The sequence below is a fragment of the Dehalogenimonas alkenigignens genome, from assembly GCF_001466665.1.
Taxonomy (GTDB): Bacteria; Chloroflexota; Dehalococcoidia; order Dehalococcoidales; family Dehalococcoidaceae; genus Dehalogenimonas; species Dehalogenimonas alkenigignens.
On sequence record NZ_KQ758903.1, the window covers coordinates 112,125 to 225,375 of the forward strand.

The 113,251-nt window shown below is 55.1% G+C and carries 116 protein-coding genes, 1 tRNA gene and 2 pseudogenes (1 of these 119 running past the window's edge); 57 read left to right on the top strand and 62 right to left on the bottom strand.

Annotated elements, in window-relative coordinates:
• Window positions 1-469: 469 nt before the first annotated feature.
• Window positions 470-778, top strand: a complete 309-nt coding sequence (locus DEALK_RS00595) for a hypothetical protein (protein ID WP_058437733.1) — start codon at window positions 470-472, stop codon at window positions 776-778.
• Between the two features lie 352 nt (window positions 779-1,130).
• Here DEALK_RS00595 and hpt read toward each other — a convergent pair whose 3' ends face one another.
• The 6 genes from hpt to DEALK_RS00625 all read right to left on the bottom strand — a co-directional run bounded on the left by hpt (window position 1,131) and on the right by DEALK_RS00625 (window position 7,018).
• Window positions 1,131-2,540 carry a hypoxanthine phosphoribosyltransferase gene (gene hpt, locus DEALK_RS09695; RefSeq protein ID WP_083496293.1) on the bottom strand — a complete coding sequence of 470 codons (1,410 nt, stop codon included), beginning with the start codon at window positions 2,538-2,540 and terminating at the stop codon, window positions 1,131-1,133.
• Between the two features lie 140 nt (window positions 2,541-2,680).
• Window positions 2,681-3,805, bottom strand: coding sequence for a cell division protein FtsZ (ftsZ, locus tag DEALK_RS00605; RefSeq protein ID WP_058437735.1), 1,125 nt, complete (start codon window positions 3,803-3,805; stop codon window positions 2,681-2,683).
• Between the two features lie 42 nt (window positions 3,806-3,847).
• Window positions 3,848-5,059, bottom strand: coding sequence for a cell division protein FtsA (ftsA, locus tag DEALK_RS00610; protein WP_058437737.1), 1,212 nt, complete (start codon window positions 5,057-5,059; stop codon window positions 3,848-3,850).
• 75 nt (window positions 5,060-5,134) lie between these two features.
• Window positions 5,135-6,196: a 16S rRNA (cytosine(1402)-N(4))-methyltransferase RsmH gene (gene rsmH / locus DEALK_RS00615; protein WP_058437739.1), complete on the bottom strand. Its 1,062-nt coding sequence runs from the start codon at window positions 6,194-6,196 to the stop codon at window positions 5,135-5,137.
• Window positions 6,193-6,570 carry a division/cell wall cluster transcriptional repressor MraZ gene (locus tag DEALK_RS00620; RefSeq protein WP_244881562.1) on the bottom strand — a complete coding sequence of 126 codons (378 nt, stop codon included), beginning with the start codon at window positions 6,568-6,570 and terminating at the stop codon, window positions 6,193-6,195. Before DEALK_RS00620 ends, rsmH begins: the two co-directional genes overlap by 4 nt.
• A gap of 253 nt (window positions 6,571-6,823) precedes the next feature.
• Complete coding sequence (locus DEALK_RS00625; protein WP_116633014.1) at window positions 6,824-7,018, bottom strand: superinfection immunity protein; 195 nt, start codon at window positions 7,016-7,018, stop codon at window positions 6,824-6,826.
• 153 nt (window positions 7,019-7,171) lie between these two features.
• Between DEALK_RS00625 and DEALK_RS00630 the strand changes: the two genes are divergently transcribed.
• The 5 genes from DEALK_RS00630 (at window position 7,172) to DEALK_RS00650 (ending at window position 9,889) form a co-directional block, all read left to right on the top strand.
• Complete coding sequence (locus tag DEALK_RS00630; RefSeq protein WP_186007563.1) at window positions 7,172-7,864, top strand: zinc ribbon domain-containing protein; 693 nt, start codon at window positions 7,172-7,174, stop codon at window positions 7,862-7,864.
• A gap of 4 nt (window positions 7,865-7,868) precedes the next feature.
• Window positions 7,869-8,267 carry a ribonuclease HI family protein gene (locus DEALK_RS00635; protein ID WP_058437747.1) on the top strand — a complete coding sequence of 133 codons (399 nt, stop codon included), beginning with the start codon at window positions 7,869-7,871 and terminating at the stop codon, window positions 8,265-8,267.
• Window positions 8,268-8,360: 93 nt separating this feature from the next.
• Complete coding sequence (locus DEALK_RS00640) at window positions 8,361-8,540, top strand: hypothetical protein (protein WP_058437750.1); 180 nt, start codon at window positions 8,361-8,363, stop codon at window positions 8,538-8,540.
• 135 nt (window positions 8,541-8,675) lie between these two features.
• Entirely contained in the window at window positions 8,676-9,437 is a 762-nt protein-coding gene (locus DEALK_RS00645; RefSeq protein ID WP_058437752.1) for a MerR family transcriptional regulator, read from the top strand.
• Between the two features lie 170 nt (window positions 9,438-9,607).
• Window positions 9,608-9,889, top strand: a complete 282-nt coding sequence (locus tag DEALK_RS00650; protein WP_058437754.1) for a YtxH domain-containing protein — start codon at window positions 9,608-9,610, stop codon at window positions 9,887-9,889.
• A 23-nt stretch (window positions 9,890-9,912) separates the two neighbouring features.
• On the opposite strand, the gene DEALK_RS00655 is transcribed toward DEALK_RS00650, so the two are convergent.
• From DEALK_RS00655 to DEALK_RS00665, 3 genes are read right to left on the bottom strand one after another with little or no spacing between them, the layout of a single operon-like run.
• Window positions 9,913-10,092 (bottom strand): hypothetical protein, encoded by a 180-nt coding sequence (locus tag DEALK_RS00655; protein ID WP_058437755.1) that lies wholly within the window; start codon window positions 10,090-10,092, stop codon window positions 9,913-9,915.
• 4 nt (window positions 10,093-10,096) lie between these two features.
• Complete coding sequence (locus DEALK_RS00660; protein WP_144437045.1) at window positions 10,097-10,351, bottom strand: hypothetical protein; 255 nt, start codon at window positions 10,349-10,351, stop codon at window positions 10,097-10,099.
• Between the two features lie 27 nt (window positions 10,352-10,378).
• Complete coding sequence (locus DEALK_RS00665) at window positions 10,379-11,728, bottom strand: NAD(P)/FAD-dependent oxidoreductase (protein ID WP_058437757.1); 1,350 nt, start codon at window positions 11,726-11,728, stop codon at window positions 10,379-10,381.
• 140 nt (window positions 11,729-11,868) lie between these two features.
• On the opposite strand from DEALK_RS00665, the gene DEALK_RS00670 reads away from it, so the two are divergent.
• The 4 genes from DEALK_RS00670 to proC all read left to right on the top strand — a co-directional run bounded on the left by DEALK_RS00670 (window position 11,869) and on the right by proC (window position 16,709).
• On the top strand, window positions 11,869-12,762 hold the full coding sequence (locus DEALK_RS00670) for a YihY/virulence factor BrkB family protein (protein WP_058437758.1): 894 nt from the start codon (window positions 11,869-11,871) through the stop codon (window positions 12,760-12,762).
• A gap of 3 nt (window positions 12,763-12,765) precedes the next feature.
• On the top strand, window positions 12,766-13,296 hold the full coding sequence (locus DEALK_RS00675) for a hemerythrin domain-containing protein (protein ID WP_058437759.1): 531 nt from the start codon (window positions 12,766-12,768) through the stop codon (window positions 13,294-13,296).
• 103 nt (window positions 13,297-13,399) lie between these two features.
• Entirely contained in the window at window positions 13,400-15,841 is a 2,442-nt protein-coding gene (gene leuS, locus DEALK_RS00680; RefSeq protein ID WP_058437761.1) for a leucine--tRNA ligase, read from the top strand.
• A 67-nt stretch (window positions 15,842-15,908) separates the two neighbouring features.
• Entirely contained in the window at window positions 15,909-16,709 is an 801-nt protein-coding gene (gene proC, locus DEALK_RS00685) for a pyrroline-5-carboxylate reductase (RefSeq protein ID WP_058439992.1), read from the top strand.
• Between the two features lie 118 nt (window positions 16,710-16,827).
• On the opposite strand, the gene pheT is transcribed toward proC, so the two are convergent.
• Together pheT and pheS are read right to left on the bottom strand one after the other, a co-directional pair.
• Window positions 16,828-19,287, bottom strand: a complete 2,460-nt coding sequence (pheT, locus tag DEALK_RS00690; RefSeq protein WP_058437763.1) for a phenylalanine--tRNA ligase subunit beta — start codon at window positions 19,285-19,287, stop codon at window positions 16,828-16,830.
• Window positions 19,288-20,328 carry a phenylalanine--tRNA ligase subunit alpha gene (pheS, locus tag DEALK_RS00695; RefSeq protein ID WP_058437765.1) on the bottom strand — a complete coding sequence of 347 codons (1,041 nt, stop codon included), beginning with the start codon at window positions 20,326-20,328 and terminating at the stop codon, window positions 19,288-19,290. It lies immediately after the preceding gene.
• A 483-nt stretch (window positions 20,329-20,811) separates the two neighbouring features.
• Between pheS and nrdR the strand changes: the two genes are divergently transcribed.
• The 7 genes from nrdR to DEALK_RS00730 all read left to right on the top strand — a co-directional run bounded on the left by nrdR (window position 20,812) and on the right by DEALK_RS00730 (window position 28,495).
• Window positions 20,812-21,363 (top strand): transcriptional regulator NrdR, encoded by a 552-nt coding sequence (gene nrdR / locus DEALK_RS00700; protein ID WP_058439993.1) that lies wholly within the window; start codon window positions 20,812-20,814, stop codon window positions 21,361-21,363.
• Window positions 21,364-21,440: 77 nt separating this feature from the next.
• Window positions 21,441-24,182 (top strand): vitamin B12-dependent ribonucleotide reductase, encoded by a 2,742-nt coding sequence (locus DEALK_RS00705; RefSeq protein ID WP_083496294.1) that lies wholly within the window; start codon window positions 21,441-21,443, stop codon window positions 24,180-24,182.
• Window positions 24,183-24,304: 122 nt separating this feature from the next.
• Window positions 24,305-25,267, top strand: a complete 963-nt coding sequence (locus tag DEALK_RS00710; RefSeq protein WP_144437046.1) for a DUF5677 domain-containing protein — start codon at window positions 24,305-24,307, stop codon at window positions 25,265-25,267.
• A gap of 86 nt (window positions 25,268-25,353) precedes the next feature.
• Window positions 25,354-25,788, top strand: a complete 435-nt coding sequence (locus DEALK_RS00715) for a GNAT family N-acetyltransferase (protein ID WP_058437774.1) — start codon at window positions 25,354-25,356, stop codon at window positions 25,786-25,788.
• A 71-nt stretch (window positions 25,789-25,859) separates the two neighbouring features.
• Complete coding sequence (locus DEALK_RS00720) at window positions 25,860-26,099, top strand: SHOCT domain-containing protein (protein ID WP_244881563.1); 240 nt, start codon at window positions 25,860-25,862, stop codon at window positions 26,097-26,099.
• 333 nt (window positions 26,100-26,432) lie between these two features.
• Window positions 26,433-27,998, top strand: coding sequence for a reductive dehalogenase (locus DEALK_RS00725; RefSeq protein WP_058437778.1), 1,566 nt, complete (start codon window positions 26,433-26,435; stop codon window positions 27,996-27,998).
• A 140-nt stretch (window positions 27,999-28,138) separates the two neighbouring features.
• Window positions 28,139-28,495, top strand: a complete 357-nt coding sequence (locus DEALK_RS00730; RefSeq protein WP_058437779.1) for a hypothetical protein — start codon at window positions 28,139-28,141, stop codon at window positions 28,493-28,495.
• Window positions 28,496-28,561: 66 nt separating this feature from the next.
• On the opposite strand, the gene DEALK_RS00735 is transcribed toward DEALK_RS00730, so the two are convergent.
• The 11 genes from DEALK_RS00735 to DEALK_RS00785 form a co-directional block, all read right to left on the bottom strand.
• Entirely contained in the window at window positions 28,562-30,088 is a 1,527-nt protein-coding gene (locus DEALK_RS00735) for a radical SAM protein (protein WP_058437780.1), read from the bottom strand.
• Window positions 30,089-30,105: 17 nt separating this feature from the next.
• Entirely contained in the window at window positions 30,106-30,864 is a 759-nt protein-coding gene (locus DEALK_RS00740) for a LabA-like NYN domain-containing protein (protein ID WP_083496296.1), read from the bottom strand.
• An 87-nt stretch (window positions 30,865-30,951) separates the two neighbouring features.
• Window positions 30,952-31,314 (bottom strand): hypothetical protein, encoded by a 363-nt coding sequence (locus tag DEALK_RS00745; protein ID WP_144437047.1) that lies wholly within the window; start codon window positions 31,312-31,314, stop codon window positions 30,952-30,954.
• A gap of 33 nt (window positions 31,315-31,347) precedes the next feature.
• Window positions 31,348-31,794: a GatB/YqeY domain-containing protein gene (locus DEALK_RS00750; RefSeq protein ID WP_058439995.1), complete on the bottom strand. Its 447-nt coding sequence runs from the start codon at window positions 31,792-31,794 to the stop codon at window positions 31,348-31,350.
• A gap of 147 nt (window positions 31,795-31,941) precedes the next feature.
• Window positions 31,942-32,265 (bottom strand): hypothetical protein, encoded by a 324-nt coding sequence (locus DEALK_RS00755; RefSeq protein WP_058437782.1) that lies wholly within the window; start codon window positions 32,263-32,265, stop codon window positions 31,942-31,944.
• Window positions 32,266-32,332: 67 nt separating this feature from the next.
• Entirely contained in the window at window positions 32,333-32,959 is a 627-nt protein-coding gene (locus DEALK_RS00760) for a class I SAM-dependent methyltransferase (RefSeq protein ID WP_058437783.1), read from the bottom strand.
• A gap of 12 nt (window positions 32,960-32,971) precedes the next feature.
• Window positions 32,972-33,310: a hypothetical protein gene (locus DEALK_RS00765; RefSeq protein WP_058437785.1), complete on the bottom strand. Its 339-nt coding sequence runs from the start codon at window positions 33,308-33,310 to the stop codon at window positions 32,972-32,974.
• 49 nt (window positions 33,311-33,359) lie between these two features.
• Entirely contained in the window at window positions 33,360-34,286 is a 927-nt protein-coding gene (locus tag DEALK_RS00770) for a prenyltransferase (RefSeq protein WP_058437786.1), read from the bottom strand.
• Window positions 34,270-35,376 (bottom strand): iron-containing alcohol dehydrogenase, encoded by a 1,107-nt coding sequence (locus tag DEALK_RS00775; RefSeq protein WP_083496297.1) that lies wholly within the window; start codon window positions 35,374-35,376, stop codon window positions 34,270-34,272. The genes DEALK_RS00770 and DEALK_RS00775 overlap by 17 nt, the downstream gene beginning before the upstream one ends.
• The gene (locus tag DEALK_RS00780) at window positions 35,373-36,140 is read right to left on the bottom strand and encodes a class I SAM-dependent methyltransferase (RefSeq protein ID WP_058437787.1); all 768 of its coding nucleotides are present in this window, start codon (window positions 36,138-36,140) and stop codon (window positions 35,373-35,375) included. Before DEALK_RS00780 ends, DEALK_RS00775 begins: the two co-directional genes overlap by 4 nt.
• A 2-nt stretch (window positions 36,141-36,142) precedes the next feature.
• On the bottom strand, window positions 36,143-36,910 hold the full coding sequence (locus DEALK_RS00785; protein ID WP_058437788.1) for a ubiquinone/menaquinone biosynthesis methyltransferase: 768 nt from the start codon (window positions 36,908-36,910) through the stop codon (window positions 36,143-36,145).
• A 340-nt stretch (window positions 36,911-37,250) separates the two neighbouring features.
• Between DEALK_RS00785 and DEALK_RS00790 the strand changes: the two genes are divergently transcribed.
• A complete protein-coding gene (locus DEALK_RS00790) occupies window positions 37,251-38,348 on the top strand; it encodes an FtsZ/tubulin family protein (RefSeq protein WP_058437789.1) in 1,098 nt (365 codons plus the stop codon).
• 12 nt (window positions 38,349-38,360) lie between these two features.
• Here DEALK_RS00790 and nifS (DEALK_RS00795) read toward each other — a convergent pair whose 3' ends face one another.
• From nifS (DEALK_RS00795) to DEALK_RS00805, 3 genes are read right to left on the bottom strand one after another with little or no spacing between them, the layout of a single operon-like run.
• The gene (nifS, locus tag DEALK_RS00795; protein WP_058437790.1) at window positions 38,361-39,518 is read right to left on the bottom strand and encodes a cysteine desulfurase NifS; all 1,158 of its coding nucleotides are present in this window, start codon (window positions 39,516-39,518) and stop codon (window positions 38,361-38,363) included.
• 59 nt (window positions 39,519-39,577) lie between these two features.
• Window positions 39,578-39,802 carry a hypothetical protein gene (locus DEALK_RS00800; protein ID WP_058437797.1) on the bottom strand — a complete coding sequence of 75 codons (225 nt, stop codon included), beginning with the start codon at window positions 39,800-39,802 and terminating at the stop codon, window positions 39,578-39,580.
• A complete protein-coding gene (locus DEALK_RS00805) occupies window positions 39,795-40,250 on the bottom strand; it encodes an RrF2 family transcriptional regulator (protein WP_058437799.1) in 456 nt (151 codons plus the stop codon). Before DEALK_RS00805 ends, DEALK_RS00800 begins: the two co-directional genes overlap by 8 nt.
• Window positions 40,251-40,392: 142 nt before the next feature.
• Here DEALK_RS00805 and DEALK_RS00810 point away from each other — a divergent pair, with 142 nt between their 5' ends.
• Window positions 40,393-41,634: a CCA tRNA nucleotidyltransferase gene (locus tag DEALK_RS00810; RefSeq protein ID WP_058437800.1), complete on the top strand. Its 1,242-nt coding sequence runs from the start codon at window positions 40,393-40,395 to the stop codon at window positions 41,632-41,634.
• On the opposite strand, the gene DEALK_RS00815 is transcribed toward DEALK_RS00810, so the two are convergent.
• The 3 genes from DEALK_RS00815 to rsmA are packed head-to-tail and all read right to left on the bottom strand — an operon-like array spanning window position 41,631 to window position 43,919.
• On the bottom strand, window positions 41,631-42,131 hold the full coding sequence (locus DEALK_RS00815; RefSeq protein ID WP_058437802.1) for a rubrerythrin family protein: 501 nt from the start codon (window positions 42,129-42,131) through the stop codon (window positions 41,631-41,633). The two genes, DEALK_RS00810 and DEALK_RS00815, sit on opposite strands and share 4 nt — an antisense overlap.
• Before the next feature lie 47 nt (window positions 42,132-42,178).
• Window positions 42,179-43,036: a 4-(cytidine 5'-diphospho)-2-C-methyl-D-erythritol kinase gene (gene ispE, locus DEALK_RS00820; protein WP_058437804.1), complete on the bottom strand. Its 858-nt coding sequence runs from the start codon at window positions 43,034-43,036 to the stop codon at window positions 42,179-42,181.
• A complete protein-coding gene (gene rsmA, locus DEALK_RS00825) occupies window positions 43,029-43,919 on the bottom strand; it encodes a 16S rRNA (adenine(1518)-N(6)/adenine(1519)-N(6))-dimethyltransferase RsmA (RefSeq protein WP_058437806.1) in 891 nt (296 codons plus the stop codon). The genes ispE and rsmA overlap by 8 nt, the downstream gene beginning before the upstream one ends.
• 131 nt (window positions 43,920-44,050) lie before the next feature.
• On the opposite strand from rsmA, the gene DEALK_RS00830 reads away from it, so the two are divergent.
• From DEALK_RS00830 to DEALK_RS00875, 10 genes are all read left to right on the top strand, one after another.
• Complete coding sequence (locus tag DEALK_RS00830; protein ID WP_058437808.1) at window positions 44,051-44,740, top strand: class I SAM-dependent methyltransferase; 690 nt, start codon at window positions 44,051-44,053, stop codon at window positions 44,738-44,740.
• Window positions 44,733-45,539 (top strand): formate dehydrogenase accessory sulfurtransferase FdhD, encoded by an 807-nt coding sequence (fdhD, locus tag DEALK_RS00835; RefSeq protein ID WP_058437810.1) that lies wholly within the window; start codon window positions 44,733-44,735, stop codon window positions 45,537-45,539. Before DEALK_RS00830 ends, fdhD begins: the two co-directional genes overlap by 8 nt.
• A gap of 15 nt (window positions 45,540-45,554) precedes the next feature.
• Entirely contained in the window at window positions 45,555-46,466 is a 912-nt protein-coding gene (gene nadA, locus DEALK_RS00840; RefSeq protein WP_058437812.1) for a quinolinate synthase NadA, read from the top strand.
• On the top strand, window positions 46,467-46,817 hold the full coding sequence (cutA, locus tag DEALK_RS00845) for a divalent-cation tolerance protein CutA (protein WP_244881564.1): 351 nt from the start codon (window positions 46,467-46,469) through the stop codon (window positions 46,815-46,817). It begins immediately after the preceding gene.
• A gap of 48 nt (window positions 46,818-46,865) precedes the next feature.
• Entirely contained in the window at window positions 46,866-47,582 is a 717-nt protein-coding gene (cysE, locus tag DEALK_RS00850; RefSeq protein WP_186007564.1) for a serine O-acetyltransferase, read from the top strand.
• A gap of 166 nt (window positions 47,583-47,748) precedes the next feature.
• Window positions 47,749-48,153 (top strand): Fur family transcriptional regulator, encoded by a 405-nt coding sequence (locus DEALK_RS00855; RefSeq protein WP_058437814.1) that lies wholly within the window; start codon window positions 47,749-47,751, stop codon window positions 48,151-48,153.
• A gap of 4 nt (window positions 48,154-48,157) precedes the next feature.
• Entirely contained in the window at window positions 48,158-50,218 is a 2,061-nt protein-coding gene (feoB, locus tag DEALK_RS00860) for a ferrous iron transport protein B (protein ID WP_244881565.1), read from the top strand.
• Complete coding sequence (locus DEALK_RS00865; protein WP_058437818.1) at window positions 50,215-50,412, top strand: hypothetical protein; 198 nt, start codon at window positions 50,215-50,217, stop codon at window positions 50,410-50,412. Before feoB ends, DEALK_RS00865 begins: the two co-directional genes overlap by 4 nt.
• Complete coding sequence (locus DEALK_RS00870) at window positions 50,409-51,062, top strand: metal-dependent transcriptional regulator (protein ID WP_058437820.1); 654 nt, start codon at window positions 50,409-50,411, stop codon at window positions 51,060-51,062. The genes DEALK_RS00865 and DEALK_RS00870 overlap by 4 nt, the downstream gene beginning before the upstream one ends.
• 52 nt (window positions 51,063-51,114) lie before the next feature.
• Window positions 51,115-51,190, top strand: a tRNA-Ala gene (locus DEALK_RS00875).
• Between the two features lie 491 nt (window positions 51,191-51,681).
• On the opposite strand, the pseudogene DEALK_RS10395 reads toward DEALK_RS00875, so the two are convergent.
• Both DEALK_RS10395 and DEALK_RS00885 read right to left on the bottom strand, forming a co-directional pair.
• Window positions 51,682-52,692, bottom strand: a pseudogene (locus DEALK_RS10395) (recombinase family protein); the annotation flags it as partial.
• A 26-nt stretch (window positions 52,693-52,718) separates the two neighbouring features.
• Window positions 52,719-53,471, bottom strand: a complete 753-nt coding sequence (locus DEALK_RS00885) for a hypothetical protein (RefSeq protein ID WP_144437048.1) — start codon at window positions 53,469-53,471, stop codon at window positions 52,719-52,721.
• A 308-nt stretch (window positions 53,472-53,779) separates the two neighbouring features.
• On the opposite strand from DEALK_RS00885, the gene DEALK_RS10045 reads away from it, so the two are divergent.
• From DEALK_RS10045 to DEALK_RS00915, 6 genes are all read left to right on the top strand, one after another.
• Complete coding sequence (locus DEALK_RS10045; RefSeq protein WP_058437826.1) at window positions 53,780-53,974, top strand: hypothetical protein; 195 nt, start codon at window positions 53,780-53,782, stop codon at window positions 53,972-53,974.
• Window positions 53,958-54,659, top strand: coding sequence for a tyrosine-type recombinase/integrase (locus DEALK_RS00895; protein ID WP_058437828.1), 702 nt, complete (start codon window positions 53,958-53,960; stop codon window positions 54,657-54,659). Before DEALK_RS10045 ends, DEALK_RS00895 begins: the two co-directional genes overlap by 17 nt.
• Window positions 54,637-55,134 (top strand): hypothetical protein, encoded by a 498-nt coding sequence (locus tag DEALK_RS00900; RefSeq protein WP_058437839.1) that lies wholly within the window; start codon window positions 54,637-54,639, stop codon window positions 55,132-55,134. Before DEALK_RS00895 ends, DEALK_RS00900 begins: the two co-directional genes overlap by 23 nt.
• 433 nt (window positions 55,135-55,567) lie before the next feature.
• Window positions 55,568-56,083, top strand: a complete 516-nt coding sequence (locus DEALK_RS00905; protein ID WP_058437841.1) for a hypothetical protein — start codon at window positions 55,568-55,570, stop codon at window positions 56,081-56,083.
• A gap of 223 nt (window positions 56,084-56,306) precedes the next feature.
• Window positions 56,307-57,506, top strand: coding sequence for a DNA polymerase III subunit beta (locus DEALK_RS00910; protein ID WP_244881566.1), 1,200 nt, complete (start codon window positions 56,307-56,309; stop codon window positions 57,504-57,506).
• Window positions 57,507-57,666: 160 nt separating this feature from the next.
• Window positions 57,667-58,077 carry a hypothetical protein gene (locus DEALK_RS00915; RefSeq protein WP_058437845.1) on the top strand — a complete coding sequence of 137 codons (411 nt, stop codon included), beginning with the start codon at window positions 57,667-57,669 and terminating at the stop codon, window positions 58,075-58,077.
• A gap of 93 nt (window positions 58,078-58,170) precedes the next feature.
• On the opposite strand, the gene DEALK_RS00920 is transcribed toward DEALK_RS00915, so the two are convergent.
• Entirely contained in the window at window positions 58,171-58,563 is a 393-nt protein-coding gene (locus DEALK_RS00920; RefSeq protein WP_144437049.1) for a hypothetical protein, read from the bottom strand.
• A 313-nt stretch (window positions 58,564-58,876) separates the two neighbouring features.
• On the opposite strand from DEALK_RS00920, the gene DEALK_RS00925 reads away from it, so the two are divergent.
• From DEALK_RS00925 to DEALK_RS00970, 10 genes and pseudogenes are all read left to right on the top strand, one after another.
• Complete coding sequence (locus DEALK_RS00925) at window positions 58,877-59,320, top strand: RrF2 family transcriptional regulator (protein WP_058437849.1); 444 nt, start codon at window positions 58,877-58,879, stop codon at window positions 59,318-59,320.
• 39 nt (window positions 59,321-59,359) lie between these two features.
• Window positions 59,360-60,658 carry an O-acetylhomoserine aminocarboxypropyltransferase/cysteine synthase family protein gene (locus tag DEALK_RS00930; protein WP_058437851.1) on the top strand — a complete coding sequence of 433 codons (1,299 nt, stop codon included), beginning with the start codon at window positions 59,360-59,362 and terminating at the stop codon, window positions 60,656-60,658.
• 10 nt (window positions 60,659-60,668) lie between these two features.
• Window positions 60,669-61,826, top strand: coding sequence for a homoserine O-acetyltransferase MetX (gene metX / locus DEALK_RS00935; protein ID WP_058437853.1), 1,158 nt, complete (start codon window positions 60,669-60,671; stop codon window positions 61,824-61,826).
• A complete protein-coding gene (gene metW, locus DEALK_RS00940; RefSeq protein WP_058437855.1) occupies window positions 61,813-62,412 on the top strand; it encodes a methionine biosynthesis protein MetW in 600 nt (199 codons plus the stop codon). Before metX ends, metW begins: the two co-directional genes overlap by 14 nt.
• Window positions 62,413-62,423: 11 nt before the next feature.
• On the top strand, window positions 62,424-63,434 hold the full coding sequence (gene cysK, locus DEALK_RS00945) for a cysteine synthase A (protein ID WP_058437857.1): 1,011 nt from the start codon (window positions 62,424-62,426) through the stop codon (window positions 63,432-63,434).
• Between the two features lie 14 nt (window positions 63,435-63,448).
• A pseudogene (gene nifS / locus DEALK_RS00950) lies at window positions 63,449-64,625 on the top strand (cysteine desulfurase NifS).
• 9 nt (window positions 64,626-64,634) lie between these two features.
• Window positions 64,635-65,069 (top strand): Fe-S cluster assembly scaffold protein NifU, encoded by a 435-nt coding sequence (gene nifU, locus DEALK_RS00955; RefSeq protein ID WP_058437859.1) that lies wholly within the window; start codon window positions 64,635-64,637, stop codon window positions 65,067-65,069.
• A gap of 342 nt (window positions 65,070-65,411) precedes the next feature.
• The gene (locus DEALK_RS00960) at window positions 65,412-66,632 is read left to right on the top strand and encodes an ABC transporter permease (RefSeq protein ID WP_058437861.1); all 1,221 of its coding nucleotides are present in this window, start codon (window positions 65,412-65,414) and stop codon (window positions 66,630-66,632) included.
• Between the two features lie 9 nt (window positions 66,633-66,641).
• The gene (locus DEALK_RS00965; RefSeq protein ID WP_058437863.1) at window positions 66,642-67,328 is read left to right on the top strand and encodes an ABC transporter ATP-binding protein; all 687 of its coding nucleotides are present in this window, start codon (window positions 66,642-66,644) and stop codon (window positions 67,326-67,328) included.
• 4 nt (window positions 67,329-67,332) lie between these two features.
• Window positions 67,333-67,857, top strand: coding sequence for a Fe-S-containing protein (locus tag DEALK_RS00970; protein ID WP_058437865.1), 525 nt, complete (start codon window positions 67,333-67,335; stop codon window positions 67,855-67,857).
• Between the two features lie 119 nt (window positions 67,858-67,976).
• Here the strand turns inward: DEALK_RS00970 and DEALK_RS00975 are convergent, their stop codons facing one another.
• The 15 genes from DEALK_RS00975 to DEALK_RS01045 form a co-directional block, all read right to left on the bottom strand.
• Window positions 67,977-68,663: a class I SAM-dependent methyltransferase gene (locus DEALK_RS00975; RefSeq protein ID WP_058437867.1), complete on the bottom strand. Its 687-nt coding sequence runs from the start codon at window positions 68,661-68,663 to the stop codon at window positions 67,977-67,979.
• A 65-nt stretch (window positions 68,664-68,728) separates the two neighbouring features.
• Window positions 68,729-69,157 carry a hypothetical protein gene (locus DEALK_RS00980; protein WP_058437868.1) on the bottom strand — a complete coding sequence of 143 codons (429 nt, stop codon included), beginning with the start codon at window positions 69,155-69,157 and terminating at the stop codon, window positions 68,729-68,731.
• 10 nt (window positions 69,158-69,167) lie between these two features.
• On the bottom strand, window positions 69,168-70,256 hold the full coding sequence (gene mnmA / locus DEALK_RS00985) for a tRNA 2-thiouridine(34) synthase MnmA (protein ID WP_058437870.1): 1,089 nt from the start codon (window positions 70,254-70,256) through the stop codon (window positions 69,168-69,170).
• Between the two features lie 4 nt (window positions 70,257-70,260).
• Window positions 70,261-71,406, bottom strand: coding sequence for a trans-sulfuration enzyme family protein (locus DEALK_RS00990; RefSeq protein ID WP_058437872.1), 1,146 nt, complete (start codon window positions 71,404-71,406; stop codon window positions 70,261-70,263).
• A gap of 97 nt (window positions 71,407-71,503) precedes the next feature.
• Window positions 71,504-72,865: a 4Fe-4S binding protein gene (locus tag DEALK_RS00995; RefSeq protein ID WP_058437874.1), complete on the bottom strand. Its 1,362-nt coding sequence runs from the start codon at window positions 72,863-72,865 to the stop codon at window positions 71,504-71,506.
• Window positions 72,862-73,473: a hypothetical protein gene (locus tag DEALK_RS01000; RefSeq protein ID WP_058437876.1), complete on the bottom strand. Its 612-nt coding sequence runs from the start codon at window positions 73,471-73,473 to the stop codon at window positions 72,862-72,864. Before DEALK_RS01000 ends, DEALK_RS00995 begins: the two co-directional genes overlap by 4 nt.
• A gap of 486 nt (window positions 73,474-73,959) precedes the next feature.
• Entirely contained in the window at window positions 73,960-74,187 is a 228-nt protein-coding gene (locus DEALK_RS01005; RefSeq protein WP_058437878.1) for an SHOCT domain-containing protein, read from the bottom strand.
• 25 nt (window positions 74,188-74,212) lie between these two features.
• Entirely contained in the window at window positions 74,213-75,061 is an 849-nt protein-coding gene (gene lgt / locus DEALK_RS01010) for a prolipoprotein diacylglyceryl transferase (RefSeq protein ID WP_058437879.1), read from the bottom strand.
• A gap of 14 nt (window positions 75,062-75,075) precedes the next feature.
• Complete coding sequence (locus DEALK_RS01015) at window positions 75,076-75,297, bottom strand: sulfurtransferase TusA family protein (protein ID WP_058437881.1); 222 nt, start codon at window positions 75,295-75,297, stop codon at window positions 75,076-75,078.
• Window positions 75,287-76,297: a PLP-dependent cysteine synthase family protein gene (locus DEALK_RS01020; RefSeq protein WP_058437883.1), complete on the bottom strand. Its 1,011-nt coding sequence runs from the start codon at window positions 76,295-76,297 to the stop codon at window positions 75,287-75,289. Before DEALK_RS01020 ends, DEALK_RS01015 begins: the two co-directional genes overlap by 11 nt.
• Window positions 76,298-76,323: 26 nt before the next feature.
• Window positions 76,324-77,745: an aryl-sulfate sulfotransferase gene (locus tag DEALK_RS01025; RefSeq protein WP_058437884.1), complete on the bottom strand. Its 1,422-nt coding sequence runs from the start codon at window positions 77,743-77,745 to the stop codon at window positions 76,324-76,326.
• Between the two features lie 54 nt (window positions 77,746-77,799).
• Complete coding sequence (locus DEALK_RS01030; RefSeq protein ID WP_058437886.1) at window positions 77,800-78,555, bottom strand: ABC transporter ATP-binding protein; 756 nt, start codon at window positions 78,553-78,555, stop codon at window positions 77,800-77,802.
• 24 nt (window positions 78,556-78,579) lie between these two features.
• Window positions 78,580-79,425: an ABC transporter permease gene (locus DEALK_RS01035; RefSeq protein WP_058437887.1), complete on the bottom strand. Its 846-nt coding sequence runs from the start codon at window positions 79,423-79,425 to the stop codon at window positions 78,580-78,582.
• A gap of 10 nt (window positions 79,426-79,435) precedes the next feature.
• Window positions 79,436-80,452, bottom strand: a complete 1,017-nt coding sequence (locus DEALK_RS01040) for an ABC transporter substrate-binding protein (protein WP_058437889.1) — start codon at window positions 80,450-80,452, stop codon at window positions 79,436-79,438.
• 349 nt (window positions 80,453-80,801) lie between these two features.
• The gene (locus DEALK_RS01045; RefSeq protein WP_058437891.1) at window positions 80,802-82,397 is read right to left on the bottom strand and encodes a 4Fe-4S binding protein; all 1,596 of its coding nucleotides are present in this window, start codon (window positions 82,395-82,397) and stop codon (window positions 80,802-80,804) included.
• Window positions 82,398-82,583: 186 nt separating this feature from the next.
• On the opposite strand from DEALK_RS01045, the gene DEALK_RS01050 reads away from it, so the two are divergent.
• The 4 genes from DEALK_RS01050 to DEALK_RS01065 are packed head-to-tail and all read left to right on the top strand — an operon-like array spanning window position 82,584 to window position 85,890.
• Window positions 82,584-82,892 (top strand): metal-sensitive transcriptional regulator, encoded by a 309-nt coding sequence (locus DEALK_RS01050; protein WP_058437893.1) that lies wholly within the window; start codon window positions 82,584-82,586, stop codon window positions 82,890-82,892.
• A 15-nt stretch (window positions 82,893-82,907) separates the two neighbouring features.
• On the top strand, window positions 82,908-83,123 hold the full coding sequence (locus tag DEALK_RS01055; RefSeq protein ID WP_058437895.1) for a heavy-metal-associated domain-containing protein: 216 nt from the start codon (window positions 82,908-82,910) through the stop codon (window positions 83,121-83,123).
• A gap of 41 nt (window positions 83,124-83,164) precedes the next feature.
• Window positions 83,165-85,702 carry a heavy metal translocating P-type ATPase gene (locus DEALK_RS01060; protein WP_065128779.1) on the top strand — a complete coding sequence of 846 codons (2,538 nt, stop codon included), beginning with the start codon at window positions 83,165-83,167 and terminating at the stop codon, window positions 85,700-85,702.
• Entirely contained in the window at window positions 85,699-85,890 is a 192-nt protein-coding gene (locus DEALK_RS01065; RefSeq protein WP_058437899.1) for a hypothetical protein, read from the top strand. Before DEALK_RS01060 ends, DEALK_RS01065 begins: the two co-directional genes overlap by 4 nt.
• Window positions 85,891-86,014: 124 nt before the next feature.
• On the opposite strand, the gene DEALK_RS01070 is transcribed toward DEALK_RS01065, so the two are convergent.
• Window positions 86,015-89,296, bottom strand: a complete 3,282-nt coding sequence (locus tag DEALK_RS01070; protein WP_058437907.1) for a type ISP restriction/modification enzyme — start codon at window positions 89,294-89,296, stop codon at window positions 86,015-86,017.
• Window positions 89,297-89,511: 215 nt separating this feature from the next.
• Window positions 89,512-89,859, bottom strand: a complete 348-nt coding sequence (locus DEALK_RS01075) for a hypothetical protein (protein ID WP_144437051.1) — start codon at window positions 89,857-89,859, stop codon at window positions 89,512-89,514.
• Between the two features lie 274 nt (window positions 89,860-90,133).
• On the opposite strand from DEALK_RS01075, the gene DEALK_RS01080 reads away from it, so the two are divergent.
• Entirely contained in the window at window positions 90,134-91,099 is a 966-nt protein-coding gene (locus DEALK_RS01080; protein WP_058437911.1) for a helix-turn-helix domain-containing protein, read from the top strand.
• 67 nt (window positions 91,100-91,166) lie between these two features.
• Here DEALK_RS01080 and DEALK_RS01085 read toward each other — a convergent pair whose 3' ends face one another.
• The 4 genes from DEALK_RS01085 to DEALK_RS01100 all read right to left on the bottom strand — a co-directional run bounded on the left by DEALK_RS01085 (window position 91,167) and on the right by DEALK_RS01100 (window position 99,924).
• The gene (locus DEALK_RS01085; RefSeq protein WP_058437914.1) at window positions 91,167-94,955 is read right to left on the bottom strand and encodes a P-loop NTPase family protein; all 3,789 of its coding nucleotides are present in this window, start codon (window positions 94,953-94,955) and stop codon (window positions 91,167-91,169) included.
• 10 nt (window positions 94,956-94,965) lie between these two features.
• Complete coding sequence (locus DEALK_RS01090; protein ID WP_144437052.1) at window positions 94,966-95,649, bottom strand: Swt1 family HEPN domain-containing protein; 684 nt, start codon at window positions 95,647-95,649, stop codon at window positions 94,966-94,968.
• Between the two features lie 796 nt (window positions 95,650-96,445).
• Window positions 96,446-96,841 carry a response regulator gene (locus tag DEALK_RS01095; RefSeq protein WP_058437918.1) on the bottom strand — a complete coding sequence of 132 codons (396 nt, stop codon included), beginning with the start codon at window positions 96,839-96,841 and terminating at the stop codon, window positions 96,446-96,448.
• A gap of 2 nt (window positions 96,842-96,843) precedes the next feature.
• Complete coding sequence (locus tag DEALK_RS01100) at window positions 96,844-99,924, bottom strand: PAS domain S-box protein (protein ID WP_058437920.1); 3,081 nt, start codon at window positions 99,922-99,924, stop codon at window positions 96,844-96,846.
• A gap of 237 nt (window positions 99,925-100,161) precedes the next feature.
• On the opposite strand from DEALK_RS01100, the gene DEALK_RS01105 reads away from it, so the two are divergent.
• The 4 genes from DEALK_RS01105 to DEALK_RS01120 all read left to right on the top strand — a co-directional run bounded on the left by DEALK_RS01105 (window position 100,162) and on the right by DEALK_RS01120 (window position 102,992).
• A complete protein-coding gene (locus DEALK_RS01105; protein ID WP_058437922.1) occupies window positions 100,162-100,362 on the top strand; it encodes a hypothetical protein in 201 nt (66 codons plus the stop codon).
• A 298-nt stretch (window positions 100,363-100,660) separates the two neighbouring features.
• Window positions 100,661-100,891, top strand: coding sequence for a MerR family transcriptional regulator (locus DEALK_RS10400; RefSeq protein WP_058437924.1), 231 nt, complete (start codon window positions 100,661-100,663; stop codon window positions 100,889-100,891).
• 140 nt (window positions 100,892-101,031) lie between these two features.
• Window positions 101,032-102,498 carry an HD domain-containing phosphohydrolase gene (locus DEALK_RS01115; RefSeq protein WP_058437926.1) on the top strand — a complete coding sequence of 489 codons (1,467 nt, stop codon included), beginning with the start codon at window positions 101,032-101,034 and terminating at the stop codon, window positions 102,496-102,498.
• A gap of 47 nt (window positions 102,499-102,545) precedes the next feature.
• Entirely contained in the window at window positions 102,546-102,992 is a 447-nt protein-coding gene (locus tag DEALK_RS01120; protein ID WP_058437928.1) for a ferritin-like domain-containing protein, read from the top strand.
• Window positions 102,993-103,010: 18 nt separating this feature from the next.
• On the opposite strand, the gene DEALK_RS10345 is transcribed toward DEALK_RS01120, so the two are convergent.
• The 7 genes from DEALK_RS10345 to DEALK_RS01155 form a co-directional block, all read right to left on the bottom strand.
• A complete protein-coding gene (locus tag DEALK_RS10345; RefSeq protein ID WP_335583011.1) occupies window positions 103,011-103,385 on the bottom strand; it encodes a helix-turn-helix domain-containing protein in 375 nt (124 codons plus the stop codon).
• Window positions 103,386-103,397: 12 nt separating this feature from the next.
• On the bottom strand, window positions 103,398-103,892 hold the full coding sequence (locus DEALK_RS01130; RefSeq protein WP_058437930.1) for a hypothetical protein: 495 nt from the start codon (window positions 103,890-103,892) through the stop codon (window positions 103,398-103,400).
• A 1-nt stretch (window position 103,893) separates the two neighbouring features.
• Window positions 103,894-104,136, bottom strand: coding sequence for a hypothetical protein (locus DEALK_RS01135; protein WP_144437054.1), 243 nt, complete (start codon window positions 104,134-104,136; stop codon window positions 103,894-103,896).
• 40 nt (window positions 104,137-104,176) lie between these two features.
• Window positions 104,177-104,674 carry an arsenate reductase/protein-tyrosine-phosphatase family protein gene (locus DEALK_RS01140; RefSeq protein WP_058437934.1) on the bottom strand — a complete coding sequence of 166 codons (498 nt, stop codon included), beginning with the start codon at window positions 104,672-104,674 and terminating at the stop codon, window positions 104,177-104,179.
• Window positions 104,675-104,779: 105 nt separating this feature from the next.
• The gene (locus DEALK_RS01145; protein WP_058437936.1) at window positions 104,780-105,514 is read right to left on the bottom strand and encodes a fibronectin type III domain-containing protein; all 735 of its coding nucleotides are present in this window, start codon (window positions 105,512-105,514) and stop codon (window positions 104,780-104,782) included.
• Between the two features lie 62 nt (window positions 105,515-105,576).
• Entirely contained in the window at window positions 105,577-106,056 is a 480-nt protein-coding gene (locus DEALK_RS01150) for a hypothetical protein (protein ID WP_058437938.1), read from the bottom strand.
• Between the two features lie 98 nt (window positions 106,057-106,154).
• Complete coding sequence (locus DEALK_RS01155) at window positions 106,155-106,751, bottom strand: hypothetical protein (RefSeq protein WP_076003611.1); 597 nt, start codon at window positions 106,749-106,751, stop codon at window positions 106,155-106,157.
• Between the two features lie 49 nt (window positions 106,752-106,800).
• Here DEALK_RS01155 and DEALK_RS10320 point away from each other — a divergent pair, with 49 nt between their 5' ends.
• On the top strand, window positions 106,801-107,109 hold the full coding sequence (locus tag DEALK_RS10320) for a helix-turn-helix domain-containing protein (protein ID WP_076005034.1): 309 nt from the start codon (window positions 106,801-106,803) through the stop codon (window positions 107,107-107,109).
• 158 nt (window positions 107,110-107,267) lie between these two features.
• A complete protein-coding gene (locus DEALK_RS01160) occupies window positions 107,268-107,810 on the top strand; it encodes a DUF1697 domain-containing protein (protein WP_058437943.1) in 543 nt (180 codons plus the stop codon).
• 243 nt (window positions 107,811-108,053) lie between these two features.
• On the opposite strand, the gene DEALK_RS01165 is transcribed toward DEALK_RS01160, so the two are convergent.
• Window positions 108,054-110,165, bottom strand: coding sequence for a glutamine synthetase III family protein (locus DEALK_RS01165; protein WP_058437945.1), 2,112 nt, complete (start codon window positions 110,163-110,165; stop codon window positions 108,054-108,056).
• Window positions 110,166-110,426: 261 nt separating this feature from the next.
• Here DEALK_RS01165 and DEALK_RS01170 point away from each other — a divergent pair, with 261 nt between their 5' ends.
• Window positions 110,427-111,203 (top strand): hypothetical protein, encoded by a 777-nt coding sequence (locus DEALK_RS01170; protein WP_058437947.1) that lies wholly within the window; start codon window positions 110,427-110,429, stop codon window positions 111,201-111,203.
• A gap of 443 nt (window positions 111,204-111,646) precedes the next feature.
• Here the strand turns inward: DEALK_RS01170 and DEALK_RS01175 are convergent, their stop codons facing one another.
• Complete coding sequence (locus DEALK_RS01175) at window positions 111,647-112,708, bottom strand: radical SAM protein (protein ID WP_186007566.1); 1,062 nt, start codon at window positions 112,706-112,708, stop codon at window positions 111,647-111,649.
• 343 nt (window positions 112,709-113,051) lie between these two features.
• On the bottom strand, window positions 113,052-113,251 hold the 3' end of the coding sequence (locus tag DEALK_RS01180) for a LuxR C-terminal-related transcriptional regulator (RefSeq protein ID WP_058437951.1). It continues 520 nt past the right edge of the window; only the last 200 of its 720 coding nucleotides appear in the window; the start codon falls outside the window, past its right edge; it ends in the stop codon at window positions 113,052-113,054.

The following is a 113,251-nucleotide window of genomic DNA, read 5'->3' on the forward strand; positions in this document are numbered from 1 at the left end:
ATAGAAAATTGTCAATAGGAAAATGGCCATGCCAATTAATACCACCGGGGTTCCGGCGTTCGCCAAAAATATATTTTCCTGACTCCACTAAAAACGACAAAACTCTCTTGCCAGTCATAGGAACTGGTGTGCTATCATTATCGCCGTGAACGTTTATAGCACATCTGTACCGCTTCGCCTCCGGCCAGCCTGCCTCTCCGCAGCGCTCCGTGACCGCGGGGTGCGCCGATGACTGATTCGTTTACCGGCCGGAAAGGTTCGATTTCGGCCCTTTCCGCCAAATCAATAGCTTTGGCGGCATTCGATTTTGGAACAATTCCTGCGTTCGACCCAAAGCTGAGGAGGATTCGAAAAGGAAAAATCACCGATGAAACAAAAACAATCCGCAGGCTGCCGCCTGGACTGGGGGTGGAACGCGTAACCCGCAACTCGTTTGACACCGCCGCTCTCCTGCCGTTAAGCTGGCGGTATGAGAATCGGCGCGTTCGAGATAATCCTGATTATTGCCGTGATATCAGCGGCGGCCTATATCTGGCGCTGGCTGGGCGAGAAGCGGGGATATGACACTGCAGATGAGGCGGACGGCGCCGAAGATGAGCCTGCGGCTGAGCCGCCGCCTCGTTCCCGGCTGTGGGATATCGGCCTGGTGCTGGTACTGGGCGGGCTGGGCCTGCTGGCCGCCGGATATATCATCTTTATCGGCATCGCCAAAATCTTCATCTGGGCGGTTTTGATCCTTTTTGCCGGATTGACCATGCTTCTTTTATCGCGCCGCTGATGAGAAGATATTTTTATCTTACCTTTATCAGTATCCAAATAGTGTGATTTTTAGAAGATATATAGTTTAAACAGGAAGAATTAGCGAGTTATTTCAGTCTATTTCATCATGGATATCTTTGACACTGGCTGCATCGCTGTGAAATCATAGTAGCTGTCCCAGGTAACCGATGCAATGGGGGAAATCGCCTGAACGGTTACCTGATGGGATACCTGAAAGGGAAACTTAATCAACCCAAGGTCCGTCCTGGGAGCGTTATTGAAAACTTTGCAGGTCCTGTCAGGGAGTTCGGCTGATTAAGACCCGGGGGCAAAGGCTACCTGGGATCCCTTTTTTACCCCGGAATCCCCTATCATGATCCCGCTTTTTCCGGGCCGCTTATTTTCGGCACAGCGATAAACGGCAGATTGCGATATTCTTCGTGATAATCAAGACCGTAGCCGATGACAAACTCATCAGGGACTTCAAAACCGACATAATTCAGCTCAATGTTCATTAACCTCCTCGCCCTGCGGTCGAGGAGCGCGCAGACAGCCAGGCTCCGGGGGTTTTTGGATTTCAGATATTCCAGAACATAGTTCAGAGTGATGCCGGTATCCACGATATCCTCGACCAGCAGGATGTGACGGCCGGTCAGATTCAGGTCGGCATCTTTGGTGACCCGCACACCCGCCTCCTTGGTGCCGCCGTAATAGTTGATGGCGATAAAGTCCAGGTCCATCGGCACCGTTATTTGCCTGATCAGATCAGCCATGAAGCAGAGAAATCCCCGCTGAACGCCCAGCAGCACTGGCCGCCGGTCGCGGTAGTCAGCCGAAATAAGCCCGGCAAGTTCTTTAACCCGGGCTTCGATATCCGGCGCGGAATACAGGATGCGGCTGACCCCGTGGGCGCGGGTTTCGGCCAGCGGCCCGACTCCGTATTTAGCCAGCAGGCGCTCGTAATCATTCTTGTAAAGGAGGCTGATTTTGATTTCCGGAAACAGTTCTTTAAGCCGCCGCAGTTTCCGGTTTTTCTGAGTCACCAGCGACTGTTTCATGGTCGTCAGTTCTACGTATAGATCAAAACTGGGCAAATAAAAATCCGGGGTGAACATCTCCGGGGTTCCCTTAATTACTCGTCCGATAGGAAAAGAACGCGGTTCGTAAAACCAGGGAACGCCATAGAAATCAAGGATCCGGGCAAACTCAGCTTCGCTGGGATGGGCGAAGTTCACCAGTTCACAGGGTTTGGTCGCCACCGACGTTTCTTTCGGCTGGCTCATCCCTTCTTCAGGCTGGCGGGCCAGGGTCATTCCGGCCAGCTGGGCAACAGCTTTAAGAAAGCTCGTATCCTGCGCCGTTAAAGAAGCGGATTCCTGGAAATATACCCGTAGCGCGCCGGTGCAACGTCCCAGAGTCAAAATTGGCACGCCGACAATGGAAACGATCCCCGCCTTAGCGGCTGATTCAGGGTATTCCACCCGGGGATCCGAAGCGGCGTTCTGAATACAAACGATTTCTTCTGAAGAGGTCTCATTCAAACTTTTCCTGGCATCAATCAAGCCCTTGTGGATATATGATGGCGGCAGCCGCGAGTGGGCGGAATGGATAAGACGGCTGCCGGTGGCATCCAGTAAGGCGATAGCGCTGCCCGCCCCAAAACAGCGTGAGGTGATTCTGGTCAGAGCGGTCAATTTATCTTTCAGGGAACTGCCGGAAGAAGCGGCATTTATCGCTTGCCGCAGTGCCTTGCAATAGTCTTGTCTCTTGTTTTCCGGCATATCGGTATCAGTATATCAAAGATGCGCCCGGGGCGACCGGTGCCGCGCTGTCCCCTGCCATCTAATCATCGTAAGACGAGAAAAAGGTGAGCGGCGTTCTCCCGTAGGAGAACGCCGCTGTGGGTTCCATTTCCGTTAGACTACCGCCAGGAATTGCGGACCGGCGGCCGGTTGGACCTTACGGTTTCCGGGGCCGGGGCCCGGTTCTGGGAGAACAGCGGCCGGCGCAGGAAGGACGGGACGTCCAGTTCATCCTCGCTCTTGATGCCGCGGAGCTGGTTGGTCAGTTCGTCATCCATACCGCCGTCCTCAGCATTGGTATGGAAACCGGTGGCGATAAGGGTAATGCGGACATCGCTGCCCATATTGCTGTTGGTACCCACGCCGAAGATGATGTTGGCATCCGGATCCACTGATTTGCGGATGACCTCGGCGGCTTCATTTACCTCGAAGAGGGACAGGTCGGAGGGACCGACGATGTTGAACAGGACGCCGCGGGAACCGGTAACCGAAACATCCAGCAGCGGTGAAGCCAAAGCCTCGCGGGCAGCGTCCATGGCGCGGTTCTTGCCGGTGCCGCGGCCGATGCTCATCCAGGCTGGGCCGGCATCTTTCATCACTGCTTTGACATCGGCGAAGTCCAGGTTGATGGTACCGGGAACGGTGATGACCTCAGAAATCGCCTGGACACCGTGACGCAGCACGTCATCGGCCATCTTGAAGGCGGCATCGACGCCGGTTTTAGCATCGCAGAGTTCCAGCAGCCGGTCGTTGGGGATGATGATCAGAGTGTCGACTTTTCCGAGTAATTTCTGAATGCCCTCTTTGGCAGTCTTGGTGCGATGTGAACCTTCGAAGCCAAAGGGTTTGGTAACCACGGCGATGGTCAGGGCGCCGCTTTTCTTGGCTTCTTCCGCGACTATGGGGGCAGAACCGGTACCGGTGCCGCCGCCCATGCCGGCGGTGACGAAAACCATATCGGAACCGCCAACCAGTTCGCGGATGTCATCGCGGGACTCCTCGGCCGCCTTTTGGCCCATGGTGTGATCGCCGCCGGCGCCGAGGCCGCGGGTCACCCGTTCGCCCAGCTGAACGCGAACGGGGGCTTCGGTTATCGCCAGCGCCTGGGCATCGGTGTTCAGAGCGATAAATTCAACGCCCTGGATCTCTTCCCGAACCATGCGGGTGATAGCGTTGCAGCCGCCGCCGCCGCAGCCGAATACCTTGATCCTGGCCGGATTGGGAACGTAGCTCGTCTTAGCCATATTCTTTTTTCTCCTCGCTATATTTTCAGATTCAATTATTTTCTAGTTATTGCCGAAGAATTTGGAAAGCATGCCCTTCATCCGGTTGAAGAAACCGAAACCGCCCCAGCTCTGTTTCTTCGGCGCGTTCTTGGCGCCCCAGAGCAGCAGACCGACACCGGTGGCATACGCCGGATCTCTCAGGGCATCGGTCAGTCCGTAGATATTACCCGGCATACCGACCCTGACCGGCAGGCGGGAGATATCCCGGCCCAGCGTTTCCAGCCCGGCGATGTTGGACGAACCGCCGGTGAAGACGATGCCCGCCGGTACGACGCTTTCGTAGTCCGAGCGGGGGAGTTCGAGCAGGATCAACCTGGTGATCTCTTCGATACGGGCGCGCAGGATGTCGCACAGGTCCTGGTAAGAGATGCCGTGGCCATCTTCGGAGATGGGGCTCTGCTCCATCCGGCTCTCGTAGACAGGCATGCAGGAACCGTAGCGCTTCTTCATCTCTTCGGCTACGTCGAACGGCAAGCCAAGGCCGATAGCCACGTCGCGGGTGAGCTGGTAACCGGCTACCGGTAAAATGGCGGTGTGCCAGATGGCGCCGTCTTTAAAGATGCAGACGTCGGTTGTGCCGCCGCCGATGTCGGCCAGAACGACGCCGACCTGTTTTTCGTCCTCGGTCAGCACCGCCTCGGACGAGGCCAGCGGCTCCAGGACGAGATCATCGATCTCGATGCCCAGTCCGCGGATGCATTTGACCAGGTTCTGGACTGAGGCGGCAGCCGCGGTGATGACGTGCGTTTCCACGTCCAGGCGGAAGCCGTGCATGCCCACCGGATTCCTGACGCCCACCTGGCCGTCGACGGCGTACTGGCGGGGGATGACATGGAGCAATTTGCGGTCATTGGGGACCTTGATGGACTGGGCGCTGGAAAGCACGCGCTTTAAGTCATCTGGGCGTACCAGCCGGTCGTTCCGGGTGATAGCCACCACGCCCTTGTTGTTGACCGAGCTGACGTGCCGGCCGGTCACGCCGACATAGGCGCTTTCGACCCTGTAATTGGCGGCTTGTTCAGCCTTCCTGATTGATTCCTTGATCGATGCCGCGGCATCGTTGATATTGACCACTAGACCCTTATGCAAGCCATGCGACGGGGTGATACCTACGCCGATTACCTGCGTTGAGCCGTTCTCGGTGATTTCAGCGATGGCGGTACAAATCTTAGTTGTACCGACGTCAATCGCCGTAATTACCCTGCGTTTCATTTCCTCCTCCTTTGAATCTGATTCGCGTTTCTAATATTCGATTGGTATTTTATGTTGCTCGGCGTTTCGCCTCTCTCACATCGCCAACCTCCTTCTCAAGGGGGTCCCTGAGGGTTCAGGGGTTGGGCTGCCCACCTCACTTTGCTCTTCGGCTATCACGGGTTCTTTTGGACTCAGAAAAAAATGCGTCTCAAGCGGTGCAGCCTCCTCACGGCTTAGAATCCGCTCCGCCGCCCGCAGCTTGGCGCTGCGGCTTCGCGGGTTGTCCCATACCTCTTCCGGCGAAGGCGTAATCACCTTCTTATTCAGGAGCCGCAGCCGGGCGGCATGCCCGCAGCGGCATTCCGGCAGCTCCGGCGGGCAGATGCACTCAGCCGATTCCTGCTGCATAAAACGCTTGACGATACGATCCTCGAGGGAGTGATACGAGATGACCACCAGGCGCCCGCCAAAGCCCAGCAGCCTGGTCGCCTGGTCCAGAGCGCGCTCCAGTTTGACCAGTTCATCATTGACCGCGATCCTGAGTGCCTGGAAACTGCGGGTAGCCGGGTGAATGTCCTCGTGCCGGCCGACAGCCCGCGAGATCATGGCCGCCAGTTCAGTGGTTGTTTTGAAGGGCCGGTGCTCGACGATGCGCCGGGCGATAATGCGGCTCTTCCGCTCTTCTCCGTAGCGCCACAGGATATCGGCGATGTCGGCTTCGGCATAGGTGTTGATGATGTCGGCGGCGGTGAGTTTCTGCTCCGGCGAGAATCTCATGTCCAGCGGCTGGCCGTGCTGGAAAGAAAAGCCGCGCCCGGCCTCGGTCAGCTGCATCGATGCCAATCCCAGATCAAGGAGTACGCCGTGAACCGGGTAGAAATCGTTGCTGCGGGCGACCGCTTCCATCTGGTCGAAGTTGCGGTTGACCAGTAAATACGAGCCTTCGGAATGCCGCAGGTTCCGGCGGGCGACCGCCAGGCTGGCCGGATCGGCGTCGAAACCCAGAAGTTGTCCTCCCGGCGCTGAGAGTTCCAGGATAGCGCGGGCGTGACCCCCGGCGCCAACCGTCCCGTCAATGTAACGGCCTCCCGGCCCGACCGCCAGGGCCTGGAGCGTTTCCTCCAGCATCACCGGAATATGAAGCAGGTCCTTCATCCGCGCTTCTCGAGGCTTTCCATAATTTGCCAAGCCTGGGCCAGGTCCTCCGCCTTCTCGATGTCCCAGGCTGCTTTATCCCATATCTCAAGATGGTCGGATACGCCTACCACCACGGCATCCGAGCCGATGCCGGCGCCGATGCGCAGCGGTTCAGGCAGTGCTAAACGGCCCTGGTTGTCCATTAAAGCTGGAAAGGCTTGCCCGAAAACGGAGCGTTTCAGCTTGCGTAATTTGGAATGGCTGGTGGTTGCGGTGGAAATCGCCGCTGTAAACTGATGCCACGCTTCGGCGGAGTAGGCGTTGAGATTACCGTCAGGTCCGGGGGACAGGATAACTCCGTCCTTAAGCTGCGGCCGGAAGCGGGGCGGCACAGGAAGCCGGCCCTTTTCGTCAATTTTATAATGGAACTCACCAAAAAACATGTCGCCCCGTGGGCCCCCTATCTCCCACAAATTACCACGTTTACCCATTTTATGGGCGTATATAATCGTTGTCAATACTTTTTTTAGAAATATTTTAGAACGCGCGCATTTATCAGCGCCCTGCTCTGACGAAAGGTTGGCGGGGAAAATAAGAAGGCGGGCTTTTCGCCCGCCTTTCGGTTACTCAAAGCCCTGGTTTAATCTACTTTTTGACTGACCATACCAGAGCTACTACCCAACCGATAAAAGTCCAGCCCAGCAGGAGGTTAAGCAGAAAGATGGAAAGTGTATTACGGCGGTGCCCGGCAAGGGCGATAATGGTAGGCAAAAAGTAAAGCACAGCACTTATCAGCAGGCTCACGAAACCGAAAAACCCGCCGAAGAAAAAACTCAATATGTTTTCTAACATGAATTTCGCAGTCTCCTTCCAGATAGACTACCTTAAAACAACCGTTATTATCAAGAATGCCATCGTTGTGCCTTAAATCACCATCTCCCCAGGGGCCATCGGCGTTGAATTGTCTACCGATGACCGCTTACAATGGGCGCGATGAACATTCCCCGGTTGCTTGGGCAACTCCAGGATGCCGATCTCGCCGCCGATGCCTGCCGGGAGCAGATCGGCCGCATCAGTGCGGAATTAAATTCGGACGCTCTGGCTCCGGAGCGCGCCGCACTGGAGAACATGCGGGACAGCCTGAAGAACCTTAACCATCAGCTCCGGGAGACAACCGCTCAAGCAGACGATCTAACATCGCGCATCCAGGTCTACGAGGAAAAGCTTTACTCGGGCCGCATCACCAGTCCCAAAGAGCTGTCAACCCTCCAGAAGGATATCGAACTTCTGAAAGGGCACCGCGCGCCACACGAGGACCGGGCACTGGAGCTTATGGAGGCTATCGACGACGCCGAGGACGGCATCGCCCGGGCCGAGGCGACGCTGCAGCGCCACAAGGAGGCTCTCGAGGTTCGCCGCAGGGAACTCGGCGAGAAAATGCGGACCGCCGGCGCCGAACTGTCGGGGCATGAAGCCAGGCGCGCCGCCCTGTTAACCGAGATCCCAGCCGAGGCCGCGGAGCAATATCGCCTGTTGCGGCAGCAGAAGGGCCGCGCCGTGGCCAGAGTGGAGCAGGGCGCCTGCCGCGGCTGCGGCATCGCCGTCACCTCCGCGTGGCTGCACCGCGCCAGGGCGGGTGAGATCGTCCGCTGCACCAACTGCGCCCGGATTTTATACCTGGAGTGACCGTATGACATATCTTATCGCCAACACCGACGCCGCCTGCCGCGGCAATCCCGGCGAATCCGCCATCGGCATCCTCATCCGCACTTCAACCGGCCAGGTAGTGAAGACTGTCAGCCGCGCCATCGGACGGATGACCAACAACCAAGCCGAATACCACGCCATCATCTCGGCGCTGGAGGAAGCCTCAAAGCTGGGGGCGGAGGAACTGACGCTGATTGCTGATTCTGAATTAGCCGTTAAACAGCTTACCGGCCGGTACCGGGTGAAAAATCCCGGTCTTGAACCGCTCTACGCCAAGGTCAAAATATTGGAATCAAAGTTTAAGAAGGTTACCTACCGCCATGTCCCAAGGGAACGCAACTCTGATGCCGACGGCCTGGCTAATAAAGCCTTCAAGAGTTAATTCGTCCCATCTGCAGCCCGGTACCTGACAAAATGTTTGATTAACTGGACTCCGGTGTTAGAATAAATTAAATAAACAACCGAGGAGACTGCCATGCCGAACCTGGAACTGACCGCCGCCGAACGTGACATGCTGCGTGACATTCTAAAAAACTACCTGTCTGACTTCCGTATGGAGATCTCCCAGACCGATACCCCGGACTATCGCGCCCAGCTTAAAGACCAGGAAGCGATGCTAAATAAGATTATCGATAAACTGGGAAAAGCGATGTAGCCCAATTCGTTAACCACTCAAGCGCTCGCCAATGGCGAGCGCTTTGTTTTATTTCCAACCACTTGACTATTACGTAACGTCATAGTTTATACTGCTTTTTGTCGATCGGTATAAGTAATGGAAAGGAGATCAGTCTTGGCCGTCGCCCGCAGCTATGCAACCGGTGAACTGGCGAAATTGTCCGGCGTCAGCCCGCGTACCCTGCAGTTTTATGACAAAATCGGGTTGCTCAAACCTGAGTCATATTCGGAGTCCGGCTACCGCCGCTACGACGACTCCGCCGCCCTCCGGCTGCAACAGATCCTGTTCTTCCGTGAATTGGGTTTTGAGCTGTCCGATATCAAGACCATCATGGAAAAGCCGGACTTCGACTTGTTATCTGCCATGGAGTCGCATCGCGAGGCGCTCCGAAAGAAATCGGACCGCCTCAGCGAGTTGCTGGTTACGGTGGACAGTACCATCAGAAGACTAAAAGGAGAAAAAGAAATGGAAATCAAGGACTACTACAAGGGTTTTTCCGACAAGGAAATCGACAGCATGCGTCAAGAAGCGCGCGAAAAATATGGTGAAAAAACCGTCGCCGAGTCCGAAGCCCGAGTCGTGGCTATGGGCAAGGCAAAACTCGACGCCGTACAGGCAGAGTTCGGCGAGATCTACCAGAAAATCGTTGCCAGTATGGGCAAGGGGCCGGAGAGCAAGGAAGTCCAGGAACAGATCGCCCGCTGGCGGCTGCTAATGGAGAACTTCCACCACTATACCGATGAAATGATCCTGGGCCTGGGGCGGATGTATTCAGAAGACTCGCGCTTCGCCGCCTTCTACCTGAAATTCCACCCGGAGATGCCCGGATTCATGACCAGCGCTATCGAGTGTTACATCGCCAGCCGTAAAAAGTAATCGGACCATAGAGCAGAGGCGCGCCTGCGCCTCTGCTCTTACAAGCAAAATCCAGCCGCCAACCCACCCGAAACAAGTTTCGTAAAATAACTCTGTTCACAGCCTTGATTCAGCGCTATAATTCTTTAAGGGATGAGGTTTGATCAAAAATCAGGTTGAGGAGTGAGCACATGAGCAATCAAGGTAATTTTATCGGCGGGTTTGCCCTGGGCTTGCTGACCGGCGCGGCAGTTGGCGCCGTGGTGTCGCTTCTCTATGCTCCTTATCCCGGTAAAAGAACCCGGCGCCTGATCCAGAACAAAATTGACGACATATGGGACACCGGTCTTGACTACCTTGAAGACGTCAAGGACGAAGTGGAAGACATGGCGGATAAAACCCAGGAGTTCGTCAAGGAAGCCATTGACAGCGCCGCGGCTAAAAAGTACTCGGAGAACAACCTGGGAGGGTAAAATACCAGGCTGTTTTTCAGTGGTCAGGGCGGCCATTGAAGGCTCTGGTCCCGTTTCTCTTTAGCCGCCTTGACTCGTGATTTTGCTAATTTGACCCATCCCAGCATTCCCAGCGCCGCCATCATCGCTTCCTTCTCCTCCGCGTCAAGCGACGGCTTTTCGAGCATTTTCTTAAGGATTTCGATGGCTTTTTGGTTGTCCATATCGCTACTTCACTTTTTTCACCGGCTTGAAAAATACGAGAGCGAGGATGCCCAGTATACCGAGGTATATCAACATCCAACTCCCCAGCCCAAATCCATCACCAATCCCCATACTCAGGCCAAACAACGCTAAAAGCGCGAAAAAAGCGATGCCTAACGCCCGATATTCTGGCGTTCTGACTGCAAGTACCACAACAATGATTCCGAAACCAATGGCTCCGGCTAAAAACAACATCCAGTCCCTGGTGTAATCAGTCATTTACATCACGGGTGAACGCGGCAATCTTCAAGATTTTCGGTCATCATTTCTCTTCAATATCTCCCGCGCCGCAACAACGCCGCAAGCACTCGCCTGCACCAGTCCCCGAGACACCCCCGCCCCGTCGCCAATGGCAAAGAGCCCCGGCAGTTCCGTCTCGAACCCGGCCGAGAGCTTCGGCCGCGACGAATAGAATTTCACCTCCACGCCGTAGAGCAGCGTGTGGTCGGAGGCCACGCCCGGCGATAGCTTGTCCATCGCTTCCAGCATTTCAAAAAGGCCGGTCAGGTGGCGGTAGGGCAAAACGAACGAAAGGTCGCCCGGAGTGGCGGATTCCAGGGTAGGGAGCACCAGGCCGCGGTCTATCCTCTCCGGCGTCGAGCGGCGGCCTTTTTTCAAATCGCCCAGCCGCTGCACCAGAACGCCGCCGCTTAAAATGTTGGCCAGCCGGGCGATGTACTTGCCGTAGGCGATGGGCTCTTTGAACGGCTCGGTGAACTGGGTGGAAACCAGCAGGGCGAAGTTGGTGTTGGGACTGTCGTGGGAAGCGAAGGATTGGCCGTTGACCGTGACCACCGGGTCGTCGCCGCCGGTGGTCTCCCGCACCACCGTGCCCTGCGGGCACATGCAGAAAGTGCGGATGCGGTCGTCAAAACTTTTCGACAAGTATTCCAGCTTGGCCTCATACAAGACAGAGGTCAGTTCGTCCATCACCGCATTGGGCAGTTCGACCCTGACGCCGACGTCAACCGGATTAGTTGCCAGAGACAAGCCGAGACCCCTCGCCTGCTTCAGCAGCCAGTCGGCGCCCTCACGCCCCGGCGCGGCGATGACGTTCCCGGCCTCGATTACCTCGCCGTCCGATGTCTCGACGCCGGTGAGTTTCCCGTCTCTTACAACGATGTTCTTAGCCGCAGTTGAGGTGCGGATCTCGATACGCTCTTTCAGCCGTTCTCGGATACCGCGCAGGACGGCCGGGCACCGTTCGGTGCCCAGATGGCGCACCGGAAGGGCAACCAATCGAAGACCAGCCAGCGATGCCCGCCGTTCGATGCCGGCCACTGCATCGCCCAAGCCGTAGACCTTGTCCGGCGCGCCGAAATCCAGCCATATCCTGTCAACTTGTACGATGAGCTTCTCCGCTGCCGCCTCGCCGACGTATTCAGCAAGGTGACCGCCGGCCTTCGACGATAGAGTCAGCTTGCCGTCGGAGAAAGCGCCGGCGCCGCCGAGCCCGGAGACAATATTGCTGCGCTCATCGATGTCCTTGCCTTTTTCCAGGAGCAGTACATTCAGGGTGCTGCTTCGTGCCAGTTCGAGCGCGGCGAAGAGCCCGGCCGGCCCGCCGCCAATGATGATGACATCGTATTTGCTCATACGCCGATTGTACGAGTGGATCGGCCCGGCGTCAATAACCGATTGCCCCCAACTCGAGGAAAACAGCGGATTGCGTCTAAAAGTTCACCGGGCAACCGGGCGATTTCCGTCGTCTCCGGTTCAGGCTTTATAATCAGTCCGTGGGAGAATCGCAAACCGGGATCAAGAATAATATCGCCGCGCTCCGGGCCTGGGCGGAACAGTATCCTTTCTACCGCTTTCTGAAACGCCTGGCCGCGGACTGGTCCGCCGATGACGCCACGGATCGAGCCGCCGCCGTAGCCTATCATGCCTTTTTTTCTTTATTCCCGCTGATGCTTGGCGGCATTGCTTTACTCGGATTCTTTTTGCCCGATGCCGAAGTCCGTCAAGCGGTATCAGACGCCCTGATCAGGACGCTGCCCGGATCCGCCGATTTCATAGAAGATATTCTGGATACCGTCATCGAGTTGCGGGGAATCGGCGGTATTGCCGGCACCGCCGCTCTGCTATGGAGCGCGAGCAACATGTTCGCCGCCATCCGCCGTGCCGTCAACCGGGCCTGGGGCATCAGCCGGGACCGCCGCTTTATACCCGGCAAAGCGCATGACCTGGCCCTGGTTCTGACCACCGGCATCTTGTTTCTCCTGTCCATGGCGGCGTCGGCCGCTGTCAGCTGGCCGGATGCCGATGGTCAGCCGGCCATTGGCAATCTGGCAGCCCTGGGCAGCCGTCTGTTAGGCTTTCTGCTGGTTCTTTCAGTATTCCTGATCGTCAACAAGTTCATACCCAATACGCCAACCAGGTGGCGGTGGATATGGCCGGGCGCTCTGGTTTCGGCGGCGTTGTTTCAGGCGGGCGCCTGGGGATTCATCTACTATCTGGCCAATTTCGCGGATTACACCACGGTGTACGGGCCTCTGGGTTCGGTCATCGTTTTGTTGCTCTGGATCTATATTTCTTCGATAATTCTAATCTTAGGCGCCGAGATCAATTCGGAATTGCACCGACAAAGCGCCGTCGGAGACACCCCAGGAAAAACCCAAGGAGGCTGACAGTTGAAACCAATCGGACCGCTGATGAGAGAACACCGGCTGATCGAACGCATGATCCGGGTGATGGAGCGCAGAATTGCCTTGACCGAGCCCGATCCTGCCTTCCTGACAGCCGCAGTCGATTTCATGAAGACGTTTGTGGATCAAATCCATCACGGTAAGGAGGAGGATATCCTGTTCCGGGATTTGAAAACCAAAACGCTTTCCGCTGAACACCGGCGCATACTCGGTGAACTCGTCGAAGAGCATATAGCCGGCCGAAATCTGGTCAAGCGCCTGGACCAAGCTCGGACCGAATTGATTCCCGGCGATGCCGTAAGCCGGGAACAACTTGCCGGCATCGTCGCCGAAATAGCCGTTTTCTACAACAACCACATTGATAAAGAGGATAACCGCTTTTTTTATCCCTGCCTGGACTACTTTTCTCCGGTGGAACAAGAAAAGATGCTGCGGGACTATGCCGAATATGAAGGCCGGGTCCTCCAGGACCGCTACCTCAATATTGTCGAGAGCCTGGAAGCCGGAACCCGTTAGGATCAACTTGGCGGTGGAAAATGCCACAGCTTCACCGACTTGAAGAGTCATCGGTGATGAGGATAAGATTACTGGATTATCGCCCCGGCGGAGTAAAGACTCGATGATTGACAGGTACGACCCACAGGCAATTGAAAAAAAGTGGCAGGACCGCTGGGCCGCCGACAAACTCTACCATGTCCCGGACGAGTCGCCCAAACCCAAGTGGTACGCCCTGACCATGTTCCCCTATACGTCCGGTGACCTTCATATCGGCCACTGGTACGCCATGGCTCCATCCGATGTCTACGCCCGGTACAAACGGATGCAAGGCTTCAACGTGCTGCACCCGATGGGTTTCGACGCCTTCGGCTTTCCAGCGGAGAACGCCGCCATCAAGCGCGGCATCCACCCCCACACCTGGACCGAAAAGAACATCGAGAACATGCGCCGGCAGCTCAAGACCATGGGCTGCTGTTACGACTGGGACCGCGAGGTGGTCACCTCAAGGCCTGATTATTACAAGTGGACCGAGTGGTTCTTTCTGAAACTGTATGAGGCTGGCCTGGCTTACCGGGCCAAAGCGCCGGTCAACTGGTGCCCGTCATGCCAGGCGGTTCTTGCCAATGAGCAGGTCATCGGCGGCGGCGAGTGCTGGCGGTGCGACACCCAGGTCGTCCGCAAGGACCTGGTTCAGTGGTTTTTCAGGATAACCAGATACGCCGATGAACTGATGCAGCATGACGGCCTGGACTGGCCGGAGCGCATCAAGATCATGCAGCGCAACTGGGTGGGACGATCCGAAGGCGCCGAGATCGATTTCAAACTGGAAATCCCCGGCGTCGAGGAGAAGAAGATCAGGGTCTTCACCACCCGGCCGGACACCGTTTACGGCGTGACCTTCATGGTGTTGGCTCCCGAACACCCCCTGGTCGAAAAAATCACCTCGCCGGCGCAGAAAGCCGCCGTCGAGGCTTATGTCGACAAAGCCCGGCGCCTGACCGAGATCGACCGGCTGTCCACCGAACGGGAAAAGGACGGCGTCTTCACCGGAGCCTATGTGATGAACCAGCTGAACGGCGAACCGGTGCCGGTCTGGATCGCGGATTATGTTATCTGGAGCTACGGCACCGGCGCCGTTATGGCTGTGCCCGCCCATGACGAACGCGATTTCGCCTTCGCCCAAAAATATAAGCTCCCGGTGCGTGTCGTTATCTCTCCGCCCGGTTACGAGGGCGGACCCATAGAAGCCGCCTATATCGGCGAGGGCCTGATGCGCAACTCGGCGCAGTTTAACGGCAAATCCAATACCGAGGCTTTCGGCGGTATCATCGATTGGATGGAGTCTCAGAATTTTGGCAAACGCGCCATCAGTTACAAATTGCGGGACTGGCTCATCTCTCGCCAGCGCTACTGGGGCGCCCCTATTCCCATCATCCACTGCGACAGGTGCGGTATCGTGCCGGTGCCGGAACAGGACCTGCCGGTACTGCTGCCTGAGGACGCCGAGTTCAAACCCACCGGCGAGTCACCGCTTAAATATGTCGAGAGTTTCGTCAATACCACCTGCCCGAAGTGCGGCGGCCCGGCGCGCCGCGAAACCGATACCATGGACACCTTCATGTGCTCCTCGTGGTACTTCCTGCGTTACTGCTCGCCTCGTGACGCTGCGCAGGCCTTCGACCCGGAGAAGACCAAATACTGGATGCCGGTGGACATCTACACCGGCGGTGCCGACCACGCCGTAATGCACCTCTTCTATTCCCGCTTTTTCACCATGGCCTTGCGCGACATGGGCAGACTGCCGTTCGGCGAACCTTTCAAGCGCCTTTTCAACCAGGGGGTCATCACCAGCCAGCACCAGAAAATGTCCAAGAGCAAGGGCAATGTGGTGAACCCCGATAAATATGTCGGCGAATTGGGCGCCGACACTGTCAGAGCCTACCTTATGTTCGTCGGCCCGTGGGAACTGGGCGGCGATTGGAACGATTCCGGCATCGGAGGCATGTCCCGATGGTTCAACCGCGTTTGGAAATTAGCTCTTGAGGAATACGCCCCCGGCGGCATCGACGGCGCCGCAGAGGCCGAACTCGTACGGAAAACCCATCAGGTCATCCGCAAGGTCAATCTTGATTTAGACAAACTCCAGTTCAACACCATGCTGGCCGCCCTTATGGAATTCACCAACTACCTGGCTCCGGTCAAGGAATCCGGGAAGGTCTCGGCGGAAGTCTGGACCAGGGCTGTCGAATGCCTGGTGCTGCTGCTCGCTCCTACCGCCCCGCATCTCGCTGAGGAGTTGTGGCAGTTGATGGGTAATCCTTATAGCGTCCACAACCAATCTTTCCCAATTTGGGATGAGGCTTTGACAGTGGAGCCGGAGGTTACGCTGGTGGTTCAGATCAACGGCAAGGTGAGGGCGCGCTTCCAGGTTCCGGCCAGCATCACGGAATGTCAGGCCACCGACCTGGCCTTGTCGAACGAACGGGTCAAGGAATTCATCGCCGGTAAGGCGATCAGAAGCGTCGTTTACGTACCCGGCAAGCTCATTAACGTCGTGGTGTAGCTCGGCCAGCAGCCGTTCGCGGCCTTGTCTTTCACACGAGCCGGAACGGGGTAAAAAGAGGGGCATGATGAAAATCGCATTTATCGGCGGCGGCAACATGGGCCGCGCCATGATCTCCGCCATCATCGGCAAGGAACTCGCTCTGCCGGACGAGATGATCGTGGCTGATGTCCGCGAAGAGTCCCGGCGGGCGCTTATCCTGGAACTTGGGGTCAGGGCTACGGCCTCAAACGTCGAAGCCGTCCGCAACGCCGATGTCATCATCCTGGCCGTCAAGCCCCAAAACCTGGCGGAGGTCGCCGCTGATCTTTCCGGCCGTTTAGAACCGCGCCAACTGGTAGTTTCGATCATCGCCGGCAAGACGGCCAAAACTCTTGTCGAAGGATTAAAACACCAGTCGGTTGTCCGTGTCATGCCCAACACCCCGGCCATGGTCAATAAGGGGATGAGCGTTTGGACAGCGACCGATGCGGTGAACGATAACCAAAAAGAGACCGCCCGCCGAATCCTGTCGGCCATGGGCGAGGAACTATTCACCTTCGACGAGGGCGACCTGGATAAAGCCACCGCCCTCTCCGGCAGCGGTCCGGCTTATTTCTTTCTATTCATGGAGGCGCTCATCGAAGCCGGCGTCAGGATGGGATTCACACCAGAAACAGCCCGCCAACTCACACTCCAGACCGCCGTCGGCTCCGCGGAATTCGCCCGGCAGTCCGGTAAAGACCTGGCCGAGCTTCGGAAGATGGTCACTTCCCCCGGAGGTACTACCGCCGAGGCGCTTAAGGTTTTTGAGACCGGCGGATTTAAGGAGTTGGTGAACAATTCCATCGAAGCCGCGCTGCGGCGGGCGCGGGAACTGGGCTCTTAAGCCATTGATTCTCAGCGAGACACGCCGTTCTATGGCCGACCCTCGTTTTCCCATTTAAGAAAAAAACCGGGGCGCGCAACACGCCCCGGTTTCATTTCTAATTTCGATTTTCGGCGGCCTAAGCCCGCAGTGTCGCCCCCAGCTGGCTCATCAGAGCCGAGACGATGTCGGCCATGACCCTGTCCACTTCCGCGTCGGTCAGGGTAGCCGTCGGCGACTGGAAGGTAAGGCGGTAGGCCAGCGACTTCTTGCCCTCTGATACCTGCTTGCCGCTGTAAACGTCGAACAGGCTGACCTCTTTAAGCAGCGGGAAAGTCGACACCACTTCACCTACCCTCTGGTGAGTAACCGAGCTATCGAGCACCAGAGCGATATCCCGGACCACCGCCGGATATCTGGGCAGCGGCTGGTAGGCGCGGCCCGGCCGCACCTTAGGCATCAGCGCCGACAGGTTGATCTCGAAGAGATAGACCTTCTCTTCTATGTCGAAATTCTTGGCTACCCTGGGGTGCACTTCGCCGAAGACGCCAAACGTCACCCCTCCAATGGAGAGCTGGGCTTGGTGACCGGGGCGCAGCCCGCCGTCGCTCCCCGGCTCGATTGTGTAGGCCAAGTTCATGCGGCCGAAAATAGTTTCCAAAACACCTTTAGCGTCGTAGAAGTCGAAGGGTCTTTTGGACTGCTGCCAGCCGCTGGGTTCAGCCTCGCCGGCGATAATGCCGCAGACCATCTCCGGTTCGTGGGGCAGCGTGCCTTTCCTGGCGTGGTAAGCCCTGCCCACCTCGAACAGGCGAAGGCCGCCCTCTTCATAACGGCGGTTGGCAGCCACGGCAGCCAGTAGCGGCGCTCTCAGGTTGGTGCGAAGGCATTCTTGCTCCGACGACATCGGATTGAGTAACATCACCGGCTCGGAGGCGAGCTTGCCGTCCGACACCGTACGCTTAAGAGCGTCGAGGCTGGACAGCGATAGGGATAGCGTTTCCTGGAAGCCGAAACCGACCAGCGCCATGCGGAACAGCTTCTTAAAGGCCATAATCGGCGGGCCGACCCGTTTGGGAATCTCGCCGGACAGCGGAGAAGCGGGAAGCTGGTCATAACCGATGATCCGGGCGACTTCCTCAATGATGTCTTCCTGGATCGACAGGTCGGTGCGCCACCACGGGGGATAAACCCGCAGGAATTGGGTTTCGGAACCGCTGTAATCGGTCTCGTCAGTCGTCTCCCAGTACCATTCGATTCCCAGGGCTTTCAACGCCTTGAGTATCCTGTCGTAGGTCATATCGGAGCCGAGAATGGTGCTGAAGCGGGTGGGTGATACCTGAATTCCGGCACGAAGCTTCTTCCCCGGGAAAACATCTATAATCCCGGTCTGAGCCTGCCCGCCGCAAAGCTGCAGCATCAATTGAGTCGCCCTTTTAAGCGCATGCATCGGCACTTCGCGGTTTATGTTGCGTTCGAAGCGAATCGAGGCCTCGGAGATCAGCTTCAGGCGATGCGACGTATGATGGATGCTGACCGGGTTGAAATTGGCAGATTCGATAACCACGTCGGCGGTAGTTTCCGATACCTCCGAGTTGGCGCCGCCCATGACGCCGCCGATAGCCACGGCTTTTTCGGCATCGGCTATCATCAGTGTATCGGTGGTAAGCTGCCGTTCCTCGCCATCCAGGGTGATAAATTTCTCCCCCTCGGCGGCGCGGCGGACTATTATCTTGCCGCCGGCGATCTTCGAGAGGTCGAAGGCGTGCAGCGGCTGGCCGTACTCCAGCATGACGTAGTTGGTGATATCAACGACATTGTTTATCGGCCGCATTCCGACTGCGGTCAGCCGCTTTTTCAGCCAGTCCGGCGATTCGCCGATTTTAATACCCTTTACGACGCTCGCGGTGTAACGCGGGCACAATTCGGCATCGGCTATCTCAACTGAAAGCTCATCGGCGATCGGCGAGCCTTTTTCTTCGTAGTTCAGGTCCGGCATCTTGATGCCGAACGGTTCAGTTAACTTGATCTTCTCAAAACCGATGACGGCGGCGGCTTCCCGGGCCAGGCCGATGATCGAAAGGCAGTCAACGCGGTTCGGGGTGACATCAACTTCAAGGACCTTATCACCGAGAACATCGGCCAGCGGCGCGCCGACAGGCGTATTTTCCGGCAGAACCAGAATCCCTTCATGTTTGTCCGACAATCCCAGTTCACGCTCGGAAAGCACCATCCCCCGGGATTCAACGCCGCGGATTACGGCGGGTTTGAGTTCCATCTCCTTGCCGGTATGACCGTCAATGAGTTTGGCGCCGGCAGCGGCGAAAGCCACCTTCTGGCCGACGGCAACATTGGGCGCCCCGCACACTACCTTCGGCTGGTCCGAGGCCCCGGTGTTGACGGTGACCAGTCTCAGCCGGTCGGCGTTAGGATGAGCCTCTACGGCTACCACCTCGGCGGCCAGTACCCCCGTCCAGGCAGGCGTGGTAGATGAGATGCCGGAGACTTCATTGCCGGCCAGCGTCAGCTTCTCCGCCAGTTCCTCAGGGGAAATAGCGATATCCGTATAATCTTTAAGCCAGGAAATCGGGGCCTTCATTTAAAACTGCCTCAAGAAGCGCAAATCTGAAGAATAGAACAGGCGGATGTCATCAACGCCGTAGCGCAGCATCGGCAGCCTCTCAACACCCATGCCAAAAGCGAAACCGGAATAAATGGTGGAATCTATCCCCACCCCTTCAAGCACTTTGGGATGCACCATGCCCGCCCCCAGAATCTCCAGCCAACCGGAATTGCCGCAGACGCGGCAGCCGGCGCCCTTGCAGGAAGCGCATTCCACCGCCATTTCGACGCCGGGTTCGACGAAGGGGAAGAAGTCGCAGCGGAAACGAACCCGCCGCTCCGGACCGAAAAAGCGCCGGGCGAACTCAAAGAGCGTCCCTTTTAGCTGGGCCAGCGACACATTGCGGTCAACCATCAGCCCTTCGACCTGGTGGAACATTGGCAGATGGGAAGCGTCGGTGGCTTCATAACGGTAGACGCGCCCCGGCACCACGATACGGATCGGCGGTTCTTTGTATTTTTCCATGAACCGCACCTGCATCGGCGAGGTGTGGGTCCGCAGCAGCACGTGCCGCTCGTCTTTTTCATCCACATCGTCGACCCAGAAGGTCTGCATGGTGTCGCGGGCCGGGTGTTCCTTGGGGATATTCAGGGCATCGAAGTTGTAGCGGTCATATTCGACTTCCGGGCCTTCGACGACGGAAAAGCCGAGCGAGGAAAAGATATCGGTGATCTCGTTGATGACCCGGGTCACCGGGTGCAGCCGGCCGGAAAGCCACGGCCGTCCAGGCAGAGTGATGTCTATACCCGGCGCCGATTCCAAAAGCCGGTCTGAAAAATCCTGTTCACGGGCGGCCAAGGCTGACTCCAGGTCCTGGCGGACGACATTGGCCGCGGCGCCCAGGCTTTTCCGTTCTTCCACCGGCAGGGCGGCCAGGCCGCGCAGGACGGTGTTCAACTGGCTCTTCTTACCCAGCCAGCCGACGCGCCAGGCTTCCAGCGCATCCGCGGTGGAGACCGCTGCCAGCTCGGCGAGGGCGTTCTGCTTTAAATTATCGAGGGAGATATTTTCAGTCATTCAAGCTTCTTACAAGAGTTGGATTATAACCACTTGCGCCGCGGCTGGTCAAATAGCGCCGCGTTTCAGCTCTCCGGCCGGGAATTGTTTTTGTATTTTTCAAAATAATATATATCGAAGGAAACGATACCGCTTTCCCGCGTTTGGCTTTCCCCAGGCTGAAGGCGGCAGGCGGAAACCGGCAAAAAAGAAACAACTATCGGCGGCGGCGGCGTTATCCAAGTCAGGTGATCCTCTCATGTTTTACCGGGGAGCCGGATTATAGCACACCAGTTCCTTCAGGCTGTCAAGTGGGTTTTGTCGTTTTTGGCCGGAAATTTTTTCCGGGCGCCGAAGCCGCCGATCCGGGCGGGACACGGCGTATTTCTAAAAAATAAATTACTTTTTACCTATTGACTTACCCAACACCTAGTGGTACTTTATACCGGCGACCACAACAGGTTGTGGTTTTTAGAACAAAAGACAGCCCCGCTGAAAGTACAGATGAACTGCCCCAACTGCAAAAATCCGGAACTGAAAGTGGTTGACTCACGCGAAGTGGAGGACGGCATCCGCCGCCGCCGCGAGTGCCTGGGCTGCGGCTTCCGCTTCACCACCTACGAGCGCATCCAGCCGGCCGCCCTGTTCGTCCTCAAGCGCGACGGCCGCCGCGAGGAGTGGAGCAAGGAAAAGCTGTTGGGCGGCCTGCACAAGGCCTGCGAGAAGCGCCCCCTGCCGGCAGGCACGGTAGACCGCATCGCCGACGAGATCGAGGCCGAGCTGATCGAGACCGGCCGGGCGGAGATACCGACGACGCTTGTCGGCGACAAGGTGATGGAGAAGCTGAAGGCGGCGGACAACATCGCCTACATCCGCTTCGCCTCGGTCTACCGCAAGTTCACCGATGTCACCGAGTTCAAGGAGATGGTGGACCGGCTGATCGACCGCGACCCGGCGCCCCGCTCACAGCTGCCGCTGCTGCCCGAAGAAGACGGCGCCGGCCAGGGGCGCGGCGGGCGGCATCTGTCGCTGTCGGCCAAAGGGCAGGGGAAATGATGACAATCCGAATCAGATTGCCACGGACTCGCCATGCGAGCGAGTCCTCGCAAAGACAATAGCGTAAAGGACAGCTTATGACGCCGCAGCCATCGGGCAAACCAATAGTAGATAAAAACCGCATCGCCAGCTTAATTTTCAACCAGGCTTCGGCCATGGGCATCGCCGACCGCGCCCGCATCGAGCAGATCACCGCCCGGATCATCGAGCGGCTCGAAAAACCCGCCGCCGCCCTGCCCGGCATGGAGGCTTTCGTCACGCCGCAGGCCAGAGTGTCCATCGCGGTGACCGAGGACGAGATCGAGAACCTGGTCAAGGACGCCGTCGAGGGCGTGAAGTCGGCCGGTTCCGCCGTTCAGCCTTCGACAGGCTCAGGGCGAACGGATGTTATCGAGGTACCCAAACCACCCATACCCCCGCCGCCGGTTGCCGCCGCCGCGCCTAAAACATCAAAACAGGAGAAGAACATGCCAGCCGCCACCCGAAATACGAAATCCGAAGCACGAAAACCGAAAACCGAAATCCGAAACATCATTCCGGAGAGAGTCGAGCTTTCGGCGAACGCGCTGGCGGTGCTGGAGAAGCGCTACCTTAAAAAAGACAAGGCCGGGAATCCTGTCGAGAAGGCGGAGGACATGCTGCGGCGCGTCGCCCGGACTGTCGCCGCCGCCGAGCTGTCCTACGATCCGAAGATCAATATCCGCGCCGTGGAGGATGAATTTTACGGCCTGTTGGCGCGGCTGGAATTCCTGCCCAACTCCCCCACCCTGATGAACGCCGGGCGCGAGCTGGGGCAGCTGTCCGCCTGCTTCGTCCTGCCCATCGATGACGCCATCGAGAGCATTTTCGACGCCGTGAAGCACACCGCCATGATCCACAAGTCCGGCGGCGGCACCGGCTTCTCTTTCTCGCGCCTCCGGCCGGAGAAAGACCGCGTCGGCTCCACCGGCGGCGTCGCCTCCGGCCCGGTGTCCTTCATGCGCGCCTTCGACGTGGCCACCGACGTCATCAAGCAGGGCGGCACCCGCAGAGGGGCCAACATGGCCATCCTTTCCGTGGATCACCCGGACATCGAGCGCTTCATCAAGGCCAAACAGACCGCCGGGGTGCTGACCAACTTCAACCTGTCGGTGGCTGTGACCGACGCCTTCATGGAAGCCGTTCGCGCCAACGGCGAATACGATTTGATCAACCCCCACAACGGCGAGATCGTCGAGAAAAAGAAGGCGCGGGACATCTTCGACCAGATCGTCAACCTGGCCTGGAAGACCGGCGACCCGGGCGTAGTCTTCATCGACCGCATCAACGCCGGCAACCCGACGCCGCACCTCGGCAAGATCGAGTCCACCAACCCCTGCGGCGAGCAGCCGCTTTTACCCTACGAGTCCTGCAACCTGGGCTCGATCAACCTGTCCAAAATGACCAAAGGCAACGGCAGGAAATCCATTGATTACGACCGGCTGGGCTACACCGTGCGCACCGCCGTCCGCTTCCTGGACGACGTCATAGACGTCAACAAGTTCCCGCTGCCGCAGATCGCCGAACGGACGCGCCAGACGCGCAAGATCGGCCTGGGGGTCATGGGCTTCGCCGACCTGCTGATCGACCTCGGCATCGCCTACGACTCGCCGGAGGCGCTTGAAGCCGCGGAGGAGGTCATGGGCTTCATCCAGGCGGAGTCCCACAAGGCATCGGAGGAGCTGGCGGCGAGCCGCGGAACCTTCCCGGCCTATGAAAAATCGGTCTACGACGGCCGGGTCAAGATGCGCAACGCCTCCTGCACCACCATCGCCCCGACGGGGACGCTGTCGATCATCGCCGGCTGCTCTTCCGGCATCGAGCCGCATTTCGCCCTGTGCTTCACCCGGAACATCATGGACGGGACGAAGATGGTGGAGGTCAATCCCTACTTCCAGCGCGCCTCGGTGGAGGGCGGCTTCTTCAGCAAGGAGATGATGGAGAAGCTGGCCGCCGGCGCCCACCTGGAGGACTTCAAAGAAGTGCCCGAGGCGGCGAAGAAGCTTTTCGTCACCGCCCATAACATCACCCCGGAAGGCCATGTGAAGATGCAGGCGGTGTTCCAGAAGTATACCGACAACGCCGTCAGCAAGACGGTCAACTTCCCGGCCGACGCCACCGTGGCCGACGTGGACAAGGTGTACCTGATGGCCTTTGATGAAGGCCTAAAGGGCATCACCATCTACCGCGACGGCTGCAAGGCCGACCAGCCGATGTCCACCGGCAAAGCCGAAGTTAAGCCCGAAGCCGCCGCGCCGGCCGCCCCGGCCAAGCCGATGGGCCCGCGCGAGCGCGCCAAAGTCACCACCGGCTTCACCGAGAAGGTCAAGACCGGCTGCGGCAACATGTACATCACCATCAACACCGATTCCACCGGCATCTGCGAGGTCTTTTCCCACCTGGGCAAGGCGGGAGGATGCGCTACGGCGCAGCTTGAGTCCACCTGCCGCCTGGCCTCCCTGGCGCTCCGCTCCGGCGTGCCGATTGACGACGTGGCCAAGCAGCTCAAGGGCATCCGCTGCCCGAGCATCGCCTGGGACAACGGCAAGAGCGTGCTGTCCTGCGCCGACGCCATTGCCACGGTGCTGGAGAACTACATCAACAGCGGCTTGTCCGTCAAACTGGAGGGCAAGGCTGAGGTCAACGGCAACGGGAACGGCAACGGCCACGGGGAGAAGAAGGTCATCAAGGACTTCGGCATCGTGAAGAACGTGGCCGGCCAGTGCGTGGACTGCGGCAGCATCCTGGTGTATCAGGAAGGGTGCTTCATCTGCCCCGGCTGCGGATTTACGAAGTGCTAATTGCGTTGTACATATGATTGGAAATAGATCGAGTCCAGCCGGATTCACTGAAGCGCCTGGTGCGAGATGCCCAGGCGCTTTTTCCCATTTATTTATAATCCTCTTAAAATTAAGTTAACCACATGCCAACGAAAGCAGAAACTCATCTACTCAATCGTGAGCCAAATACAAATAACTCCTTAACCACACTCATATCATCCGTACTTCAAGAAGCGATCAATTACGCGACAACCGCATATCAGAAATGTGTTTTATCAAAAGAAGGCAAGACTGACGAAGCTTTCCCACCATTGGCAACTTACCTTCATATTATCCAATTGGCCGATAGTATCGAAGTCTTGATTACACATGGTTGTGGGTCACCAAACCATTTGCTACTTCGAAGCATGTTTGAAGCAAGGCTATCACTTGAATACCTGCTTGAAAAGAACAGAGAAGAAAGATCCAAGGCTTGGATAGTAAAAAATAAGATTGATCAAATGAATTCGTGCGAATTAATGACACCGACAACAAAAAAAGGGGCGGAGCTGGAACAGGCGTTTGCTAAGGACGAAACCTTCAGATACACAGGGCGCTTGCCTATTCCAGATATTAGTAAGGAAACCGAAAAACTTGAAGAAGATCTTAACCAACCAAGTTACAAGCCATTCTATGATGAATATAAAAAAATGGTTTCAATGGGAAACATCCATCCCGAATGGTATTCGTTTTTTAACGGTCCCCGTAATATAAAGGCGCTTGCTAAACACTTGAATCAAGGTTCATTATATCTAACGCTGTATGCGTCATGGTCAAGGATATCCCATATGAACGACGCCCACCACCTGACTGCGCGCACACTGGATGGTAACAGTTTTTTGGGTCCCATTCGAAACCAGAGGGATATCGCCCACATTAGTACAATGGCTTTATCGATTCTTGTTTTATCTACTCAGTTAGCGATTAATAATTATTGTCCGTACTATCTAAAAAGTTTTTCAAAATGGTACGCAAAAGAAATTCATGAAAATAATGCGCGTCTAGTAGAGCTTGAACTCCTCGAACTTGAACAGCTTGGAAGAAATCTTAGCCTTAAATCTCAATAAGTCATCAAGTTAAAAACAGAATACCAGCTTTAGCCTAGACTATCCTAAATCGCTGATACTTTAATACACTCCGTTAAAGGGTTTAAGTGCAAACTTTACTTCGCCCCCTCACCGCCGCCGCCTATGACCAGGCCATCGCCCTGTGGCAGGCCTGCGAGGGCATCGGGCTGTCTGACGCGGACTCCCGCTGCGGCATAACCAAGTATCTTGAGCGCAACCCCGGCTGCAGCTTCGGTGCCTGGGACGGAGAACGGCTGGTCGGCACCATACTGGGCGGCCACGACGGGCGGCGGGGCTACATCCACCACCTGGCGGTTCATCCCGACTATCGCAAACGCGGCATCGGGCGGCGGCTGGCGGAGGCGACGCTTTCGGCGCTGAAGGCTGAGGGCATCAACAAATGCCACCTGTTCATCTTCAACGACAACGCCGAGGGCATCGGGTTCTGGGAGAGCCTCGGCTGGACGCTGCGCAAAGACATCAGCGTCATTTCCCTGGTGCTGGAAAAAGGCACCTGCTGATTCAGGCTTGTAACCCACATCACTTCGCCTCCACGGATACGGTGGTATAATTCCGCTGTCAGGAGGGGATTATGTGGTACTGGTCTAGTCATATGGCCAACTGGGGGTTCGGGGGGTTCTTCATGTTCATCTTCTGGATTGCCATAATCGCGCTCGTCATCTGGGCTGTAGTCACGCTGACCCGGTCCGGAACTATCCATACCGGGGGCGGGGAGCCGCGGCGGGAGCCCCTGGATATAGCCAAGGAGCGGTACGCCAAAGGCGAGATCACCCAGGAGCAGTTCGAGACGATCAAGAAGCACCTGCAGTAACACCGGCATCGGCAAGGGTATATGCGAAGGGGGGCGGGAGAATTTCTCCCGCCCCCCTTCGGTTTTTTATTGTGTTGAGCTGACTTAACACAATTTAACTGCATCTCAACGCCCATCTCAGATAAAATCCTTACTAATTTAATCCCGGCAAGGATTATTGAAGCGTAAAGCCGTGCCAGAACCCAGATTTTGGTACCTTTTCGTCTTGGGGCTCTACCGCCAAGTCATAAAAATCTGACCTGAAAGGAGATGGAATATGCCCCTTTGACTCCCGGGAACAGGCCGGGTGGCTGCCGGAAAGACGGTCGACTATCATCATTTAAGGAGTACCAAATGTCCAGATTTCACAGCACAGTATCCCGCCGCGAATTTCTTAAAAATGTAGGCCTGGCTGGCGGCGTCGGCGCCGCGGCCGCTTTGGCCGCACCCGGCTTCCACGACCTGGATGAAGTTGCCGCCGCCAAGGGCAGCGCTCCCAAGCGCTCATGGTGGATCAAGGAAAAGGACGAACCCACCGTTGATGTTGACTGGGATTTGATGGCCCGCCATCACGGCTTCCACAGCACCCAGTCTGACATCATCCAGGCAAGGTATTACGGCCTCGAAGAATGGAAAGCCATGACCATGCCTTCAGCCACCGACCGGATGAAGGCCGGCGAACCGGGCTACAGCCTGCGCGATTACGCGCTGGCCAACGGCGCCAACCGCGAAAATTCAGCCTACGGCAAATGGGAAGACACCTTCAGAGGCGCCAACACCCCCGCTTTCATCGGCCCGCAGCGGGCCAAGACCCCGGAGCAGCTCGGCGTACCCAAATGGGAAGGCACGCCGGAGGAAAATACCAAGATGCTGCGGGCGGCGATGAAGCTGTATGGCGCCCAGGATATCGGGGTTTCCAAGCTGGATGACCACCACAAGAAATTGGTCGGTACCCATGGCGACAATATTTCTTACTCGTACTACCCGCCGAAGTTCAATGTGCCGACGACGGTCACCAAGCCAATGGTTTTCGCGGATGTCCCCACCGGTTACGTCGATTCGGCTACCGGGACCTTCTACATCCCCAACAAAGACATGTGGGAAGTCACATTCACTATCCCGATGCCCAAGGAACTAGCCCGCACCGCCCATTCTCAGCTCTTCGGCGCCGCCAACAACTGCCGCTACCGCATGACCACCGTCATCAGGCCCAACACCCAGGAATTCCTCCGCGGCCTGGGTTACCAGGGTCTAGCCGACAATCCTTACCGCGGCGTCCCCTCCGAAGCCGGCGCGGTGTTTTCCGGCCTGGCGGAGAACTCCAGGCACACCATCATGGCCATCAACCCGGAACACGGCTCCTGGACCGGCTTCTTCCACATCCTGACCGACCTGCCGCTGGAAGAAACCAAACCTATCGACGCCGGCATTTGGCGCTTCTGCCATTCCTGCGGCACCTGCGCCAAATACTGCCCGTCCAACTCCATTGAACCCAAAGGCGGCCGCGAAATATCCTATGATCCATACCCATCAGCCGTAACGCCTAAAGATCCGCCACTGCCCGGCCTCGGCTGGGACAAACCAACCCCCGGCGAGAGCGAATACTTCAAATTAGGGCGCAAAACCTACTGGACCGACATGATCTCCTGCGCCGGCTATCGTAAATCGGTTGACGCCTGCCTGCGCTGCTTCGGCTCCTGCGTTTTCAACTCCGCAGACGACGCCATGATCCATGATCTGGTCCGCAGCACTTCGGCGGTTACTCCGCTGTTCAACAGCTTCTTCGCTGAGATGCACGAAGTCTTTGGCTTAGGCCTCAAAAACGATGAAGAAAAAGAAGAATGGTGGGACATGTCCCTGCCTTCACATGGTTACAGCACCGCCGTCACTTCCCGGCACGGCGGCTACAACAAAGGCTAAACGCTTCCGAATCGGACGCAGGAACGAGGTGGGCAAATGCCCGCCTCGTTCTTTTTACATGGAAAAATTGATTACAAACTGAGTAAAGCGGTGTATAATTTCCGGCAATCGGCAGCAGACCGGGTTGATAAGGAGCGCCTGTGAGAGAAAACATCTTCGGCCGCCTGACGCAGTCAATCGCATACGTGACCGTGGGTTCTTTGTTCATCATCACTTCCGGCGACACCTTCGGGGTGGCGGCCAGCATCCTGGGGATATTGTTCATCGTCATCGGGTTCATGGTCGCCCTGTCCGGGGCGCTGCAGCTGGTGCCGCGCTGGATCATCCGCATCGAGACCATTTTTTCGGTCCTGCTCTACCTGGCAGCGGCCGGCGCCCTGATCAAAGTCAGCGTGACGGACGGCGGCATAGAGGGCAATACCCTGCTGGTGGTGGTGCTGTTCATCTACATCATCATGCTGCCGGCCATCCAGACGGTGCGCATCCTGAAAAGCTGAATTTTCCACTCGAACGACAAAACGCGCAGCTTAAACCGCGCGTTTTTATTATTGGGCGTTCCGAGACTACATTTTAATGACGTCCCAGGCCAGGGTCTCACCCGGGGCGTAGCGTCGGGCGGTAAAATCCGCCGCCGAAAGACCCGCGGCCTTCAGGGACCGGCGCCAGCCGGCCAGCGAAATCTTATCCAGTTTTTCGATCACCGGCGCCAGCTTCTCATCCCCCCTCGACAACGCCGCCTGGACCTGAGCCCAGGCGGCGTTGTCTGCTTTGACTTTGACGCCGCAGCCCTGCAGCGCCCGCTCCAGGAGGTCGAAGCGCCGGTCAATGTCCGGTGAATCCGCCATCGGCAGACGCTCAAAGGGGGTATGGGGCTTGGGGACGAAAGCCGAGACGTTGAGCGACAGGACAACGGCGTAGCGGTCAGCTTCAGCTTTACAGCGCAGCGCCAGGGCGGCCAGGGCGCGGACGTCGGCATCGGTCTCACCCGGCAGGCCGACCATGGAGTAGAGGGTCAATTGCCTGATGCCGGCCCGGCCGATCTTGCCGACCGCTGCAATCACATCATCATCCGAGAACCCTTTGCCTATGGCGCGGCGCAGTTCCGGGGTGCCGGCCTCCGGGGCGACAGTCAGGCTCTTGACGCCGCCTTTGGCCAGTTCATCGAGAATTTCATCGGATATCGGCTTGACCCGCATCGAGCCGGCCGACAGGCCGTAGCCCAGTTCCCGCAAACCGCGCAGCAGGTCAGCGAAACGCGGGTGTTCCGCAGCCACCGGGCCGACCAGAGCCACCCGGCCGCGGTACTTACGGGCGCCGGCCGCCTGGTCCAGCAATGAATCTAGGGAGCGCCAGCGGAAGGGGCAGAAAGCGGCGGCCACCAGGCAGAAGCGGCAGGAAAAACGGCAGCCGCGCTGCACTTCCATCATGAACATATCGCCGAATTCGGTGTCCCCGGTGAAGACCTGGGTGCCGACCGGGAAAAGGTCCAGATCCTGAACATACCGGCGTTTGACCTCGGCCGGGATGGACGGCACGAACACGCCCGGCACCGCCGCCAGGCGTTCAAGCTGTTCTTGCCGGGAGAGGCTGACCGTTTGCTCCAGAGCCTGGCATAGTTGGGGCAGGATGGCCTCGGCCTCGCCGATACAGACGGCATCGAAGAACGGGGCTACCGGCAGAGGGTTGGCGGTCAGCGCCGCGCCGCCGCCGATAACCAGCGGCTGGGATTCGTCCCGGTCCTTTGAATAAACCGGCATGCCGGCGGCGCGCAGCATCGGCGGCAGGTTCAGGAAGTCTAGCTCCCAGGAAATGGAGAATAGAAGCGCGGAAAAATCCGTCAGCGGACGGCGGCTCTCGACGGACAGGGCGCCGGAGGTGGAAAGGCGGTCGGTATCCCAGAAAACACGCTCGGCGAGTAAGTTTTCCCGGTCGTTAAGCCATTTGTAAAGGGCGTGAACGCCCAGGTTGGACATGGCGACGCGGTAGCTGTTGGCGTAAACCACCGCCAGCGGCAGGCCGCCGCCCCAGTCCCGGACCCGGGCGCCGGTTTCGGCAGCCAGACGGTCTTTGAGCGCTCTATCCCAGACCAAGGGAAGCCACTCCCGGTTCAGCCATCGGGGTTGAAGGGCCGCGGCAGGAACTGAGGCGGGGGTGACGGCGGCAGCTGGTGCGATGGCGGAGGAGCCGGCGGCTGCGGCGAAAAGGTCGGCGTAAAAGGCGGGGGAGCCTGCGGCGGAGTTTGTGATTGAGCTTGCTGCGGCTGCTGCTGGGGCTGCGGCGGCCGGGGGTGGTGCGGGCGGTGCTGGCGGGGCTGAGGCGGCGGCGCCTTCCAGCAGCCCCTGAGGAGGTTGCCGTCAATGATGTGGACGACATCGGCCACCTTGCGCAGCGGCACCGAAGTCCGTTCCTCACCGAAAAGGGCGGCTTCGACATGTTTGCCGTAGTCCTTGACCGCCTGTAAGGCGCCGACGAAGTCAGAGTCGCCGGCGACCAGGATGGCGGTATCGTAGTTGCCCTTGAAACAGTGGGTCAGCATATCGGTGGCCAGCATGACATCGACGCCCTTCTCATAGGGCGGGGTGTTAGGCCAGGCGTTGGTGTAAACCAGGCGGCCCAGCCTCAATTCGGTATACGGGATGGCCTCGACGCTGTCGAAGAAAGCCCGCTGGTCCTTATAGCGCTCCGGTTCCTCGCGCTGACCGACTTCGGCGTTGTAATAGTAGATGCGCACCAGTTTGCGCTTGTTGACCAGTTTTTCGCAAAACTTGTTGAGGTCTATGTCGGAACGATGGAAATAAGCTTTCAGCGAGTGATACATATTTGACCCGTCAATGAAGATCATGACGCGTTCTTCTCGGTCTGCCAAGCGGACACCTCCTGGATGGATGAGCCAATTATAGGCGGTTTTAGTTCAGGTTGGAAATCAAAAAATACTCGGGTGAGGTCAGGGGAGTCAGGCAGGTTGAGACTTTTTGATCTGCCACGTCGCCATGTAGGTAAAACAAGCAGCCGGGGCTATCAGCCCGCCGAAAATGCTGACTACCGCGATCAGCGACAGCGCGAAAAGGATGACGAAGGCTACACGAACGAGGATCTCTGCTACCTGCGGTCGGCCGCGGTTCATAAAAAGAGCAGTTGTTAACAGGACAAGGGCAATAGCCGGCAATCCGACGGTAAAGAACTTCAAAGGGTCAAGAAATTGGGCAGGGTTCCACGTAATATGGAATGTACTAGGTCGCAGAATGCTCGCCAGCACAGCTGCTCCAGCTAGCGCCGTCAGCCACCCAATCGCCGCGATCAAGTACGCTCTTTTCAAATGCAACCCCTGATTCCAACTCAAAAATCGGGATTACTGCTTCAACAACTCCGTCACCACCGAGGCCACTTCCTTGCCGTCTGCCTTGCCCTTCAACATCGGCGACAGCCTGCCCATGACTTTGCCCATATCCTGCGGCTTGTTAGCCCCCACCTCGGCGATGACCTTTTTGGCCTCGGCGGTGATTTCTTCTCTGGTCAACTGCCTGGGCATGTAACTCTCGAGGATGGACAGTTCGGCCTGTTCCCGGTCCGCCAGATCCTGCCGGTTGCCCGCCTTGAAAGCGTCAATGCTCTCGCGGCGCTGCTTGATCATTTTAGCGATGACGGCGTGAACGCCGGGGTCGTCAAGTTGCTTCTGCTGCTCGATCTCGGCGTAGTTAACCGCCGAAAGGATCAGCCGGAGAGTGTCCAGCTTAACCTTGTTGCCGGAGCGGAGAGCGTCTTTGAGTTCCAGGGGCAGGGTTTCTTTCAGGCTCATCTGCGGTTCCTTATCTTTATCCGTTTGCATCGATTCTAGGAGGCATCACCAGGCGTGTCAAATACCTGTCCAGGCGCAAGATGTCTCCTAAAAATAATCCAGCCCTTCAGAAAGAAGGACTGGACTGAGTTCGAAGCGAAAACGAACCTATTTGATGCCGAGTTTGAATGTGCGGTCGATCTCGGGATGGGGAATGCCGATGGAATCCTCTAGCCATTCCTTGACTTCCAGATAGGTGTCGGAGGCAATATCCTGGCGGGTCCGCTTGTACTCGCCCTCCGCGAGTTTGAGCTGGTGGATGGATTTGAGTTTCTCCTCCAGCTTGATCGGCCACTGCGCTTTGTCTTTAGCCGGGATGGCCGCGGACTTGCCGTACTTGCGGCCGAAACAGTCCTCAAAAAGGTCTCCGGCCACCAAGGCGTAATTCTTGTTGGTGATGTGACGGATAGCCTCACCCAGTGTTAGTCCCATTTGCCGTTTTCTCCCTCAAGAAAATACTGGTGTATTATACACCGTCAGCCCGTTTGATGTAAGGGCTTTAAGCCGCAGCCGGCAACCCCGCCTGCTCCGGTTTCCGGGCTTTAACGAAGATATAAAGGCCCCTCACCGGTTCGAGTTCTTCAATCTCAAAACCGGCTTCAGTGACCATCCGCGCCCATTCTTCTTTGGTATGGACGAACATGATGCCCCGTTCAACAACGTATTTCACGAAAGTGTTCATAAATAGACGAAGCAGCGTGTTCTTGGGCTGGTAAATGTCGAAAATGATGATCTTGCCGCCGGGCTTCAGGGCATGAAAGCTTTTTTGCAATAGGCGAGAAAACAGCTTGAACTCGTGAGAAGCGCTGGAGTTGTAAATACGGTCAAACTCGCCTTCTTTGAAATTGATCTGATAAGCGTTGCCTTTGATCAGTTCCTTGTTGCCCCTCTTCACCCTGGCGTTGCGCGCCAGCATGGCTTCCGATTGGTCGAGCCCGACGATACGCCTGGCGTTGATGGAATTGCTGATATAGCCGGTGCCGCAGCACAGGTCCAGAATGTCCATCTGGGATGTATCCTCATTCAGCATGCGTTTCCGCATGCTCTCATAGGTGCCTCCCATGAACAGCCGGGTCAGGAAATCATATGCCGGGGCGATCGTCTCAAAAAACTTCGGTTCTACCATCGTCCATCCTTGCTATTTTGAAGCCGGAGGCGGCTCCACGAGGTGTTTTTCACCCGGGGAAAGTTTTTCATAGGCTGCGCGCAACGATTGCTCGGCTCGGTACAGCCTGGTGACAGCTTCTGACATCATCTGCGTCGTTGGCCACTGCTCAGAGGCGCAGACCAGAGGCTTGCCGGCGAAATCCGGGTCGAGCGGCAGATCCATCCCCGACCCGGAGAAGGTCATCCGGTACGGCTCGGTAGTCAGGCACCTTGCAACACTGGCGGTGATATCCGAAATACCCTGGAGTACCTGTTTGGCTTCGACGTATTCTTCGGTCATGTCCCGGTATTCATCTAACGTTTTGCTCATCTTACCCCTGCTTGAGAGCCATACGCTTTCGTTGAAGAAAGGGAACGGCTCATGCCGCCAGAAATGCCGCGGCTACGGCCGCATTGGTGAGAGAGTATATTAATACCATGTATTTGTTAGCTTTGGCAACCTTTAAGGGATGTGCGTACTCCCGGTGGGCGGTCACTGCCGCTCCTATGGCCAGCGGTATCCCCAGGAAAGCCAGGACCGCCGCCTGCGGCAGAGTTCCAGCGGCGATGAGAACAGCGATATAGACATAGATCGCGGCCAGCGAGGCGATAAATAGGTTTTTCGAGCCTGCCGGACCCAGCCGGTAGGTCAGGTTCTTCTTGCCGGCGGCAAAATCCTCGGCGTAGTCCGGGATTTCGTTGATCAGGATCATCGCCCACATGCACAGCCCCGGGATAATTCCGGCCAGGATAATATCCAGGGTGACCGTCGAGGCGTGAATGTAATAAGCCCAGGCGGTTAACACCGGGCCGTACCCGATGAGCATCGCCAGCTCCCCGAAACCGCGGTAAGCCAGGCGGAAAGGCTTGGCCGAGTAGGCGATGGAGATAAAAGCCCCCAACGCGGCGATGTACAGGCTCTCAATGCCGGAATAGAAGGCCAGCCCGATGCCGCAGGCCAGGGCGAAGAGATACAGCCCGACGATGACGGCCATCGCCTGCCGCGGCTTGACGAGGCCGGACGTCAGGGCGCCCGAACCGCCCGAGAAAGGGTTCTTGGCGCCGATCGTCGTTTTATCGGTACCGTACTGGAAATCGAGGGTATCGTTGAACATGGTCAGGCCGATCTGCACCGCGGCAGCGGCCAGCAGGGCGATAGCGAAGTGAAGCGGAATGAACAACCCGGCCGAGTAGGCCGCCGTTCCGGCGATGATCACCGGAAAGACGCCCTGGGGCAGAAACTTCAGGCGGGCTGCCTGGAGCCAGACGCCTGCCGGTACCGAGGCCGGATTAGTAAGCGCTCTCAAGGACTTGCCTCAACACCGCTTCCGGCACCTTGCAGGCGATCTTGCCGTTCTCTTTGTGGAACTCGCAGAACCTGGCCAGCAGGAAGAAATCGTTGATGGCGGTGCGCCGCTTGTTGTCGAAGGTGAGCGTTTCCAGGATTTCATCGATCGAGATGTCGGCGGGGATACGCGTCGGCAGTCCGATCTTCTGAAAAATATTTTCGATTCGGGCCGCCAGACCCGGATCCATGAAACCCAGGGCGGCCGAGATTTTGGCTTCGACAGTCATGCCTATGGCGATGGCTTCGCCGTGCAGCAGCTGGCCGTTTTTCCGGATCTCGACGGCATGGCCGATGGTATGGCCTAACTCAAGCTGCGGGTCCAGCTTGCCTTCATAGGGGTCAATAAGCAGCAGCTCCAGCTTTAATTCTATGGTATGGGCGGAGATGTACTCGATGTCATCCCAGGAAAACTCCGGCGCCCGCTTACGGATGTACTCGAAGAAGCTCTCTTCCTGGCACAGGCCGTGTTTGACCGATTCGGCCAGGCCGGCCCGGATCTGCCGGGCCGGCAGATTGCGCAGGAAAGCGAAATCGATAAAGACGAACTCCGGGGGATAATACTGGCCGAAAAGGTTCTTGCCGCGCTTGTAGTTGACCGCCTGCTTCTGGCCGATAGCCGAGTCGATCTGGGCCACCATGGTCGTAGGCACGTGAAAGAAGCGGATGCCGCGAAAAAGTAAAGCCGCCAGCAAGCCGCCAAGGTTGCCGACGACGCCGCCGCCGAGGCAGACGATGACCGAGGATTTGGTGGCGCGGGCATCCAAAATCTTGGCGCCCAGCTGTTCAAGGGTTGTCAGCGTCTTGGACTGTTCGCCGGCCGGGAAGACAAATACATGGGTCTCAGCGACCTTGCAGAGTTCGGCGGTGACCGGTTCAGCGTAAGTTTTGGCGACGGTATCGTCGGTGATAATGAAAAATTTATCGGCTTTAAGCGGCGCGGCGCACTCGGATAAGCGGTCGAGGATGCCCCGGCCGATATATATCGGCCGCGACCGGCCGCCGCCGATGTCATATTGCAGGGTTTTCATGTATGCCGTTTCATTCATCATTTTTTATAACCTACGACGACCGTGCCCATACCGCCGCTCTGGTAGCGGTGCCAGACGTCTTTAAAACCGTTGTCGGTAAGGATTTTAGCGATATCGGTATTCCTGGGCAGCAGCATAACCGAGTTGTACAGGTAGCGCGGCGAGCCTTTGGCCGTGCCCAGGATGGTCCCGGCGACGGGCAGCAGATATTTCAGGGCAAAGAGGTACAGCGCCCGCAGCGGCTGCTTCTCCGGCTTGGTCATGTCCTGGATGATGAAGATACCGCCGGGTTTGAGCGCCTTGAAGACATTCTGCGCCGCCAGGTTTTTGTTGAGGAAGTTCCGGAAGGCGAAACAGGTGGTGATGATGTCGTACTTGTTTTCCCCGTAGGGGACCTCGGAATCGCCAACCCAGAACTTAATCGGGCGGCCCTGGAAACTTTTATCGTAGCGCTTTTTGGCCACCTCGACCATCTCCGGCACCAGGTCGAAGGCGTCGATGTCAATGTCGGTGAAATGGCGGGCGGTGTTAAAGGTGACGAAGCCGGTGCCGCAGGCCAGGTCGAGCATTTTCAGGTTGGTTTTATCTTTCTTATAATGGCCGATGATTTTGAGGACATCCTTGACCCAGCGGCGGTGGATACCCAGGCCGATGATGTCGTCGTGCAGGTCATATTTCGGCGCCTGGTAGCCGAAAAGCTCCAGCATGTAAGCCTTGCGTTTTTTGGCCGCCTCGGAATCAAATCCGGGGTCCTGCAGGTGTTTCTCGGCTGTTTCCGCCGCCATCCCTAACCTCCCGGCTTGAAGCCAACGACGATGCAGGCAATGCCGCCTGAAAGGCTCTTGTAATAACAGTTTGTGAAGCCGTTGTCTTCCAGAATTTTCTGGATTTGAGCATTGGTCGGCATCATGTCGGTGCTCTTTTTGAGCCAGCCGGCCGCCGATTTCTCGGTGCCCAGGATCCTGGCGATGACCGGCAGGATGAACTTCATATAGAAGGCGTACAGACCCTTCATGGGGTGTTTTTCGGGCTTGGTCAGGTCCTGGATAACAAAGATGCCGCCCGGCTTAAGAGAATTGAAGACGTTCTGGGTGGCCAGGTGCTTGTTGGCGAAGTTGCGGTAGGCGAAGGAGGTGGTAACGATATCGTACTTGTTCTTGCCGAAGGGGACTTCGGCGTCGGCCACCCAGAACTTAATCTTGCGGCCTTTAAAACCCTTCTCATAGCGCTCTTTAGCCACGGCAATCATGTCCGGGGACAGGTCGAAGGACTCGATGCTTTCCACCTTGGGCAGCTTGCGGGCGACGTTGAAGGTGACGAAGCCGGTGCCGCAGCCCATATCCAGCATGTCGGCGCGCTTCCTGCCCTTCAGGAACTTTTCGATAATCTTGACCATGGTGCGCACCCACAGCCGGTGAGCATACAGGCCGTAGACATCATCGTGGAAATCATAATTCTTGGCCTGGACCACGAACAGGTCCACCATGTACTTCTTACGTTTTTTAGCTTCTTCGGAATCGAACCCCGGGTCCTTGACCGGCGCCACAGTCTCCATCAGCACTCCTCTGTCTTATCTAAATGCACGCCGAAAGGTCGCAAGCCGGCCCTGGAATAAATGAGAAACGCCGCTGGTGGAAATATATCTTGCAGACCTGGCATTTATCGTTACGAACGGTAATAAATAATAGGTTTGTCGCCCTGAGATGTCAAATACAACCTGACGTGAACGGCTTGAAACGTGCGCAACACCGCCTGAACAGGATTATTATGTCATCTATCTATTGCTATTCTGCGGATCGGGGGTTAGAATCAAAGGACTGGAAACCCGCGGCTCCCTCTGGATCGGCTTCCCCATTTTTCCACCAGCAGCCAGAATAAAATCGAGGAGGAAAACCATGAAACTGATGGTAATCGGCCTGGGACAGTGCGGCGGACGGCTGGCTGACGAATTCGTCCGTCTTCACGAAAGAGCCCGCAGTTTCCGCAAAGTCGATATCCTGACCGGGGCTTTCGCGGTGGATACCGATGCCTCGTCACTCCGCGGCCTGGCATCGATCAAAGCTAAACACCGACTGGTAATCGGCGAAAACAAGACCAAAGGCCGCGGCGTTGGTAAACAGGCTGCCCTGGCCGCCCAAATTGCCCGGGAGGAGGGCTTCAAGGTTATCGACGCCATCCGCCAGTCCAAACAATTTGCCGAATCCGACGCCTTCCTGCTGCTGGGCGGCACGGCCGGCGGCACAGCTGCGGGCTGCATGCCGGTAATCGCCGAGATACTCAAGGAACGCTACCGCGATCAGGCGGTTTTCGGCATCTGCGTCCTGCCTTTCGAGCATGAGGAAGCGCTGGAAAAAATCAACGTCGAAAACACCACCCACTGCCTGCGCAGCGCCAAAGTCAATATGGACGCCGTTTTCCTGATTGAGAATCAGCGGTATGTAAAAAAGGGTATGTCCTGGAGCGCCAATATCGCCGAGATCAACAAGGCGATCGCCGGGCCGTTCTACAGCCTGCTTTGCGCCGGCGAAGAGAAGAAGCGCAGCCATATCGGCGTCGGCATGCTGGCCGCCAGCGACATCCTGCAAATGCTCTCCGGATGGACAGCCATCGGCTATGGCAAAACCCTGATCCCGCTGATCACCATGCCCTGGGATAAAGAGGGCGACGAGAATATGAGCGGCCGCAAAGCTATGGATGAGGCTATCAGCGAGTTATCCATTCAGTGCGACACCAAAACCGCCACCAAGGCGCTGTACCTGGTTTCAGCGCCGGAGAAAGAGATCGGCACCGACCTGATAAAATTCCTGGGCGAATATCTGAAGAGCATCGCCCCCGAAGCCTCAATCCGCTACGGCGATTACCCTATCGAAAAAGGATTGATTGACGTCACCGTGGTGCTGTCCGGTTTCCCGGTCATCGAACGCATCAAGCCGTACCTTGAGGCTCAAGGCAAAGAGCCGCAGGCTTCGGCACCCCCGGCGCCTGCCGAATAGCCCTCAGCTGGTTTACTGGTTGCGGAAAGGCGACATCGCCCGGAGTCGGGCGACGATGCCGGGCAGGACTGCAAGCACCCGGTCGATGTCCGCCTCCGTCGTCCAGCGCCCCAGGGACAACCTGAGCGAGCCGAAAGCCTGGTGGGGCGGTAATCCCAGAGCCAGCAAGACGTGAGACGGCGCCGTGCTGGTGGAGGAACAGGCCGATCCCGGCGAAGCCGAGACGCCCTCCAGATCAAGGTTGAGGCAGACGCTCTCCCCCTCAACATGGTCGAATGAAAAATTGGCGTTATTCGGCAGCCGGTGTGAAGGGTGGCCGTTCAGCCGGGAAGCAGGCACCGCGGCAAGCACCCCGGCGATTAATTTGTCGCGGAGGGCAGCCAGTCTGGCCGCCTCTGAAGCCATCATCGACACCGCCGTCTCCGCGGCTTTGCCCAGGCCGACGATGCCGGGGACGTTTTCCGTCCCGCTCCGGCGCCCGCGCTCCTGGCCGCCTCCCCAGACAATCGGCACAATCCGGGTGCCTTTGCGTATGTAGAGAGCTCCGACGCCCTTCGGGCCGTAGAGCTTGTGCGCCGATATCGACAGGAGGTCTACCCCCAGGGCCTGGACATCCACCGGGACCCGGCCGGCGGCCTGAACGGCATCGGTGTGCAGCAGGATCCCGTGTTCACGGGTGATTCCAGATATCTCAGCCAGATCCTGGAGCGTGCCTATCTCATTGTTCGCCATGATCACCGAGACCAACGCCGTATCCGGGCGGATGGCCTGCCGCACCTCCGCCGGGTCCAACCGCCCCTCAGCGTCGACCGGCAGGTAGGTTACCGCCACCCCGTTCTTTTCCAACTGATGGCAGGTTTCCAGTACCGCGTGATGCTCAATGGCGGTAGTGATGATATGACGGCCTTTGCACCCGGCGGCCGCGACGCCGGACAGAGCCATATTGTCAGCTTCGGTGCCGCCGGAAAGAAAAACCACTTCATCCGGCCGGGCATTAATCAACCCGGCGACGGAGGCGCGGGCATGTTCCACCGCCTGCCTCGCCAACTGGCCCTCAGCGTAGATCGCAGAAGGGTTGCCGGAGCGGTCTTTGAAATAGGGCAGCATCGCCTCCAGCACTTCAGGAGCGACCGGCGTGGTGGCGGCGTAGTCAAAATAACAGCGTTTCATGCGACCTGATTATAGCAGAAGGTCAATTGAAGGCAATCGACGCCCGGCTTCAAGGGGGGTTAAAATTCGTCGATGGTGAGGAAGATTTCAGGGACGGACGGGGCGTGTTCGTTAACCCAGCGCTGTAAACAGGTGATGGAACAGAAGCCGTAGCGTTTAATGTCTTCCGGCCCCTCCAGGTGGGATAAGATATACCAGCCCTTGAGCGCGAAACAGGGCAGTTCCGATGGGTCGACACCCTGATTGCGTCCGCAGCCGTAGCAGTGGCAGGTCCGGTCAGGCACTTAAGAGGCCTTCCTCTTCCGGCACTTCGGGTACTCCGCTCTGGCGCCAGCGTTCGACCATGTCGGCAAGGGTGAGGGAATCCAGAATGCCGTCGGTCGCCTGTTTGATCTGGGCCCAAACCTGGCGCGTCACGCAGTGCTCGCCCTTCCAGCAGACACGGGCATCGTCAACACATTCCGAAGGGGCGGTGGAACCCTCGGTAGCCCGGACGACCTCCGACAGGCGGATCTCGGAGGGTTCCTTGGCCAATACAAATCCGCCGTTGGCGCCTCTGACGCTCCGCACCAGTCCGGCGATGCGCAGGGGGATAAACAGCTGGGCCAGGTACTGTTCGGAAATCCGGCGGCGCATGGCAATATCGCGGATGAGAATAGGCCCCTCACCGTAATGGATGGCCAGGTCGAACATCGCTTCCATCGAATGCCGGCCCCGGGCTGATAATTTCATCGGTCAATCTCCCTGCGGCAATAAACCACTGATAGCGTATCAAGATACCAAACGTTAGGAACTTTCTCATATTAATAGCTGGCCGGCTGGATGTCAAACCTTACGATTCCGGGCAGGACTTCGTGTATAATTGGGGCTTAATATGACTGATCTCAATCTGGCCCGGGAATTGAAAGCGCTGCTGCCGGCTGATGCTGCCGAATTCCTGCGGGGCGCCGCGGCGGCGGCGGCGGCGCGGGGGTGGCGCCTTTATCTGGTAGGCGGCGCCGTCCGCGATCTGCTGCTGGGCCGGAGCGGGGGCGACCTGGATTTGAGCGTCGAGGGCGATGCCATTGAGCTGGCGGAGGCTCTGGCAGCATCCCCTCCGGACGTTAACGTTCACCACCGGTTCAATACCGCCAGGCTGTTTTGGGACGGATACGTCATTGACATCGCCCGCAGCCGGCAGGAGACCTACCCCCGCCCGGGGGCGCTGCCCTCAACCCGTCCCGGTCCGATTATCCAGGACCTTGCCCGGCGGGACTTCACCATAAATGCCATGGCGGTCTCGTTGAACCCGGATGATTTCGGGCGTTTAATCGATCCGTGCGGCGGCCGGCCCGACCTTGAGAGCAAGCTGATCAGGGTGCTGCATGTCCGGAGTTTCATTGACGACGCCACCCGCCTGTGGCGGGGCGTAAGATACGAACAGCGCCTGGGCTTTAAAATCGAACCGATGACGCTGGACCTCTTGCAGCGCGGCCTTCCCCTGCTGGAAACCATCACCGCCGACCGGCTGCGCTACGAACTGGAATGCGTCTTGAAAGAACCGGCGCCGGAAAAAGTCTTTCGCCGGGCTGGCGAATTGGGCTTGCTGCGGACGTGGCATCCGGCGCTCCGGAGCGACCAGTGGCTGATGGATGCTTGTTCAAGGCTGCGGTCGCTGGTCGAACAACCGCCGCCGGAAGCTTACCTGGCGCTGCTCGCCTGGCGGCTGGACGCCTCTCACCGGGAAGAATTCATCGGCAGGCTCAGGCTGACCAAGCATCAAGCCCGCGCCGTCCGCGATGCCGGGAAACTAGTCCAGGCGGAAGCGACATTGACTGCCGTTGGGACTAAACCGAGCCTGGTCCATCACCTGCTGGACGGCCTCGTGGATGAGGCTTTAACCGCCGCCCTGGCGGCATTCAGCCGAGGCGCGGCATATTACGTGGAACGCTTTCAGGGCGAATGGCGCTGCGCCGCCCCGGAACTCACCGGCGAGGACCTGAAACGCCTGGGTGTCAGCCGGGGGCCGGACATCAAACGCCTGCTAGAAGACCTTCGCGACCGGCGGCTCGACGGCCCTATCGGCACCCGCGGCGCGGAAGAAGCGTTTGTCCGCGATTGGCTTGCCGGCCGTTAATCTACCTGCTTGAACTTGGATTTCGGCGCCCCGCAGATGGGGCAAAAATCAGGTGCCTCACCCAGCACTGTGTTGCCGCACACCTGACAAACAAAATAAGGGCGGGCTTCAGCTTTGACGCCTACCTGCAGGTCGGCCAGAGCCTTCTGAAACAGGGCGTGGTGGATCTCCTCCACGGCATTGGCGGTGGAAAAACTGCGCTCCGCGGAAGCGTTTGCGTCCTTGCGTGACTGGTCAATAAAGCCGGGGTACATCTGGGTGAATTCCCAGTGCTCGCCGCCGATGGCCGCTTTCAGGTTGTCGGCCGTTCCGCCGATGCCTCTCAATACATTGAGATGGTTGCGGGCGTGCACCGTTTCCGCTTCAGCGGCGGCCCGAAAAAGCCGGGCTACCTGAGACTGCCCTTCGGCCTCCGCTTTTTCCGCAAAAAAGAGGTACTTTCTATTAGCCTGGCTTTCGCCGGCAAAAGCCGCGCCAAGATTCTCCGTCGTTCCCATATTCGGCTCCTCTCCAGTATATCTTTAATAATATCCTGCCGCGGCGGCTATTCCAAATGTCCCGCGGTCCGCGCCAGGAAGCTCTTGAGGCCTTGCTCCTCAAGATTGGCGGCGATACGCTCCGCCTCGGAGTAGTCGGCGTGAAGGCTGAACAGGCTCGGCCCGGCGCCCGACAGGAAGACCCTTGTCGCTCCGGCTTCGATAAAGCGCCAGCGGTAGCGGCCGAAATCCGGCCAGAGTTCGAAGGCCGCCCTCTCGAAAGTGTTGTGGAACATCTCCGGAGGGACTGCGCTACCTTCCATGAGCAAACGGGCGAATTCCTCAGTCAGCGACCCGTCCGAAAAATCCTCCGGGCGGAGCGAGGCGTAAAGCCTGGCCGTCTTGCCGCCTTCAACCCTGAGCGGCGGCATCAGGATGACCACCCAGCTGCCGGGATACGGCCGCAGCGGCGCCAGCAGTTCGCCGCGGCCTTCCGCCAGCGCGGTGCCGCCGCAAAAAAAGAAGGGGACATCGGACCCCAGCGCCGCCCCGATTTCCATCAGTTCGGCCTCGGACAGCCCCAGATGCCACAGCCGGTTGAATCCTTTCAGCGCCGCGGCGCCGTCCGAGGAGTCGCCCCCCAGTCCCGATACCAGCGGGATGCGCTTGGTCAGCCTGACCCGGGCGCCGAAGCTGGTCCCGGTCCGTTCTTGAAGCATCCGGGCCGCTTTGGACACCAGGCTCCGTTCAGCCCTCCAGCCGGGGGCGTCCGCCGAAATGGACAGAGTGTCGGCCGGCTCAAAGACAAGTTCATCCGCCAGGTCTATCGCCTGAATGATGCTTTTTATTTCATGGTAGCCGTCAGAACGGCGGCCTGTGACCTCCAGGCAAAGGTTTATTTTAGCGGGAGCCAGCAGCTTAAGCACCGGCGCTCCGGCAAGCTCGATACAGGGCAACCCAATCGTCAACTGACAAAGTCTCGGCGCGCCGGGACGGGTCTACACCCGCCGCCGCCAGGCATGCCGCGGCTTCAGTTTTCCCGATGCCGAGCCCTCCCGCGAGCGCGTTCACCAGTTGTTTGCGCCGGGTGGCGAAGCCGGCTCTGGCGACCTTAAAAAACCCGGCGGTTTCCTCCAGGCATAAACGCCGGACCGGCAGGACGTCGATACGGAGCAGCGCCGAGTCAACCCTGGGCGGGGGGTAGAACGCGCCGGCCGGGACCCGGCTCACCAGCTTCGGCACGCCGAAAAACTGGACGGCTACGGAAAGGAGGCTCATCTCCGGCGGACGGGCGGTGATCTGCTGCGCCACCTCTTTCTGCACCATCACCACCAGTTTCCCTGGCGGATGGGGGTTTTCAAGAAAATGGCGCAGTGCCGGCGAAGTAATGTAATACGGCAGATTAGCGACGACCATGTAAGGCGCGCCGCCGGCCAGCGCTTCAATATCGGCCTTCAGAATATCGCCTTCGACAATGGCGACATTGGGTACCCCGTCAAAGTTTGCCCTGAGCAAGGCGGCCATGCCCCGGTCCAATTCGACGGCGATAACCCGGCCGGCACGTTCAGCCAGCGCCCTGGTCAGTACGCCCAAACCGGGGCCGACCTCGACGACGGTATCTTCAGGCTCGACCGCGGCGGCGGCCAGAATTTTATCCAGCACTCCCCGGTCGGTGAGGAAATTCTGCCCCATGCTCTTGAGGGCAGCCAGGCCGTGACGCTCAAGCAGGGCGCGCGTTTCAAGACCCAGTGAAAGCCGGCTCACCGCCGGATGAGCCCGCCGCGCCGTATCTGAATTGGAATCACTCATCGGGCTAAATATTACCATACGCCAAAGGCAGCGGACATGGCCGGAGATAAGCCTGACATGCCCGCGGGGAGCCGCCCTTGCCCGTCACCTGCCGCCTCCGTATAATGCTCTTATTCCCCAGAGGAGAGATTATGCCGGAACAAATCCAATCCACCCGAATACCCTCGTATTACAGCGTCAGCTTCTGGCGGCGCTGGGCGAAACTTTATGACCGCGTTGTCAGGCTTTCCTTTGTCCCCTTCGGCGGGGAGAAGCGTTTCAGGCAAAAATTTGTGGCCATGGCTGGCCTCAAGGATACCGACCGGGTGCTGGACATATGCTGCGGCACGGGATCGACAACCGCGCTCATCGCCCCCGAGGTGTGCCAGGGACAGGTTATCGGGGTTGATCTTTCGCCGGATATGCTGGCCGTCGCCCAGAAAAAAAATGTGGCCGCCTGGGTCAGTTTCCAACGCGCCAGTGTCGACGCCTTGCCGTTCAGCGAAGGCGTTTTCGACCATGTCTTTTGCTCTTACGGGCTTCATGAGCTGCCCAGGGAAATCCGGGCCGCGGCGCTCAAGGAAGTTAGGCGGGTATTGAAACCCGGCGGCAAATTTCTGGCGCTGGACTACGGCCTGCCGAAAAACATCATCTTCAAGCTGCCCATTTCAGCTTTCGTCAGGCTGTTTGAGAACGACACCGCTTATAAAATGATGAAGGGCAGCCTGGCGGCGGAAATCATCGCCTCCGGGCTCGATGTGATTTTTCAGAAGCGGGCGCTCGGGGGCATGTTCCAGATTATCAGCAGCGTAAAGACAACTGAAGCGGGGAACCTTGACTGATAACACCGTCAGGTTAGACGTCACCCGCGTGTCAGAGGCAACGGCGGAACCTGTCGGCGACGAGGTCGCGCGGGAGGCGGCGCTGACCATATTTTTCAACGATATGGAACTGGTGACCATGCTTTGTTCCCCAGCCGAGGAGAACTATCTGGCGGCCGGGTTTTTAGCCGCCGAGGGACTTATCGAGTCGGCCGGGGATATCACCTCGATGACCATTGACGGGGTACGCGGCATCGCCAGGGTAACGGCAAAAAGCAGCGGCGAGGCGGGGCGGATCTGGAAACGCTTCATCTCCTCCGGCTGCGGCCGGGGAGCGACATTCTACTCCGCCGCCGATGTTGCCAGCCCGCCGGTTGTTTCCTCGATGAAGCTGCACCCCGACCAGATCTACCGATTGATGAAAGATTTCCAGGAGAGAAGCGAGGTTTTTAAGACGACCGGCGGCGTCCACGCCGCCGCCCTGGCGGCTCCCGGCGGCATCGAGTTGTTTTCCGAGGATATCGGCCGGCACAATGCCGTCGACAAGGTTTTCGGCCGGTGCCTCATCGAGGGCATCGGGACAAAAGACAGGATGCTGCTGGTTTCCGGGCGCATCTCGTCCGAGATACTCCTCAAGACCGCCCGGCGCGGCATACCATTCCTCATTTCCCGGAGCGCTCCCACCGATTCCGGGGTGAAGCTGGCCGAAAAACTGGGCATCACCCTCATCGGCTTCGTGCGCGGCCATCGGATGAACATCTACGCCAACCCGGAACGGTTAGTCACTGTTAAGGGGCCCGGCACCGGGGATCATGAATGATAAAATGAGAAGAATATGAATACCGACAGCATCGCCAACAAAATCAGGACTTTAGCCGCTGAGAAAGGCGCCGTCATCCTGGCCCACAACTACCAGCTGGGCGAGATACAGGATATCGCCGATTTCGTCGGCGACTCGCTGGAGCTGTCGCAGCGGGCAGCTGAAGTCAGGGCCAAAATCATCGTCTTCTGCGGCGTTCACTTCATGGCCGAGACGGCAGCCATCATCTCGCCGGAGTCCAAAGTGCTGTTGCCGGACGCCCATGCCGGCTGCCCCATGGCCGACATGATCACCGCCGCCGGCCTGCGGCGGATGAAGGACGAACTGCCGGGCCGGCCGGTGGTGTGCTACGTCAATTCCACCGCCGGAGTGAAAGCCGAAAGCGACATCTGCTGCACCTCGGCCAACGCGGTCAAAGTCGTTGAGAGCCTGCCGGAGGATGAGATTATTTTCGTCCCCGACCAGTACCTTGGCTTCTACGTCCAGCAGCAGACGAACAAAAGAATTCATTTCTGGCCGGGCTACTGCCCCACCCACGCCCGTATCCTGCCGGAGTACATACTTGAACTCAAAGCCGAGCATCCCGGCGCCAGGGCTATGGTCCATCCGGAGTGCCGGCCGGAGGTGGCGGCGGTCGCCGACGCCGTTTTATCTACCGGCGGCATGATCCGTTATGCCCGCGACCCGGGGGTCAAGGAGTTCATCGTCGGCACGGAGATGGGCATCATCCACCGCCTCAGGAAGGAGAACCCAGGCAAGAAGTTCTATCCGGTTTCCGAGCAGGCGGTGTGCCCCAACATGAAGCTGATCACGCTCGATAAAGTGCTTTATACGCTGGAGACCGAGGCACCCCGGGTGGAGGTGGAAGAGGAAGTCGCGGTAAAAGCCCGCCGGGCAATCGAGAGAATGCTGGAGGTCAAGGTTTAGGTGAATGATTTCAATCACGTCCTGATTATGGTCACCGCGGCGGACAACGAAGAGGCCAGGCTTATCGCCAAGGTGCTGCTGGAACAAAAAAAAGCGGCCTGCGTCAGCATTATGGACGGCATGAACTCAAGCTACTGGTGGAAGGGCGGCATCGAAAACGCCACTGAGAGCCTGCTCATGGTCAAGACCCAGGCCGGACTCCTTGGCGTAGTTGTCGAGACTGTCAGAGAGATACACAGCTACGACAACCCCGAGATCATCGCCCTGCCGGTCATCGGAGGTTCGGAGGCATACTTCGAATGGCTGGACGAGTCGCTGGAGGCGAAGGCCGACGAACCCGCCGCTCCGTAGCTATTTTACCCTTCCCGGCGTATAATAACGCCACTCAAAGGCGAACGTATGTTTAAGACCATTCGGGAAGACATCCGGAACGTGTTCGACAAGGACCCGGCGGCCCGGGGCGTCTTCGAGGTTATCTTCTGCTATCCCGGCCTGCACGCTTTATGGGGCTATCGCGTCTTCCACTGGTTCTGGAAGATCAGGTGGCACTTTCTGGCCCGCTGGCTGTCCCACTGGACCCGCTTCCTCACCGGCATCGAAATCCACCCCGGCGCCACTATCGGCAAACGGTTCTTTATAGACCACGGCATGGGCGTAGTCATTGGCGAGACTTCTGTTATCGGCGACGATGTGCTGATCTACAAGGGCGTCGTCCTGGGCGGCACCAGCCTGTCCAAGGGCAAACGGCACCCGACCCTGGAGAACAACGTGGTCATCGGCTCCAACGCCACCGTGCTGGGCAATATCACCATCGGCGAGGGCGGCAGAGTCGGGGCGGGCTCTGTCGTGGTCAAGAGCGTGCCGCCGGGTTCCACCGTCGTTGGCATACCCGGCCGGGTTGTCGAGGAACACAAGCCCAAAATCGTCACCGACCTGGAACACGGCCATCTTCCCGACCCGGTGGCCGAAGCGGTGCGCTACATCCTGGCGGAACAGGCCAAACTGGAAAAACGCTGCGAAGCCCTTGAGAAGATCGGCGGCATCGTGACGCCTACCGACGAACTAAAAGAGAAGCTAGAAGCCCTGGCCAAGGAATTCGACGGCGGCGGGATTTGACCCGGCTAAAAACCCGGTTCAGCCGCCGGCGCTTTTTATAACACATTCCAATTTATTGAGCCTGTCACCCCGGCGATGAATCAGCGGTCGGCTTTTTGACACTCTTCCACGTTTCCCATATAATAATTGCAAATGATTAGCATTTGCGTATATCTCGGAGACGGTGATGCCGCTCGGTAAAACCGCTTTAAAAGCCACCGGGCAGCGGGCTGTCATCCTGGACATCATCCGGGCCGGCAAGGGCCATCTTGATGCCGATGAGATCTACCAGCGCGCCAGGAAAAAGCTGCCTCGGATCTCCCTTTCGACAGTTTACCGGGCGCTGGCTAAATTCAAGGAGAGCGGGCTGGTTGAGGAACGGCACCTTGACCAGAACCATCACCACTATGAGATTTCGCATCAGGAACATCATCATCACCTGATCTGCACCCGGTGCGGAAAAGTCGTCGAGTTTACGCTTCCCATAGTTGAGATTGTCGGTGCGGTGCCGCAAGCAGGCGGCTTTTCTATCAGCGGCGGCGAAATTTCGCTCACCGGGCTGTGCCCGGATTGCCGGCAGGAAGCGGTCTAAAGATATGTCCGCCAGGAGATCTGAACCTGCCGATATGCCTGTCGAAAGCTGCCCCGCCTGCCATGCCCCGAACCAGCACCGCCGGCGCCGCGGACACCGGCTTGAGATGACCGGCGCACCCTCCTTGAAGATCGCCCTGGTCGGCAGCCCCAACGTCGGCAAGAGTTCCGTTTTCCACGCCCTGACCGGACGGCGCGTCATCATTTCCAACTACCCCGGCACTACCGTTGACATCTTCCGCGGCCAGGCCGTTTTCAACAGCCGCCCGGTGGAGGTTATCGACACCCCCGGCATGTACTCCCTGCACTCCATTACCGAGGAGGAGCGGGTAGCCCGGGCTATCCTGCTCCAGGAGAAGCCGGACGTGGTGCTTCACGTCATCGACGCCAAAAACCTGGAGCGGATGCTGCCGATGACCTTCCAGCTCATCGAGGCGGGACTACCGGTCATCGTCGTCCTGAACATGATGGACGAGGCGTCAGCCCACGGCATCGGCATCGATACCGGGAAACTTGCCGCCGAACTGGGTGTTCCGGTCATCGGCACCGCGGCATCCCTCGGGCATGGCATTACCGAACTCAAACAGGCAATTCTGGATTACAGAGCCATCAGCCTGGCGCTGCCGATAGTCTATGATGAATTAATTGAAAACGCCGTCGCCGATCTGAAGCCGCTGGTCAGCGGCAGCCCGCCGGCCGAGCGCATTTCCAGCCGGTCGATCGCTTTACTGCTATTAAGGCAGGATGGGCAAATTCGGCAATCGGCAACCGAGGGCGAAGGGTCGGACGGTTCGCGAATCGATGCCATCGTTGACCGCGCCAGGCTTTCGATGAATCAGGCGCCGGCTTACGTTCTGGCGGTGGCCCAGCAGCGGGCGGCTTCGAAACTGGCCGCGAGCGTCATGTCGCAGCAGGTGCCCGGCAGACTGCGCTTCGGCGAGCGGTTGTCCCGAGCAATGATGCACCCCTTCACCGGCGGGCTCATCCTGGCGGCGGTGCTGTACGCCATGTATTTCATTGTCGGCGTCTTCGGCGCCGGTACGCTAGTCGGGCTGCTGGAGGAGAAGGTCTTCGGCCAGCTCATCAATCCCTTCTTTCAAAATACGCTGCAGAATCTGATACCGATCCAGCTCATTTCCGACCTCTTCGTCGGCGACTACGGCATCATCACATTAGGCATCACCTACGCCATCGGCATCATCCTGCCCATCGTTTCCACCTTTTTCATCGTCTTTTCGATGATCGAGGACTCCGGCTACCTGCCGCGGCTGGCAATGCTCATTGACCGCGTCTTCAAGTTTATCGGCTTGAACGGGCGGGCGGTCATTCCCATCGTCCTGGGCCTGGGCTGCGACACTATGGCCACCATCGTCACCCGCACCCAGGAAACGAAACGCGAGCGGGTTATCACCACCCTGCTCCTGGCGCTGGCCATTCCCTGTTCCGCCCAGCTTGGCGTCATTTTCGGCATCCTGTCCGTCTCCACCGGCATGCTGCTGACCTGGCTTGGCGTGGTCGGCGCGGTTTTTATCCTGGTTGGCTGGCTGGCTTCCAGAATCATCCCGGGCCAGCGTGCCTGCTTCTACATGGAGGTGCCGCCCCTGCGGCTGCCGCGCCTGTCCAACGTGCTGCAAAAAACCTACGCCCGGCTGGAGTGGTATTTGAAAGAGGTCATCCCCTTCTTCATCGTGGCCAGCGTGGTGTTGTGGGCCGGCGATGCCGCCGGCCTCCTCGACATTCTGATTAGCGGACTTAAACCGGTCGTTGAGTTCGTCGGCATCCCCGCCGAGGCGGCGGTGGCTTTCGTCATCGGCTTCTTCCGCCGGGACTTCGGCGCCGCCGGGCTGTATGATCTGACCGCCCAGGGGCTGCTCTTCGGCAACGCCCTTCTGGTATCGGCGGTAGTCATGACCCTGTTCGTGCCGTGTATCGCCCAGTTCATGGTCATGATCAAGGAGCGGGGCTGGAAGACGGCGGTAGCTATTGCCGGCTTCATCTTTCCCTTCGCCTTCCTGGTTGGCCTGGGACTCGACCGGGCCTTGAAGTTCCTCGGAGTCAGCCTGTGAACGACGCCTCCGCCGACAGGATAAAATGCCCCTTCTGCGGCTTCGAGTTCGACGCCGCCTCCGGCACCGCCTACTGCGGCTCCTGTCCCATGGGGAAAAGCTGCCGGCTGGTGCGCTGCCCCAACTGCGCCTATGAGACACCGGCCGAACCGAAACTATTTGCCGCCATCAAGAAGCTGAGGAGAAAACGATGAACATCGACGAGCACGGTGAAGAGATACTGGAGAGCCTGTGGATCAAGACACAGGAGGAAAAAGCCGGCGCCAGCGCCGCCGATTTTCAAGCCCGCAAAGCCCTCGAGCAGCTCATCGAGGACGGGCTGGTGGTTTCAGGCGGTGATGGTTTACTCTATTTGACTGAGAAAGGTCTGCCGGAAGCCCGCAGCGTGGTGCGGCGCCATCGCCTGGCGGAGCGCCTGTTATACGACGTCCTGGGCACCCGCGACAAGATGATGCACGACAAGGCCTGCAAGTTCGAGCATCTGCTGGATAAGGGACTCGACGAGAACATCTGCGTCCTTTTGGGGCACCCCAAAGTATGCCCGCATAACAAGCCGATCCCGCCGGGCAAATGCTGCCAGGCGGCGGCCTCCCGCCCGCAGAAGCTGGTCTCGCCGTTATCCGAACTGCGTCCAGGACAAAGCGGTACCGTCGCTTATCTCTACGCGCCGGAAGCTGACAAGCTGCAAAAGCTGATGGCGATGGGCGTCCTGCCGGGGGCGCCGGTGAAGCTGATCCAGAGTTTCCCGTCATACGTTTTCCAGGCTGGCATGAGCCAGTTCGCCACCGACCGGGAAATGTCTGACGCAATTTATGTAAGGCTGACCGAAGACCCGGTCCACTGACGGCTCTTTTGCGCCTTATTCCGGGGGGCTGGTATAATCCCACCCGTCACATGGGGCTGTAGCTCAGCTGGGAGAGCGCCTCCTTTGCAAGGAGGATGTCAGGGGTTCGAGTCCCCTCAGCTCCACCAAAACTATCAATAGGTAGAACTGTTTCACCATCACCGCCCGGAATGGGCAGCCTATATTCCACCTTCACGGTGTTGCCCTCAACAGTGACCCTTTTCACGAATGTCTTAATGAACGCCTTCCGCCTTACCACATCGGCATCTTCAAGCAAAGCCCTCAAATCCCTTGCATGAGTTTTGATTGCCTCAAGGTTGAGTTGATCCATCTTGTCGACGACCGCGTCTGCATCAAGCTGTACCTTCACTTTACTGAGTTCATCTTGCTTGTTCCGTAACTCCCTGATTCGGGGCGCTAGATCATGAAGCGTTAACAGCCCGGTTTCAAGAGCCTCGTACAATTTGAGCAGCCTGGTATTCACTTCCTCCAGTTCCGAATCGATGTTGGATAGCCGCTCGTATAAAGCGGTATGACCTGATCGCAGATCTTCATTCACCAGCTTTACGAGTTCTTCCAAGTTCTGTTCGTTCAGGATCGTGGATTTTAGGTTTTGAGTCACAAGCCTCTCAAGTTTTTCCTTGGGAAGGCTACGAGCGCAGCACGCTTCCTTGCCTTGCTTGTAGTTCCGCATACATTGATAGTAAGCATATTCCCCGGATTTGGCGCTGTGGCCAGTCATCGAGTGCCCGCAAGAACAGAATAGAAAGCTGGAGAGGAGGTACTGGCTTGTAACCGTCCGAGGGTGCGCGACGGCCGGGCTTTTATTCCCCACCTTCTTCTGCACAAGGTAGAAATCCTCATGCGGAATGACAGCAGGCCAAGCGTTTTTCAGCCGGACCGAGCCCCACACAAGAACTCCGGCATAGGCTTCGTTAGTGAGCACCTGGTAGACTGTAGACCGGCCCCAGTACTCACCTTTAAGAGTACGAAGACCGTCCGCATTAAGTTTACAGGCAATGGCCTTGCAACACTGGTCTTTCAACGCCATTTCAAATTGGAGCTTAACAACCTGGATCGGAACCGAATCATCCGGCATGGGTTCGAGTTTGTTCCTGAGCTTTTCGCCGTCCTTCACCTTGATGACCTTGTAACCATAAGGAGGCCGGGAGCCGTTGAAGAAGCCGCGCTTGGCATTTTCCATCTGGCCACGCTTGATGTCCTGCCCCATGTTCAGGCTGTAGAATTCGTCGATAGATTCGATGACACCCTCCAAGAGGTGTCCGGTCGGTGAATCATCCACCGGCTCGCTGATTGATATCACCGAGATGCCTTGCTTCTTCAGGAGCATCTTGAAGGTCACCGAATCGCTGCGGCTTCGGGCGAAGCGATTGAGCTTCCATACTAAAATCGCTTGAAACGGGGGCGGTTTAAGCCTTGATAGCGAGATCATTTCCATAAAGGCCGGGCGGTCGGTTGAGCGTCCGCTTTCGGCCTCATCAATGAATTCACGAACTACCACATGGCCGTTTTTCTCGGCATACTCTCTCAAAGCCCGAAGCTGCGCTGATAAGGAAAGCACGGTGTCCTGTGCTTCGGACGAAACCCGACAATAAAGTACCGCCTTCATATCTTTTGTCCTCCCTAACCTTTCGCCTATGTCCCGATCCGCTCACAAATTGAGCAAGTCCCCGGTAGCATGCCTATTGCTGAATATTCGCTGATTAATTCTCTGATTGGCGTTACCCATTCCCCAAGGCTCTTATACGTTGTTTCTACTTCTTTAAGTTCAACCGTTTTGGTGAGTTCTTCGTATGCTGCAAGAAGACCGGACCTGCACTTATCCTCGCCTTCGGCATCTACCTCAGCCAGTTGTTTGCCAAACAGGGTGACCAGGTGCCGCTCCCGATCGACAACCATCCCATTTTTCAACTCAGCATCCGTTTTCCCAGGTTCCCCTGAGAAACGTCGTCGAAGCGCGTACTTATAGAGTTCAGCGCAGGCGGTGTGACTGAAAACGAACGGCGGATGAATACCTTTAGTTTCCGAGACCACCGGTAAACCCGTCTTATTCCTGATGAGTTCAAGCGTCTTCAGTTGGAGGTCGATTCGAGCCAACAAATGGGCTTGATACTCTTTCTGCCACTTGGAAAGAAAGCGCGTAAGCTTGATTTGGCCCAGGTGCTGCTTGATCGGAGACGGCTTGTTGAGGGCGGCTTTTGGAAATCTCCCGGCGAGGAACTTTTCTTTCAGGCGCTCTTCATCGAGGAAGACCGACAGTGGCTCGCGCTCGTACCAGGAGACAACCGCCAGTTCAACCGCCGGGACCTCAACGGAACGGGCAGTTTCAGTGAGTTCAGCAAGTAGTTGTTCCTGATGCCTTTTAAGGGCATCTCGGATCAGGCTCACATTTGCCTCTCGCAAGTCCCGTTCCCGTCGCGCTTGGATGATACCGTCCCTGACCGTGCGAGGATCAGCCTTGGTATCATTTACGATTTTGGATTCAGTTTTCCCCTCTTCAATTAGTTTGAGCCACCTCGCCCTGTCTTCCGCGCTATATTTCTTCGGCATGGAAAAATATTCCCCTTTTCTACGATTGATGATTATATTGCAAACGTCATACATGTATTTTATTGCTGTTTAGTGCGGCTGTCAATATTTACGCATACTTAACATTCTGCGGTGACGGGGGACGAAAGGTATGGTACTCTCGTTACATGCGAAAGCGCAAGCTAATAGATCCGGAAGACCAGGTCGAGGAAGACTTGCTGTTGTCAGGTCTGCGGATACTTGCTTCGATTATCGCCGATGCCCACCGGAAACAGCAAAAAGCATTGAGGGAAGCAAATCTTAATCTGAATGCACCTGCCCTAAATGGCGAGCAAAGTAAAGAATATGAAAGCCTACCTTGAGTTAGAAGAGATCGACCGCCTGGCCGCGACCGCTGATAACCTCCGCGACATGCTTCTGGTGACGATGTTGTTCCACCTCGGTTGCCGTGTTTCTGAGGCATTGGGGATCGCGGTCGGCGACATTGATCTCGATGCTGGCACCGTCACCATCAAACATCTGAAATCCCGCGTCAAGCTCAAATGCCCCAAGTGCGGTACTTCTCTTGGTTTGACCTCGGTCTTCTGCCCTAAATGCGGCGATAAGGTCGAGGCCGCAGTGAAGGAACTCAAGGAACATCGGAAGCAGCGAATTCTCCCATTGGATGATGATCTGATCGCCCTCCTAAAGGAATTCATCTCGCGTGGAGGTCCGATTAACCGTAACGGCAAGCGACTCCTTTTTGGAATCAACAGGCATCGAGCCTGGCAGATCATTAAAACACTTGGAGAAAAAGCCGGGTTGCCGCGGATCATAAATAATGAATCTGGCAAGGTGCATTACGTGTCGCCCCATAAACTGAGGGATGCCTTCGCCATTCGCGCGATGAGACACAACGACTCCGGCGATGGCCTAAGAATGCTCCAGGAACACCTTGGTCATCAGAGCTTCAACACCACCGCCAAATACCGCAAAGTCGCCGGTGAAGAACACCGCCGCTGGTACGATGATTTGTGGAAGGGCGATGGGCATTCCATTAAAGCCTAAGAAGGGCGGCTTCCTCCGGCCGTTCGGTTGCGGTTGGTTCATTCGGGAATATTTGGCTGGTCGAGCGCCTTATGGCTCACCGGCGATCGATCCCGATGTCGGTGCGCCGCAATCGGAGCTCTTCCAGGAGTACAAACTCGCCCTCATCTCAGAGATTGCCATGGACCGGGCAACACGGCAGGCAGAGAAAATCGCCCGGAAAGAAGGCAAGCCCATCTCGCCAGACAAGATCGAAGCGCTTTTCGAGGAATACTACTTACACCTTCCTTATAAAACCATCGCCTGCCGCTACCATTCGTTTGTTGTTTACTTTTCGATGCTGACAAGGCTCGGCTGGGTCGAGCTCACCGGTCAAACCGAACCATCGGCTTTCCAAGACAACTTCCCGCCCGGGCAGCCGCGGCGGTTCTACCGCCTGACCAAGGCCGGGCGCGGCGCCGGCGACAGCGCCTGGGCTAACCCACAAAAGGCTTAGTCTCCAAAAACACCGGCCGGTAAGGCCGCGGCAATCCAAATACAAAGCCCTGTGGTGCTTAAAGAAACCGCATTAGTCATTCAGTAAAGTAATTCCATCTGCCGCCTCTCGATCACACAATCACCACGTTCAAAGACGGATTGTGCAATGCCTCCTCCCAATGAGACGAACTACCAGCCGGAAAGAGTGGATTGCTGAGCAATAGAGAGCTTCCTTATTGTTCAACTGGGCTTACTCCAAAGCTAAAGCGGTATGTCCATCATTTCATCGTGGGCGGGGAAAGCGTCGTAAATATAGGTTCATTTTGTAGCTGAACAAACGCAAAGATTGTTACATGATAGGTGCTGGTTTTGTACCGCCAGCACCTTACCAACTGAATAGGCGATAATCCTTGACCTGAACGCTTGCCCCTCTTTGAAAGGGGGGTCAAGTATTGAGAACGACCCTATCTTATCCTGACGATCAAAACAATCCGCCAACGTCCTATGACCGGCTAACCGGCGATTGGCTTCTATACTACGCAGTTGCCAAGCGGTTCATGTGGAAAATACCGACGCAAGATAGGCCGGACGTAAGGCACAGCATAATGATGGAACTGGCCGACGCTCAAAACCGCAAGGGCGGTTTGCCCTTGCCCGAAGCGGCCATGTACCGGATTGCTTCTTTCGAGGTGGCCGACTACTGGCGCAAAAAGAAGCGTAGCCCTAACCTGCTAAGTCTCGACGGCGATGAGGACGCCGACAATGATACCGGCTTGTCGTCCGTTTTGCCCGACGACTCGGCGCTCGACCTCGATGCCTGGATAGACGCCCGTACTTTCCTGCTAAGTTGTCCTAAGCGGCTAATCCAGATTGCCTTCAAGCGGGTGAACGGCGTAACTTTGGACGGCGCGGAACGCAAGTATCTTTGCCACTTCCGTAAGCGTGAACAAGTTTCCTTCTGTGGGTAACGTTTTGACCCCTTCTAGCGGTTGTATAAGTGGGAGCATTCATTAGGCCAGCGAACGGCGGCTAATGGGTGTCTTACTACTATGCGAAGCCGGTGGAATTGCCCAATCACTGGATAGCTAAAAGGGGGGAAAGACAATCGAACAATTAAATATTGAGGGCAGGCGTTCAGGTGAGGGTTTTATCGCACAGCGGCAAAGTGTTATCAGCGCCCTGAATAGGGCCTTGGCCGATAAGGTGAACCTACTCGGTTTCACCCTAGGCCGCAAAGGCTTCCTTACCTACCTTAGAGCATTGGGTGGTAGCAACATCATAAAGGTTGTCCCGTCCGGCGGTGATGCCAGCGAATCGCGGGTCACTGGTAAATGCTTAAAGGTAGTCTGCGGCGCAAACACGGCCTACCTTACCAACAACGAATGGACCGGCGATCGTACCAGTCCGAGCTACTGCGAGCTTAAGGTCAGTCCCCGCTACTCCATAGTACCGAACCTCGGTGCTTTGGAGCTATCCGAAGCATTGGAGCGGGTGCTTACTTTCACGTCATCCCAAAGCTCGCGGCCAGTCCTTCAAGGCGTCTGCCTGAAAGCAAAGGACGGCAAGCTCGACATGGTATCCGCCGACGGCTACCGACTCGCCATCGCCACGCTCGACCTCGACGGCGAAGGGACTGCGGTCATCCATCGGGACGAGCTACGGGGTATCGCCCAGGCGCTAAAGCGTGCCAGGCGGGTACGCCTCGCCTTTGAAACGGACGAACCGACCAAGCGGACATACCTTATTCTCGAAACGGAGCTAATCCGTTACCGATGGTCTGGCATGAGCGGCGACTATCCCGACCACAAGCCTCTCATCCCGACCGGCTTCAAAACATCGGTAAGCCTCGAAAGCACGGAAACGCTGAAAGCCATCGCAAGTCTTAAGGTGCTGACCGACGTGAAGGGCTGTCCGGTAGACCTCACCATCGGGGACGGCAAGGTCATCATGTCGGCAACCGACGACAAGGGTGTAACCGAGCTGTCCGCCGAAACCACTGGCGAACCGGTGCGCTTAAGGCTTGACGGCGGCTTTTTTGCCGACGCCCTGAAAGCCTGTGGCGGCATGGTGGAACTTAACATCACCGAGCCGCACTTGCCGACGCTCTTCAAGGCCGACGGATTACAACTTGTTGTAATGCCGATGGCGGTGGGCAAGCCGCAACCGAAAGCCGAGGTCAAGGCCGAGGTGAAAGCGCCGGAGCCAGTGAAAGTCGAGCCACCGAAAGAAGCGGCGGCAGTTGAGCCGGTCAAGGTGGAAGCGCCGAAGGTGGCCGAGACTAAGCCGGACAAAGAGGTCGAAGAAGCGGTAGCCGAGGCAAGAGCCATCACCGAGAAACCCAAGATGCCGAGGATAGCCAAGAAAATCGCAAGGGAAGCTGTCGCGGTCTAATCCAAAACTGAACGCTTGAACTCACAAAACAACCAACGCAGGAAGCGGGGTGTGCGCCCCGCTTTTTGCTATTTAAGGGGATATTCGTTCCCGTGTGTGGGAACGAATATCCCCTTTTTTGTTCTTACTAATGGCTAAACACTGCTTTGAAGGAGGCAAAATGAAACAGGGATCATGCCGAGAACGGCTGAACGCCGAGCTTAAGGATCGGTTGCGGGACATACGGACGCTCTGGCGACTGAATCAAAAACATCCCGACGCGTCACACCCGGAGTTGGGGAAGTTCAAGGAATACGGATTAGTGCTCGATTACGTGGCCAAGGGAACCTTCCAAGACCAGAAACGGGGATATTTTCGCTGGCAATTATCCTGGGGCGGCCCCGCCGACGAGTTCCGGTTCTACTTAGACGAGGATCTGGACGCCGTGGAAATCCGGTACCTGTTTTTGGATTGGAATGACTGCGCCAGTAAGAAGTTGTCCGGCGACACGTACAAACTCCTCGACGAAATCTTCCAGCACTTCAAAGACATTGGGATTGTGGAGGCTGAACGGGCTAAGTCTATAAGTTGATACCTATCTAATGTGTCCAACAAAAAGGCGGCGAAGCATCCGGGGAATCCGGGAGCTCGCCGCCTTTTTTGTTTGGATGATAGCCTAAGAAGGTCAATAATACTGGCTCTTGATTTGCGAAAGCTCGGTTTTGAGCCTGATATTTTCGTTCTTCAATCCTTGATTTTCTGATTCTTTTTCGGCCAGTTGGCGGCGCAGATCATCGATTTCATTGAGCAGTTGGGAATAGGTCTTGCCTCGTGAACGCCTTAATGACTCCAGCCTTTCGTATGCCCTTGAAGTAAGGCAGTAACCTTCTTTGCTTGCCCACATTTTTTCGATAAGGCGCTGATGTTCGAGGCGGCATAACCTAACAGCGGCAGCTCCCGCTGTATATCCAAACTGGTTCACAAGGTCGCCGAGCGTGGCGGTTTCTTTGCTCGCGATGAACTCTAGTATCTCAAGTTTGGAGGCGACGGTTGGGTAACGGCCCATTTCGTTCTCCAATAATGATTACATCCAGATGTAACTCCATGTGTACCATCCGGGAATCTCGTTTGGCAATAGTATGTCGAATTGCCTCTCGTAAACGTCATGGCTGGTTACCTAGTGAACATTCGCAGAGAATGTTGGATTGATCGTGCGGGAGCAGCTTAACCAGTGATCTTGCCCCAGCGCATTCACTTTGCTCGGTCCTGAATAACCAGTGCATCATGGGATTTAACATCGACGACTCTAAACGACCTTGACCTCCGATTTGTTTATTGGTAATATAAGTATGTTGATTCAAATCTTCAACTATTAAAGTTGGGAGATAAAAATGAAACTTAGCACTCGAGCCCGTTACGGTACCCGCGCCATGCTCGACCTAGCACAGCATTACGGCGACGAGGTCGTGCCTATAAAAGACATCGCCCGGCGGCAGCAGATTTCTCTACCATACTTAGAGCACTTGGTAGGTCCACTTGTTGATGCCCATCTCGTTCAATCCGTCCGCGGTTCCCGTGGCGGGCTTAAACTAGCCAAATCGCCAGACAACATCCGGTTAAACGAAGTCGTTTGCCTGCTGGAAGGTCCTATTGAGCCGGTGGATTGCATCCAGAGCCCTGATAAGTGTAACCGTTCCCAATTCTGTGCCACTAGGGATATCTGGGGCGATATGGGGCGAGCTATGACGTCGGTGTTGGAGAAAACCACCTTGGCCGATCTTGTGAGCCGTCAACAGGCCAAAGTGTCTCCTGATTCCGATATGTACTATATCTAGTCGGAGCCAAAAAGAATTAGACGAGAAGGAGACACTAATTTGAGCGCTCACAAATTGGAAACTATAGTTGTCCATGCCGGCCAGGAGACGCCGGATCCAGCCACCGGCGCCCGGGCTGTACCCATTTATCAGACCACATCGTATGTCTTCAAGGATTCCGACCACGCCGCAAACCTCTTTGCACTGAAAGAGTTTGGCAACATCTATACGCGAATCATGAACCCCACCACCGACGTCTTCGAACGACGTATCGCCGCTATCGAAGGGGGCGTCGGGGCATTGGCGGTAGCTTCCGGCCAAGCGGCGGAGACGCTAGCACTCCTAAACATCACCCGCCCCGGCAATGAGATCGTGTCGTTAAACAATCTATACGGCGGCACCTACGAACTGTTCCATTACACCTTCCCCAAGCTGGGGCGAGAGGTCAAATTCGTGCCATCCGGCAACCTCGACGCCTTGAAAAGTGCAATCACCACTAAAACCCGCGCCATTTACGCGGAAACCATTGGCAACCCCAAACTGGATGTCCCGGATTTCCAGGCCATAGCCAAAATCGCCCATGAAGCGGGCGTTCCATTCGTCGTCGATAATACCGTAGGGGTCGGCATCGTCCGCCCGATTGACTTCGGTGCCGATATCGTTGTTGCCTCGGCTACCAAATATATCGGCGGCCACGGCACCAGTATCGGCGGCGTTATTGTCGATGCCGGTAAGTTCACCTGGGGCAATGGTAAATTCCCAGAGTTCACCGAGCCCGATCCTACTTACCACGGTCTCAAGTTCTGGGACGTTTTCGGCAACTTCCCAGGTATGGGTAACGTGGCCTTCATCATCAAAGCCCGTGTTCAGCTACTTCGCGATCTCGGCGCTTCACTTTCACCTTTCAACGCCTTCCAATTGTTGCAGGGACTTGAAACCCTGGCCCTACGACAGGAACGTCATTCCGAGAACGCCCTCAAAGTCGCCCAACACCTGGCGAGACACCCGGCAGTGGCTTGGGTAAACTACCCCGGCCTCCCCGATAATCCGAATTACCCAACCGCTCACAAATATCTCGGGAATAAATTTGGTGGGCTAGTAGGTTTCGGCATTAAGGGCGGGCTTGAGGCTGGTCGGAAATTCATCAATTCAGTGAAACTCTTTTCCCACCTGGCCAATATCGGAGACTCCAAGAGCTTGGTCATACATCCGGCATCAACCACTCACGCGCAACTGACATCCCAAGAACAAGCCGCGACCGGAGTCTCCCCAGACTACATTCGTCTTTCAATTGGCATCGAACATATCGATGATATTCTCGAAGATATCGACCAAGCCCTCCGGCAAGCAACGGCTTAACGAGATACCAATGACTGATTCGACAACCTCGGAACTCGGTCTCGTCCGAACTGAATACTTCACCATCGACCGACTCGTGCTTGAGTCGGGTGAGGTGATCGCACCGGTGATGCTGGCATATGAAACCTATGGCCGCCTCAATGCTGAGCGATCCAACGCAGTGTTAATCTGCCATGCCTTAACCGGCGACGCCCATGTAGCCGGGATAAACGCTGCCACCGGGAAAGACGGTTGGTGGGACAGCATGGTCGGGCCGGGTAAAGCCTTCGATACCGACGAGCTTTTTGTCGTCTGCTCCAACGTCCTGGGCGGCTGCCAGGGCTCAACAGGCCCATTATCCCCCAACCCGGCTACTGGTGAACCCTATGGCTTGGATTTCCCTATCATCACCATCGGCGACATGGTCTCCGCCCAGGCCAGACTCATCGAGTATCTGGGTATCGAAAAATTGCTCGGTGTGGCCGGCGGTAGCATGGGCGGCATGCAAGCCCTGGCCTGGGCGGCGAAATTTCCGCACAAGATCAACTCAATCATCGCCATCGCCACGACGGCCAAACACTCGCCACAACAGATCGCCTTCAATGAGGTGGGGCGACAGGCGATACTCTCTGACCCACACTTCGACAATGGCCGATACTACGACGGCAAAGCGCCGGAGCGAGGATTGGCTACTGCGCGCATGGTCGGGCATATCACCTACATGAGCGACGAGTCCATGGCCGAGAAGTTCGGCCGCCGCTTCCGCGAATCGACTTCGAAGCAAAAATTCGCTGCCGATTTCGAGGTAGCGGGTTATTTACAGTATAAAGGTGACAACTTCGTCAAGCGCTTCGACGCCAACTCTTACTTGTACATAACCCGAGCTGTAGATCTCTTCGATCTGGCTGGAGAGAAGGAACTTGCTGCGACGCTAGCCCCCGTCTGTCACGCTTCGTTTTTAGTACTGGCCTTCAAGAGCGATTGGCTTTACCCTGCCAATCAATCACGTGAGTTAGTGCGCGGCTGCAAACTAGCTGGCATCGACGTTACCTATTGCGAGATTAACTCAACATATGGTCATGACGCCTTCCTTCTGGAGGTGAATGAAGAGACTCACCTTATCCGCCATTTCCTGCACAAAATCCTCCGGGAAAGCGCCCAAGGCTTAAACAACGATGAACACCATTAGAAAAGATCACGAGGTCATCGCCGGGCTGGTCAATCCTGGATCGAGCGTGCTCGACCTAGGTTGCGGTGATGGCGAACTCTTGGCTTATCTCGCCGAAAAACGCTCGGTCAAAGCCCGCGGCGTCGAGATTTCCGAGCAGGCTATCTACCGCTGCGTCGGCCGCGGCCTGTCGGTTTCGCATCAGGACATCGACAACGGTCTGGCCGAATACGGCGATACGTCTTTTGATTATGTGATCCTCAACCAGTGCCTGCAACAGGTCAAATCGCCACAGAAGGTTCTGGCTGAGGCAGTTAGGGTAGGCAAAAAGGCCATCGTTGGCGTATCCAACTTCGCCCACATCTCAGCTCGGTGGCAACTGGGTGTAGCAGGACGGGCGCCCGTAACCCCTGCCCTGCCGTTCCAATGGTATGACTCGCCCAATCTGCATTTCTTGAGTTTGTCTGATTTTCACAACTATTGCAGGGTTAATGGCATAATGATCGAGAAAGCCATCTTTCTTAACGGTGGATATAGGATCAGGATGTTCCCCAACCTCCTGGCCCAGACCGGCATCTACGTTATATCGAAAACCCAAAATAGCTAAAGGAGATAGGAATGGAAACTGAGCGTAAAGTCGAAAAGGTGACTTTCAGGAACAAAAGCTTCCCCGCGCTAACCCGCGGCATCGCCACTGACATCACCGAGACTATCGGCAATACGCCGCTGGTTCGTCTTAACCGGGTAACGTCAGGTGCGGGCGCCGAGGTAGTGGCCAAACTGGAATCATTCAACCCCCTGCACTCGGTCAAGGACCGCATTGGCGTGGCCATGATCACCGACGCCGAGGCTTCGGGCAAACTCAAGCCCGGGACAACGATCGTTGAACCGACCTCCGGCAACACAGGCATAGCTTTGGCCTTCGCCGCCGCCGCCCGCGGCTATCGGCTGATCCTGACCATGCCGGAAACCTTCTCCATGGAACGACGACAACTCCTCGCCATCCTGGGTGCTGAGATCATCCTCACCCCAGGGAGCGAGGGCATGGGTGGCGCCATCCGCCGCGCCACCGAACTGGCTGACGCCAATCCAGGTTACTTCATGCCGCAGCAGTTCAAGAACCCGGCCAACCCGGAGATCCACCGCCTAACCACGGCGGATGAAATCTGGCGCGATACCGAGGGCCGAGCGGATGTACTGGTCGCTGGTGTTGGCACGGGTGGCACCATCACGGGCGTCGCCGAGGAACTTAAAAAACGAAAGCAGTCTTTCAAGGCCTTTGCCGTGGAGCCGGCAGCATCGCCGGTGCTATCCGGCGGCAAGCCAGGCCCCCACAAGATCCAGGGGATCGGCGCCGGTTTTGTGCCCCAGGTTTTAAGGACCGATCTCATCGATGAGATAATTCAGGTATCCAACGAGAACGCCGGCATCATGGCTCGTCGCCTAGCACGGGAGGAGGGCATCCTGGCCGGCATCTCTTCAGGCGCCGCAACCTGGGCGGCGGTGGAGTTGGCAAAACGACCGGAAATGAAAGGAAAACTGATCATAGTGGTACTACCGGATACCGGCGAGCGCTATCTCTCCACCTGGTTGTTCCAGGAAGTCTATCCAACTCCTCCCATCGTTTAACGAAGGAAACCAATATGAAACAAGTATATCTGGATAACGCGGCGACGACGCCTGTCGACCCCCGGGTCAAAGAGGCGATGCTGCCATATCTTGAGGACTTGTACGGCAACCCGTCATCCGTTCATTCAGCGGGACAGACAGCCCGCACGGCAGTTGAAGAGGCCCGCGGCAAAGTAGCTGCGCTCATCGGTGCCCGCGCCGACGAGGTCTATTTCACCAGCGGCGGCACCGAGGCCGACAACTGGGCGCTCAAAGGCACGGCCTGGGCCAAGGCTGAAAAGGGCAACCACATCATCACTACCGCCATCGAACATCATGCCGTCATCGAGAGCTGCCAATACCTGTCCAAACATGGCTTCGACATCACCCTGGTGCCGGTCGATAAGTACGGCCTCGTAGACCCCGAAGAGGTGAAAAAAGCGGTAACGCCCTACCATCCTGATTTCAGTCATGCATGCCAACAACGAGATCGGTACTGTCCAGCCGGTGGCCGAGATCGGCAAGATTGCCCGGGAACACGGGGTCCTGTTCCACGTGGACGCGGTGCAGACTGCCGGCCATCTGCCGATTAACGTGAATGACCTGAACGTCGATATGTTATCCATCTCCGGCCATAAGCTCTACGGCCCCAAGGGTATCGGTGCCCTGTACATCAGGAAAGGCGTCCGCATAGATTCCCTGCTCTCCGGCGGCAGCCAGGAGCGGGGCAAGCGACCCGGCACCGAAAATGTTCCTGGTATAGTCGGCTTTGGAGAAGCGGCGGCGATCGCCAAGGCGGAGATGGCTGACGAGGCCGTGAGATTGACGCTCCTTCGCGACAGGCTATCCTCCGAACTGCTGACCCGCATCCCTGACTCCCACCCCAACGGCCACCACACCCTACGGCTACCCAACAACGTCAATATCTCCTTCGACTATGTCGAGGGTGAATCGCTCCTGCTCAACCTGGATTTCGAGGGCATCTGCGCCTCCACCGGCTCAGCCTGCTCCTCGTCGTCCCTGGAGCCATCGCACGTACTGCTGGCTTGCGGCAAGATCGCCGAGGAAGCCCACGGCTCGCTGCGGTTCTCCCTGGGGAAATTCACCACCGGGGAAGATATCGACTCCGTTATCGAGGCTTTGCCGCGCATTGTGAAAAAATTGAGAGCTATGTCGCCGCTTGCACCCAAGTCGGTAGGCTTAGTTCGTTAGGAGAACGATATGACTTCAACCGGCCCCGCCGCTTATAGTCCTTTGGTCATTGATCACGTCAGAAATCCCCGCAACATAGGCGAGATGGAGAACCCCGACGGCGTCGGTCGTGTCGGCAACCCTATCTGCGGCGATGTCATGGAACTGTACATCAAGGTGAATGATGGCATTATCACCGATGCCTCATTTAAGACCTTCGGCTGCGGCGCCGCCATAGCCACCAGTTCCATGGTCACGGAGATGGTCAAAGGCAAGACCATCGAAGAAGCCCTGGAGATCTCCAATAAAGCCGTAGCCGAAGCGCTCGGAGGCTTGCCGCCGGTCAAGATGCATTGCTCGGTACTGGCGGAGGAAGCTTTAAAGAAAGCCATTGAAAACTACTACGAGCGCCGCGGAGAGAAACCGCCGTTCGAGATACCGGTTAGCCACGAACATCATCATTAAACGTTTAAGGCGCTGCCCCTGAATGAAACCTAACGGCGCGGGTGCCTCGCCTAGGGACTGCTTGCCATCTTCCTACCATCGGGGTTTTCGGTGAGATAGTCGAGGCATCATGCTTCTATCAAGTGTCCCAATTCTGCTGCTATATCTCCGTTTCATGATGAAGTTGGAGATTTGACGGGCGACCTACTGCAAGTCTTTCCACCAAGACACCCACAGTCTCTGTTTCTTCTTCAAATTAAGTATATTTACGTATTGCTAGATCATGCCGAGTGCGGTATAATCATATCCGACTATTTAGGTCATATTAGTAAAGTATCAATCGTTAAGAGGGGACAGTATCAGATGAAACTGTACCAGCTGATCCTTAAAGACATTTCTCGACGCAAAAAGCGCGTCCTCTATGCCGCTCTCGGAGTCATCATCGGCACTATGACCGTGGTCGGTATTCTCACCGTGGCCGATTCCGGACAGTCCAGGATCGTCAACCAACTGGAAAAGTACGGCCCCAATCTAACCATTACCCCAGCTATATCCTCACTTGATATGACCCTGGGAAACCTCAGCCTGGGACAAGTTACCGTCGGTGAGACTTATATTCCGGACTCCCGAATTGCCGAGATCCAGGATATCGCTGACAAACAAATCCGTGAGGCGCTGTCTAACGGCCAAATCCAAGCGATTCTGCCGGGGATCGACGCCGATTCCAATGTGGCCACCGTGGCTCCAAGGTTGTACTCAGTGACCGCAGTCAATGATGCCCAGGCGATGGTCGTTGGGATTTACCCAGCCGCGGAGCTCAAAGTGCGCACCTGGTGGAAGATCCAGAGCGGCACATATCTCGATAAAGGTAATGAAGTTCTACTGGGATCCACCGTAGCGACGGTACTTAGCTTGGAATCCGGCGATACGGTGCGTATCCATGGCGCCGATTTCCTCGTTGCCGGCGTGCTTGAAGAAACCGGCTCCGCTGACGACACCCAGTTGTTCACCAACCTGGCAACTCTACAAAAAGTCTCCGGCAAGGTAGGGTTGGTGTCCATGATCGATGTTCGCGCCTTGTGCAACGCCTGCCCGGTGGAGACCATCGCCGCAGCCATCAACGGTGCCGTCCCTGGCGTTCGGGCGGTGGCGGTGAAACAGGTGGCTCAGAGTGAACTGGGCATGCTCGACCGGATCAACCGCTTGATGCTGGCTCTGGGCGGCGTCACCTTGTTCATCGGCGCCTTCGGCGTTGCCAACACCATGATGACCTCGGTGCACGAGCGCCGGAAAGACATCGGCATCATGCGGGCGGTGGGTTCCTCTCAGAACCAGATCCTGTTCGCGTTCCTAGAGGAGGCGGTCATCGTCGGTCTCATCGGCGGCGTTTTCGGTTATCTCTTCGGTTCCGCCCTTGCTTATGCCATCGGCCCTTTGATCTTCGAAGGTACCGCCATAAGGTACGTTATAGCTTTCCTGCCGCTTTCGCTGGGTGTTTCGGTGTTAGTGGCGGTACTGGCAGCAGCCTACCCAGCTTACCGGGCCACCAGAATCCGGGTGGCAGATTCCTTCCGATCGTTATAAGGAAAACGTATGCTTGAAGTCAAAAACGTCTGTAAAATCTACGGCGAGGGTGAGAGCCAGGTAAAAGCTCTTGACGGCGTATCGTTCACCGTCGAAAGCGGCTCTTTCCTAGCAATCATGGGGCCCTCCGGCAGCGGCAAATCTACCTTGCTCAATATCATCGGCGGGCTGGATAATCTGTCATCCGGCGAGATTATACTTAACAATCAACGTGTCGATAATCTCACAGAAAACCAGCTGGTAAACCTGCGCCGAGGTAAATTGGCCTATGTATTTCAGCAGTACCATTTGTTGCCGTCGCTGACTGCGGTTGAGAACGTGCTCTTACCATTGATCTACTCGGGCGCTAAGGCTGACACCAATAAAGCCCTGGAGGCACTAGGACGGGTCGGGCTTGCCAAGCGGGCTTACCATAAACCCGGCCAGCTCTCAGGTGGTGAACAGCAGCGGGTAGCTATCGCCCGGGCGCTGATCTCCGATCCCAGGATCATCCTAGCCGACGAACCGACCGGCAACATCGACCAGAAGACCGGCGGTGAGATCCTCCATTTGTTCGAGGAATTGCACGCTGAGGGACGAAGCGTCGTCATGGTCACCCATGCCCCAGAGGTTGCCCGCCGCGCTCAGAAAACATTGCACCTCAAGGACGGCAAGGTCGTCGAAATAGTGGACAACAGCAAATTAGGAGGAGAGTAACAAGATGTTCTCGAAGTTCAGGGTAAAAATCGCGGCGTTAATGATCCTCGCTCTGGTGCTGATAGTTGCCGGATGCAGTTCCGGGACTAGCGGCACGACCACCACCCAAACCGGCGCGGCAGCAGTAGGCGGACGGATCAAGGCCACCTGGATAACTCCTAAAGTGGTTCTGGATACAGTGTCAGTGCCGGCGCAGGTCATCAACCAGGATACAATCGTCCACTTCTGGGTAACCATTCCGGAAGGCCAGATGCCTTTCATGGCCTACAAACTCGACAACAAACAGTACGTCAGGGCTAATCTATGCGTGCCCTGCCGCTCGTACAACTACTCGTTGGTCGGAGATGTGCTGCAGTGTGATACCTGCGGGACCCGTTTCAACGCAAAGACCGGCGACGGCATCGACGGCGCTTGCGTGAATTACCCCAAGGCTCTGGTACCTTATACAAACCAGGGCGGCGACCTGGCGATGACCGTAGCTGACGCCAAGACCTCCTATTTCAACACCCTGGAACCCGGCTGGCCCTAGACCCAAAACGGGGCACAAAATACTTATTGGGGTAAATAAGTTAGTTTAGATGGTGTGCGCCCTCATCGGGCGACTCCGCACGTGGGATTACAGATGAGACGCCGTCACACACATTTGATTTACCGGGGTTTTCGAGCTCGGTATAATCTCAGATTGCCGAACATGGTTAGATAATTGGCCGTTTCTTCAACCATTTCAAAACCTGCGTCAATAATCATGCCGGGCAGTAAGCCTCGGATGTTATCCTGGGTCCTTTCAAATAGAGTGAGAAGTTGCGAGATCAGATACATGGCAGGATTTCGCGGCCGGCCGAAATCTGCGAGATGAAATTCTCCACCCGGCCGTAGCACCCGGAAAACCTCCTGCAAGGTCCGTTGTTTATTGTTCCGATCTAAATGGTGGAACATCAAGCTGGAAAACGCACGATCAAAGATGCCATCGGGGAACGGTAAATTGTAGGACATCCCCCTGATCAAATAGATTTCAAGTCCCGCGTTCTTGATTTTCAAACCGGCAATTTCCAGAGCCTTGGCATCTGCATCGAGACCGGTCACTTTAGAATCTGGATGGGCGCTCTTGATCATAATTGCCAGAGTGCCCGTTCCGCATCCCACATCAAGTATCCGATACCCCTTTTCGACATGGGCTTGATCTATCAATTGACGTTTGAAAACCAGTTCGCGCATGGTCAGGCGAAGCAGTGAATCAAAGGCAGGAGTCAACCAGCCAAATTTTAAAGGAGGGATGTATTTGTCACCCTCTCCCGCACCTTGATGGAGTAGTGTTTTTCTTTTGGTTTTATCCATGCTAGCCCCCGGCAAAGACCCAGCATTTGGAGACGCTTTGGTCTCTATCTAGCTGCAGACACGACTTAAATGTTTATGTAACTCCTGTGCGCCGACAAGTGTCCAACGCCGTCATACCGGGCTATCTTTTCCAGGTCCTTATTCCAGCGGTCTGGCCTGATCGATTGGATTATGAGTATTCGCCGATTGAAGGCATCATGGGCTTTCTGCCGTGCTTCCGCAAGAGTCATTCGGCTATCTTCTTGGTGCCACCCAGAATTCATCTCTTCAATGTTTTCGATCGGTGGTGAAATTTCGCGCCCGGCGCAACACGCTTCCATGTCATTGTTTGAATAACTAATCCAGCGGGCAAGGTGGGCGTAAACATCACGGCTCGTCCAGGGCGAGCCTGAGCCATGCAGATTATGATGAGGATGATCGTCAAGAATCCCGGTAAGCAGGTCCCATTCTACCCGGTCCATTCGGATCATTTCGACGACGGTTTCCATGTTCATCAACTTTCTTCTAGGATAACGCCTTCGCTATGATTCCGCTACCCAGCACGACATCACCTTTATAAAATACCGCCGCCTGTCCCGGCGCCGGCGCCATCTGAGATTCGTCGAAAGTAACTCTAACTTGGTTAGTAACGTAAGGTTCGATCCAAGCTGAAACCATGCGACTACCTGAACGGATTTTCGTCATTACCCCCATGCCACGGTCAAGATGCTCGATGGAGATCCAGTTTAAATCTTCTACCACAGCAGTAGAGGTAAAGAGGGAATCTCTACCTCCTACGATGACTGCGTTACGGACAGGATCGATAGCCGTCACGTACCGCGGTTCGGTGCCTGACAGTCCAAGCCCATGCCGCTGGCCGATAGTGAAAAAGGAAATCCCCGGATGAGTGCCTAACTGTCTTCCAGCCTCGTCAACGATTGCTCCCGCTTCAGTCTCCTGGTTCACCAGTTGGTGATAGCCCCCGGTGATGAAGTTCTGGCTTTCGGCTTTATCGGCAACCGACAATCCGTACCTCTCAGCCAATTCCCGCACTTTCCCTTTAATTAGATCACCCAGCGGGAAACGGATGTTTTTCAATTGCGTTTGCGACAATCGTGATAGGAAATAGGACTGGTCTTTGGAATGATCGATGGCGCGAAGGAGTTGGTAGCGGTCCGATGATGGGTTGTATTCCACTCGGGCATAGTGCCCGGTGGCGACGAATTCAAAATCTAGTCCAGAGTCCCGAGCCTTATCGATGAGAGCGCCCAGCTTTATCCTCTGGTTACAGTGAATACACGGATTCGGGGTGCGTCCGGCACGGTATTCAGCCTTGAACTGGTTGAGTATCTCCAATTCATACTCTCGACTTAGGTCGAAAACTTCCAGGCGGATACCCAGACTTTCGGCCACCTTCCGGGCATCATCGATGTCCTCAACCTCACCGGGGCCGTAGCAGCCGTGTCTTCCAGTTCTATCGGAGCTCTTCTCGTTGCCATCATAGATTTTCATCATGATCCCGGTGACTTCATAGCCATCATCCTTGAGCAAAGCCGCGGCCACCGCCGAATCGACGCCGCCGCTCAGAGCTACTAAGGCTCGTTTTTTAGTCATATGGTCAATCCTCGGTTGAGAGCGCCTGCATCAGGTCGGCGATGAGATCGTCGATATGTTCCAACCCCACCGATAGCCTGATCAGACCATCGTTAATGCCGACGCGCTGCCGATGTTCGGCGGACATGGAGGCGTGGCTCATAGTCACCGGGTGCTCGGCGAGCGAGGAGGGACCGCCCAGCGACTCAGCCAGTGCGAAGAGGTGCAGCTTACGGAGAACACGACAGGCCGCGTCGAACCCCCCTTCCATCTCAAAGGAGACCACGCCTCCAAAACCAGTCATCTGCCGTCTGGCGATGTCGTGGCCGGGGTGATCGGCTAAACCGGGGTAATACACCTTGCGGATGCCTGGCTGTTCTTTAAGAAAGCGGGCGACAGCAAAACTATTTTCTTCATGCCGCGCCATACGTAGCGGCAGCGTCTCGATGCCACGCAGCACCAGCCAGGCATCGAAAGGGGCTTCGGCCACACCCATGGTGTTGACTAGAAACCCGACCTCCCGCGACAGCTCGGGCGTGGTGGTGACTATGGCGCCGCCGACGACGTCGCAATGGCCGTTCAAATATTTGGTGGTCGAATGGACGACCAGATCGATGCCAAAGGACACCGGCTGCAGGAAAAAGGGCGAGGCGAAGGTGTTATCCAGCACGGTCATTATCTGGCGTTCTTTGGCGACGGTAGCCACCATCTCCAGGTCTGTGATATTGAGCAGCGGGTTGGACGGCGTCTCCAGCCAGATCATCCGGGTATTCGGCTGGATGGCGGCTTCCAACTCGGCTCGGCTCCGGAGGCAGGCGAAAGTTATCTCGATGCCGAAGCGGCTCATGACGCTCTGGAAAAGCCGGTATGTACCACCGTAAATGTCGTCACAGGAGATGACGTGATCGCCGACCTTCAGCAGATGTAAGGCCGTGGCAATGGCCGCCATGCCGGTGGCGCAAGCGAAGGCAGCGTGCCCGCCTTCCAACCGGGCGATGGTGTCCTCGAGCACCTTCCGCGTCGGGTTACCGCTGCGAGTATAGTCATAACCGCGAGTTTTGCCGATATCCTCGAAAACGAAGTTGGATGTCTGGTAGATGGGTACTGATAGCGCGCCGTAACACTTGTCCGGTCGTTCTCCCGAGTGGATGGCGGCAGTCTCGAAATTCATGGTGTCTCCTCGATTTCAATGGTTTCATACGTATTATACGAAAACCGCGCCGGCGATTCTTGATTCGCCGGCGCGGTTAGATTTACCTTGCGACGGCTTACATCCGATGGGTCATCGGCATGCTGGCCAGGAATAGATTGACGATACCAAGGGAAAGGATGAGCGCGCCGAAAGGCAGCACCGTTGCCAGAACCTTGTCCGGGAAATTACTCTTGGCAATGCGGTACGTGGTATACAGCGAACCGGCGATACCCAGAATGATAACGAAGTATTGAAGCACCTGGATGATCGAACCATTGAACAACCCAGGGGCGACGGAGGCGGTTGCGCCGACAAAGGTCGCGCCAATGGCGACGATGGAGCCGCCTTCTCCCAGGAGATGAAACAGATTGTGAGAGATATGGCCGGCAAGCGACAGAGCAATCACGGCATAACCGAACCGCGCGAAGTTTTTGGTTACCGTTTCACCATTGATCTTCTTGGCTGCCAGGCTGGCTAGCCAGAGCAACAGAATCGGGGCTCCAATTGCTGCGGTAAAAGCTGCGGTGAAGAGAATCGTATTATTGTCTGTACCGAGCACACCCTCAAGCCCAGACAAGATCGATTGCCAGATCTCGAGCATGGCCGCGTTCTGGACGAACAGGATGCCCATGATGACCACGGCCAGGAGAGCTGCGGCGAATCGTGGCTTTTTGATCGACCATAACTCCTTTGTTGGCGGGCGAACGGTCAGGGTGAGGGAGTTATTGGGGCAGGACTTGACGCAGTAACCGCACAGGTTGCATTGGCCTGAGGTATCCATCGTCCGGGGGAATTCAAACATCGGACAACCGGGTGCCTTGTCGTTGCCCTTGTAGCAGGCTGTGACTTTACATTTGGCGCATTTTTCCGGGGTGCCTCGCAGCGCCAGCATGCCGGTCTGTGAGTAGTTGCTGGACATGCCACCCAGGAAGCACAGGTGGCGGCACCAAGCGCGCCGTTCAAAGAAGACGCCGCTTATGACCACGCCGGTCAAAATTAGGAGCAGGAGCACCCCGGACGCCCAGGGGGACTTGATAACGCCAAAGACGTTATCGGCCCAGGTGATGGCGATGAAGGCCGCCATGATGATCCAGACTCCGTATTTTTTTAAGAAGTTAGGTACCGGGCGATTGTGCCCGACATATTTCTGAACCAAGTCATTGATGGTGCCGAAGGGACAGATGGCGCACCAAAATCGCCCGAAGAGCAGGAAAACGAGCGGGATGAGCGGCCACCAAAGTATCCAGGTCAGCGCCGAACCGAAGTTGGAGTGGGACATCGTGGGCCCGAGGAGGAGGAGATACATGATGAGGAAGAAGACCAGGGCGGTAGGCCACTGGATAATACCCGGGTACCATTTGCTCTTCATCAGCCCGCCGATGAAGCGGTTGTCCAGCAGGTTTCGCTCGACTGCCGAGGGTGTATTGTTCTGCTTCATCGTACTGCTCCCGGCCGTTTGTTATTGAGGGATCTACCACCCTTTGACTTGGTAAATGCCCCTCCCATAATGATGGCGGCGTTGATTCCCAGGAAAGCCCCTAAAATACCTGTTTTCGAGCCGTCCTTGGCAATATCCGCCGGAAACTCGACGGACTTTTCAGTGCCCTGAATTTCGAAAACAACGGTTACCATCCAATGGCCAGCTTCGACCAGTTCGATTTCGCCCTCGTAGGCTCCGTCGAGTGGTCCCTCTGCAAGTTCTGCGGTTGCGCTGCGGACCACAACATCTTGAACCACCTGGGTGCCGCCGCCACCCCCATGAGCGCTGTGACCTCCGCCGGTAGTCATCGTTTTCTGCTCGTGTAGTTCGGCGGTGACTGTTACCGAGGCACTGCCTACTCCTCGATCTTGGGTATCGGCGATGTGGACAATTATTTCGTTGTGGCCAATCACGGTTTGGCCTGCGGCAAAGGCGAGGCTGACATGGTAACCATCAACATCTTCTTCCAGACCTTCACCGCTGGCGGTTAAGGCGGTGGGTGCGACCAGCGTCAGCATGAACGCCATAACGAGGATGCCGATGACCTTCGGAATTGACTTCCCCATTTATTCCTCCCGGTGTTACTTGTTAATCAATTTTTTGTACTAAAAAAGGCTCCGGGGAGGAGGGAAGGGGAGGCGGAGCCTAATATTCAAGGGATGATGATTCTTTTTCTACGGTTGCGTCACCTTGTAATAGTTGACTTATTATATCTTATTAGTCGTTATTTTACCTAGAAAACCCGATTTCGTCAACCTTCACCAGCGCTGAGTTTCAGTCGGCTAGAAGGTAGTCAGATCATGGTCAGCGGCTTTTATCTTATGGAGAGGTAGTTGAGAACCGATTGGAAATCTGTCTAATCAGAGCCCTTGAAACATCCCTTCTCGGTGTCAAGTTAAAATAGGCAAACTCCTTGGCAAACCCGATTACGTCCAGGGAACACACGAGAGGGGTTTCACAGTATCTCCGAACCGCTAGTTGAGTCGCGCAACTATCGGGGACCCTGGCTTCCCCACCAAGGAGCTTGCCTGCGGATATTGTCGGCTGATTAGTTAGACCAGATTTTTCCTCAATTCTTCGAATTCTTCCTTAGAGATTTCGCCTTTGGCATAGCGTTCACGAACAATTTCCAATGGCGTGCGTTGCTCACCGACAAATGAATTACACTTAGTTGCTCGGGTGATTAACCAAACAACGAGAGCAGCGATTCCGACCCAAAAAACCACCATGAATGACATCATGAGCCACATGCCTATTCCTAAGTTGTCGCCGTACCACATAAAGCCACCTCCAACCATATTCCCGTTACCTAACCAATTTAGTCTCTGATGCCAGTCGATCAAGGCTGTCGTTTTGATCACCGGGTGTGGTTCCGCCTTGTCTAATATGCCTTAAAACAATAGCCAAAACAGCGGCGAAGGCGATCATGCCTAAAGCAATAAGTTGAGCCTGCTGCAAGCCGAGGAAAACCTCATTCTCTACCCGGATGAAGGTCAACAGGAATCGCCCAGCAGCATAGATGACCACAAAGGCCAGGAACAAGCTTCCGTCGCGGAGCGGACGGTGACGCAGCCACAAAATCAAGGCAAGACCGAGTCCGTTCCACAACATTTCATAAACCGCATAAGGATGAACGGGCTGGCCGAAAAGTTCAGGCCTAATCATTGCCCCGGGGTTGGTATATATGAAGGCCCATGGCAGATTTGTGATACTACCAACGGTGTCGCCGTTAACGACACAGGCTAGTCTCCCGATGATAAGCCCGACGATGACACCGGGCACCATTACATCAAGGAGTTTCAATAATGGGAGACGTTGCCACCTGGCGAATACCACAACAGCGATACCACCTCCCAACAGACCACCCCATATTGCCAGCCCACCTTGAGAAATGTGCCAAATCATTTCTGGCTGGGTGGCGTAAAAACTCCAGTTATCGACAACGTGGAATAACCGGGCTCCCAGCATTCCAGCAAGTAGAACGACCATTAGTAATGTGCTTATGTCCACATTAAATGAACGCCGTTTGGCTTCAAAGTGAGTGATGAAACCGGCCGCGATTACGGCCAGCGCGACAAATATGCCGTACCAACGCAGATCTAAACCGCCTATACTTAAGGCAATCGGGTTTATATTAATGATAATTCCGTTCATCGATTTTCTCCTTACTACCTGACGACCGTTAGCACAAAACGGGTCTCGGATTCTTTCTCAAATTCCGGTTTGATGCCACGTACCTTCAGTTCCTGAGCCACGCTTTTTAGTGACTCCCCGTCGCCCAGGATGATCCTAGCGCCATCCCCGGGACTTAAGCCATTCAGCACCTGAGCCGCCTTTATTCGAGACAGCGGACAAACATAATCCACGAGGTTATACTCTTTAGTTTCCACGTTCGGAGGCCTCCTTATTCAGATAATCACGATAGAAACTTCCATATTTAAAGGCATCGTCCGGGGAAATAACGACAGCGATACCAATACCTGTAGTAGCGTACCGCAGGGCTACAGCCAGGATCGCGCCAGTGGTTGGACCGACGAGTATCCCTTCCTTTCTGGCCAGAGCGATAGCCGTGTCGTAGGCTTCAGCGTCGGTGACTTCCTCTTGGGCATCTATAACGCTTTGGTCGAGGATTTTCGGCACCAGTTCGGATGGCAAGCCGGAGATGCGCTTGAGCCCTGGCAGCTTGTGGTCGGTCGACGCCGGTTCGACGCCGACGATCTTCACCCCGGGGTTTTGTTCTTTGAGGTATTTCCCCACGCCAGAAATCGTGCCGCAGGTGCCGAAACCGGCGAAGAAATGGGTCAATTCTCCTCCGGTCTGCCGCCAAATTTCCGGGCCGGTGTTGCGGTAGTGAGCCCGGACGTTGAGTTCGTTCTCGTACTGGTTGGGACTGATGTATCCGTCCCTGGTGGCGGGGCTGCGAAGTATCGCATCCACTAGCCCCCGGGCGCCCTCGGAGGGAAAGCGAGGACAGAGGGCGTCGTCGGTCTCCCAGAGTTTAACTCCAAGGAGCCGCAGCATAATCTTCTTGTCCTCCGGAATGCCGGATGGCACAGCGATTTCGATTGGCACTCCCAGGGTGTTGGCAATGGCTGCCAGCGCCAGTCCGGTGTTGCCGGACGACGGCTCGATGATGGTTTTTCCATCCGCGTCCAGGCCGCGCAGCATCTCGAGGGCAACGCGGTCCTTGACTGAGCCGAACGGGTTGAATCGTTCCAGTTTAAGATAAAGCTGGAAGTTTGGGTTGGGGTTTATATGGTTAAGCCTGACCAGCGGCGTCGGATTATCCTCGTTTGCGATGAGGTCGACGATGTTGGGATACACCCGCAAGCGGTGGTTGGGCTGCCCCTTTTCAAAGCCATTTGTTTTGGTCTGGATGTGAGTGTTCATCTTTATCCTCGGTAATCGGTAGCAGATTAATCTTCACCCGCCGGTAAAACGCAGAATTGACCGTCGGATGTCCCTTTGATCTTTCCAGGAGCTTCGCGCGATTCATGGGTCGTTGTGGTTGAAGCTGTCAACTTGAAATCGACGACATTCAGCCGGTTGATCGGCGTCTCTGCTGGTTTTCCCGCCTGTGGTACCCATTCGTATGGAAGGCGGTAAGCGCGGTAAACCAGGTTGGAAAGTTCCCCGAAATGAGGGTTAACGTATTCCCAAACGATTTCATGCTTGTTGGTGACCTCGAATATCCGGCCCTCGACTCCCTCGGTGATCAGAGTGTTACCGTTCGGCAGACGCTGGGCAGCACTAACGATGCTGGAGTAAAACTTGCTACCGTAGATCGGGGTTCTGAATCCAGCTTCTTTGGCCGTATATTGCCAGACGATTTCCAATGTTACTGGATCGAACTCCAACACTCTAGAAAAATCCCTGATGGCGTTGTTGACACCGCTCCGAGAACCCGGGGTCGGAGCGCCGTAGCCCGCCCAGCCTCCGTTATCGAAAACCAGAATGTTGCCCTCGCCGGGCAATCCGCGGGGGATCATGTGAGCAAGGTGCGGCCCGATGATTTGACCTATTTTCCGATGAGTTTTGGTATTGTAGTCGGGTCCCGTCTTCCAGGCGATATTCCCTGTCTTCTTATCGATGATAGCCAGGATGTTCGACTGGCGGCTGCTCCAGATCAGATTTTCCGGATTGAAACGCTCGTCTCCGGCATCATACCAACGATTGGGACCGAGCTTTGAGGTAGAGTTCAGGTGCATCCAATCGCCGAAGCCTTCTCCGATGTTGAGCATGTTGGTATGCTTGGCCAATGCCCGCTTGGCGCTCTTGCTAAAACCCAGTTCATCGAAATGGTCGCTGCACTGCCATTCCCAGACTTTCTCACCTTTCCAGTTCACTTCGATAATCACGTCATCTAACAACTGTTTGCTGGAAATGGACGGATTGTTGACGTTCCGGTGGCAGAGAATAATGGTAGTGCCGCCGTCCACTTTTGGCTCCATGCCCGGCACGTAATAGCCAACCGGATTACCTTCGCGCTGGTAGTCGTGGTGTTGCCGAGCCATCCATCGCGGCTCCTCGCCGGGATCAACGATATGCTCGTGCCGATCGAACTTCCAAACAACGTTGCCTTCCCAGTCCACTTGCACCAGATCAAGTTGATCTTGGAAACCGTATTTCTTGTTGCGTACGCCGGTGCTACCTAAGAGAAAACCACCGGGTAGGACTTTATTCGGAAAGCCGCCGAAGCCATTCCAAGTCTTGACTTCGCCGCCATTCATGCAGATAAGGCGGGCATTGCCGTCCATGGTGCTTAGAATGGTAAAACCATTCCAGGCTTTCTCTGGTGCATATATCGTTGTTCCTGTGGGATATATCGTCACTGACATTTGCTTACCGCCTCTCAATCCTAATTTCGATTTCTCATAAGAAGCAACCCGAGATCAGATCCCGGCACCCTCTAATATGTCTTCAGCCACAATGCCCAAACCTTTGAGGATGCGTGTCTTGAGTGCAAACAAGTTCGTATCAGTCCGGTCACGCGGGTACCCCGCCTTGACCTCGACGACATCGACTATACTGGCTGGGCGACAGGACAGCACGATAATTTTTTGGCTGGTCAGCAGCGCCTCATCGATATCATGGGTAACCATGAGCGTTGTTCGCGGTCGCGCCATGTAGATACGGATCAGCGCATCCTGAAGTTTCATTCGTGTAAGGGCGTCAACAGCGCTAAATGGTTCGTCTAAAAGAAGAACATCGGGTTCTAACGCTAGTGCTCTCGCCAACGACACCCGCTGCGCCATACCGCCGGACAATACCTTAGGATAGGCGTTAGCGAAATCTGCTAGTCCCACCATTCCTAGCAACTCAGCGGCACGGCCGGCGCCATCCGGACAATGTCCTTCGAGCACTAATTCAATGTTTTCTCTTACCGTCAGCCACGGCAGTAGCCGCGGTTCTTGGAAGGCGATGGCGCACGGTACAGCGCAATCGTTATTTTTGCTTTCGAGATGAATGCGACCTTCATCGGGTTGATCCAGACCGAGTATCAGCCGGAGCAGCGTGGACTTGCCACAGGCTGTCGGTCCCACTAGGGAAACAAAACTGCCGGAGGGTACGGTCACGTTGAAGTCATCCAGTACCAGTCCCGCACCCGTGAAACTCTTGGAGATATGTTCGAAGTTTATGTTACTCATTTGGTCCTCGTTTTTGACCCCCGGTTAAACCCCAGCAAATGTTGTCCGCCAGCCAGTAACTCTCTTCTCGAGGAGTTTAATAAGTCCGTCAGTAGTTTTTCCCGCCGCAGCCAAAACGAGCATCAGGGCGATAGTCTGGTCCGGTCGTCCAAGACTCCGACCGTCGTTAAGGAGTACGCCCAACCCCGAACTGCCGATGAGGATTTCGCTGAATACCGCGGCGATCCAGGCGATTGCCGCTGCCAGGCGAAGACCGACGAATACTTGCGGCAATGCCGATGGAATGATGAGGCGTCGAATAATTAATGAACGTCTCAGTCTATAAGCGTTAGCCAGTTCGATTAGCTTCTGGTCCGTTCCGCGGACACCAGCGTAGGTATTGACGTAGGTGATGAAAAAGATGGCGATGGAGATCAGGGCGATTTTAGGACCATCGTCTATGCCCAGGGTGAGAATGAGGAATGGAATCCAAGCCACGGCTGGGACGGCCCGAAGGCCTTGGATTGTCGGATCCAGCACACGTTCTATCTGCCTGACATAGCCGGTGATGCCCCCTAAGACCGCACCGGCAGAGAAACCTATGGCAGCTCCGGCAAGTATCCGGCGCAGGGTATCCCAGAAACCCTCTACCAATTCACCATTGATCAAGAGTTTCCACAACGTCTCCAGCACCGCCTGCGGCGTTGAAAAGAAGGCGACTTTCAGGTTCCCGGTGGCAGCGCCAAGCCACCATATGCCAAGCAGCAGGATAGGCAGCATCAAACCGACTGGAAACTTGAGCCGCCATCGCTTTCCCATCTGTTGGGGTTGGGATTCCCGGATAGATGTCGTGGCGGCGTAGTTAGAACCCAATATCTCTCGTGTGACCATGGGGTTCTCCTTAGGGCTTACGGTAAACCACGGACTGGTTTATCCAAGCGTCTACATTCACGGGAGCTCGGGTGATACCCAGGTCGCGCAGGAAAGATTCTCCCTCCTTAATCCGCAACACAACGTCGGCAGACAATGCCTGATCGAAATTAAAGGGGGTTGAATACAATGGCTCGAGAAACTGACGTGCGATCCCGCCATCATTGTTCACCAGCAAGTCGAAGGCGGCGCTGCGGTTGGCATTAGCCCAATCGACCGCCTGCTGGCGCACTTTATAGAAGCGAGGGAAGAAAGAGGGATGCGCGCTAATGAATGCATTCCTGGCGACGATTACGGTCGTTCCCCGCCCCACCGGCGTTTGTACCGTGGAATCGATCGAGCGGAAGCCATCATTTAACATTTTGACTCCCATCCAATTTCCATCTACAGCCGCATCTATCTGTCCGGCTTTAAGTGCTTGCTCAGAGTCCGGTATGGTCATATTGATAAATTGAATATCTGATTCCTTGAGACCTGCAGCTTTAAGCGCTTCAAGTAGATAAAAATAGGGCGCCGTTGCCTTAACAGTAGCAACCTTCTTTCCTTTGAGATCGGCCACTGTTTTGATATTGGATGAAGGTGACACAAGGAGCCACCATGACGTGCCATTTGGATTCCCCATGGAGACCAAGGACGTATCCAGGCCGGATGCCTTACCGATCAGAGCGCCGATATCGGCGATAACGGCCATATCCAGGGCACCCGCAGCTAGCGCTTCGTTAATAGCAGGAGCCGCTCCCAAGAACGGAATATATTCCACGCTGATACCATCTTGACGGAACTCTTGACCGAAAAACCCTTTTTCCAACGCCCAGAGGTCGGGGCCATCAGGCGCGAGGGTATCCTTGGCTCCGGTTGGGAAACCGATTTTAACCGTATAGTTCGAATCCTTGACTCCGGTGGTCGGAGTTACGGCTGCAGTGGAGCAAGCGACAGTCCCGACCAGCAGGGCCATCAGACCGAGTGAGATAATTAAGAACCGTTTCACAACATTACTCCTGTCAAAATTATGGAACGCGCTTAGGAAGATTGAATCTTTGGGGAGCGTTAAGCCTCCCTTGGCAAGGGAGGCTATCTACAGGTGCACTCGTCCAAGAGGCAAGCGAGGGCGATTCGGTCGGTGTGGGGAAACCGGGCAAACACTGATCTTTCCTTCATCGCCGATCTATTCTTCAAAGAAGTCATCAGCCATTGGATTCACTTGGAGGAATAAACATGACCGCTGGGTGCATTCGGAACACAGCCCTTCATCGCAGATAATGAAGTGGTCGATGCACAAGTGACTTTCATGGTTTTCAAGCTTTACGGCAGGCATAATCATCCTCCTATTCCAGTCCTCAGTTACCACGGTGTTCAATACCACTCGAGAAAGTAACGACATTCGGAAACAATGCATTTTTTAACGTATCGAAGCCCCACAGGTCGATGAGATCGGCGACATCGGTATCATGTTCTTTAAGCAGACGCATTAACCTCAAAGTGATTGCGATTGCTTCGTCTTCCGAAACGCAATCGGCAATAAGTTGCCCCAACCTGGTGTCTTTCCCACCACTACCACCGACCAAAACAGCGAAACCGCGCCGTGTTTCTCGGAGGGCGTCGAACGGGCAGACATTAAGGCATTGGCCGCAATGGCGGCACTGTTCTTTGTCTATATGGACAACACCGTTATCGACTGATATAGCTTTACGTTTGCATACTGGCTCACAAAGACCACAACCGGTGCAGCTTTCGGCATCCACTTCAAACTCAGCCACACCATAAAAGCCGATGTCGCTAAGGTGGGCAATGCCGCATGAGTTGGGGCAGCCTGAGGCTGATATAGTCATTTTCACGTCGGCTAAACCGGTCTCTTCGGTCATGATATCGATTTTCCTGAGTAACGATTGAGGGTCGGCTAAACTCTCTGTGCAGTAACCGCCAAAGCAACTCTGCAGGTTTTCCAAACCGCCGTCGGAAAATTCCATCCCAGAAACGGCGCTTTCCTGTCGTACGGTTTCGACGTCGGCTTCGCCGATACCGGGAATCTCCGGCCCGCCGCGGACGTGGAAGTGGACGAGCCCGGCACCATAGCGTAAAGCGATTCCAGCGATACTTTTAAGTTGCGCGGCCGTCACCTCTCCAGCAACAGCCCGTAACTTAACGGTCTGGCGACCGGTATTCGATCCCAATCGCGCAGCGGGGCAATCGACCGGCGCCACCCTGGCGCTTCGATCAAGGTCTCGCAACAGGTAGCGCTTGACCGCGTCCGCGCCCAAGCGCTCAATGAGATCGGCTGCTCTTTCGCCGGTACGGCCTTCGCGGTTCATCAATTCAAAGAAGTTTTGTACCAGCCGAAGGCATTCATTTTCGTCCAGGTTTTCCGCCATTTTGATGCCCAAAAATGGATTTAATCCCAGTCGCCCGCCAATGTAAGCGTCGTACGCTTCAAGGTCTCCGCCATCGGCTGGAACAAAGCCTATGTCGCTGAGGGCGCGGCTGATAATGCAGTCTCTTGCGCAGCCGGCGACCCCAAGTTTGACCTTATGGGCCATCGGAACTTGAAAGAAATTGTCCAATTTCTGGGCCAGGGTGATCGGGTCGGTTATGGCATTAAGGCATAGTTTCTTTCCCAGACAAACGTTGACGTTCCTGACGGTTGGTCCGCAGCGGTCGAGAGTCAGATAAACGCTGGCTAATTCCCGTTGAACATTATCGAGGTCTTTTCCTCTGACGAAAGGGATTATCGGGATCTGTCGGGAGGAAAATAATAAGAATCCTCGGGCATAAAGTTCGGTGATATCAGCTAATTTATGAATCTGGGCGGAATTCAAGTTTCCGCAGGCGGTTTTAACCCAAACGGCATACGTGTCTTCGTCTTTGAGTTTGACAATACCCCGTTTTCTAAGTTCGGTGATATCTGTTTGTAGTTTACTTGTTACGTTTTCGTTCATAGCAACTTGATCCCTGGACTCAACCCTAATGGTGTCTAATTGTTGACTAATATGGTCTTAATAGTCGTGATTATAATCGACATAGTTGGGACCTGTCAAGTAATGAGGGCGGAAGCATGAACGGTATTTGCTTGTAATGATACTCCATGGTAGTATAATGTATATTTCAAATGTAGGCGAATGATTATGAATAACGGCGAACACTTACACGCGCAATACCTCTACTCAGAGGATAAAGATGCCCTCCTGTCCAGGGTCAAGAAGATCGAGGGACAGGCAAGAGGTATCGAGAAAATGATAGACGAAGGTCGTTACTGCCTGGACGTTGTGCAGCAACTGACCGCCCTTTCGGCTGCAGTAGACGAAGTCTCTCTCAAGTTACTTGAAAGCCACATCGCGGGCTGCGTCGCCGGTGCCATCCGTGCCGACGCCGAAAGCGGCGAAGCGCATATAAAGGAACTGATGAAAGCGATTAGAAAAGCGCTAAAGCGCTGAAAAGGAGAAAAGACAATGGCAGCATTAAATCTCACGGTTAAAGGAATGAGTTGTGGAGGCTGTGTTAGGCACGTAGAGACTGCTCTTAAGAAAGTGGCCGGAGTCGGCACAGTGACGGTTGATCTGGCCAAGAGTAAGGCTTCGGTGGAATACGATCCAGCGAAGACGACCCCCGACGCGCTTAAAAAAGCGGTCGATGCCTCGGGTTATCCCACTTCTATCGGCGGTTAATCCAACGGGTCACTAACTTCAGAGGATCCACAATGGCAAGCATGAATAAAAAAACGTCTCTGACCCTGTTCATCGGAGGGATGACGTGCGCCGCCTGCGTCCGCCACGTGGAGGGGGCGCTCAAGAGCGTCCCAGGGGTGGGCGAGGTGACGGTCAACCTGGCGACGGGCAAGGCCGCCGTGGAGTACGACCCGTCGCAGGCGACCCCGGCCGATCTTAAGAAAGCTGTCGAGGACATGGGCTACTCCGCCGCCCTCGACGTGGTCGATGTGCAGATCTCCGGCATGTCCTGCGCCGCCTGCGTCAAGAACATCGAGCGAGTGGTCGGCGGCATGCCGGGGGTTAATTCCGTCATCATCAATTTGGCCGCCGGCGGCGCGAAGATCGAGTATGCCCCAGCCATCACTCCCCTGTCAGACATCATCGCCGCGATCAATGAACTGGGGTACGGCGCCACCGAAAAGGTTGAAGGCCAGGCCGCCCTCGACCGGGAGCAGGAAGCCCGCTCGAACGAGATCAAGCGCCAGAAGCGCAACCTCATCTTCGCGGGGACGCTCGGTTTGATCGTCATGGTGGGCACGCTGCAGCCGTACTGGATCTTCTCTAACTTTCTCCCCGATTGGCTGAACAATAAGGTGCTCCTGTTCTTCCTGACCACACCCATCGTCTTCGGGCCGGCGCGGCAATTCTTTGTGAACTCATGGAACGGGCTCAAGCGCGGCCTGACCGATATGAACCTGCTATACGCCACCGGCATCGGGGCGGCGTATCTGATTGCCGTCATAAATACATTCTTCCCGGATGCCGGTTTCGGCGGTAAGGAAGCCACTTTCTACGAAGCCGCGGCGTTACTGACGGCGTTTATCATCCTCGGGCGGTACCTGGAGGCGGTCACCCGCGGCCGGACGTCCGAGTCCATCCGCCGCCTGATGAAACTCCAGCCCCGGACTGCCAGAGTCATCCGCGACGGCATCGAGACAGAAGTCCCGGCTGAAGCGGTCACTATTGGGGACATCATCGCAGTAAGACCGGGCGAGGCCATCCCTGTCGACGGCATGGTCACCGATGGGTACTCGGCGGTGGACCAGGCGATGATCACCGGCGAGAGCATCCCAGTCGAGAAGAAGACCGGCGACGAGGTTCTGGGCGGCACGCTCAACAAGACCGGCGCCTTCCGGTTCAGAGCAACCAGAGTCGGCAAGGACACCGCCCTAGCCCAGATCATCAAGCTCGTCGAAGACGCCCAGACGACCAAGGCCCCGATCCAGAAGCTGGCTGACAGGGTGGCCGGGCAGTTCATCATGGGCGTCCATATCATCGCGCTGATTGTCTTTATATTCTGGTTTTTCATCGGCTTTGGGCTGTGGTTCTCACCCGACACCCGGCTTATCCTCACCCCATACCTGCTTTCAAATTTGGGGGTGTTCGGGTTTGCGCTGTTGACCTCGGTGACGGTGCTGGTCATCTCCTGCCCGTGCGCCCTGGGGCTGGCGACGCCTTCAGCGGTCATGGCCGGGAGCGGAAAGGGGGCGGAGTACGGCATCCTGTTCAAGGGAGCAGACGCCATGGAGGCGACAGCACGCCTCGACGCAATAATCTTCGACAAGACCGGCACGCTGACGCGCGGCCAGCCTTCGGTCACCGACGTCATAAGTGCCCGCGAAAACGATTCAAACGATTCCCTGAGGCTGGCAGCCATCGCCGAGAAGCACTCCGAACACCCGCTGGGCGAAGCCATCGTCAGGGCATACAGAGCCACGGGTAATGAACCCGAAGACGCCGAAGAGTTCGACTCGGTGCCGGGACACGGCATTTCGGCTCGGTTTGGCGATCGAAGCATCCTCCTGGGCAATCGCAAACTCATGATCGAAAACAACATCGCCGTCGAAAGCCTCGCCAAAGAGGCCGAAAGACTCGAAAACGAAGGCAAAACCGCGGTATTCGTCGCGGTCGATGGCAAACTGACCGGCATCATCGCCGTGGCCGATACGATGAAGGAGACATCGGCACAGGCCGTCGCAGAACTCAAGCGGATGGGACTCCAGGTGCTGATGATCACCGGCGATAACCGCCGCACCGCGGAAGCCATCGCCAGGCAGGCAGGCATCGACAGAGTCCTGGCCGAGGTGCTGCCGCAGGACAAGGCATTTGAAGTCAAGAAGCTGCAGTCGCAGGGCCTCAAGGTGGCCATGGTCGGCGACGGCATCAACGACGCACCCGCCCTGGCCCAGGCCGACGTCGGCATCGCCATAGGATCCGGTACCGATGTCGCCAAGGAGACGGGAAGCGTCATTTTGGTCAAGGATGACCCGCTCGACGTCGTCGCCGCGGTCCAGGTGGGGAGAGCGACGCTCGGGTTGATAAAGCAGAACCTGTTTTGGGCCTTCGGGTACAACACCCTTGCCATACCGCTGGGCATGGGCATCCTGTATCCTTTCACCCACCAGATGGTGTCGCCGGAACTGGCGGCGCTCCTAATGGCCACCAGCTCGCTGTCGGTGACGCTGAACACGCTGAGAATGCGGGGCTTTACGCCGGCGATACGACGAACCTCACCCTCGAATCGAGGTGCGGCATGAAGAACACCGCGACCGTCGCCGTGATCATCTACACCGGCCTGTCGCTGCTGGCAGTGGGAATGTTCCTCATCGCCACCATAAGCGGCGATTTCAGCGCCGTTGCCAGTATCGGCGGGGCGGTGTGGGTGTTCATCCTGGCGATGATCATCCTGATGCCGGCGGTCACCGGCGCGGTCAAGAAAAAATGAATTGTGTAGATTAAACTTGCCGAAGGCGGAATTATTGTGATGTCGATACTTGCAGTTCGCTTGAATTCACCCCGTGTCCTCTACTGCGATTGGCACAAAATGACGTTTTGTTGTTTGGTCAGGTCTAACCCTCAACAAGCGGCATTTGTGTGCTACGCACTTGGACTCTGGTGTTTGGTATTTCTGGTGCTTCACGTTGGGATGCATTTGGTTGCGGCAGATCCGCGGCCAAAAAGACGCCACCTTGAATCACAGCTTCTAAAAATTCAGCCAAGTCCGACGACATATTGACCGTATGCTCTAACACCCAGAGCAGTTCCAACAGTTCCTCAGTAAACTCTGCTGGCCATTCACAAGGACGTATCTTATCCAGTGGCGATGATGTTCTACCAGCAGGCTCGAACATACGATAACCAAGCCAAGACTTAACCGGACGCAAACCGGACACTTCAAATTCCCAGACCTTTTTTGAAACCGGTGTGAAGGAGCCTTCCCCAACATGGAGTGTTTCGCCGACTTCATCCCAATGGAAATCACGAGGATAACCTTCGGCGATCACAGGTACCGGGTGCACCGCACGTGCCCGTCCTGCTGGTATGGTGCTAGATCGCTGACCGGTAGGCACGAAACGCTCTCCGTACGTCTGTAGCCAAATTAACCGACCTCCGAGTTCTACACCCCGGCGGAATAGATTGGCGTCCGCAGTTATCGGTATCCTTGGTGATGAAGTTGCAAGTTCTTCAGCAAAGCTGCCCGTGTAACTCGGCCCTGCCAAAGTGGCATGACAATAAGCAAAGAGTTCTTCAGGGGATACAGGTGCTCCGTACACCTGCGCGAGATGCGCAAGTAGTCCGTTAGTTACGTTAGCCTCTGTGCCTGCTGAATCGCGCCAAAGAGGGATAACATCTTTGCCTCCAAATGACCCACGGAAATGGTGCAGGTCAGGTACTTGGGCGGCAACTACCGTTGCAGGCCCGGTACCCAGTACCCCAGTCAGTAAGCTGACTAGGTATATTTGCTTTTCAGAATGGGAAACCCAAAGGGGCTGGCTAGGCGTCCGAAACAATCTGCCATCGGCGAGGAGCCATTTCCTCTCGAAAGACCGATGGGCATAGCGCACGATTGGAGGCATTGGGCTGCGCGTTGTAACTTCCAAGATGGGCTGAGGAGAGGCTGGGGGAGGATACATACCTGATGACGGTCTGGTTGTAGTACCCCTTCCAAATCTTCTATCGGCAAATAATTCTCCACGGGCGGACGGGGGACTAGATGCTAAGCTATGCCACCGCTCTTCGGCTACATCGCGCGTAACTGCAATAGGCCATGTCCGCCCCACTTTGACGCCCGGTTGTTGCCATGGGAAAAGGTCGATCAGTAATGGCCAGGTAGAAAAGGGGCTTCGCCCTGTTGGAATAAGTGGAGCTGTCCATTCATTGGAACACTCCTGCCAGTTAAGGTCGTTGAAAGAAGATATTGAATCAAGTTCGGCAAGCTTCTCGTCCCGGCTGCCCGTGATTTTCGCATAGTGCACAGCCGCAGGTGTCTCAGGATTGGGGATGCCGTACCGCACACCTATGGCGATGGCTACCGGCGTTTGGATGGCAAAGACGTTTTCAGTTCTGCGCGCTCCCAGGCTTCCACCTTCAAGATCGATAATCCAGAGTTCATCGAAAACTCGGCGCATAACCTCTCTCATTCCTATGAATCCGGGACCGTTTAGATAACTAGATGCGGTGATATACGACACAATACCATTGCCGGGGCATTCTGGAGATTCAAAGACTTTCCAAAGTGCCCAACGCCAAAAATAAACGTAGGTATTGTATAGGCTCGCGATATGACTGAACCTCGTTCGACCCACAGCCAGATTAATGAAATCTCCCAATAAACGTTCTCGTCTTGCCAATGGGTCATCTGTACCTTCGCTGGCATCGAAAGCCTGGCGTTCATAGGGAGGATTGCCTATACAAACGAGCACGCGTGTCTCTTTTTTTACTTTCGCTGCTCGCCGGTGTTCGTCTACAAGAGGGCGCAGGGCCAGTGGCAAACGTCCCGGGGGAGCCACATCGGGCGATTCCAGGGTATCTGTAAGGTACACGTGGACTCCGTCTGCGGGAAGCGTGGCACCGGCTTCCTGCAGCTTCTGCGTCACACGGAGATGGGCGACGGCGTATGGTCCGACCAACAACTCAAAAGCATGTACGTTTTTCGCCAGCTTGGTGGCCCGTGGGGGTACTGCTCCGACACCATACCGGTTTAGCACTCGTTCTAACGCTTCGGTGATAGCCGCTAGAGGGTAAGTTCCTGTACCAGCAGCAGGGTCAAGCAAGACGACATCATCATCGGCATATGTCATTGGCTTGCCAAAACGTTGGATCAACAACTGCTCGACCAGCCGCACTTGGCAGTGTACGACTTGCACCGGGGTATAATAGACACCGCGCTCCTCTCGCATTTTGGGATCGTAGGCCGCTAGAAAGTCCTCATAAAAATACAGCCATGGGTCAGGGTCACGCGCTATTAGCCTAGTTGGATCCACGGCTTCAATGACTCTTACCAGAATATCGACACCCGTACCTATTTCAAGTCTTGTTTGTGGGTCTGCTAACAAGGTGAGAACATGTCCAAGCAGCTTGTGTTTATGACTCAAAGTCTCCGCTGCCCTTGCCGGCCGTAGGTCACTCGCACCGTCGAAACGCGCAAGAAGCAGCGCGTATGTCAGTGTTTGGGCGTAAGCATCGGCGAAGGCTTCATCTGTGGCATCTGGGAACAGAGTAGTACGCCATTCATAAGCGAGTTGGGCCAAGGCTGATTCAGTATTTGTAACCGCTTGAAGAACGTCATCACGCAAAAGACGACAAAGTGGTGCAAGTTGTTCGGCCAAGGCACACGGTGACGCTGGAGTAATTGGCTCCCAGCTTAAGAATTCTCGTATGACGGTAAAAAATGCTGGAGTTGTTTCAAGGCGTAAGCCACGAGATCCCCGTTGGTCAATATCACCGATATCAACCATTTCCCCAATTCGTTGTCCGTTCCGATAGAGCGCCCAGGCATTTCCATCAGTGTAGATAAGGTTAGGTAGTTCTTTGAACTTGCCCCATTGCTGCGCGTTATGACCGGTAAAACGCGTGGGGTCAACACCGGTTCCAGGCTTTTTAAGTTCGATATGACCAGTCAGGGCTCCACCCACGGCAACGGCCATATCCGGTCGCCCGATGTCTACAGCAGTTGCCTCAGTAACGACGTTCAGCTCATGACCCAAAACAAACGCGAGGGACCTGATTAGATTCTCGACGGGATTCTTGAGCTGATCTTCAGGCTGACCACCTAGCGGTGAAGCGAACTTCTCGCGAACACCTGCCGCGAAGGTGATTAAGTGGGAGTTAACCATCTCAGACGCTGGCATGGTTCACCTTCAAGGTTCTCGAATGATCTATTGTCTTTTGGCCTAGAGTGATGCCGGAATTTTGCCCAGTATAGCACTGGAGAAATCGCCTGACCAATTGGGTTTCGACCATTCGACAATCCTGACTAATGTGAAGGGCTGCATTGTATCTAGCCTGAAAAACTTGAGTCACTCCCATATCCGGCTATGTGGGATTGCCCGAAGCACTTGGCCTATTATCTTCTACTAAATATAAGGTCCCATGCAGACCGACCTAAAAACTGCCAGGCACTTATCTGTTTCTTCAGTATCACTGTTTCTGGAATCGCCATATTTGGTGGGATGACTCGGAGCGTTACTGTCGAATTCCCGCGCAACGGAGAGTCGACTGTCACAACCCTGCTTTCGCCAGCGAGTATATCCTCCCTCTTTGTGATGGTTCTCGCCTCGCTCCCGTTATCAAAATTGAAGTTCAGCACGAACGTTCCTTTTTCGAGATCGGCGTTCCTGACAAGGTATTGGCTTTGGGTGACTTCCGTAAACCATGGGAATACGAATTTCCGGATCTGGGCTTCACGAATCATGGTCTGCTCATATTGATAGGGCTGCAGTTTGATGTCGCTTATTTGCTCTTCAGTCTCAATCAATGGTAGGGACAAGATGATCAATGTGAGTACTAGACTTATCGCTCCTGTCGGATTCAAGTTAACCATCCTCCTTGATGTTATTGCCACAAGTTATTTGGAACTATTGCCGCATTGGTTAATCATTGCACGATTATGATACACTATTGAAGGTCATATCGCCAGGCATAACCGGCAAATATTCCGGCAAATAATGGCAAAATAAGGAAAGCAGATGACAATCAAGCTTGAGACAGTTGAAGAAGTTATCAAATTGATGAAGCAAGGTTTCACCCAGGAACAGATAACCGAGAAAACAGGTGTATCTGAAAGAACACAGAGACATTGGAAGAAGGAGGGCTATCCTGGATTTCCGGCTTCACCCAGAATTCAACAAGCGCGTGATAAGGTTTCGGATGTCAAAAGAGTCAATGCTGCAGAATTGGTAAAAGCAGGTTTTGTCGCGGAGAGAGTCCACATTATCCTCGGTGCACAAGATTTAGCAATACAGCGAGGGAACCCACGGCTCTCTCTTTTTCTTAACCGATATGTTGAAATCGGGCAAAAATGGGACACTATTCCACCCAGTTGGAGAGCATTATTAGCGGGGTTCCCAATAATAGGTAAGGACATTGGCTCTAATTGCTTGATTGAGTTGGCATCCCTTGTTGAAGAATTGCATCCCTACATTTCCAAAGAACTTAGAAGGACTTACCATAAACGTGCTAAATCAATCCTGATGGGAGTCCTCGCGGAGCTTCAGGCATTTCTTCAAGATGCCGCTATGGCAGGTGGTCTACCTTTGGTCGTAAGCGGCGGTCCTCCACCAGACTGGAGAGATCTATTACCATGGAATACTTCTAATCCCAGGAGCTGGAAGATAGATGAATCATTGGTGCAAGGCTTCTGGGAATACATGGTTCCGTCTAAGGTAGTTGAAACGAAAATTGATATTAAAGGTACTTGGGCTGGTTTTCTGTTTGATATTGTAAGCCGGCTGCCTGATCCAGACCGACAAAAAGGTAAACTTCTGAAAAACTATGATCTGACTGTTCTCTCGTATATTTGGTGTTCTACTGCGCCGCAGGATTTTAAGCCACCACTCCCCGATGTTAAAAGAACAAACGTAAGTTCCGGCGAAAATACATTCGCGGGGATTTACAAGCGAATGGTCGAGTATTCAAGAACACATGAGGAATAGAGTGCGGGTTCAGCGCAGCTTACAGCGTTTGCGCCCTCGATACACGGAAACAGGTCGTTAGCGTTTATTAGTCGTCCCAGGCATCTTCCTTAGCGTGTAACTCAATCTGCCTTGACAAGTATGAGATTTGTTTCCTGGCGAATGCCTTAGCTTGCAGGGATGCCTGAGGGTTTGCCAACCAAGCTGCGAAATCAGCTTTACGTTTCTCATAAAGCGGCACAAATGAACCACAAACTACTTCAAAGGAAGCGACCGTACTGACTAGGCAGGCCTCTATCGCTTTATCATCTGTCACGTTGAGCAGTTTGTTGGCCATCATTAGAAAGAAGTCACTATACCCCATCTCTCTAAGTGCCCTCGCTACTGCATGCAGCTTGCCTTGTTCCCCCGATGCAATCCATTCTTCCAAGATGTCTTGGACGACATTTGGGTTCTTGTCTGAGTAAAGCTTCAGCAGAGTTGTTCCTGTATGCTGATAGGCAAAATCATTTCGTGATGACCATTCAAGAAGAGTACCCAGTACTCGGAGTTTGTGTGGGCTTGACACAACGTAGTCCGCCTCGGCCGACAAGTGGAATGGAACAGCCAAGTAACTATCTCCCTCTTTTCTCGTAAGTTGCCTTTTAATGCGTGCCTCCCAAAAAGCCAACCAAGCGTCCGGGTTTAGGAGGAAGAGGCGCATCAGCACATGTTCTATATCAAAATCCAACTCATGGCTATCGTGTTCTACATAGCTTAAAGCGATATCCAATAGGTCCTTCGCTGTAATCTGACTAATTGAGCCACCTGGTCGCAGTGACTCGGCAATCATATTTAATGCATATTTGTCTTTTCGTGTAGACACAAGGCGTACGATTTCAACTGCCGCCTTCGGATCACAATCGTCTACTTTTTTTAGGATGCTCCCAAACCAACCGACGACCAAACGATCTACCGTTGGGTCATTGAGGGATGTCAAGTATGTAAGGAGTTCAATTTCAGCGGCGGTAAACTGACCTGGCTGAATCCAAAGCATCGCCCTGCAAGCTTCGGCACGTAAGGCTATATTCCCACACTTGATCCATTCTTTCATGATCATCTTGGCATTTGCTTGGTCCACTGCTAGGAGTTCCCCTAAGAATGCACCTGCAAAGCGTTGTAGATTGGGATATTTCCCCGAAATCTCCTTGATTAAGGCGAGCAAAATATCGCGGCTTTCGATGGCTACAGATCTTGCCAGTATTCCAATATTCGTTTGTATAGCAGAAGATACCTGGTCACCACAAAGGCCAGCCTCCCGAATATGTCTGTCGTACCGAACTAACTCAGCGTCCAAATTCTCAACAGTAATAGCCCTTGCGCGGGCCTCCCAGTAAGCGCCATGCCTGGCTCCAGCCGTTTTCCAATCGTTGTCATCGCCTCTGATATGTCCCGGCCATTCAACAAGATGAGCATACTCATCCACCTCGTCACTGAAGAGTTCTCTTTGCAGTTTCTCAAGCCGCTCATCCTTAAGTCGCCCAGTAAATTCCAGGGCTTTCCACAACGCATATTTTTCGGCAGCGGAGTCGGCTTGCGAGCGACATTTAAGAGCAGAAATGATATTGAATAAATCGTCGGCGATTGAAGAGCGTAGTTCGTCCGGTATTCCCGAGGGAACGCGAGGCATTAAGTGATCAGAAAGCCCTTGGATTAGGCTTATCCTCTGGGCTGGTCCGCACCTTTCATAAGTAGCTACGACGCAATTTAAAGCGCCTTCCCGTATCTTTTGGATTGGGTCCGTCAGTTTTATGAACCCGTTCCGTACAGTGAACGACCTTGAGTCGGTAGGTGACGCGTTAGTGGATGTCCATGCTAGGGAAAGCAGCGTTAGTAGCGCCGAGATTATGACCTCAAGTTGCTTTTCACTCGTCGCGCCTGATAGCCAGCTTTCTATTTCCTGTTGTGCAATCTCTTGAATGCGAAGCGGCTTGCCAGGTTCAAAAGGTATTACTTGTTCGTTCAAAACACGAATGGCATCTTCCAAAGGAAAACTGTTGCTTCGCGAATGGTCTTGCTGGGCACCGATCAAGTATAACAGCGTCATTGTCTCACGAAGGCAGGCTTCACAATGCCATCCTGTGTCCGCGAGTATGCTACATGCCGAGCGCCAAACATCGACATGGGTGATTGTCATGGTTCCCCATAGAGGAGACTTGATAACCGCAGGATCCGGAACAGGAGCCTCCAACATCGCACGAAGAACCAAGAGCGCGTCCTCGGGACGGAAGAAGGCGAAGCCCTTCAGCCAGTCTAGTATGGCTTGCCTCGAAGCATTGTTTGCAGTCTTGACAAACTCCCGTGCGTCAGCCATAAAGCCATCAATGATATTTGTTGCGTCCGAAGAGCCGGACATTTCGGCTTCAGCTAGACTCCTGAATATCTTGCTGCCCTTCTGCGCAAAGAAAGGAGCCAACACCTTTTCCCTGAAATCAAACGAGTGATTAGCCGCAAAGAACGAGTCTAAAACCAGAGTCTCAGCCAGCAGTTCAGGAGTAACCCTAAGTCCTCGCCAGCCGCGCATAAGCAGTCCGCCGGCCACTAATTGGTCTATGAGAACGTCAAGTGCTTCAGCGGTAACGCAAACAATACCGGCAAGAAGTTCTCTAAAGTTACCATACTCGATACCTTTTGTGGCGCTGATAATAGCCAGAATCAGTCTGGCTTTGTCATCCGTAGACTTGGCTGGAAGCGAACTCTGCAGCGATCTCATGAAATGTGCCATTATGACTTGATCCCTGGTTAGCCCGGCCAAAGTGCCGGTTTCCCTAAGTAACGATGCCGCCACACAAGCAACCAACGGATTGCCTTCGGCGATCTTGATGATCGCTCCCCTCTGCCCTTCGTCCTTGATTCCCATCTGCGGTAGTTGAATCAACTGGTCAATGGCTGGATTTGGCAATGGGGTCAGTTCGATTTCGCTATACTCTATCGCCCGGCTATCGAATTCACCAACAATACGGCCTTTTACACATGGATGGGTGGCCATAACCACATGCAGCTTTTCTCCGAGTTCCGGAGAAAGAATCAACGCAAGAAGCTGCCGCAAGTCCTTCAGCTCCTGCGCGTCGTCAATGAAGAGGAGCAAGGGTCTCGACGGGTCGAGCTCATTTAGGTGCTTCTCTATTGAATCGACTTCCTGCCTGAGAAACTTGACATCTCCTTCAAACTGTATCGACTTTGCACCTTCGAGCATGAATTTTGTCTTCCCGACTCCAGGCGGAGCACTCAAAACCAGAACTCTTTTTTTGGATTCGGTGAACTCTTTGAAACGGCTGTTTTCAACGTCCCTTCCGAGGAAAACAGGCAGGTCGGGCGCCCGTAGGCGATCAATGCGTCGAGCGGCGTAATCTGCGAGCGTGATAAATGCAGGCAGCGTACTATCATCTAAGGAGAGATATTGTCTTCTCACATGTAAGTACTCGGGGTTCTCTAAACGTGCCTGTAGCCAGGATAGATCAAGTATTTCCGGCTTCACGCCGAAAGTTGCCGCAATATCTTCCTGGCATTTTGTTTTCGCGCCCGTGCTAATTTCTTGATTTGTGACGAACACGAATGCCAAGGGTTTGAAACCATTCTCAAAGACTTTTTTTAGTTCTGAATCGAGTTTCTTCCGCCAGCTTTTCTGAAGCGAGAACTGGAAGATTGTTCCCGTCTCGGTACTTTGGTATATGCTTGGGAAAGCCTGTGGCATCACGGCATCACGCCCCTGATCACCTGAACCTCCCAGCGGAATAATTCGCTTGTAGTCAGCGACAAGCAATGCGCAGCACAGATGCTCGAATTCCGTGCTGTCCGTATATTCACGAAGCTTTGTCCTTGTGATGTTGTATGCCATATCGGACTCCCTATCCTGTACGGTTAGTGCACCTTTCTAACTCCTCACCGTAAAGTCGAATCTTATCGCAGGCCATGGGGGACGAAGGCCTTGAGTGCGCTACGTCATTTCTGATTGGCTCCAATTCCCCCAAGCGTGAGTCTATGAAGGACGGAGCCCGGAAGAAGCCTGCAAAGACCTGCGTCCAATTGGTCGGTTCCAGAATGATTTTACGATAGTCTGAAAAGTCCAAGTAGTCCATCACATTAGTGGAGGAAACGGGATGCCAAGGCCATACTGCTTCTTGCTTTTGTCTGCGTGATTCCGCCCTCGACCGGATCTCGGAAGGGATTTTCGCCATCCACCAATCAGCTCCAGTCTTGGACAACTCACGCTCAATGAATTTCCTTAGGATATCTTCCAGCTTATGCAGGGCTTGCGCAGGATCAAACTTGGTCTCTTTAGGAGACGCAATTTGCTTCGGTAACGAAGCATTAAGTACCAGATCATGAGTGCGAAGCTCTTCGAGTACGGTGATCACATGGCGGATTCGAGTATCCAGCTTCTTGAATGCCTCTGCTCTCTTCACCCTGCGAAGTAATGGCGCATAGCGCCCAGGAAAAACAAGATTGGATGCGCTAATTGAAATGCCTGATACTAGGCGGCAAGTATCCTGAAACCAAGGAATATATTGCTGATAATAATTGGCCGTCACAGCTTTTATCGCATCCTCTCTTCTTCCCCTCTAGCCAAGTTCTGGTAGCCTTTTTGCCATAACTTTTAGCTTTGCGAGTCCCGAAGAGTTCCGCAGCAATTTGGCCAGCCGCTTCACCGATGAGGTCCCTCGCGACAGTCGCGCCAGGTGCGTTGAGTCCTCGTAGTTCTGCCTCGAACCCATTGAGCAGAGATACTCCTCTCCCTATTAGGTTGTCAATCTGATTGGAAATTATAATGTCCATGGTACTTTAGAGATTGTGCGGACTTTGGTGAAATCGGTCACCATTTCGGTCCAAATTAACCACCGTCACCCCCCGGGACGCGATCTATTGAGGACACCGGTGCCGAGTTAGGGTCAGTTTAGCCGAGTTTCATGTCATCTTTCAATCCGACAGAGCAAGGTGTCCGGGATTTACCGTCATCGGCAATGTGCTCATAGATAAAATTGAACAGTTTGAATAGATAGATAGATGGATGAATGGATAGGCCAATTGTCTGCTTTGGATGTAGTGAAAATTGAGAATACCGCCAGCAAGCTGGCGGTATGGTTCGCAAAGGTGGGTGGCTTGTTCATTTCCTCCCGATGCTCCCCAGCTTGTAGGGGGGTAATTCGCTCTCCCCGAACAACACAACCCCTACAGGTTACAATAGTTGAGCTAGATGACCTTGAATGAATATAAGTGAGTCAGTTTGTGATGGGCTTAACTCACACCTTCTGTTAATTTGTGACTTGGCCAGGAAAAATAATCCGTCCCTTGGCTTGGCAAATCTCGCGATCGGTTTTGCAGAAAGAATCAAAGTTTCCCGAGAGGCTCCAACACCTGTTTCACTTTATCTCTCAACTCTTTGGGCGTAAAGGGTTTTTGCAAGCACAACCGTCCAGTATGAGCCAGGAAAGCAGCGACCCCACCGACTGGGATAAGACCCGTCATAAATAACACTCGCCTCGTTAATTCCGGATGCTCGCCCTCAAGCCAATGATATAGTTCGATGCCCGAAATTTTCGGTATGTTCAGATCAAGGACAATAAGATCATATTCCGTTGCCGAGATCAATCGTTTCGCTGAAAGCCCATCAGCCGACACCGTGACATCGTAACCCTCCTTTATCAGGGAGTTTTTACAAACATCAGAAATATTAAATTCGTCTTCTACTACGAGGATCTTGGTCTTATTGATCGTTTCTGCCATTTTCAAACAACCTCGGAGAATTTGGCACCGGTATTTCGGGATATTGCTATTTCAACCGCCTCTTCGATGGTTTTTCGAGTAAAGGGCTTGGTGACATATGGGATTTCTCTTGATTCCAGGAAATTCTTCGTGATCAAATCCGAAGCATCGCCCGTAATGACGATCACATGATTCGCTCGATCTGGCCATTTTAGAGAAATCCTCTCTAACAGTTCTATTCCGCTCATCTCAGGCATCCGGATATCAAGCATGATGACATCGTACTCGTTATTTTCAAGTGCTTCGAGTACCTTGTTTGGCCGATCACATTCATCAACCAAGAAAACATCACTTTTAAGGATTGACTTAATCAATGTCCTGACATATGGCTCATCATCAACGACCAGTACCCTAATCGTCTTCTTCATTGTTAGAATAATATTTTGAGTCGTTGGCTCAAAGACGGGCTCGGAAATAAGCTGGCTTAAAGGAAGCTCGATATTGAATGTTGCGCCGTGACCGGGAATACTCTCGGCTGTTATCTGTCCTCCGTGCTCTTTAATGATGCCAAACGATAAGGATAACCCAAGCCCTGTACCTTCGCCTGTTTCTTTGGTCGTAAAGAAGGGTTGGAAAAGCTTGGCCATAACCTCTTGTGACATGCCTGGTCCATCATCGCGGAATGATATGCGGATGTGATTCGAGTGGTTTTCAGTTTTAATTACCAGTCGGCCGCGATCATGGGCTTTTTTCATGGCATATTCAGCATTCACGATGAGGTTTAAAAACACTTGCTGAAGCTGGCCAGGATCGACCACGACCCACGGCAAATCGGGTTCATATTCTTTGATGACCTCTATATTGGCTGTTCGAAGGACGTAACTTCGAAGTTCGAGCGTATTCTGTATAAGCTCTGTAATATCAACCGCGCTTTTTTGGGGCTTTGCCTGTCGAGCAAAGGTGAGCATCCGGCTCACGATATCTTTTACTCGCTGACTGCCCTCATTGATGATCGCAATGTTTTCCCGAATATTATCGGGGAGGTTTTTCTCTCCGAGAAGAAGCTCGGAGAATCCGATGACTCCTGTCAGAGGGTTGTTGATTTCATGTGCGATCCCGGCAGCCATTTCACCCACGGCTGCAAGGCGGCTCGACATCTCGGCTTTATCGCTCAACTGTTGTTTTTCGATTTCCTGCTGCTTACGATTTGTCGTATCCCTGACAACCGAAAGAATGAGTGTCTTCCCATCATAATTGAGTGAACGGGCATGGACTTCTATTGGAAAAACAGAACCATCCTTACGCTGATGTATCGACTCGTAAGTTTGTTCCCCATGTTCGATCACCTCGGCACGCCTTCGATCCCAGTCGCCGGCATCTTCGGGGGGGCGAAGGATTTTGATGTTCTTACCCAGAAGTTCGTCTCGGGAGTATCCACGCGTCTCCCAGGCTTTTTCATTAAGAAACAGGATCGTTCCTCCCGGTTCCGAAAGAAAAACTGAGTCAGATACGGTATCTAGCACGTGAGCCCGTAACCAAGTCTCCTCTTCGGCTTTTTTACGAGCAGTAGTGTCCTGGACCGTTGAGATCATCAAGTTTTGATCGAATAAAGGAATGTTTGCAGCAGAAATAAAGCGCCGTTCGCCGGAACTCGTGACAATTCCGAGGTCTTCCCAATGCATTCGCTGGGCATCGCCGGTTGCAATGTCGGCAAGTACTCGTTGTTTAATTTCAGTCCGATACGTAGGGTTGGGGTACACTTTGTCAAAGAAGGTTTCGACATCGGTTAGATCTAAACGACTCCAGCCGTAGATACTCTCGAACTTGTCATTCATAAACAAAGTCTTGCCATCACTGATGGTATTAATAGCCAAACCAATCGGCAGGTTGTCAACCAGCGTTTCGACATACTCTTTCTGTTTCCGGAGTTCTTCGCGTTTTCGGATCTTTTCCATGCCCAGAGACAGATCGAAGGCGAGTTCCTGCATTAATCGCCGGTCATCTCCCTGAAACCCATCTTTCGCCTTTGCACAGATATTGAGCACACCGATAACGGTGTCTTCGATCTTTAGTGGCAAAGATATCGATGACGCAAACAGATCGAAAGCGCAATGATGTTCGGGAGTTGAATCCTTAAGAGCGCATTTTCCGCCGATACATTTGTTGAAATCCAGATTCTCGCCTGACCAGGCCACAGGTTCGGCTTTACCATTTTCATCGATACGGCCTATCCATGCCATGAGATTTTGATTACTCGCTCCGATACGTTTACAGATCTTAGCGAGAAGCATTTTTTCATCGGTTTCGGTAACGATAATTTCATTGGCATCTCGTCCGAGTTCAAGCATTGAATTGAGATGATTTATCTGCAACTCGCTCCGCTTGCGTTCTGTGATGTCATAGATGAAATGCATGTAGTGGCTGTGGTCGGCAAGGATCCAATGTGCTTCCCACCAGCGGCCATTCCATTCAACTTCGCAGTGTTGTGGTTGGCCGGTCTCCCAAAGGCGCTGGGACATACACCAAGAACAGGGTGTTTGCTGACCCTCCCAGACGCGATAGCAGTGAGTCCCAGGCGCGGCTCCATTCTTTGAAGCAGCCTCATTCGCTGCGACAATTTCAAAAGTATTCGGCTTGATAAGCATGATCGGGTGGGGGAAAGCATCCAGTATAACCTGGTTAAGCCGGAGCTGATCGTTGAACTTACCGTCGGTCTCCCAATGTTTGCGCCTGATCACCGAATCCGCAATGGCCCTCTGTACTGCTCCCGGCAGCCTGGCTAGGTTATCCTTGGTGAAATAATCATCTCCGTTCGCCATTATCGACGGTGGCACCTTTTCCACACTTGAGCTCTCGAGGATAAATATCAGGGGAGTTGCAGGCGAGAGCCTATTACGGATCGCCACGATATCGCTTGCAGACATTCCGGGGAATGGATGGTCAACGATAATCACATCCCAATGGTTTTCAGATAAAGCTCGGTGGAATTGCTGGGGATTCTTGATCGATTCATGGAACGTTTTCAGGCCGACAGACCCCAGTGTCCTGATGGTCGATGTGGCATCCTCTTCACCGAGAAGAATTTGAATTGGTTTATCGATCATATCTGTCCTCACGAGACAAATGGTACTAAGTACTAGTATAATAGTCCTAGTACCTTAACCTAGTCTAATAATCTTGTCAATAGATCGAGGAATTGTTCGTTGGGACTCTGGATCGCGAATTATGTGTGCTCTTAGATAGCCAGATTACGCAGCCAACGTTTCGGCTTATTCTAAGGTCACACACAGAGGAGTACTGGTACGGTTCAATCTTTAGACGATCTTCAGCATGAACTTCTCTTGTGGTCAAACATCGCGCACAAACTCTGGGAAGCGAAGAATCAGTTGTTACCAAAAACTCATGAGAACGCGCAGGATATTCCGCCTGGGGTTTCGTTTTTCACACCAGAGATGTTGGCAGTTTACGATGGATTGGATGCCTTATATAAAGAAGCTGAGGACAAGAAACGGCAAACCCTCGATCATATTGCGCATCTTTAGATGGATCGATAGGAAACAACTAGCCTAAAATCCGCAAACGGGCCGATGGCCCCTTTGCTCTTAAGCAATGATCTACAATGCCAATCCGACCTGATGGGTTGTCGGACCTGAGTAACTTTTAATCCAAACATCAATCTCATTGCTCTTCACATAGTACTATTGCTTATTTAAAGTACTATGGTTATTCCCCGCATAGCCTGAATGGGTGATTGTTCCGAATACCTCTCAAGACCATAATAGAATCAATCAGTTCCATTCGATGTCAATCAGGACTATACAGAAGCAGGAGACTACTAGGATGCCGGTTGAGATCAACGGTCAAAAATATTATCGAACGGAAGAAGTCTGCGCCCAAACCGGAATCAGCCGAACGACTCTTTTCAGATGGCTTCGGCAGCCGGTTCTATCACGTGCGTACAAGGATAATCGGGGCTGGAGGCTTTTCACCGAGAACGATCTGAAAACTATCCATGCTCATGCATCCAGGATCGAAGTTCGAGAAATTATGATAGAGGACAGGTCAAAGTGAATTCAGTTGTTATTCCAACCGAGACCGTTGAATCCCTTTCTAAGCGGATGTCCTCCGAAAATGTCGTTGAAAATAGCGCCAAGCGAGGTTGTTCCGGGTGCCTTCTTTCTGGCGATCGATGCTCAAACCGAACGACAAAAATGGACGCCCAAGCGATTCTTGATGCCATGCCTGCTTATGCCCTTTTGATAGACAGCACCCACCACATCGTCGGCGCCAACAAGGCATTTTATCAAGCCATGAATCTTGACCTGCCTGACGTTATCGGGGCTTATTGTCCCAAGCTGGTTCACGGGCTCAACCATCCATTTCATGGCTGCCCCCTTGAAGAGGCGGTTGCGATGGGAGGACTTGAGTCAGTCGAACGCGAGCTCTTCGACCCAGCAAGAAGGCACTGGATAAAAACAGCGGTCTATCCGACTGGCCAATTTACCGAAGACGGACATCCAATCTTTCTACACACAGCGGAAGACATCACTGCCCAAAAACTCACCGCCAAACGCCTCACCAAGGAACAAAAGCTGCAACACGCGATTTCCGAAATCCTGCGGTTGTCTCTAAAGGACATCTCCTTGGACGACATTCTTAAGAAAGCTCTCAACATTATTCTAGCCGCCCCTCAGATCGGATTGGAAAAGAAAGGGTGTATCTTCCTGGTGGAGGACGACCGTGAAACGCTGGTGATGAAGGTTCAAGTCGGGTTAGAGGAACCTGTAAAACAGTCGTGCGCCAGGGTGGGTTTTGGCACTTGCTTATGTGGGCAGGCAGCCCTAACTCAATCGATTCAGTATTCGACTACGCTCGATGAGCGCCACAGTATTACCTACCCCGGAATTAGTGATCACGGTCACACCTGCCTGCCGCTTGTCTCTGGCGGCCGGACATTGGGTGTGATCAATACCTATCTTAAAAAAGGGCGACGAAGAGATTCTGAGGGGAAGAAGTTCCTGATTACCGCAGCTAATGTGTTATCAGGGGTGTTGGTCCGCAGGCAGGCGGAGATGGAGTTAAAAGCCAGCATCGGCAGGTTGCAGAGAACGTTCAAGCAAACAATCCTCACTATTTCGAAGATCAGCGAGGAGATCGATCAGTACACCGCCGGGCATCAAAAACGCGTCGCCCAACTGGCGCGGGCTATTGCCCAGGAGATGGGCTTAGATCCCGACCGGGTAGAGGGTATCGAGGTAGCCGGGTTAGTCCATGACATTGGTAAAGTGGCGGTGCCGGCGAGCATCCTCAGCAAGCCTGGGCGTCTGAATGAGTTTGAGATGGGTCTCGTTCGAACCCATTCGGAAACCGGTTATGACATTCTCAAGGAAGTCGATTTCCCCTGGCCAATCGCCCAAATCGTTCGGCAACATCACGAACGATTGAACAACTCTGGTTATCCTGACAAGATACCCGGTGAATCCATGCTCATGGAAGCCAAAATCCTGGCCGTCGCCGATGTTTTTGAAGCCATGTCATCTCATCGACCTTACAGGCCAGGCTTAGGTGTAAGCGCGGCATTAAATGAACTTCTGCAGAAGAAAGGAACCTTCTTCGACTCAGAGGTCGTTGATACGTGTCTCAAGCTTGTTGTTGAGAAAGGGTTTAAGTTCAATTAGATTTGCGTTGATTCCTCCCAACCGAGAATTCAGAAGGACAATAAAACGTGAATAAACAACCTGCCAAAACCGATTATTCTCCGGTAATCGACCTTCTCAACCAGGTCCTTACCCTTGAGTACTCCATCATTATTCACTTCCCCCGGATTTCGGGGGTGTTCAAGGACCGAGACATCAGGGATAAGGCGTTGTATTTATCCTCTGCTTCAGTGAAACATGCCGGGGTTGTCTCTGAAGCTATCGAATCCCTGGGTGGTAAAGCTGAATGGAACTTCGAACCCTTCCCTGACGATGGGAATTTGGTGAGGATGTTCGAGGAACAGGTCGATAAAGAAAAACTCGCGCATCGGTTGCATATGGAATGCGTCAAACTCTTGCCGGAGGGACTGAAACCAAAATTCAGGCAGATTGCCGCTGAGGAAGAATGGCATGAGAAGATTGCTAGCGAGGTCCTGCAATACCTAAGGGCTCGGTCTGAAACGATTTCGGGCTGAAGACGGCGCCCGCCTTTTTTAGGGCGTGGCTGATTTGTTTAGGAAAGAAGTTTCCCCCCCAAGCATAGCTTCAAATCTGATTCTGGGGATCAACCATCTCCGACCAAATCTTATACTCGGGATTTGTTTGGTATAGACCAGTTCGTAAGCTTTTCCTTTGCTAATTCCTAAACGCTCGGCTACTTCAGGCACTGAAAGCGTCAATTTCTCCGGTGTTGACTGGCTCGGAGTGTTTTGATCTTGGTTGGGGACAGAGTAGCAGGTCGTCTTTAATTCAATGGCAATTTCCCGCGCGATCATCCTCGCCAGAATCTTAAGCCCTTCACCAAGATGTTTGGCTGCCTCCGTAGCTTCATCCAAGCCACTGGGACGGTTGGGTTTAAAATGGTCCAAGGGGTATCCTCTCTATGTTAGTTCGCTGCGTAATAAGGCGGCGATTTCTTCGTCAGCCCACTTGTAGAACGACGCGACAATTGGGGCTAGCTGTAAAACCACCATCGCCACTTCCCAGCATTTATTCTCATCCGGGGTCCAATCATCCACTGAAGTCTGGAGGTCGAACGCGGTGAGTAATTCAGGGAGGGCGGAGGGCCGATAGAACATCGCAAACGGATTCTGCCAATATTCTCTGAGGTAATCGCTGTCTGGCTCGAGGGCCGTAAGCTTCTCTTTGTAAAACCATTGCCAAAGATCAAGAAATCGCTCTTCGTGACTAGTGAGCCATTCACGGAGGAGTTCGTAAGTGGCGGCGTTACTCGCTGAAAAAGGTATCTTATTCTCGGAGGGGCTTTTGTCCCTACGCAGAACGTCGAATAATAGGTCCCCGAGCTGGAACCACCGGTCTCCCCATTCGCTTACGAATTCACCACAACTCAGTTTGGCCTCATCATTATTATCCATATCAGATCGATTCCTCCGATTGCTGTTTCAAAGAGCGGTCGATCATTGACAGGAGCGCCAAAAAGCTGAAGTGCAACTCTCGGGACAGTTTTTGGTGAAACTCCGGAAACTCCGATTCCAGATCGGGAGCCGCTGCTTGAAAGACATTATCTTCAAACGCCAGGATAGTGTTTGCCAGCACTTCGTTTGATTGGTTAAGCCGCGTAAATTCAAAATCGAGGGTGGCACGGTCGAGTTCGAGCATTGTGAGGACAGAGTCTGCTAGTTCAACTTTAGGAATACACTCAAACACTAGCCACCTCCGTGGTGAGCCGCCCCTTTTCGATGTCATTCAACCGACTGGCAATCAGTTTAGTCATATCATCCAATTGCTTGGCGCACCGCTGGTAATCTGCATCGGTGCCGCCAATCGGATCCGGCACCTGGTCGCCGGAACCGACGAATTCGCCGATGGTGAACACCTTATAGGCCTCCTCTGGGGCAGAGCGTTTTATAGTATGAGACCTGCCGATATCTGTCGTAAGCACCAGGTCAGCCCATTCCAGCAACCGGTGATTTAAAGCTTGAGACTTGTGATTTCTCAGACTAAGCGGACGGCCAGAATTGCTCTTGTATCTAGCGATCGCCTTGACCGACCCGGGGCTGGCTGGGCAGCCGTCCTCGGCACCGGTACCGCACGACTGTACTTCGTCCTGCCGGCTGCCCATGTTGGCTTTGTACAGCGCCTCGGCCATTGGGCTGCGGCACATATTGGCGTAGCAGACAAAAAGGATTTTCTTCAAGGACTTCCCACCTCGCTGATAAGAATCGGACACAAGCTATTTCATACACAGAGTCGCTAATCCGTCAATTTTTGATTGAAATAACGACAGTCCCAAGAGCTATCCCTACTTGGCGCCTTGCCACTGGTAAGGCAGGGTTTCACCCCGGTTCAGTTTGGCGATTTCCGCTTCTAGACGAAGCCCATTGGCGCCGGGAAGCAAGCGGCCGTCAGGGTAAACCGTCCAGTCAGCTTCCTGCCAGGGGACGCACACGAACCTGTATTGCCACCCAATATTCACCCTGCCTTGCTGAGAGTTGCCGGAAATGTCGTACCAGTTGAGGCCATTCCAATAGGTGGAAACGTAGTTCATGGCGGATGGGGAGGTAGCCAGCGAAACAAGCCGGGCGTATATGAACTGCGTCCCCTTAAAAGAATAAAAAATCTGCCAGTCGGTGGCGATGTTTGAAGGCAGTGATTCTCCGCTCTTTCCTACAGCGTAAACTCGATAGTAATAGGTAGTAACTGGATGATCTAGGTCGGCGGCTACTAAGTTAAATGCCGGTTCGGTCAGGTCTGTGAAATTGGAGGTCAGATTTGTTACGGTCACGTCCTTGGTGAAATTGAGATCGGTGGATCGTTCCAACCGGAAACCCTGCTCATTTACCGAGTTATCAGACCAACGGATATTGATCTTGTTTTCGTCGATAATCTTCACCACCAGATTGGATGGCGCCGCCGGGATTGGTTCCGGTGGATCGGTCGTAGTAATCGGCGGCGTGACCTGAGCACTACAGGACGCCACCGCAAGAATGAGAACTATTGAAAGCACCGGGTAAAGCCACCGTTTAATACGAGCCATATTTCCTCCTCGTGTTTTATTAAATAGGAAGAGGTCATTTCCTCCTCCCTAAGACGCAGAGATCACTTCGCCTTACGGATGCGCCGTTTGAAGGGTGGGAAGCCAGCGCACCGGCGGAGTTCGTCGGTTTCTTGGGCGGAGGTCTTGAAGCCAACCCCGGCAACCCTTCTAACGTACACTCCGTGCTTTGTGTACCGGTCCACTTCATAGTGAAAGGAATACTCTTCGCCGTTTGGTGCAACACAACTGGTTAAAGCATCAATAGCTGTCCGCCTGCCGGTGTAACGGATCTCCGGGTTATGGTTCCAGCAGAACTCTTCTATCGAGGCGCCGAGGACAACACCAAACATATCTACCGGAGGCGGGTGTTGGCGGGATGAGCTGGATGGAATTAATGTCTTTCCTTCTAGTTGAGCCGTGCGGGTGATCCGGCCATCGATGACGGCGCTCATGTTTCTAAGTATCACCCTATCCTGTGGTGAGGTGTTGTGATGGAGGTATTCAATCATTTTAGCTAGATGCAAATTATGCTCAATGTCCATTTGAAAACTCCTTATCTCATATTCGATAACTCTTCTACTGTTGCTGACTAAAGGGGAGACGCGATTCGTAATCTGCTCTGATACACCTCCTTTGCCAGTTACTCAAACACACTTTGAATCTTTTGTTTCGGTCGCTTTATCGGCGGCAATCCTTCTATCCTACGCCACTCATCGACCTCATCGGAGTAAGTACGGTAGCCGTGACCGGCGGTCTTTCTGATGATGATGCCGTCTTTGTCGTATTTGATAACCTCGAAATGGTAGGGGAGATCATCCCCGGACAAGTCCCTTGCCGCGGTTAAGGCATCTATCCCATTCAGCATCCCGCTGTACTTTAAGCCATGCTTTCGTGCGAATTCAGATGGGTTATTGGCCAGGACACTGCCTTGCTCATCCTTAACCGGCGGATGAATACTTCGACTGCGAAGGGAATATCCAGATTTCCTGCGCGGGACCGAGGTGTCGCTGGTAAGGGATGTTTGGAGCACATCCAGAACTGCACGATAGAGTTCCTTTTCAGCGCCGGTCATCAAAGGCAGTAAGCCTTTCAGCTCCTCAGCCGGTGGTAGAACAGGGGTACATTTGGCAGTTCCGTTCACTACGGCTCTAGCTGTTAGGCGAACGAGCAAAGTTTCACCAGCCGAAAGTTTGGTGAAGCGTTTATTCAATTCTTGCAGGCGGACGTCTAGGTTCATCTGGTGCCACTTCTTTTCGAGGTTCTCGTGGTTCTCTAGTATGGGTAGTATGTTGTTGGCACATATCTTATGTGTACCACACATAATTTGTCAAGCTCTTTGCCCTAAGATATTTGCCGTGGAAAATAGAAACTTGATCGGTGCCAGGATACGGCAAGCCCGGCTGTCAGCCCGACCTCCCGTAACCCAAGAGGATTTAGTTGCCCGTTTACAGACTCAAGGGCTTAACATAGACCAGGCGATGATCTCCAGAATCGAAAGTGGTCAACGGCCGGTTTCTGATTTCGAAGTGGTTGCGTTTTCAAAAGCATTAAAGGTAAAGACCTCGTGGCTCCTTGAAGGAGACAACGGCGGGTAGGGACGGGGGTTACCGCTCGGATTTATTGAGTATTTGAACGTAGCCCAATGACGTTAGGATAATGCGAAGGTAGCAATAAACGTTCTACCTTTTGATACCTTCGCTCCATTTTCGTTTTTCCAAAATGATTTATCAGGAGTGAGTGGTTAGGTTTCACAATGAGGTATGTTGCACTGCTCCGCGGCATCAACGTCGGCGGTAAAAATATCGTACCTATGGCCGGACTGAGAACAAGCCTGGAAGAAATGGGATTTTCTAACGTTTCTACCTACATTGCCAGCGGTAATGTGATTCTTGAGTCCGACAAATCTGCGGATGAAATAAAAGTTCAGCTTGAAAAAGCGCTGCCCAAACGATTCGAACTCGATGGCGACCTCATCAAAGTCCTGGTATTGACCCGAACCCAACTTCAGGCCATCGTTGATAATAAACCTGAAGGCTTCGGTGAACAGCCCGAGAAATACCACAGCGATGCTCTCTTTTTGATGGGCATCGATTCGGCTTCGGTTATACCCCTGCTCAATCCTCGAGAGGGTGTCGACATGGTCTGGCCGGGTGATGGCGTGATCTACTCCCAGCGCCTGAGCTCTCAACGTACGAAAAGCCGGCTTAATGCCATCATGGCGTTACCGGCATACAAATCCATGACCATCCGGAACTGGAACACCACGACGAAGTTGCTCGAATTACTCAACAGGTAAAAGCCAACGGGTATGGCGCCGGGACAGGTTCGCGTCTCCTTAAAAGCTTCGACAGAAACCTGTTCAACCGTCTCAGCAGCTCAAGCTCAGCGGGCGAAATCCGTCTGATATTCATGCTGTCAATTTTACTGGCTGGCTGCCTGATTGCCCGTATTAGACAGGCGGTAGTAAAGAAGAAACGTCTAAGCGGCGGAATTAGAAATGCCTGCCGGGCGGAGCGACCGCCCGGCAGGCATTAAGATGTTAGAGATTGAAGAGCAGTTTTGCGTAAGTGGGCATCGGCCAGAAGTCCGCGTCCACCATTGTCTCCAGGAAATCGGCGTCCTTGCGCAGTTCGCCCATGGCCTTGAACACCAGGTCGCGGTAAGCCTCAGCCTGAGCCAGGGTGTCGCCGTGAAGTCCGGCGGCCGTCTTCAGCGCCTCCTCAAGTTTGGAAAGGTTGGTGCTGAACGACCGGAGAGTCTGGCTCACCTGGACGAACAGGGCGTTTTCGACCTCGGCGTTGCCTTCGATGGCGGTTACGGCGCTGATCGAAGCCGCCAGTTCCGCCCGGAAAGCGATAACCGCCGGCAGTATCTGTCGCTTGGCCATCTCCACCATCGTCTGGCCTTCGATGTTGATCGTCTTGATGTAGATTTCATACTGAATTTCGGTGCGCGACTCCAGTTCCACGCGCGACAGAACGCCGTGCTTCTCCATCAGGGCGATGTTTTTGTCGGCGCGGATGGCGGCGATGGCGTCCACAGTGTTGGCGATATTGGGCAAGCCGCGCTGCTTGGCCTCGGTCACCCACTCCGTCGCGTAGTTATTGCCGTTGAAGATAATCCGCTTGTGCTTGCGGACCACGTCCAGGATGATCTGGGCGCTTTCCTTTTTAGCGTCGGCGGCCTTTTCCAGCCGGTCGGCGAACTGGCTGAGGCTCTCGGCGACGATGGTGTTAAGAACAAAGTTTGCCTGGGCAATCGACTGCATGGAACCGACCATGCGGAACTCGAACTTGTTGCCGGTAAAGGCGAATGGCGAGGTGCGGTTGCGATCGGTGGTGTCTTTGGCCAGGGCCGGCAACGACGTCGCGCCCAGATGCATCATGCCGCCGGCCTTGCTCCGCTTGGCGCCGCCGGCCTCGATCTGGGCCAGGATGTCGGTCAATTGAGCGCCGAGGAACATGGAGATGATGGCCGGTGGGGCTTCGTTAGCACCGAGCCGGTGGTCGTTGCCCGGGCTGGCGGCCGCTACCCGCAGCAGGTCAGCGTAGTCGTCGACAGCCTGGATGACGGCGGAGAGGAAGACCAGGAACTGCAGGTTTTCATGCGGGTCCTTGCCGGGTTCCAGCAGGTTTTGGCCGTCGTTGGTGGACATGGACCAGTTGTTGTGCTTGCCGCTGCCGTTAATGCCGGCAAACGGTTTCTCATGGAGCAGGCAAACCAGCCCGTGCCGCAAGGCGACCTTCTTCATAGTCTCCATGGTGAGCTGGTTGTGATCGGTGGCGATGTTGGTGGTTGAAAAGATCGGCGCCAGTTCGTGCTGGGCCGGCGCTACCTCGTTGTGCTTGGTCTTGGCGGCGACGCCCAGTTTCCACAACTCGGTGTCCAGATCCGACATGAAGGCCGAAATCCGGTCCTTGAGCTGCCCGAAGTAGTGGTCTTCCAGTTCCTGCCCCTTGGGCGGCTTGGCGCCGAACAAGGTGCGGCCGGTCAGGATCAGGTCCTCGCGCTGGTCGAACAGCTTTTTATCGATTAGGAAGTATTCCTGCTCCGGGCCGACGGTGGTGGTGACCCGTTTGGTGGTGGTGTTGCCCAGCGCCCGCAGCACCCGCAGCGCCTGGCGGCTGAGGGCGTCCATGGAACGCAGCAGCGGCGTCTTTTTATCCAGCGCCTCCCCGGTATACGAAGCAAAAGCGGTGGGAATGTACAGAGTGCCGTCCTTGACGAAGGCTGGAGAGGTGTAGTCCCAGGCGGTGTAGCCGCGGGCTTCGAAGGTGGCTCGCAGTCCTCCGGAAGGGAAGGACGAAGCGTCAGGTTCACCCTTAACCAGTTCTTTGCCGGAAAACTCCAGGATGACCCGGCCGTCGGCGGTGGGCGAAATAAACGAGTCATGCTTTTCGGCGGTGATGCTGGTCAGCGGCTGGAACCAGTGGGTGAAATGGGTGGCGCCCTTACCGATAGCCCAGTCTTTCATTACCGAAGCGACTACCTCCGCCACCTGGCCGTCCAGGGGCAAGCCTTCTTCGATAGTCTGCCTGAAAGACTTATAGATTTCTTTCGGCAGTGTCCGGCGCATCACCGTGTCGTTGAACACGTTGCTGCCGTAAATATCTGCCAGCGGGACGATTTCCTGACACTCCGAAGGGCACATTGCTGACTCTCCTTTAACCATCATTTATTTCCGGGATTGCCGCGGTGAACGTCTTGTAAAAACAGTTTATTATTTTAGCGCATTGGCAGACAGAAGCCCAGCCGGATCATTGGCTTTGAGGCCGGAACCGGGCTGTGGTCTAAAATATTTAGACCGGTAGACACGCGCAAATCTAAATAATTGTGGTATCCGGAGGATTTGTCTGGTATATTCTGGGCGGGTATTAGATATATTCCGGGAATACTCCGTGAGGTTAATGAAATGGAAAATTTGAGAGAAGATATAGACTCCGTGGGGAACCTCACCTCAGTGATCGACCGGATGAGCCAGAACCTGAGCCGGTTCATCGAAGATGAAGGCGGGCGCATCCGCCAGAAAGTCAGCGATGAGACCGCGCCCATTATCGCCCGGGCCAGGCACGAGTACCAGCAGATGATGTTCCATTTTCTGGCGGAACAGGCCGAATCCGTCCGCCAGGAAGCCGCCGTCGCCTCGGTGGATATCGTGGCTAAAGCGATGGAAGAAAAGGAGCGTATTCTCAGCCAGGCGCGCGAGCAAGCCCAGGTGCAAATCGAGTCGATAATCGCCGAACGCCGGGAAAAAATAGACAGGGACATCGCGGCGTATGCCTCAGTCTCAAAGCAGAACGCGGATTTCGCGGCGGAAGAGTATCTCAAGATCGCCAGGGAGAAGGCTGACCGGGAAGCCGTCCGGATCATCGCCGAGAGTCAGGACAGGGCTGAGAACCTCATAATCGAATCCCACGAGCGGGCAAAGAGGCAGGCGGCCGAAGTTGCCAAGGCCGAGGTGAAGCGTATCTTCGAAGACGCCCGGCGGGAAGCCGCCGGTATTGTTGAGGAAGCCCGGCGGAAAGCCGAAGAAGAGTCCCGCGCCCGTCTTGAAAAAGCCAGCCGGGAAGCAAAACTGATGGCCGAAAAGGTCGCCGCCGAGGCGATGAGGGACGCCATGTCCCGGCTCGGCGCCAGGCTCAAGGAATCCTTCAACAACACCATCGCTGACACCGAAGCCGAACGTTGAAGAGCCAGACTCAGCGGATGGTTCGTTTTACCGTCTGACGATGTGCGATCGCCGAAGCGGTTTCAATGTCGTGTCGCATATTAATCAGCCATTCGGATGCGTCGGCTGACAGGTCTGGTCCCGCAGGGATTTCTGGTACGCTTTCCACCCCGGACACCATGTCGTGTGCCATCTCCAGATTCGGCTCATCAGGGATTGGGGATTTGCCTCGGCCTTCTTTCGCATGGCACATTCAGCGCAGTTGCTTGTCGTCATCTTAAAGCCCCTTTCCCATTACCGTGTGAAGAATCGTCTGCAGCATTAATCTATCCCCGTTGTAGCGCTGACGAAACAGCCGTTTGAACGGTTTTTTACTGGCATATTGACCAGTAAGAACCCGTTTGAGTCCGGACAAATGCCCAACGCTATTGTATTCAGGTGCGCCGGCTGTTTGTTGAGGCACTCTATCGATGCGCCAGGTTCAAATCGCGCCCGATGCGATGGTGAATTTCCGCCAGGCTCAGATCAGGGCAATCGAAGTGCGTCTGGATGGTTCTGACCAGCACGGCGTTGCGGGTACACTCATGGACAAAAGGCCGATACGAAGCCAGATAGGGCGCCACAAGGTTGTCAAACGCCGCCTGTTTCCGGGCGGGGCTTGTGAAACAGCGGCCGGTGGTGTTACCGGGGAAATCATTGATCAGGTCGGTAAAGGCATTTTCGGTGATATCACCAACGTTTGCCGAGCCGACCGCGTACATGCACGTCCTGACTTTGCCATCAGGGCTGACATGTAAAAATGCCGGGTGATAAAAGCCTTTATCCCGGCAATCGGCTTTGTTGGACTGCCAGGCGTAGGCGGCGTTGTCCCCGGTGCACCCGCCGATGTCGGCCATTTCAGCGCTGACCGGCACCAGGTAGTTTAAAAAGAAGCCGGCAGCCTTGTGGAGTTCGTTGATGATGCCCCCAATTTTGGCAGGGTCAACGCCAGTGAAGATGATCTGATAGCCAATCCGCGCGATTTCGCACAGCTTTATTGCCGCAACCAGGTTGTCGAAAAGATCGGAATTCGACATACGTTCATCGTAGCTGAAGGCGAATTGACCTAATCCGATCGATTTGAGGTGGCGCACCAGGTCGAGAGGAGATTCAAACCGCCGCCCCGGGAGTTCGAGCCCGGATTTCCGGGACCACCAGCTGTTGGTGTTCAACCTATAGGGTATCCCCAACGACCCGGTATATTCGGCAATCTCGAAGAAATCGTTCCGGTGACCCAGCACTTCGCCGCCGGTGAAATTGACGCCTGAGGTACATAATCCGCTAAGGTAAACTTGAAATACCGCGTCTTTGACCGCCTGCGTGGATAGGTGCCCTCTGGTGAAACGGCGGATGCCCTGCTGCAGGCAGTGAGCGCAGTTCAAATTGCAGTCGTAGGTGAGTTCGAAATTGACGCCGGTGACCGCCAGAAGGGAGCAGCGGCTGCGGCCGGGCATCGGGAGTAACGAGATAAATCCGTATTTCAGCAATATGGGGACGAACTCCGCCATTTCCGGGACAGAAAGGCTAACGCCGGAGCTGTCGACTTTTCGCAGAAACTGGCTGATCCGGCTGGCGCTTGCACCAAAAAGGCGCCTCAATCTGTCATCCAGAAGAGACCGGCGGATCAGGTTCTTGAGAATGTGGGTCGGGTAAGCACGCCCAGCATGCAGATGATCTAATTCGGTCTGCCCAGACGCGGATGTCCGGTCTGCTGGAGTGGATGGTTCCCCACAGTGTTTCACCAACGTCAATATCCGATAATGTTAGTCTTTCGACCTGTAATCGCAAGCCGGTTACAGCCGGACAAATAAAACAGCCGGCTCCCGTCACCTATTGGATACTGTTCGTTACCGGATTCCCTATTATGCCAGCCTGAGCGGCGATGATGGCGGCGTGGGTACGACTGCGGGCCTGCAACTTGTCGATTACGTTCCGTACGTGTTTTTTAGTCGTGTCCGGGGCGATTCCCAGAGTTGATGCAATTGTTATGTTGGAGTCGCCGTTTCCCATGAGACGAAGCACGTCAACCT

Excerpts from the sequence above, each read along its gene's own strand:
- DEALK_RS01025 (WP_058437884.1), bottom strand. The coding sequence starts at position 77,745 with ATGTCAGTGACGATATATCCCACAGGAACAACGATATATGCACCAGAG.
- DEALK_RS00630 (WP_186007563.1), top strand. The coding sequence starts at position 7,172 with ATGAACATTCCCCGGTTGCTTGGGCAACTCCAGGATGCCGATCTCGCC.
- DEALK_RS00760 (WP_058437783.1), bottom strand. The coding sequence starts at position 32,959 with ATGGTAGAACCGAAGTTTTTTGAGACGATCGCCCCGGCATATGATTTC.
- DEALK_RS00660 (WP_144437045.1), bottom strand. The coding sequence starts at position 10,351 with ATGACTGATTACACCAGGGACTGGATGTTGTTTTTAGCCGGAGCCATT.
- DEALK_RS01160 (WP_058437943.1), top strand. The coding sequence starts at position 107,268 with ATGAGGTATGTTGCACTGCTCCGCGGCATCAACGTCGGCGGTAAAAAT.
- DEALK_RS00915 (WP_058437845.1), top strand. The coding sequence starts at position 57,667 with ATGAAACAGGGATCATGCCGAGAACGGCTGAACGCCGAGCTTAAGGAT.
- DEALK_RS00970 (WP_058437865.1), top strand. The coding sequence starts at position 67,333 with ATGTTCTCGAAGTTCAGGGTAAAAATCGCGGCGTTAATGATCCTCGCT.
- DEALK_RS00775 (WP_083496297.1), bottom strand. The coding sequence starts at position 35,376 with ATGATGAATGAAACGGCATACATGAAAACCCTGCAATATGACATCGGC.
- DEALK_RS00855 (WP_058437814.1), top strand. The coding sequence starts at position 47,749 with ATGCCGCTCGGTAAAACCGCTTTAAAAGCCACCGGGCAGCGGGCTGTC.
- DEALK_RS00755 (WP_058437782.1), bottom strand. The coding sequence starts at position 32,265 with ATGGGACTAACACTGGGTGAGGCTATCCGTCACATCACCAACAAGAAT.
- rsmA (WP_058437806.1), bottom strand. The coding sequence starts at position 43,919 with ATGAGTGATTCCAATTCAGATACGGCGCGGCGGGCTCATCCGGCGGTG.
- DEALK_RS01145 (WP_058437936.1), bottom strand. The coding sequence starts at position 105,514 with ATGGCTCGTATTAAACGGTGGCTTTACCCGGTGCTTTCAATAGTTCTC.
- DEALK_RS00925 (WP_058437849.1), top strand. The coding sequence starts at position 58,877 with ATGAAACTTAGCACTCGAGCCCGTTACGGTACCCGCGCCATGCTCGAC.
- DEALK_RS00785 (WP_058437788.1), bottom strand. The coding sequence starts at position 36,910 with ATGGAGACTGTGGCGCCGGTCAAGGACCCGGGGTTCGATTCCGAAGAA.
- DEALK_RS01070 (WP_058437907.1), bottom strand. The coding sequence starts at position 89,296 with ATGCCAGCGTCTGAGATGGTTAACTCCCACTTAATCACCTTCGCGGCA.
- DEALK_RS00900 (WP_058437839.1), top strand. The coding sequence starts at position 54,637 with ATGGGCATTCCATTAAAGCCTAAGAAGGGCGGCTTCCTCCGGCCGTTC.
- DEALK_RS00895 (WP_058437828.1), top strand. The coding sequence starts at position 53,958 with ATGAAAGCCTACCTTGAGTTAGAAGAGATCGACCGCCTGGCCGCGACC.
- DEALK_RS01055 (WP_058437895.1), top strand. The coding sequence starts at position 82,908 with ATGGCAGCATTAAATCTCACGGTTAAAGGAATGAGTTGTGGAGGCTGT.
- DEALK_RS10045 (WP_058437826.1), top strand. The coding sequence starts at position 53,780 with ATGCGAAAGCGCAAGCTAATAGATCCGGAAGACCAGGTCGAGGAAGAC.
- DEALK_RS00650 (WP_058437754.1), top strand. The coding sequence starts at position 9,608 with ATGAGCAATCAAGGTAATTTTATCGGCGGGTTTGCCCTGGGCTTGCTG.
- DEALK_RS01170 (WP_058437947.1), top strand. The coding sequence starts at position 110,427 with ATGGAAAATTTGAGAGAAGATATAGACTCCGTGGGGAACCTCACCTCA.
- mnmA (WP_058437870.1), bottom strand. The coding sequence starts at position 70,256 with ATGACTAAAAAACGAGCCTTAGTAGCTCTGAGCGGCGGCGTCGATTCG.
- DEALK_RS01085 (WP_058437914.1), bottom strand. The coding sequence starts at position 94,955 with ATGGCATACAACATCACAAGGACAAAGCTTCGTGAATATACGGACAGC.
- DEALK_RS00725 (WP_058437778.1), top strand. The coding sequence starts at position 26,433 with ATGTCCAGATTTCACAGCACAGTATCCCGCCGCGAATTTCTTAAAAAT.
- DEALK_RS01045 (WP_058437891.1), bottom strand. The coding sequence starts at position 82,397 with ATGAACGAAAACGTAACAAGTAAACTACAAACAGATATCACCGAACTT.
- DEALK_RS01035 (WP_058437887.1), bottom strand. The coding sequence starts at position 79,425 with ATGGTCACACGAGAGATATTGGGTTCTAACTACGCCGCCACGACATCT.
- DEALK_RS01020 (WP_058437883.1), bottom strand. The coding sequence starts at position 76,297 with ATGAACACTCACATCCAGACCAAAACAAATGGCTTTGAAAAGGGGCAG.
- DEALK_RS01000 (WP_058437876.1), bottom strand. The coding sequence starts at position 73,473 with ATGGGGAAGTCAATTCCGAAGGTCATCGGCATCCTCGTTATGGCGTTC.
- DEALK_RS00790 (WP_058437789.1), top strand. The coding sequence starts at position 37,251 with ATGAAACTGATGGTAATCGGCCTGGGACAGTGCGGCGGACGGCTGGCT.
- DEALK_RS01060 (WP_065128779.1), top strand. The coding sequence starts at position 83,165 with ATGAATAAAAAAACGTCTCTGACCCTGTTCATCGGAGGGATGACGTGC.
- DEALK_RS00980 (WP_058437868.1), bottom strand. The coding sequence starts at position 69,157 with ATGAACATGGAAACCGTCGTCGAAATGATCCGAATGGACCGGGTAGAA.
- DEALK_RS00635 (WP_058437747.1), top strand. The coding sequence starts at position 7,869 with ATGACATATCTTATCGCCAACACCGACGCCGCCTGCCGCGGCAATCCC.
- pheT (WP_058437763.1), bottom strand. The coding sequence starts at position 19,287 with ATGAAGGCCCCGATTTCCTGGCTTAAAGATTATACGGATATCGCTATT.
- DEALK_RS01050 (WP_058437893.1), top strand. The coding sequence starts at position 82,584 with ATGAATAACGGCGAACACTTACACGCGCAATACCTCTACTCAGAGGAT.
- DEALK_RS01080 (WP_058437911.1), top strand. The coding sequence starts at position 90,134 with ATGACAATCAAGCTTGAGACAGTTGAAGAAGTTATCAAATTGATGAAG.
- hpt (WP_083496293.1), bottom strand. The coding sequence starts at position 2,540 with ATGCCGGAAAACAAGAGACAAGACTATTGCAAGGCACTGCGGCAAGCG.
- DEALK_RS00805 (WP_058437799.1), bottom strand. The coding sequence starts at position 40,250 with ATGAAATTATCAGCCCGGGGCCGGCATTCGATGGAAGCGATGTTCGAC.
- DEALK_RS00595 (WP_058437733.1), top strand. The coding sequence starts at position 470 with ATGAGAATCGGCGCGTTCGAGATAATCCTGATTATTGCCGTGATATCA.
- DEALK_RS00750 (WP_058439995.1), bottom strand. The coding sequence starts at position 31,794 with ATGAGCCTGAAAGAAACCCTGCCCCTGGAACTCAAAGACGCTCTCCGC.
- DEALK_RS00720 (WP_244881563.1), top strand. The coding sequence starts at position 25,860 with ATGTGGTACTGGTCTAGTCATATGGCCAACTGGGGGTTCGGGGGGTTC.
- DEALK_RS01065 (WP_058437899.1), top strand. The coding sequence starts at position 85,699 with ATGAAGAACACCGCGACCGTCGCCGTGATCATCTACACCGGCCTGTCG.
- pheS (WP_058437765.1), bottom strand. The coding sequence starts at position 20,328 with ATGACTGAAAATATCTCCCTCGATAATTTAAAGCAGAACGCCCTCGCC.
- DEALK_RS01075 (WP_144437051.1), bottom strand. The coding sequence starts at position 89,859 with ATGATTCGTGAAGCCCAGATCCGGAAATTCGTATTCCCATGGTTTACG.
- DEALK_RS01130 (WP_058437930.1), bottom strand. The coding sequence starts at position 103,892 with ATGGATAATAATGATGAGGCCAAACTGAGTTGTGGTGAATTCGTAAGC.
- DEALK_RS01150 (WP_058437938.1), bottom strand. The coding sequence starts at position 106,056 with ATGGACATTGAGCATAATTTGCATCTAGCTAAAATGATTGAATACCTC.
- rsmH (WP_058437739.1), bottom strand. The coding sequence starts at position 6,196 with ATGAAGGACCTGCTTCATATTCCGGTGATGCTGGAGGAAACGCTCCAG.
- nrdR (WP_058439993.1), top strand. The coding sequence starts at position 20,812 with ATGAACTGCCCCAACTGCAAAAATCCGGAACTGAAAGTGGTTGACTCA.
- DEALK_RS01135 (WP_144437054.1), bottom strand. The coding sequence starts at position 104,136 with ATGCTCGAACTCGACCGTGCCACCCTCGATTTTGAATTTACGCGGCTT.
- nadA (WP_058437812.1), top strand. The coding sequence starts at position 45,555 with ATGAATACCGACAGCATCGCCAACAAAATCAGGACTTTAGCCGCTGAG.
- DEALK_RS00995 (WP_058437874.1), bottom strand. The coding sequence starts at position 72,865 with ATGAAGCAGAACAATACACCCTCGGCAGTCGAGCGAAACCTGCTGGAC.
- DEALK_RS01155 (WP_076003611.1), bottom strand. The coding sequence starts at position 106,751 with ATGAACCTAGACGTCCGCCTGCAAGAATTGAATAAACGCTTCACCAAA.
- DEALK_RS00655 (WP_058437755.1), bottom strand. The coding sequence starts at position 10,092 with ATGGACAACCAAAAAGCCATCGAAATCCTTAAGAAAATGCTCGAAAAG.
- cysE (WP_186007564.1), top strand. The coding sequence starts at position 46,866 with ATGTTTAAGACCATTCGGGAAGACATCCGGAACGTGTTCGACAAGGAC.
- DEALK_RS01100 (WP_058437920.1), bottom strand. The coding sequence starts at position 99,924 with ATGATCGATAAACCAATTCAAATTCTTCTCGGTGAAGAGGATGCCACA.
- DEALK_RS01115 (WP_058437926.1), top strand. The coding sequence starts at position 101,032 with ATGGACGCCCAAGCGATTCTTGATGCCATGCCTGCTTATGCCCTTTTG.
- cysK (WP_058437857.1), top strand. The coding sequence starts at position 62,424 with ATGGAAACTGAGCGTAAAGTCGAAAAGGTGACTTTCAGGAACAAAAGC.
- proC (WP_058439992.1), top strand. The coding sequence starts at position 15,909 with ATGAAAATCGCATTTATCGGCGGCGGCAACATGGGCCGCGCCATGATC.
- nifS (WP_058437790.1), bottom strand. The coding sequence starts at position 39,518 with ATGAAACGCTGTTATTTTGACTACGCCGCCACCACGCCGGTCGCTCCT.
- DEALK_RS00780 (WP_058437787.1), bottom strand. The coding sequence starts at position 36,140 with ATGGCGGCGGAAACAGCCGAGAAACACCTGCAGGACCCCGGATTTGAT.
- ftsA (WP_058437737.1), bottom strand. The coding sequence starts at position 5,059 with ATGAAACGCAGGGTAATTACGGCGATTGACGTCGGTACAACTAAGATT.
- DEALK_RS10320 (WP_076005034.1), top strand. The coding sequence starts at position 106,801 with ATGTTGTTGGCACATATCTTATGTGTACCACACATAATTTGTCAAGCT.
- DEALK_RS01005 (WP_058437878.1), bottom strand. The coding sequence starts at position 74,187 with ATGTGGTACGGCGACAACTTAGGAATAGGCATGTGGCTCATGATGTCA.
- nifU (WP_058437859.1), top strand. The coding sequence starts at position 64,635 with ATGACTTCAACCGGCCCCGCCGCTTATAGTCCTTTGGTCATTGATCAC.
- DEALK_RS00990 (WP_058437872.1), bottom strand. The coding sequence starts at position 71,406 with ATGAATTTCGAGACTGCCGCCATCCACTCGGGAGAACGACCGGACAAG.
- metW (WP_058437855.1), top strand. The coding sequence starts at position 61,813 with ATGAACACCATTAGAAAAGATCACGAGGTCATCGCCGGGCTGGTCAAT.
- DEALK_RS00965 (WP_058437863.1), top strand. The coding sequence starts at position 66,642 with ATGCTTGAAGTCAAAAACGTCTGTAAAATCTACGGCGAGGGTGAGAGC.
- DEALK_RS00710 (WP_144437046.1), top strand. The coding sequence starts at position 24,305 with ATGCCAACGAAAGCAGAAACTCATCTACTCAATCGTGAGCCAAATACA.
- DEALK_RS00830 (WP_058437808.1), top strand. The coding sequence starts at position 44,051 with ATGCCGGAACAAATCCAATCCACCCGAATACCCTCGTATTACAGCGTC.
- DEALK_RS00810 (WP_058437800.1), top strand. The coding sequence starts at position 40,393 with ATGACTGATCTCAATCTGGCCCGGGAATTGAAAGCGCTGCTGCCGGCT.
- DEALK_RS00665 (WP_058437757.1), bottom strand. The coding sequence starts at position 11,728 with ATGAGCAAATACGATGTCATCATCATTGGCGGCGGGCCGGCCGGGCTC.
- leuS (WP_058437761.1), top strand. The coding sequence starts at position 13,400 with ATGATTGACAGGTACGACCCACAGGCAATTGAAAAAAAGTGGCAGGAC.
- DEALK_RS10400 (WP_058437924.1), top strand. The coding sequence starts at position 100,661 with ATGCCGGTTGAGATCAACGGTCAAAAATATTATCGAACGGAAGAAGTC.
- metX (WP_058437853.1), top strand. The coding sequence starts at position 60,669 with ATGACTGATTCGACAACCTCGGAACTCGGTCTCGTCCGAACTGAATAC.
- DEALK_RS00960 (WP_058437861.1), top strand. The coding sequence starts at position 65,412 with ATGAAACTGTACCAGCTGATCCTTAAAGACATTTCTCGACGCAAAAAG.
- DEALK_RS00975 (WP_058437867.1), bottom strand. The coding sequence starts at position 68,663 with ATGGATAAAACCAAAAGAAAAACACTACTCCATCAAGGTGCGGGAGAG.
- DEALK_RS01095 (WP_058437918.1), bottom strand. The coding sequence starts at position 96,841 with ATGGCAGAAACGATCAATAAGACCAAGATCCTCGTAGTAGAAGACGAA.
- DEALK_RS00815 (WP_058437802.1), bottom strand. The coding sequence starts at position 42,131 with ATGGGAACGACGGAGAATCTTGGCGCGGCTTTTGCCGGCGAAAGCCAG.
- DEALK_RS01165 (WP_058437945.1), bottom strand. The coding sequence starts at position 110,165 with ATGTGCCCTTCGGAGTGTCAGGAAATCGTCCCGCTGGCAGATATTTAC.
- feoB (WP_244881565.1), top strand. The coding sequence starts at position 48,158 with ATGTCCGCCAGGAGATCTGAACCTGCCGATATGCCTGTCGAAAGCTGC.
- DEALK_RS00705 (WP_083496294.1), top strand. The coding sequence starts at position 21,441 with ATGACGCCGCAGCCATCGGGCAAACCAATAGTAGATAAAAACCGCATC.
- DEALK_RS00640 (WP_058437750.1), top strand. The coding sequence starts at position 8,361 with ATGCCGAACCTGGAACTGACCGCCGCCGAACGTGACATGCTGCGTGAC.
- lgt (WP_058437879.1), bottom strand. The coding sequence starts at position 75,061 with ATGAACGGAATTATCATTAATATAAACCCGATTGCCTTAAGTATAGGC.
- DEALK_RS01030 (WP_058437886.1), bottom strand. The coding sequence starts at position 78,555 with ATGAGTAACATAAACTTCGAACATATCTCCAAGAGTTTCACGGGTGCG.
- ftsZ (WP_058437735.1), bottom strand. The coding sequence starts at position 3,805 with ATGGCTAAGACGAGCTACGTTCCCAATCCGGCCAGGATCAAGGTATTC.
- DEALK_RS00870 (WP_058437820.1), top strand. The coding sequence starts at position 50,409 with ATGAACATCGACGAGCACGGTGAAGAGATACTGGAGAGCCTGTGGATC.
- DEALK_RS00765 (WP_058437785.1), bottom strand. The coding sequence starts at position 33,310 with ATGAGCAAAACGTTAGATGAATACCGGGACATGACCGAAGAATACGTC.